The sequence below is a fragment of the Comamonas trifloxystrobinivorans genome (assembly GCF_043359985.1).
Classification (GTDB): domain Bacteria; phylum Pseudomonadota; class Gammaproteobacteria; order Burkholderiales; family Burkholderiaceae_C; genus Comamonas; species Comamonas trifloxystrobinivorans.
The window spans coordinates 226228-331741 of the sequence record NZ_JBHZGV010000005.1; the positions used below are offsets into that span (position 1 = coordinate 226228).

General features: G+C 60.2%; 92 protein-coding genes and 3 tRNA genes (1 of these 95 cut by a window edge). 43 read left to right on the top strand and 52 right to left on the bottom strand.

Annotation, left to right across the window (positions count from 1 at the left end; genetic code table 11):
- Window positions 1-907, top strand: the 3' portion of a protein-coding gene (locus ACFIQF_RS07435) for a M20/M25/M40 family metallo-hydrolase (protein ID WP_393941578.1). The gene continues 368 nt to the left of window position 1, outside the view; only the last 907 of its 1275 coding nucleotides appear in the window; the start codon falls outside the window, past its left edge; the stop codon is at window positions 905-907.
- Window positions 908-1049: 142 nt separating this feature from the next.
- Here ACFIQF_RS07435 and ACFIQF_RS07440 read toward each other — a convergent pair whose 3' ends face one another.
- The 3 genes from ACFIQF_RS07440 to ACFIQF_RS07450 form a co-directional block, all read right to left on the bottom strand.
- Complete coding sequence (locus tag ACFIQF_RS07440) at window positions 1050-1436, bottom strand: GNAT family N-acetyltransferase (protein ID WP_393941580.1); 387 nt, start codon at window positions 1434-1436, stop codon at window positions 1050-1052.
- Between the two features lie 185 nt (window positions 1437-1621).
- Window positions 1622-3253: a gamma-glutamyltransferase gene (ggt, locus tag ACFIQF_RS07445; protein ID WP_393941582.1), complete on the bottom strand. Its 1632-nt coding sequence runs from the start codon at window positions 3251-3253 to the stop codon at window positions 1622-1624.
- 64 nt (window positions 3254-3317) lie between these two features.
- Window positions 3318-4283 (bottom strand): Bug family tripartite tricarboxylate transporter substrate binding protein, encoded by a 966-nt coding sequence (locus ACFIQF_RS07450; protein WP_393941724.1) that lies wholly within the window; start codon window positions 4281-4283, stop codon window positions 3318-3320.
- A gap of 156 nt (window positions 4284-4439) precedes the next feature.
- Between ACFIQF_RS07450 and ACFIQF_RS07455 the strand changes: the two genes are divergently transcribed.
- The 10 genes from ACFIQF_RS07455 (at window position 4440) to otnI (ending at window position 17022) form a co-directional block, all read left to right on the top strand.
- Window positions 4440-5381: a LysR family transcriptional regulator gene (locus ACFIQF_RS07455; protein WP_393941584.1), complete on the top strand. Its 942-nt coding sequence runs from the start codon at window positions 4440-4442 to the stop codon at window positions 5379-5381.
- A 294-nt stretch (window positions 5382-5675) separates the two neighbouring features.
- Window positions 5676-7163 carry a nucleobase:cation symporter-2 family protein gene (locus ACFIQF_RS07460; protein WP_393941585.1) on the top strand — a complete coding sequence of 496 codons (1488 nt, stop codon included), beginning with the start codon at window positions 5676-5678 and terminating at the stop codon, window positions 7161-7163.
- Window positions 7164-7321: 158 nt separating this feature from the next.
- A complete protein-coding gene (locus tag ACFIQF_RS07465) occupies window positions 7322-9646 on the top strand; it encodes an NADP-dependent malic enzyme (protein ID WP_393941587.1) in 2325 nt (774 codons plus the stop codon).
- A 231-nt stretch (window positions 9647-9877) separates the two neighbouring features.
- Window positions 9878-10720 (top strand): MurR/RpiR family transcriptional regulator, encoded by an 843-nt coding sequence (locus tag ACFIQF_RS07470; protein WP_393941589.1) that lies wholly within the window; start codon window positions 9878-9880, stop codon window positions 10718-10720.
- Window positions 10721-11027: 307 nt separating this feature from the next.
- Window positions 11028-12488 (top strand): MFS transporter, encoded by a 1461-nt coding sequence (locus ACFIQF_RS07475; RefSeq protein ID WP_393941590.1) that lies wholly within the window; start codon window positions 11028-11030, stop codon window positions 12486-12488.
- Between the two features lie 14 nt (window positions 12489-12502).
- Window positions 12503-13183 (top strand): aspartate/glutamate racemase family protein, encoded by a 681-nt coding sequence (locus ACFIQF_RS07480; RefSeq protein WP_393941592.1) that lies wholly within the window; start codon window positions 12503-12505, stop codon window positions 13181-13183.
- A 98-nt stretch (window positions 13184-13281) separates the two neighbouring features.
- Window positions 13282-14208, top strand: coding sequence for an L-threonate dehydrogenase (gene ltnD, locus ACFIQF_RS07485; RefSeq protein ID WP_393941726.1), 927 nt, complete (start codon window positions 13282-13284; stop codon window positions 14206-14208).
- Window positions 14205-15479 carry a 3-oxo-tetronate kinase gene (gene otnK, locus ACFIQF_RS07490; protein ID WP_393941594.1) on the top strand — a complete coding sequence of 425 codons (1275 nt, stop codon included), beginning with the start codon at window positions 14205-14207 and terminating at the stop codon, window positions 15477-15479. Before ltnD ends, otnK begins: the two co-directional genes overlap by 4 nt.
- Before the next feature lie 18 nt (window positions 15480-15497).
- The gene (locus tag ACFIQF_RS07495; RefSeq protein ID WP_393941728.1) at window positions 15498-16181 is read left to right on the top strand and encodes a class II aldolase/adducin family protein; all 684 of its coding nucleotides are present in this window, start codon (window positions 15498-15500) and stop codon (window positions 16179-16181) included.
- A gap of 37 nt (window positions 16182-16218) precedes the next feature.
- Window positions 16219-17022 carry a 2-oxo-tetronate isomerase gene (otnI, locus tag ACFIQF_RS07500; RefSeq protein WP_393941596.1) on the top strand — a complete coding sequence of 268 codons (804 nt, stop codon included), beginning with the start codon at window positions 16219-16221 and terminating at the stop codon, window positions 17020-17022.
- Window position 17023: 1 nt separating this feature from the next.
- Here the strand turns inward: otnI and ACFIQF_RS07505 are convergent, their stop codons facing one another.
- The 3 genes from ACFIQF_RS07505 to ACFIQF_RS07515 form a co-directional block, all read right to left on the bottom strand.
- Window positions 17024-18304: an NAD(P)/FAD-dependent oxidoreductase gene (locus ACFIQF_RS07505; protein ID WP_393941597.1), complete on the bottom strand. Its 1281-nt coding sequence runs from the start codon at window positions 18302-18304 to the stop codon at window positions 17024-17026.
- A gap of 16 nt (window positions 18305-18320) precedes the next feature.
- Entirely contained in the window at window positions 18321-19172 is an 852-nt protein-coding gene (locus tag ACFIQF_RS07510) for an NUDIX hydrolase (RefSeq protein ID WP_393941599.1), read from the bottom strand.
- 104 nt (window positions 19173-19276) lie between these two features.
- Window positions 19277-20257, bottom strand: a complete 981-nt coding sequence (locus ACFIQF_RS07515) for a quinone oxidoreductase family protein (RefSeq protein ID WP_393941600.1) — start codon at window positions 20255-20257, stop codon at window positions 19277-19279.
- A 95-nt stretch (window positions 20258-20352) separates the two neighbouring features.
- Here ACFIQF_RS07515 and ACFIQF_RS07520 point away from each other — a divergent pair, with 95 nt between their 5' ends.
- Both ACFIQF_RS07520 and ACFIQF_RS07525 read left to right on the top strand, forming a co-directional pair.
- Entirely contained in the window at window positions 20353-21255 is a 903-nt protein-coding gene (locus tag ACFIQF_RS07520; protein ID WP_393941602.1) for a DMT family transporter, read from the top strand.
- A 124-nt stretch (window positions 21256-21379) separates the two neighbouring features.
- Window positions 21380-22180, top strand: coding sequence for a DUF2076 family protein (locus tag ACFIQF_RS07525; protein WP_393941604.1), 801 nt, complete (start codon window positions 21380-21382; stop codon window positions 22178-22180).
- A 113-nt stretch (window positions 22181-22293) separates the two neighbouring features.
- Here the strand turns inward: ACFIQF_RS07525 and ACFIQF_RS07530 are convergent, their stop codons facing one another.
- The 8 genes from ACFIQF_RS07530 to ACFIQF_RS07565 form a co-directional block, all read right to left on the bottom strand.
- Window positions 22294-23121: an SDR family oxidoreductase gene (locus ACFIQF_RS07530; protein ID WP_393941606.1), complete on the bottom strand. Its 828-nt coding sequence runs from the start codon at window positions 23119-23121 to the stop codon at window positions 22294-22296.
- Window positions 23122-23195: 74 nt separating this feature from the next.
- Window positions 23196-24128: a DMT family transporter gene (locus ACFIQF_RS07535; protein ID WP_393941608.1), complete on the bottom strand. Its 933-nt coding sequence runs from the start codon at window positions 24126-24128 to the stop codon at window positions 23196-23198.
- A 78-nt stretch (window positions 24129-24206) separates the two neighbouring features.
- A complete protein-coding gene (locus tag ACFIQF_RS07540; protein ID WP_393941610.1) occupies window positions 24207-25514 on the bottom strand; it encodes a DUF3422 family protein in 1308 nt (435 codons plus the stop codon).
- Window positions 25515-25658: 144 nt separating this feature from the next.
- The gene (locus tag ACFIQF_RS07545) at window positions 25659-27173 is read right to left on the bottom strand and encodes a tripartite tricarboxylate transporter permease (protein WP_393941611.1); all 1515 of its coding nucleotides are present in this window, start codon (window positions 27171-27173) and stop codon (window positions 25659-25661) included.
- A 12-nt stretch (window positions 27174-27185) separates the two neighbouring features.
- A complete protein-coding gene (locus tag ACFIQF_RS07550; protein WP_393941613.1) occupies window positions 27186-27674 on the bottom strand; it encodes a tripartite tricarboxylate transporter TctB family protein in 489 nt (162 codons plus the stop codon).
- A gap of 293 nt (window positions 27675-27967) precedes the next feature.
- Window positions 27968-29998: a type IV pilus assembly ATPase TfpB gene (gene tfpB / locus ACFIQF_RS07555; RefSeq protein ID WP_393941615.1), complete on the bottom strand. Its 2031-nt coding sequence runs from the start codon at window positions 29996-29998 to the stop codon at window positions 27968-27970.
- Window positions 29999-30070: 72 nt separating this feature from the next.
- Entirely contained in the window at window positions 30071-30847 is a 777-nt protein-coding gene (locus ACFIQF_RS07560; protein WP_393941617.1) for a spermine/spermidine synthase domain-containing protein, read from the bottom strand.
- A complete protein-coding gene (locus ACFIQF_RS07565) occupies window positions 30844-31770 on the bottom strand; it encodes a LysR family transcriptional regulator (protein WP_393941619.1) in 927 nt (308 codons plus the stop codon). Before ACFIQF_RS07565 ends, ACFIQF_RS07560 begins: the two co-directional genes overlap by 4 nt.
- Window positions 31771-31912: 142 nt before the next feature.
- On the opposite strand from ACFIQF_RS07565, the gene ACFIQF_RS07570 reads away from it, so the two are divergent.
- A complete protein-coding gene (locus tag ACFIQF_RS07570) occupies window positions 31913-32197 on the top strand; it encodes a DUF2798 domain-containing protein (protein WP_393941621.1) in 285 nt (94 codons plus the stop codon).
- Here ACFIQF_RS07570 and ACFIQF_RS07575 read toward each other — a convergent pair.
- From ACFIQF_RS07575 to ACFIQF_RS07590, 4 genes are all read right to left on the bottom strand, one after another.
- Window positions 32173-32691, bottom strand: coding sequence for a DNA-deoxyinosine glycosylase (locus ACFIQF_RS07575; protein WP_393941622.1), 519 nt, complete (start codon window positions 32689-32691; stop codon window positions 32173-32175). The genes ACFIQF_RS07570 and ACFIQF_RS07575 overlap by 25 nt on opposite strands.
- Window positions 32684-33550 (bottom strand): TatD family hydrolase, encoded by an 867-nt coding sequence (locus ACFIQF_RS07580; RefSeq protein ID WP_393941624.1) that lies wholly within the window; start codon window positions 33548-33550, stop codon window positions 32684-32686. The genes ACFIQF_RS07575 and ACFIQF_RS07580 overlap by 8 nt, the downstream gene beginning before the upstream one ends.
- 38 nt (window positions 33551-33588) lie before the next feature.
- Entirely contained in the window at window positions 33589-34269 is a 681-nt protein-coding gene (lolD, locus tag ACFIQF_RS07585) for a lipoprotein-releasing ABC transporter ATP-binding protein LolD (protein ID WP_393941626.1), read from the bottom strand.
- A gap of 226 nt (window positions 34270-34495) precedes the next feature.
- Complete coding sequence (locus ACFIQF_RS07590; protein WP_393941730.1) at window positions 34496-34975, bottom strand: MarR family winged helix-turn-helix transcriptional regulator; 480 nt, start codon at window positions 34973-34975, stop codon at window positions 34496-34498.
- Window positions 34976-35147: 172 nt separating this feature from the next.
- Between ACFIQF_RS07590 and ACFIQF_RS07595 the strand changes: the two genes are divergently transcribed.
- Entirely contained in the window at window positions 35148-36155 is a 1008-nt protein-coding gene (locus ACFIQF_RS07595; RefSeq protein WP_393941627.1) for a Bug family tripartite tricarboxylate transporter substrate binding protein, read from the top strand.
- 76 nt (window positions 36156-36231) lie between these two features.
- Here the strand turns inward: ACFIQF_RS07595 and ACFIQF_RS07600 are convergent, their stop codons facing one another.
- Window positions 36232-37488 carry a lipoprotein-releasing ABC transporter permease subunit gene (locus ACFIQF_RS07600; RefSeq protein WP_393941628.1) on the bottom strand — a complete coding sequence of 419 codons (1257 nt, stop codon included), beginning with the start codon at window positions 37486-37488 and terminating at the stop codon, window positions 36232-36234.
- A gap of 75 nt (window positions 37489-37563) precedes the next feature.
- Here ACFIQF_RS07600 and ACFIQF_RS07605 point away from each other — a divergent pair, with 75 nt between their 5' ends.
- Together ACFIQF_RS07605 and recJ are read left to right on the top strand one after the other, a co-directional pair.
- A complete protein-coding gene (locus ACFIQF_RS07605) occupies window positions 37564-38484 on the top strand; it encodes a phosphoglycerate mutase (protein ID WP_393941629.1) in 921 nt (306 codons plus the stop codon).
- Window positions 38481-40196, top strand: coding sequence for a single-stranded-DNA-specific exonuclease RecJ (recJ, locus tag ACFIQF_RS07610; RefSeq protein ID WP_393941630.1), 1716 nt, complete (start codon window positions 38481-38483; stop codon window positions 40194-40196). Before ACFIQF_RS07605 ends, recJ begins: the two co-directional genes overlap by 4 nt.
- A gap of 632 nt (window positions 40197-40828) precedes the next feature.
- Here recJ and ACFIQF_RS07615 read toward each other — a convergent pair.
- Window positions 40829-41332 carry a macro domain-containing protein gene (locus ACFIQF_RS07615; RefSeq protein WP_393941632.1) on the bottom strand — a complete coding sequence of 168 codons (504 nt, stop codon included), beginning with the start codon at window positions 41330-41332 and terminating at the stop codon, window positions 40829-40831.
- Window positions 41333-41662: 330 nt separating this feature from the next.
- Here ACFIQF_RS07615 and ACFIQF_RS07620 point away from each other — a divergent pair, with 330 nt between their 5' ends.
- Complete coding sequence (locus ACFIQF_RS07620) at window positions 41663-42919, top strand: NAD(P)/FAD-dependent oxidoreductase (protein ID WP_393941633.1); 1257 nt, start codon at window positions 41663-41665, stop codon at window positions 42917-42919.
- 107 nt (window positions 42920-43026) lie between these two features.
- Entirely contained in the window at window positions 43027-43446 is a 420-nt protein-coding gene (locus ACFIQF_RS07625; RefSeq protein WP_393941635.1) for a hypothetical protein, read from the top strand.
- Between the two features lie 6 nt (window positions 43447-43452).
- On the opposite strand, the gene ACFIQF_RS07630 is transcribed toward ACFIQF_RS07625, so the two are convergent.
- The 5 genes from ACFIQF_RS07630 to ACFIQF_RS07650 form a co-directional block, all read right to left on the bottom strand.
- Window positions 43453-44136, bottom strand: a complete 684-nt coding sequence (locus ACFIQF_RS07630) for an aspartate/glutamate racemase family protein (RefSeq protein WP_393941636.1) — start codon at window positions 44134-44136, stop codon at window positions 43453-43455.
- A gap of 21 nt (window positions 44137-44157) precedes the next feature.
- Window positions 44158-44628 (bottom strand): Lrp/AsnC family transcriptional regulator, encoded by a 471-nt coding sequence (locus ACFIQF_RS07635; protein WP_393941638.1) that lies wholly within the window; start codon window positions 44626-44628, stop codon window positions 44158-44160.
- Window positions 44629-44642: 14 nt separating this feature from the next.
- Window positions 44643-45413 (bottom strand): amino acid ABC transporter ATP-binding protein, encoded by a 771-nt coding sequence (locus tag ACFIQF_RS07640; protein WP_393941639.1) that lies wholly within the window; start codon window positions 45411-45413, stop codon window positions 44643-44645.
- A gap of 1 nt (window position 45414) precedes the next feature.
- The gene (locus ACFIQF_RS07645; RefSeq protein ID WP_393941641.1) at window positions 45415-46083 is read right to left on the bottom strand and encodes an amino acid ABC transporter permease; all 669 of its coding nucleotides are present in this window, start codon (window positions 46081-46083) and stop codon (window positions 45415-45417) included.
- Between the two features lie 92 nt (window positions 46084-46175).
- Window positions 46176-47009: a transporter substrate-binding domain-containing protein gene (locus ACFIQF_RS07650; protein ID WP_393941643.1), complete on the bottom strand. Its 834-nt coding sequence runs from the start codon at window positions 47007-47009 to the stop codon at window positions 46176-46178.
- 248 nt (window positions 47010-47257) lie between these two features.
- Here ACFIQF_RS07650 and ACFIQF_RS07655 point away from each other — a divergent pair, with 248 nt between their 5' ends.
- From ACFIQF_RS07655 to ACFIQF_RS07685, 7 genes are all read left to right on the top strand, one after another.
- The gene (locus ACFIQF_RS07655; RefSeq protein ID WP_393941644.1) at window positions 47258-48130 is read left to right on the top strand and encodes a 3',5'-nucleoside bisphosphate phosphatase; all 873 of its coding nucleotides are present in this window, start codon (window positions 47258-47260) and stop codon (window positions 48128-48130) included.
- A gap of 44 nt (window positions 48131-48174) precedes the next feature.
- Window positions 48175-48810, top strand: a complete 636-nt coding sequence (locus ACFIQF_RS07660) for an L-threonylcarbamoyladenylate synthase (protein ID WP_393941646.1) — start codon at window positions 48175-48177, stop codon at window positions 48808-48810.
- A gap of 104 nt (window positions 48811-48914) precedes the next feature.
- Window positions 48915-49571, top strand: a complete 657-nt coding sequence (locus ACFIQF_RS07665; protein WP_393941648.1) for a site-2 protease family protein — start codon at window positions 48915-48917, stop codon at window positions 49569-49571.
- 46 nt (window positions 49572-49617) lie between these two features.
- Window positions 49618-50910, top strand: coding sequence for a tryptophan--tRNA ligase (locus ACFIQF_RS07670; protein ID WP_393941650.1), 1293 nt, complete (start codon window positions 49618-49620; stop codon window positions 50908-50910).
- A 155-nt stretch (window positions 50911-51065) separates the two neighbouring features.
- Complete coding sequence (locus ACFIQF_RS07675; protein ID WP_393941651.1) at window positions 51066-51770, top strand: response regulator transcription factor; 705 nt, start codon at window positions 51066-51068, stop codon at window positions 51768-51770.
- Window positions 51771-51882: 112 nt separating this feature from the next.
- Window positions 51883-53589 (top strand): FecR domain-containing protein, encoded by a 1707-nt coding sequence (locus ACFIQF_RS07680; protein ID WP_393941652.1) that lies wholly within the window; start codon window positions 51883-51885, stop codon window positions 53587-53589.
- Between the two features lie 56 nt (window positions 53590-53645).
- Window positions 53646-56003: a CHASE2 domain-containing protein gene (locus ACFIQF_RS07685; protein ID WP_393941653.1), complete on the top strand. Its 2358-nt coding sequence runs from the start codon at window positions 53646-53648 to the stop codon at window positions 56001-56003.
- Here the strand turns inward: ACFIQF_RS07685 and ACFIQF_RS07690 are convergent.
- From ACFIQF_RS07690 to ACFIQF_RS07710, 5 genes are all read right to left on the bottom strand, one after another.
- Window positions 56000-57241: an MFS transporter gene (locus tag ACFIQF_RS07690; RefSeq protein ID WP_393941655.1), complete on the bottom strand. Its 1242-nt coding sequence runs from the start codon at window positions 57239-57241 to the stop codon at window positions 56000-56002. The genes ACFIQF_RS07685 and ACFIQF_RS07690 overlap by 4 nt on opposite strands.
- 158 nt (window positions 57242-57399) lie before the next feature.
- Window positions 57400-58647 carry a radical SAM family heme chaperone HemW gene (hemW, locus tag ACFIQF_RS07695; RefSeq protein ID WP_393941657.1) on the bottom strand — a complete coding sequence of 416 codons (1248 nt, stop codon included), beginning with the start codon at window positions 58645-58647 and terminating at the stop codon, window positions 57400-57402.
- A 119-nt stretch (window positions 58648-58766) separates the two neighbouring features.
- Entirely contained in the window at window positions 58767-59402 is a 636-nt protein-coding gene (locus tag ACFIQF_RS07700; RefSeq protein WP_393941659.1) for a non-canonical purine NTP pyrophosphatase, read from the bottom strand.
- Window positions 59403-59552: 150 nt separating this feature from the next.
- Window positions 59553-60392 (bottom strand): PP2C family protein-serine/threonine phosphatase, encoded by an 840-nt coding sequence (locus ACFIQF_RS07705; protein WP_393941661.1) that lies wholly within the window; start codon window positions 60390-60392, stop codon window positions 59553-59555.
- Window positions 60389-61381, bottom strand: coding sequence for a serine/threonine protein kinase (locus tag ACFIQF_RS07710; protein ID WP_393941663.1), 993 nt, complete (start codon window positions 61379-61381; stop codon window positions 60389-60391). Before ACFIQF_RS07710 ends, ACFIQF_RS07705 begins: the two co-directional genes overlap by 4 nt.
- 72 nt (window positions 61382-61453) lie before the next feature.
- On the opposite strand from ACFIQF_RS07710, the gene ACFIQF_RS07715 reads away from it, so the two are divergent.
- From ACFIQF_RS07715 to ACFIQF_RS07730, 4 genes are all read left to right on the top strand, one after another.
- Window positions 61454-62365, top strand: coding sequence for a YicC/YloC family endoribonuclease (locus tag ACFIQF_RS07715; RefSeq protein WP_393941665.1), 912 nt, complete (start codon window positions 61454-61456; stop codon window positions 62363-62365).
- A 28-nt stretch (window positions 62366-62393) separates the two neighbouring features.
- The gene (gmk, locus tag ACFIQF_RS07720) at window positions 62394-63032 is read left to right on the top strand and encodes a guanylate kinase (protein ID WP_393941667.1); all 639 of its coding nucleotides are present in this window, start codon (window positions 62394-62396) and stop codon (window positions 63030-63032) included.
- Entirely contained in the window at window positions 63032-63235 is a 204-nt protein-coding gene (rpoZ, locus tag ACFIQF_RS07725) for a DNA-directed RNA polymerase subunit omega (RefSeq protein ID WP_393941669.1), read from the top strand. The genes gmk and rpoZ overlap by 1 nt, the downstream gene beginning before the upstream one ends.
- Before the next feature lie 114 nt (window positions 63236-63349).
- Window positions 63350-65587: a RelA/SpoT family protein gene (locus ACFIQF_RS07730; RefSeq protein ID WP_393941731.1), complete on the top strand. Its 2238-nt coding sequence runs from the start codon at window positions 63350-63352 to the stop codon at window positions 65585-65587.
- A gap of 88 nt (window positions 65588-65675) precedes the next feature.
- On the opposite strand, the gene greB is transcribed toward ACFIQF_RS07730, so the two are convergent.
- The 13 genes from greB to ACFIQF_RS07795 form a co-directional block, all read right to left on the bottom strand.
- Window positions 65676-66230, bottom strand: a complete 555-nt coding sequence (greB, locus tag ACFIQF_RS07735; RefSeq protein WP_393941670.1) for a transcription elongation factor GreB — start codon at window positions 66228-66230, stop codon at window positions 65676-65678.
- A 258-nt stretch (window positions 66231-66488) separates the two neighbouring features.
- Window positions 66489-67937, bottom strand: coding sequence for an N-acyl-D-amino-acid deacylase family protein (locus ACFIQF_RS07740; RefSeq protein ID WP_393941672.1), 1449 nt, complete (start codon window positions 67935-67937; stop codon window positions 66489-66491).
- A 24-nt stretch (window positions 67938-67961) separates the two neighbouring features.
- A complete protein-coding gene (locus ACFIQF_RS07745) occupies window positions 67962-69644 on the bottom strand; it encodes a dipeptide ABC transporter ATP-binding protein (protein WP_393941674.1) in 1683 nt (560 codons plus the stop codon).
- Complete coding sequence (locus ACFIQF_RS07750) at window positions 69613-70512, bottom strand: ABC transporter permease (RefSeq protein ID WP_393941676.1); 900 nt, start codon at window positions 70510-70512, stop codon at window positions 69613-69615. The genes ACFIQF_RS07745 and ACFIQF_RS07750 overlap by 32 nt, the downstream gene beginning before the upstream one ends.
- A gap of 29 nt (window positions 70513-70541) precedes the next feature.
- A complete protein-coding gene (locus ACFIQF_RS07755; RefSeq protein WP_393941678.1) occupies window positions 70542-71483 on the bottom strand; it encodes an ABC transporter permease in 942 nt (313 codons plus the stop codon).
- 7 nt (window positions 71484-71490) lie between these two features.
- Complete coding sequence (locus ACFIQF_RS07760) at window positions 71491-73083, bottom strand: ABC transporter substrate-binding protein (protein ID WP_393941679.1); 1593 nt, start codon at window positions 73081-73083, stop codon at window positions 71491-71493.
- 70 nt (window positions 73084-73153) lie between these two features.
- The gene (locus ACFIQF_RS07765) at window positions 73154-74398 is read right to left on the bottom strand and encodes a D-amino acid dehydrogenase (RefSeq protein ID WP_393941680.1); all 1245 of its coding nucleotides are present in this window, start codon (window positions 74396-74398) and stop codon (window positions 73154-73156) included.
- 3 nt (window positions 74399-74401) lie between these two features.
- On the bottom strand, window positions 74402-76063 hold the full coding sequence (locus ACFIQF_RS07770) for a thiamine pyrophosphate-dependent enzyme (RefSeq protein WP_393941682.1): 1662 nt from the start codon (window positions 76061-76063) through the stop codon (window positions 74402-74404).
- On the bottom strand, window positions 76060-76710 hold the full coding sequence (locus ACFIQF_RS07775; protein ID WP_393941683.1) for a TetR/AcrR family transcriptional regulator: 651 nt from the start codon (window positions 76708-76710) through the stop codon (window positions 76060-76062). Before ACFIQF_RS07775 ends, ACFIQF_RS07770 begins: the two co-directional genes overlap by 4 nt.
- Window positions 76703-77638, bottom strand: a complete 936-nt coding sequence (locus tag ACFIQF_RS07780) for a DUF6963 family protein (protein WP_393941684.1) — start codon at window positions 77636-77638, stop codon at window positions 76703-76705. The genes ACFIQF_RS07775 and ACFIQF_RS07780 overlap by 8 nt, the downstream gene beginning before the upstream one ends.
- Before the next feature lie 809 nt (window positions 77639-78447).
- Window positions 78448-79791 (bottom strand): metal-dependent hydrolase family protein, encoded by a 1344-nt coding sequence (locus ACFIQF_RS07785; RefSeq protein ID WP_393941686.1) that lies wholly within the window; start codon window positions 79789-79791, stop codon window positions 78448-78450.
- Between the two features lie 71 nt (window positions 79792-79862).
- The gene (locus ACFIQF_RS07790; RefSeq protein WP_393941688.1) at window positions 79863-80654 is read right to left on the bottom strand and encodes an alpha/beta fold hydrolase; all 792 of its coding nucleotides are present in this window, start codon (window positions 80652-80654) and stop codon (window positions 79863-79865) included.
- A gap of 8 nt (window positions 80655-80662) precedes the next feature.
- Window positions 80663-81532, bottom strand: a complete 870-nt coding sequence (locus ACFIQF_RS07795; RefSeq protein WP_393941732.1) for a fumarylacetoacetate hydrolase family protein — start codon at window positions 81530-81532, stop codon at window positions 80663-80665.
- A 207-nt stretch (window positions 81533-81739) separates the two neighbouring features.
- On the opposite strand from ACFIQF_RS07795, the gene ACFIQF_RS07800 reads away from it, so the two are divergent.
- Window positions 81740-82624 (top strand): AraC family transcriptional regulator, encoded by an 885-nt coding sequence (locus ACFIQF_RS07800; protein WP_393941690.1) that lies wholly within the window; start codon window positions 81740-81742, stop codon window positions 82622-82624.
- A gap of 159 nt (window positions 82625-82783) precedes the next feature.
- On the opposite strand, the gene ACFIQF_RS07805 is transcribed toward ACFIQF_RS07800, so the two are convergent.
- A complete protein-coding gene (locus ACFIQF_RS07805; RefSeq protein ID WP_393941691.1) occupies window positions 82784-83698 on the bottom strand; it encodes a LysR family transcriptional regulator in 915 nt (304 codons plus the stop codon).
- A gap of 96 nt (window positions 83699-83794) precedes the next feature.
- On the opposite strand from ACFIQF_RS07805, the gene ACFIQF_RS07810 reads away from it, so the two are divergent.
- Window positions 83795-84574 carry a class II aldolase/adducin family protein gene (locus ACFIQF_RS07810; protein ID WP_393941693.1) on the top strand — a complete coding sequence of 260 codons (780 nt, stop codon included), beginning with the start codon at window positions 83795-83797 and terminating at the stop codon, window positions 84572-84574.
- A gap of 31 nt (window positions 84575-84605) precedes the next feature.
- On the top strand, window positions 84606-85580 hold the full coding sequence (locus tag ACFIQF_RS07815; protein WP_393941694.1) for a tripartite tricarboxylate transporter substrate binding protein: 975 nt from the start codon (window positions 84606-84608) through the stop codon (window positions 85578-85580).
- A gap of 154 nt (window positions 85581-85734) precedes the next feature.
- On the opposite strand, the gene ACFIQF_RS07820 is transcribed toward ACFIQF_RS07815, so the two are convergent.
- A tRNA-Arg gene (locus tag ACFIQF_RS07820) sits at window positions 85735-85811 on the bottom strand.
- Between the two features lie 12 nt (window positions 85812-85823).
- Window positions 85824-85913 (bottom strand) — tRNA-Ser (locus tag ACFIQF_RS07825).
- A 345-nt stretch (window positions 85914-86258) separates the two neighbouring features.
- On the opposite strand from ACFIQF_RS07825, the gene ACFIQF_RS07830 reads away from it, so the two are divergent.
- Complete coding sequence (locus ACFIQF_RS07830) at window positions 86259-86708, top strand: DUF2846 domain-containing protein (protein ID WP_393941696.1); 450 nt, start codon at window positions 86259-86261, stop codon at window positions 86706-86708.
- Between the two features lie 225 nt (window positions 86709-86933).
- Here ACFIQF_RS07830 and ACFIQF_RS07835 read toward each other — a convergent pair whose 3' ends face one another.
- A complete protein-coding gene (locus ACFIQF_RS07835) occupies window positions 86934-89465 on the bottom strand; it encodes an IPTL-CTERM sorting domain-containing protein (RefSeq protein ID WP_393941698.1) in 2532 nt (843 codons plus the stop codon).
- Between the two features lie 447 nt (window positions 89466-89912).
- A complete protein-coding gene (locus ACFIQF_RS07840) occupies window positions 89913-92081 on the bottom strand; it encodes an IPTL-CTERM sorting domain-containing protein (RefSeq protein WP_393941700.1) in 2169 nt (722 codons plus the stop codon).
- A gap of 351 nt (window positions 92082-92432) precedes the next feature.
- On the opposite strand from ACFIQF_RS07840, the gene ACFIQF_RS07845 reads away from it, so the two are divergent.
- The 4 genes from ACFIQF_RS07845 to ACFIQF_RS07860 all read left to right on the top strand — a co-directional run bounded on the left by ACFIQF_RS07845 (window position 92433) and on the right by ACFIQF_RS07860 (window position 95898).
- Window positions 92433-93206, top strand: a complete 774-nt coding sequence (locus ACFIQF_RS07845; protein WP_393941702.1) for a hypothetical protein — start codon at window positions 92433-92435, stop codon at window positions 93204-93206.
- A gap of 316 nt (window positions 93207-93522) precedes the next feature.
- Complete coding sequence (locus ACFIQF_RS07850; RefSeq protein ID WP_393941704.1) at window positions 93523-93888, top strand: hypothetical protein; 366 nt, start codon at window positions 93523-93525, stop codon at window positions 93886-93888.
- Window positions 93889-94022: 134 nt separating this feature from the next.
- Window positions 94023-95342 (top strand): AAA family ATPase, encoded by a 1320-nt coding sequence (locus ACFIQF_RS07855; RefSeq protein WP_393941706.1) that lies wholly within the window; start codon window positions 94023-94025, stop codon window positions 95340-95342.
- Window positions 95343-95448: 106 nt separating this feature from the next.
- Window positions 95449-95898 carry a hypothetical protein gene (locus tag ACFIQF_RS07860; protein ID WP_393941708.1) on the top strand — a complete coding sequence of 150 codons (450 nt, stop codon included), beginning with the start codon at window positions 95449-95451 and terminating at the stop codon, window positions 95896-95898.
- A 235-nt stretch (window positions 95899-96133) separates the two neighbouring features.
- Here the strand turns inward: ACFIQF_RS07860 and ACFIQF_RS07865 are convergent, their stop codons facing one another.
- Both ACFIQF_RS07865 and ACFIQF_RS07870 read right to left on the bottom strand, forming a co-directional pair.
- Window positions 96134-97057 (bottom strand): NAD(P)H-binding protein, encoded by a 924-nt coding sequence (locus ACFIQF_RS07865; RefSeq protein ID WP_224149105.1) that lies wholly within the window; start codon window positions 97055-97057, stop codon window positions 96134-96136.
- Window positions 97058-98321: 1264 nt separating this feature from the next.
- Window positions 98322-98558 carry a helix-turn-helix domain-containing protein gene (locus ACFIQF_RS07870; RefSeq protein ID WP_393941710.1) on the bottom strand — a complete coding sequence of 79 codons (237 nt, stop codon included), beginning with the start codon at window positions 98556-98558 and terminating at the stop codon, window positions 98322-98324.
- Between the two features lie 109 nt (window positions 98559-98667).
- Here ACFIQF_RS07870 and ACFIQF_RS07875 point away from each other — a divergent pair, with 109 nt between their 5' ends.
- The 5 genes from ACFIQF_RS07875 (at window position 98668) to ACFIQF_RS07895 (ending at window position 102588) form a co-directional block, all read left to right on the top strand.
- Entirely contained in the window at window positions 98668-99165 is a 498-nt protein-coding gene (locus tag ACFIQF_RS07875) for a DUF1643 domain-containing protein (RefSeq protein ID WP_393941711.1), read from the top strand.
- A 158-nt stretch (window positions 99166-99323) separates the two neighbouring features.
- On the top strand, window positions 99324-99740 hold the full coding sequence (locus ACFIQF_RS07880; RefSeq protein WP_393941713.1) for a hypothetical protein: 417 nt from the start codon (window positions 99324-99326) through the stop codon (window positions 99738-99740).
- Window positions 99737-101044, top strand: coding sequence for a tyrosine-type recombinase/integrase (locus tag ACFIQF_RS07885; protein ID WP_393941714.1), 1308 nt, complete (start codon window positions 99737-99739; stop codon window positions 101042-101044). The genes ACFIQF_RS07880 and ACFIQF_RS07885 overlap by 4 nt, the downstream gene beginning before the upstream one ends.
- 18 nt (window positions 101045-101062) lie before the next feature.
- On the top strand, window positions 101063-101581 hold the full coding sequence (locus tag ACFIQF_RS07890; RefSeq protein ID WP_182343161.1) for a hypothetical protein: 519 nt from the start codon (window positions 101063-101065) through the stop codon (window positions 101579-101581).
- A 374-nt stretch (window positions 101582-101955) separates the two neighbouring features.
- Window positions 101956-102588, top strand: coding sequence for a hypothetical protein (locus ACFIQF_RS07895; protein ID WP_393941715.1), 633 nt, complete (start codon window positions 101956-101958; stop codon window positions 102586-102588).
- 331 nt (window positions 102589-102919) lie between these two features.
- Here the strand turns inward: ACFIQF_RS07895 and ACFIQF_RS07900 are convergent.
- Window positions 102920-103004 (bottom strand) — tRNA-Ser (locus ACFIQF_RS07900).
- Window positions 103005-103166: 162 nt separating this feature from the next.
- Entirely contained in the window at window positions 103167-105365 is a 2199-nt protein-coding gene (locus ACFIQF_RS07905) for an IPTL-CTERM sorting domain-containing protein (RefSeq protein ID WP_393941716.1), read from the bottom strand.
- Between the last annotated feature and the right edge of the window lie 149 nt (window positions 105366-105514).

Sequence of the window (105514 nt, forward strand, 5' to 3'; positions counted from 1 at the left end):
CAAAATCTACGGCCGCGCTACCGCCGTCAGCAAAAGCGACTTCTCCACCTTCACCTACGCTCTGCGCGCACTCGAAGCTGTGGCCAAACCCGGCAAGGGCGCGGTCGAGCTGCACTTTACCTACGACGAAGAATTTGGCGGCCTGCTCGGCCCCGGCTGGCTGCTGGAAAAAGGCCTGACCAAGCCTGATCTGATGGTGGCCGCCGGCTTCAGCTACGAAGTGGTGGTGGCGCACAACGGCTGCCTGCAAATGGAAATCACCGTGCATGGCAAGATGGCACATGCCGCCGTGCCACACACCGGTGTGGACGCTTTGCAAGCGGCAGTGGCGATCATGAACGACCTGTACGCGGAGAACACCGAGTACCTGAAGGTCACATCCAAAGTGCCTGGCATCAAGCACCCTTACCTCAACATCGGCCAGATCAGCGGTGGCACCAACACCAATGTGATCCCTGGCAAAGTGGTGCTGAAGATCGACCGCCGCATGATCCCCGAAGAGAACCCGGTCGAGGTTGAAAAACACATCCGCGCCGTGATCGCAAAGGCCACCGAGCGCTTCAACCAGCAGCGCGGCTACAGCGGCGAAGACGCCGTGCGCGTAGACATCAAACGCCTGCTGCTCGCCAACGCCATGACGCCGCTGGCCGGCAACCAGCCTTTGGTCGACGCCATCCAAACCCACGGCGAAGCCGTATTTGGCGAGAAGCCTCCCGCCGTAGGCACACCGCTCTACACCGATGTGCGCCTGTATGTGGAGCGCGGCATTCCCGGCGTGATCTACGGCGCCGGCCCCCGCACCGTGCTGGAAAGCCACGCCAAACGCGCCGACGAGCGCCTGGACCTGCAAGACCTGCGCCGCGCCACCAAGGTGGTGGCACGCATGCTGCATGATTTGCTGGCCTGAGCACCTCGCGCACCATTCCAAGAGAAAACCTCCGCAAGGAGGTTTTTTTGTGCCAACGCGAATACATTCCACTCAATGGCGAAGCCGCTTCGCAAGGCTCAAGCGATCCAGACCCGCTCAGCGCCCCACCATGCTCAGCAGCTCAAGCTTGGTTCTCGGAATAAATGTTGGGAGAATAGCGCTCCATCAGTGTCTGGGGAAACGCCGGGGCCTTGAAACCGAACTGGGCATACAAGCCATGCGCATTGGAGGTGGCCAAGCTGAAACGGCGCAGCCCTTGCAGCTGCGGGTGGTTGAACACGGCCTGCATGAGCAATTTGCTCAAACCTTTGCCGCGCTGTTCGGGCAGAACAAACACATCGACCAGGTTGGCAAAAGTGGCGTAGTCGGAGATGACTCTGGCGAATGCCACCTGCGAATGGCCGATAAAGCCGCCAAAACACAGGGAGTTTTCCATGGCTCGTTGCAGCACGGAAAGCGGTATGCCTTTCGCCCAAGTGGTTTGCTCGGACAGAAATTGGTGGATCATGGCCAGGTCCAAATCTGCCCGGTTGGTGCTTATCCGAAAGTCTTGCATCGCCGCCTCGCTTCTGCGTTCACACTCGATGAGCAGAAAGCATAACAAGCACCTGCTTCAGCCCCAAGTGCTGTATCGGCAGGCCAACACCAGTCAGCGGGCATCTGACCGGCGTTGAGCCGCTAACAGCTACCCACTCAACCCGCCGCGTCAGCCATCCACTTGTAAGCCACGCCATCGCGCCCCGGGTCGGCGCCGCCGTGCAGGCCGTCGGCTTGAACCTGGATACCGTGCACCCAGGCGATGGTGTAGTTGTAGGGGTTGCGGCCAATGGCGTAGCCCTGCTCTTCCAGCGCGCGCGTGGTGTAGCGCGGGATGCGGTTGCACACGTCGATGGAATTACTGGTAGAGGAGAAGCGCGGCGCTGAGACGGCGGCCTGCATTTCCATCTGGTGGTCGATCACGTTGAGCAGCACATGCAGCACGCCCATGACGATTTGCGTGCCACCGGGTGCGCCCAGCACCACGTCGAGCTCGCCGTTTTTGAAAGTCATGGTCGGGCACGAAGCGGTGAAGCGGCTCTTGCCCGGTTTGATGCTGCCGGCGCGGCCGGGACGCGGGTCGAACACGCCCATGCAGCCGTTGTACTGGAAGCCCATGCCCGGCGTGATGATGCCCGATGGCATGGCCAGCGAGTGCGTCATCGATACGGCATTGCCATCGGCGTCGATCACGCTCAGATGCGTGGTGTCGCGTGGCACCGGCGCGCCCGGGTTCACGCGCTCCACCGCAAAGCGCTGGCCGGCGCGGATCTGTGCGGCCACCTCGGCCGCCATGTCCTTGGACAGCAGGCGCTCCAGTGGCACGTCGAAAAACTTGGGGTCGCCAATGTAGCGGTCTTTGTCCGAGGTGGCTTTTTTCATCACCTCGCAGACCAGCTGGATGTATTCCGGGCTGTTGTGCTCCAGGCCGCGCAGATCGAACTGCTCCAAGATGTTGAGCATTTCCAGCAACATGGCGCCGCCGCCGGGCGGCTGGTTGGTGGTGATGGTGCGGTCGCGGTAGCTGCCCACCAGCGGCTGGTTGCGCGTGACCTGGTATTGCGCCAGATCGTCCAGCGTGATCAGCGCGCCGAGCGACTGCAGGTGCGCCACCATCTTCTGCGCCAGATCACCGTGGTAGAACGGCTGCGTGCCCTCTTCGGCTACCTGGCGCAGCACGCTGGCCATGCCGGGGTTGCGCAGCGGCGTGCCAATGGCTTTGGGGCGGCCGTCGGGGCGGCAGTACAACTGGCGGCTTTCTTCGCAATACTGCAAGCGCTCCAGGTTGCCCACGCGGCCCATGGTGGGCTCATCGATCCAGAAAGCGTGCATGCCGGGGCGCACAAAAAAGCCGTCTTCGGCCCAGCGGATAGCGGGCTCCACCACCTCTTTCCAAGGCAGGCGGCCGTGGGCCTGGTGCATGGCTTCCAGGCCTTTGAGCGTGGCCGGCGTGCCGATGGATTGCGGGCCGATGTCGTTGACGCGGCCGGTCAGGATGAAGCCGAAGCCGTCCTTGGTTTCGCCCTCAAGCAGGTGTTCCCACATGTCTTCGCGGGCGGCCAGCGGCGCAGGCGAGTGGAAGTCGAAATACTCGTGCACGCTTTTGCCCGGCATGTAGACCGCGCCCGTGCCAAAGCCGGCAATGCCGCACATGATGGGGTCGACCACGGTCTGCGCCAGCGCGGTGGCCACGGCAGCATCGACCGCATTGCCACCGGCACGCAAAATTTCGATGCCCGATTCGGCAGCCTCAGGCTGCGGGCAGACGACCATTGCTTGTTTTTTCATCGTTGATTCAGCAGAAAGCCCCTGCAGCGAGGGGCGGGTTGCAAAACAGGTTCAGTCAACCGAATTACTTGGCGCTGAGATTGAGCTTGTTAAGCGTAGGGCCCCAGGCCTTGGCATCGCGCACGGTGGTTTCCATCACCAGCGAAGCGGGGCCGGCAACCGGAATCACGCCCAGGGTGCCGAGCTTGGCCAGCACATCCGGGTTCTTGTGGAAAGCCTCGGTGGCCTTGTTCAGCTTTTCCACCACCTCGGGCGGCGTGCCAGCGCGCGCCACCACGGCGCTCCAGCCCATGGTGTCAAAACCCTTTACGCCCAGTTCGCTGAGCGTGGGCACATCGGGCAGCTCCGGCATGCGCTGGGGCGAGAGCACGGCCAGCGCATTGAGTTTTTTGGCCTTGATGTGCGGCAGCGCCGTGCCATATACGGGCGCCATCACCTCGGTCTGGCCGCCCATGGTGGCGATGATGCCGTCGGCCTCGCCCTTGTAGGGGATGTGCGTCATCGAGATGCCGAGCGCATCGGCCATCAGCTCGACCGCCAGGTGGGTGGAATTGCCCAGGCCGGCCGAGGCAAAGTTGAGCTTGCCAGGCGCCGCCTTGGCTTTGTCGGTGAGCTGCTTGAGCGTCTCGATGCCGGTGGCTGGGTTGGTGACCAGTGCAAAGGAGTTGGTGCTCAGCATGGCCACGCCGGTGAAATCTTTCTCCGGGTTGTAAGGCAGCGGCTTGTAGGTGAACTGGTTCAGCACCATCAGCGACACGCTTCCGTAAAGCAAGGTGTAGCCATCGGCAGGCGCGTTGAGCGCATTTTGCGCCGCAATGATGCCGCCGCCACCGGGCTTGTTTTCCACCACGATGGTCGCGCCCAACGCCTTGCCCGCGTGCTCTGCCCACAAGCGGGCGATGGTATCCGAGCTGCCGCCCGGCGCTTGCGAAACCACCAGCTTGATCGGCCGGTTGGGGTAGTTGCTTTGCGCGTTTTGCGCTTGCGCTGGCAAGGCCGCAACAGCAGCGACGGTGGCAACAGCGGCCATGGCAAGCCCGGAGAGGAGCTTGGAGACAGGGTTCAAAGGTAGAGACACAAGCAGTTCCTGAAAAACGGGGGACAACAACAAAATCCAAGTCCATTGTCATGAGGAATGCCACATGTTCCTAGTGAAAAGGCACAATGGATACATGAAGGAATACTCATGATTGAACCTGCAGGCGGCCTGGCCTGGGCGCGACGGCTCAAGGTACGGCATCTGGAATCTTTTCTGGTACTGGACGAAGCCGGCACGCTGACCCAGGCTGCCGAGCGACTGCATATGACGCAGTCGGCCATGTCGCACTGGCTGGCCGAGATGGAGAGCGCGGTCGGCACGCCGCTGGTGGTGCGCGGGCGGCGCATCCAGCTCACACCTGCGGGCGAGCTGCTCAAGCGCTTGGCCGTCAGCGTGCTGGGCGACATTGCCCGCGCCGGCCACGAGATGCACGCCGTTGCGGCCGGCCGCGTGCCGCGCCTCAATATCGGCAGCGTGTGGGCGGGCATAGCCGGCGGTTTGCCCGAGGCGGTCAGCCGCTTCCAGCAGCAGTACCCCGACGTGGCCGTGGCTATTCACGACGGGCCTTTCGACAATCTGCTCAAAGGCCTGGAAACCCGCGCCATGGATGCGGTGGTCGGCGTGCTCGACGCCCGCGCCCACCAGCCTGGGCTGGAGCACCGCGTGCTGTTCGAAGACCGCGTGGCCATCGTCATCGGCCAGGGCAGCAAGTTCTGGCCCGCCTCCGGTGCGCTGGACTTTGCTGATTTGTTGCATGAGCAATGGGTCATGCCGCCCAGCGGCACGCTCACCCGCATCCAGATGGATGCTTTTCTGATTGAGCGAGGCGCCTCCTGGCTGCGGCCACGCGCCGAGACCGCTTCGCTGGCCATGATGCAGGCCTTGCTGCACAAGGGCGACTACGTGGGCGTGTGCTCGGAGTCCATGGCCGCCTACCAGGCCCAGCTGGGGCTGCTGCGGCAGATTGCCGTGGATTCGAGCATCCGCTTTGGCCCGATCACCGTGATGTGGAAGCGCGAACACGCCACGCCCACCTTGATGGATTTCGTGGCTTGCCTGGAGCAAAGCGCCCGCGCCACCGAGCACTGAAACCGGACTGGCAAGCCCCGCAGCAGTTACCAGCCGATTACCACCGCCGCCATGCTTGCTGGCGGGGGTTGCGCTTGCAAAAACCTCAGCCTTTTCTAAAGAAAATCTCTACACAGCATCGGTCTTAAGCTCTTGATTTAATAGCAAACCCAGGCAGTGCGCGCTTACACAGTTTCTGCGTTTTTCAGGGTAATCCGGGAGAAGCTTGGCGCACAAATGTGTATACACTTTTTGTATGGACTCAGTACAACCGGGGTCCTGCTGTGCAAGGTTTTTCGCGATAGGAGTGAAGGAATGCAGTCAAGCAAACACCCCGTGGACGAGGTTCTGCCGCTCGGGCGGCTCACGGCGCTCGGGTTGCAACATGTGCTGGTGATGTACGCAGGCGCGGTGGCCGTGCCCTTGATCGTGGGCCGGGCGCTGAACCTGGACCACCACCAGATCGCCAAACTGATCTCGGCCGACCTGTTCGTCTGCGGCCTGGTCACCCTGATCCAGGCCTGGGGCGCCACGCGCTGGTTCGGCATCAAGCTGCCGGTGATGATGGGTGTCACCTTTGCCAGCGTGGCGCCGATGGTGTCAATGGCGCAAACCACGGGCGGCACCTATGGTGCCGGATTGATCTTTGGCTCGGTCATAGGCGCCGGGGTGGTATCCATCCTGATAGCGCCGTACATCAGCCGCATGCTGCGCTTTTTCCCGCCGGTGGTCACCGGCACCATCATCACGGTGATCGGCATCAGCCTGATGCGCGTGGGCATCAACTGGATTTTTGGCAACCCGGTCGGCCCCACCGCCCCGGCCGTGGTGAACCCGGAATACGCCAAGTGGATGCAAGAAGCGCAAGCCATGGCCGGCGCGCCCGGCTCCTCGCTGCCGCCCATCCCCAAAGGCATGGCGATTCTGCCTTCCATCCCCAACCCCAAATACGCCGATCTTGGCGGCGTGGCCATCTCGGGCCTGGTGCTGGTGTCGATCCTGCTGATCACCAAGTTTGCCAAGGGCTTTTTGGCCAATGTGGCCGTGCTGGCCGGCATTGTGATCGGCGCCATCGTCGCCACCGCCATGGGTTTCATGACCTACGAAAAAGTGGCCCAGGCCGACTGGTTCGATTTTGTGATGCCGTTCGAGATTGCCAAGCCGGTGTTCGACCCGATCCTGATCCTGACCATGAGCCTGGTGATGGTGGTGGTGATGATCGAATCGGTGGGCATGTTTTTGGCGTTGGGTGACATGACGAACAAAGACGTCTCGCGCGACGACCTGACGCGCGGCCTGCGTACCGACGGCCTGGGCACCTTGCTCGGCGGCATCTTCAACACCTTCCCCTACACCAGCTTTTCGCAAAACGTGGGCCTGGTGGCGGTCACCGGCATCCAAAGCCGCTTTGTCTGCGTGGCCGGCGGCTTCATCCTGATCATTCTGGGCGTGCTGCCCAAGCTCGGCGCACTGGTCGAATCGCTGCCCACCATGGTGCTGGGCGGCGCCGGGCTGGTGATGTTCGGCATGGTGGCGGCCACCGGCATTCGCATCCTCGGCAATGTGGATTTCCGCAACAACCGCTACAACGCCATGATCGTGGCGGTGTCGATTGGCGTCGGCATGGTGCCGCTGATTGCGCCCAACTTCCGCCAGTGGATGCCGCACGCCATCCACCCGCTGATCGAATCGGGCATCTTGCTGGCATCGATCTGCGCCGTGGCCCTGAACGTGTTCTTCAACGGCGCCAAGCACGACGAAGCCGCCATTGTGGCCGCCGCCCGACAGGCCGACGCGCACTGACAACCCGACACCCGCCGCCAGCGTAGCACTTGCTCACAGGCGGTTTTTCTGCCACAGCCCGCGCCAATGCTGCATTGCAACATTGAAATGGTGGCCCACTACCGCGCAGGGGTGGGCCGGCGCATTTATGATGCTGCAGACCCCTTCAGGATTGACATATGGCACAACAACAACTCTCCGCCGCCGAACAGGCACTGCGCGAAGCCGCGCTCGAATACCACCGCAGCCCCAGCAAGGGCAAGATTGCGGTCACACCCACCAAGCCCCTGTCGAACCAGCGTGATCTGTCGCTGGCCTACTCGCCCGGTGTGGCCTACCCCTGCCTCGACATCCAGGCCGACCCCAGCAAGGCTGCCGAGTACACCTCGCGCGGCAACCTGGTGGGCGTGATCACCAACGGCACCGCCGTGCTGGGCCTGGGCGACATCGGCCCGCTGGCCGGCAAGCCGGTGATGGAAGGCAAGGGCTGTCTGTTCAAAAAATTCGCCGGCGTTGATGTGTTCGACATCGAGCTGGACGCCCGCGACCCGGACAAGATCATCGAGATCGTGGCCGCGCTCGAGCCCACGCTCGGCGGTATCAACCTCGAAGACATCAAGGCACCCGAGTGCTTCTATATTGAGCAAGAGCTGTCCAAGCGCATGAACATTCCGGTGTTCCATGACGACCAGCACGGCACCGCCATCATCTCCAGCGCCGCCCTGCTCAACGGCCTGGAGCTGGTGGGCAAGGACATCGGCAAGGTCAAGGTCGCCGTCTCCGGCGCCGGCGCGGCCGCCATTGCCTGCGTCGACGTGATGGTGGGCCTGGGCGTCAAGCGCGAGAACATCTACATGGTCGACTCCAAGGGCGTCATCTACGAAGGCCGCCCCGGTGGTCTGGACGCCTCCAAGGCCCGCTACGCCCAAAAAACCGAAGCGCGTACCCTGGCCGACGTGGTCAACGGCGCCGACGTCTTCCTGGGCTGCTCGGCCCCTGGCGTGCTGACGGCCGAGATGGTCAAGACCATGGCCGACAAGCCGATCATCCTGGCGCTGGCCAACCCCGAGCCCGAGATCCGCCCCGAGCTGGCCAAGGCCATCCGCCCCGATTGCATCATCGCCACCGGCCGTTCGGACTACCCGAACCAGGTGAACAACGTGCTGTGCTTCCCCTACATCTTCCGTGGCGCGCTCGACTGCGGCGCCACCAAGATCACCGAAGCCATGAAGCTGGCCTGCGTGCGCCAGATCGCTGATCTGGCCAAGGCCGACATCAGCGAAGAAGTGGCCGCCGCCTACGCCGGCAAAGAGCTCACCTTTGGCCCGGATTACCTGATCCCCACGCCTTTCGACTCGCGCCTGATCATGAAGATCGCGCCCGCCGTGGCTCAGGCCGCTGTGGAATCGGGTGTGGCCACGCGCCCCATCGAAGACATGGAAGCGTACAAGGAAAACCTGACCCGCTTCGTCTACCAGACCGGCATTCTGATGCGCCCGGTCATCAACGCCGCCAAGCAGCTGCCCGAAGCCGAAAAGCGCGTGGCCTATGCCGACGGTGAAGACGAGCGCGCGCTGCGTGCCGCGCAGATCGTGATCGACGACCGCATTGCGCGCCCTATCCTGATCGGCCGCCCCGCCGTGATCGCCTCGCGTATCGCCAAAGCCGGCCTGCGCATGCAACTGGGCAAGGACGTAGAAGTCTGCAACCCCGAGGACGATCCCCGCTTCCGCCAGTACTGGGAGAGCTACCACCAGCTGATGAAGCGCGACGGCGTGACGCCCGAAGTGGCCAAGGCAGCGGTGCGCCGCTCCAACACCATCATCGCAGCGCTGATGGTCAAGCTCGGCGATGCCGACGCCATGATCTGCGGCCTGGTGGGCACCTACGAAACGCATCTGGAGCGCATCCACAACGTCATCGGCCGTGCCGAAGGCGTGCAGCAATACGCCGCGCTGAACGCGTTGATGACCGAGCAAAACGGCTCGCTCTTCATTGCCGACACCTACGTCAACGAAAACCCCAGCGCCGAGCAACTGGCCGACATCGCCTGGGCATCGGTGCAAGAAGTGCAGCGCTTTGGCCTGCCGCCCAAGGTCGCCTTCCTCTCGCACTCCACCTACGGCGCCTCCAAGCGCGCCTCGGCCCGCAAAATGCGTGAAGCACGCGACATCTTCGTGGCCCGCCACCCCGAGATCGAATGCGACGGCGAACTGCACGGCGACGCCGCGCTGGAGCCCAGCATCCGCAACCGCTACATGGAAGCGGCCGACACCACCTTGAGCGGCTCGGCCAACGTGCTTGTCTGCCCCAACCTGGACGCCGCCAACATTCTGTACAACGTGCTCAAAACCACCACCAGCGGCGGCGTCACCGTCGGCCCCATCCTGATGGGCACCGCTGCCACCGCGTACATCCTGACGCCCGCATCCACCGTGCGCCGCGTGATCAACATGACCGCCCTGGCCGTGGCCAGCGCCGCTGCCCGCCGCGCGCAAGCCTGATAAAGCCCGGTGCTCGCTGTAGCACCGGCTTTCCAGCACATTCACAAAACCTCTGCTGCCTTTGGGCGGTGGAGGTTTTTTTTAGTTTGGCTGATGGGGATTGTTGGTTTTTTTACGAACGCGGAATGGCGAGCATCCACGCCCTTGGCAACGCCATCTGCGCTTCGCCCAGATGTTGGCAGACCTGCGCAATGCGGCAGCTCCCCTGCCCGCAGCGCATAGAATCTGCCGATGCGCATCGGCTCCGAATCCTTTTTGCAACGGGTACGCAAGCACCTGGACTCGCTTCCCGTCACCGAGCGGCAACTGGCCGACTTTGTGCTGGAGTTCCCTGGCGAGCTGGCCAGCTATGCCGGCAACGAGCTGGCCCAGTTGGCGGGCGTGTCGCCGTCGACGGTCAGCCGCTTTATCCGGCGCATCGGCTACGCCAACTACGAAGATGCGCGCAAACAGGTGCGCGAAGACAAGCAGAGCGGCTCGCCGCTGTTCCAGTCTGCCAGCCAGGCATTGCGTGCCTCCAACCTGGTGGCCACGCACCTGGAGCGTTCCATCTCCAACCTGAACAGCACCTTCGAGCGCCTGAACGACAAACAGATGCTGGAGATCGTCAAAGCCATCATCGCTGCGCGCCAGGTGCTGGTCTTCGGCAGCCGCAGCAGCCAGGCATTTGCGCGCTATCTGCGCTGGCAGCTGATCCAGGTGGTGCCCAACGTACTCTGCATTCCCGGCCCGGGCGAAACCCTGGCCGAGTACCTGGCCAGCATGAGCGAGCGCGATTGCCTCGTCATCTTCGGCACACGCCGCCAGACGCGCCAGATGGACGCCCTGCTCCAGCACGCAGCCCCCAAGGGCGTGAAAATTCTGTACATCAGCGACCAGACTTCGGCCGATTTTCCGCAGGCCACCTGGTCGCTGCAATGCGACTGCTACGGCCCGGGCTTGCTCGACAACCACGTCGCGGTCATGGCGCTTTGCGACCTGCTCTCCACCATGGTGATCGAGGCCGCAGGCACAGCAGGCCGCAAGCGCCTGGCCGCCATTGAGCAGGCCCACGAAGACACCGGCGAGCTTTAGGAACCTGTTCGCGTTCTCCACGACACGCAGCCTGCGCTTTCGTGGTGCGCCTGCGCCCTGTACGGGTGCAGCACTGCACTACAACAGCCAACGCCCTCCCGACAAGACACCGCACCAGCCCTGCGCCAGCCTCTGAAAAACGGCAGGCACACATCTTGCATTGGCATGCTCGCATGTGAAATTTCACTTTCACTAATTTTTATAAGTGAAATCCATATGTCAAAACAAGGCGTAACGCTTAGTATCACCGTGCTGATGCTGTTCTGCTCGCGTCGCGCAAGCACTTCTCAATTCAAGGAGTTATCCCATGGCTGGTGGACCTGCACTTTCCTCTGGAGTCGATAGCCCGCGTGTCGCCGAACTCGACAGCGCGCTCGACAAGATCGGCGTCACCCGATCGCACCACACCATCATTTTTCTGATTCTCATCGGCTGTCTGTTCGACAGCTTCGAGCAGAACGCGGTGGGCATTGTCGGCCCCATGCTCAAAGAGCAATGGGGTTTGACCGCCTCTGACATCGGCATGCTCAATACGGTCACCTTTGCCTGCGCGGCCATTGGCCGCATCATCTCGGGCCTGATCGCCGACCGCTATGGCCGCCGGGTCATGCTGACCATCGACCTGCTGCTGTTCACCATAGGCGCCGGCATCTGCGCCCTGGCGCCCAACCTCACGGTCATGGCTATTGGCCGTGCCGTCGTCGGCTTTGGCCTGGGCGGTGAAATCGCCATTGCCGTGACCATGATGGCCGAGTTCTGCTCGAGCAAGTTCCGCGGCACGGCGGTCGGCCTGGTCAACGTGGGCGCAGGCGGCTTGGGCAACTTTCTGGCGCCGGCGTTTGGCTTGCTGGTGTTCTGGATGTTCCCGGGCGACAACGGCTGGCGCTGGCTCTTTGCCTGCCTGATGGTGCCCGCGCTGCTGGCCGCTTTCTACCGCCGCTACATCCCGGAGACGCCGCGTTTTCTGCTCTCGCAAGGCCGTATCGAAGAGACCAATGTGGTGCTCTCGCGCCTGGCCAGCGGCAAGCTCACAGCCAAGAATATTCCTACGCAGCAGTTCCTGAGCCCCGGCCCGCAAGAATCGGTGGTGGCCAAGGCCAAGGTGCGCATCACCGAGATTTTCCGTGGCAAGCTGGCCCGCCGCACCGTGCCACTGTGCATCACGATCTGGATGACTTACGGCGCGCAAATCTCCGTACTCACGCTGATGCCCACCATTCTGGTGAGCCTGGGCTACAGCATGTCCAAGAGCCTGATGTTCACCATGGTGATGCAAAGCGGCAGCCTGCTGGGCGCGATTGCGGCTTCGGCGCTGGGCTTTCATTTCCCGCGCAAACGGGTGCTGACGGCTGGCGCCATCTGTGCCTGCGCAGCGGCCTTGACGATTGGTTTTGTGGCCAACAGCATTCTCACCATCTTGATTGCCGGCGCCGTGTTCCAGTTCTTTGTGCTGCTGCTCAACACCACGATCTGGATCTTTGCGCCTGAGCTCTACCCCACCCGCGTGCGCGCCTTTGGCACGGCTTTCATCCTGGCCACGGGCACGGCTGCTGGCGCACTGATGCCACTGGTGGCGGGCCGCTTGTTCGATGCATTTGGCCTGCCCGGCGTGTTTGGCCTGGCTGCCACCATGTACGTGATCTTTGTGATCAGCGTGCAAAGCGTGCCCGAAACCTATGGACAATCGCCCGATGCGGTTTCGCTGCCCGGCGAAACCCCTGCGCCCGAGCAACCCGATATCGCTGTAAACCAGGTCCGCCCCACCTGAGAATGTGCCCCGCCATGACGCCAATTTTGCTGATCAACCCCAACTCGTCCAGCGCCACCACCCGCATGATGGTGGACATCGCCAGCCAATGCAGCCCGGCGCTGCTCCAGGTGCACGGCGAGACGGCGCAGAACGGCCCGAGCATGATCGTCAACGAGGACGAACTGCAAGCCGCTGCCGCCGAGGTGGAGCAATGCTGGCGCAGCGCGGGGCCCGCTTGGGCGGGCGTCATCGTCAGCGCCTTCGGCGACCCCGGCCTGGAGCGCCTGCGCGCCCTCTGCCCCTTGCCGGTGGTGGGCATTGCCGAAGCCTCCATGCTCGAAGCCGGCGCCAACGGCCGGCGCTTTGGTGTGGCCACCGTCACCCCCGAGCTGGCGGCCGCCATTGCCCGCCGCGCCGAAGCGGTGGGCATGGCGCAGCAATACACCGGCATCCGCCTGACCGAAGGCGACCCGCGCGCGCTGTCAGCCAACCCTCAGTTGCTGGAGCAGGCCCTGGCCGAAGCCGTGCAGCGCTGCATCAGCGAAGACGGGGCCGAAGCTGTCATCATTGGCGGCGGCCCCTTGGGCCAGGCGGCCATTGCCTTGAAGCACCGCTTCAGCGTGCCGATCATTGCGCCCATCCCGGCTGCGGTGAACCGCCTGCTCGCGCTGCTCGGCCAAGCCAGCACTGAGCCGCAGCCTCTGAGGGCTTGAGAGTTTCCCTACAAACCCGTGGCACTGCAGCGTCTGCGACAAGTGCGGCGGGCCGAACGCGCTAATGTCTCGCCTTGCGCAATCGGGCGCGTGTTTCGATCCAGGGAAATCAGATGACTCGCAAGACCGTCGGTGTTGTCGGCCTCGGTGCCATGGGGCTGGGTATTGCCCAGAGCCTGCGCCGCAGTGGCTATCTCGTGCATGTGTGTGACCTGCGCCCTGGCGTGGCGGCAGCTTTTGCCAGAGAAGGCGGCGTCGCCTGTGCCTCGCCCGCCGAAGTGGCCGCCCAAGTGGAGGTGCTGGTGTCCGTTGTCGTCAATGCCGAGCAGACCGAATCCCTGCTGTTTGGCGAGCAAGGCACAGCCGCAGCGCTGCGTGCAGGCAGCACTTTTGTGATGTGCTCGACGGTCGATCCCAACTGGTCGATGGCGCTGGAAAAGCGCTTGGCTACCAGCGGCATCTTGTATGTCGATGCGCCCATTTCTGGCGGCGCAGCCAAGGCCGCAGCCGGCCAGATGACCATGATGACTGCCGCCACACCTGCCGCCTACGCCGCCGCTGGCGAGGTGCTCGAAGCCATGGCCGGCAAGGTTTACCGCCTGGGCGACCAGGCTGGCGCGGGCAGCAAGGTGAAAATCATCAACCAGTTGCTCGCTGGCGTACACATTGCCGCAGCGGCCGAAGCCATGGCGCTGGGCTTGCGCGAAGGTGTGGATGCCGCCGCTTTGTACGAGGTAATCACGCACAGCGCCGGCAACAGCTGGATGTTTGAAAACCGCATGGCGCACGTGCTGGCTGGCGATTACACGCCGCTGTCGGCCGTCGATATCTTCGTCAAAGATCTGGGCCTGGTGCTCGACACCGCCCGCGCCACCAAGTTTCCGCTGCCGCTGGCATCCACGGCGCACCAGATGTTCATGCAGGCTTCCAGCGCCGGCTTTGCGAAAGAAGACGACAGCGCGGTGATCAAGATTTTCCCCGGCATCCAGCTGCCGCGAGCGGCCAACGACGAGGGCCAGCCATGAGCGCCAAGCCCGCCCTGAAGCTCGGCTGCATTGCTGACGATTTCACCGGTGCCACCGATCTGGCCAACAACCTGGTGCGGGCCGGCATGCGCGTGGTGCAAACCATTGGCGTGCCCAGCGAGCCGCTGCAAGAGCCGGTCGATGCGGTGGTGGTGGCACTGAAGTCGCGCACCATCGCTGCGGCCGATGCGGTAGAACAATCGCTGGCCGCTTTGCGCTGGTTGAAAGACCAGGGCGCCCAGCAGTTCTACTTCAAATACTGCTCCACCTTCGACAGCACGCCAGCGGGCAATATCGGCCCGGTCACCGAAGCGCTGATGGACGCGCTGGCTTGCGACTTCACGATTGCCACGCCGGCTTTTCCCGACAACAAGCGCACCGTTTTCAAGGGCTATCTGTTTGCTGGCGAAGGGCTACTCAACGAGAGCGGCATGCAAAACCACCCGCTCACGCCCATGCGCGACCCGAACCTGGTGCGCGTGCTGCAAGCGCAGTGTCAGCGCCGGGTGGGCCTGATCGACTACAGCGTGGTTGCGCAAGGCGCAGACGCTGTGCGCCAACGCGTTGCCAGCTTGCGCGCCGAAGGCGTGGGCATCGCCATTGTCGATGCCATCAGCAACCAAGACCTGCTGCGTCTGGGCCCGGCGCTGGCCGACATGCCGTTGCTCACCGCCGGATCGGGCGTGGCCATTGCCCTGCCCGCCAATTTTGGCCTGCAACCCAGCAGCCAGGCAGCCGCGCTGCCTGCGGCCAGCGGCCAGCAAGCGGTTGTCTCAGGCAGCTGCTCGGCGGCCACCCAGCAGCAGGTGGCGCACTTTGTGGCCAGCGGCCGCCCAGCACTGGCCATAGACCCGCTGCGCGTAGCCGCGGGTGACGATGTGGTGAGCGAGGCGCTGGCCTGGGCAAAAACGCAGTTGTCCGCAGGCCCGTTGTTGATTTATTCCACTGCCGATCCGCAAGCCGTGCGCGGCATCCAAGCGCAACTGGGCGTGGAGCAAGCAGGCGCTTTGGTTGAGCAAGCGCTGGCTGCCATCGCCCGTGGTCTGGTAGCGCTGGGTGTGCGCCAGCTGGTAGTGGCTGGCGGCGAAACATCGGGCGCTTGCGTGCAGGCGCTGGAGATTGCGCAGCTGCGCATTGGCGCACAAATCGACCCCGGCGTTCCCTGGTGCCACGCTGCCAGTCCACTCGCCAGCGCTGGGCTGCATTTGGCGCTCAAATCCGGCAACTTTGGCACGGAGGATTTTTTCTCCAAAGCCTTGGCCCAGTTGTGAGGTAGCTGCATGGTTTGGCTGGAAGAATCCCGGGCGCGTGACGAGATTTGTCGCGTAGGCCAATCCCTTTTTTCGCGTGGCTACGTACATGCCACAGCCGGCAATATCAGCGTGCGCCTGGCCGATGGCTACTTGATCACGCCCACCGATGCCTGCCTGGGCCACTTGCAGCCCGAGCAGTTGGCCAAGCTCGATCTGCAAGGCCACCAGCTAAGCGGCGAGCGCGCCAGCAAAACCATCGAGCTGCACCGCCACATCTATGCCGCCAGCGCTGGCACGCCCACAGCGGCTGGCTGCATCATCCACACGCACAGCCGCTATCTGGTGGCTTGCTCGCTGCTCGCCAGCCAATCCGATGCAGAGGAGTTGCTGCCGCCGCTCACGCCATATTTCGTGATGAAAGTGGGCCGCGTGCCGCATATTCCCTACCACCGCCCCGGCGCGCCCGAGGCGGCGCAGGCGGTGGCCGCTACTATTGCCCGCTACGCAGAAGCAGGCCGGCCGATCCGCGCTGTCATGCTGGCCCGCCTGGGCCCGAATGTCTGGCACGATCAGCCCGCAGCGGCCATGGCCGCTTTGGAAGAGCTGGAAGAAACCGCCCAGCTCTGGCACTGGTGCCAGCAAGCCGGCGCCAACCAAGTACAGCCGCTGGATGCGCAGCAGATCGATGAGCTGCGCCAGCATTTCGGCGCCCATTGGTAGCCCGCAGCACACAGACTATTTTTTTCGGAAGCCACCCATGCCTCGCTTTGCCGCCAATCTCTCGATGCTCTACAACGACCTGGATTTTCTCCAGCGCTTTGCCGCTGCCAGGCGCGATGGTTTCCAGGCCGTGGAGTTTCTGTTTCCCTATGCTTACCCGGCCGAGCAATTGGCCGAACAGCTGCAGCAGCATGGCTTGCAGCAAGTGTTGTTCAACGCGCCGCCCGGCGACTGGGACAATGGTGAGCGCGGCATGGCCTGCCAGCCAGGGCGCGAGGCGGAGTTTCGCGCAGGTATCGCCAAGGCGATTGGCTACGCCCAGGTGCTGCGCTGCCCGCGCATCCATGTGATGGCCGGCAAAATGCCTGCTGGTGTGGATGCGGCCAGCATGCGCGCCAGCTATGTGAGCAATATCCGCTACGCAGCACAGCAGGCGGCCGCGCATGGCATCGAGGTGCTGCTGGAACCTATCAACGCACGCGACATGCCGGGCTATTTCCTCAGCCGCCAAGACCAGGCGCATGCGCTGCTGGCCGACATTGGCGAGCCCAACGCCAAAGTGCAGATGGATCTGTACCACTGCCAGATCAGCGAAGGCGATCTGGCGATGAAGCTGCGCCAATACCTGCCCAGCGGCCGCGTGGCCCACCTGCAGATTGCCGGCGTGCCCGAGCGCCATGAGCCCGATGTGGGCGAAGTCCACTACCCGTACTTGTTCCAGCTGCTCGACGAGCTGGGCTATGACGGCTGGATTGGCTGCGAATACAAGCCCGCTCGCGGCGCCGCCGCCCACGCTACCAGCGACGGCCTGGGCTGGCTGCAGCGCTGGCTGAAGCGCTGAATCAGCCCGCCGTGCGCAGCGCCCAAAAAGGCATGGCCTGCGGGCCGCACATGCCGGTGGCAATGCGCTGCGCAGTAGGCAAAGAGCCAGTCAGGCCCAAATGACCGTGGCCGACGGCCAGCCACAGGCCGGGAATGGCGTCGATATGTCCCACCACCGGCACCGAGCCGGGCAAACAAGGGCGGTGGCCCATCCAGTGCTGGGCCTGGTGCTGCGCCAAGGCAGGGAAGGCATCGCGCGCAATGCGCTCAATACCGGCCACACGGCGCGGATTGGGCGGCGCTTTCAAACCGGCAATTTCCACCGTGCCGCCCACGCGCAAACCGCCTTCCATGGGCGCAATAAAAACCTTTTTGTCGGCCAGCACCACGGTGCGCTGAACCAGGTGCTGCGCACCGGCAAACTGCGCGTGGTAGCCGCGCTGCGACTCGATCGGCAGCAACATGCCCAGCGGCTGCAACAGCTGCGGCGCCCAAGCGCCAGCGGCCACCACCACTTGGGTCCAGCGCTGCGCGTCCAGGGCTTTGTCGCCGGTTTTGACCGACCAGCCTTCAGGCGTGATGTACAGCGCCCGCACCTCGGCCCGGGCCAGCTTGCCGCCCCGCTGGATGAAGGCGTGCAGCATGCTCTGCACATAACGCAGCGGGTTCAGAATGGTGCCGTGGTCGGCCAAAAAGCGGCCGTGGCTGTAGCCGCTGGGCGCGTTGGGTTCCAGCGCTTCGATGCCAGCGCGGTCGAGCTTTTCTACCTGGTAACCGTATTGCTCGCGCAGCTTCCAGCCGGTGGCGTCTTTTTCTGCGTAGGTTGCATCGGGGTACAGGTGCAGATGGCCGTGGCGCACAAACAGCTCGGGCACGCCCAGGCGCTGCGCCAGCGTCTCGTGCGCATCTACCGCGCCGTGGTAGAGGTCGTTCAAGCGCTCGGCGGCAGCGGCCACGCGCTTGGGCTCGGCCGATTGGGCAAACGCTACCAGCCACGATGCCGCTTTTGGCAAGTGCTTCCAGCCAATGGCCAGCGGGCCGTCTTGGTCTAGCAGCATGCCGGGCACGGTTTTCAGCACGCCGGGCAAGGCCAACGGCGCCACCGAGCCAGGGCTGATGGCGCCGGAGTTGCCGTAGCTGCATTCCATGCCGGGCTCGCCGCGGTCAATCAAGGTCACCGCCACGCCATAGCTTTGCAAAGCCAGCGCAGTGGCCACGCCCACCACACCGGCACCTACCACCACCACCGCTTTCGGCGGCACTGCTTTTGCGCCACCGGGGGCGCCTGCGTTCTCAGCCATCTCTGTCCTGTCGTCTTTATCGCATCCAGCCAGCAAAACCGGCCCATACCAAGGCGGCTTCGGGCGTGAAGCGCCCTTGTGCCAGTTGTTGTTGCACCTCGCCCACCGACCAGCGCGCAAACTGCGCCACCTCGCCATCCTGGTTGTTGGGCAGCAGGTTTGAAGGCACGCTGGCCGCGTACCAATGAATGTCTTCGTGCATGTAGCCGATATCGTCGCCGCCATCGGCATCGGGATGGCGAAACTGCAAGACGCCGCCCCAGCGCAGCTCGGCCAGCTCGGCAGTGCGCAAACCGGCCTCTTCCCAGGTCTCGCGCTCCAGCGCTTGCTCCAGCGTGTCTTGCGCCGACACCATGCCACCCATCAGCGTGTCCCAGTGCAAGGGGTAGTTGGCCTTGTCTGCCGCCCGCTGCTGTACCCACAAGCGGCCATCGTCCGCCGCACCCACCAAGTGCACAGCCTGGGTAGCAATGCCCAACACCCGCACTGCGCCGCGTTCCACCGTGCCGATGCGGCTGCCATCGACCGCATGCACCGCCAATTGCTCATTGCGCCAAGGGCCGCTGCGGCCTGCGGTGCGCAAAGCGTCGGCCAAGAGATTCATCAGTCGGGTGGCGTCTTGCGTGGGCGAATCAAGCAGCCACACCGCACGGCCCGAGCGCTCTTGCTTGCTCAGCAGGCTGTCACCGCCCAAGCGGCCAGAGATGCCGGTTTCCAGCAAAAAATGCTCAACGAGCGAGCCCACCGCCTGGCCGTTCACCCACAGCGGCAAGCGCGCTTTGCGCGGTGGCTGCTGCATGGCCGCACGCGCAGCGGCCAGCCAGGCGGGAGGCTGCGAAGCCCAGGAAGCAGAGGTAGTTGCAGACATGGCGCACTATCAAAATAAAAGCAGATGGATGGTAGTCCATCTGCTTTGTTCTGCGGCGGCAGATCCGGCAAAACCCGTAACTGGTCTTGGTTACGGCAGCTTCATCACGGCAAGAGAATGCTGGAGCCGGTGGTCTTGCGCTCTTCCAGCGCGCGGTGCGCGGCTTGCACATCGCGCAGCGCAAAGCGTTGCTCGATGTGGATCTTGACCTGGCCCGAGGCCACTACCTCGAACAGCGCATCGGCCATTTGCTGGCAGCGCTCGCGCGATGTCATGTGCGCAAACAACGTTTGGCGCGTGACATACAGGCTCTTGGCGGCCAGCGCGGCTGGCGCAAACGGCGCCACCGGGCCCGAGGCATTGCCAAACGACACCATCAGGCCAAAGCGACGCAGGCATTGCAGCGAGCCTTCCCAGGTGTCTTTACCCACCGAGTCGTACACCACCTTGACGCCTTCGCCACCGGTGATTTGTTGCACGCGCTCGGCAAAGTTTTCGCTGCGGTAGTTGATGGCGAACTCTGCGCCGTTGTCCAGCGCCAGCTGGCATTTCTCGGCCGAGCCGGCCGTGGCTATCAAACGCAAACCCATGGCCTTGGCCCACTGGCAGGCGATCAGGCCCACGCCACCGGCAGCGGCGTGGAAAAGCACGAAATCGCCCTTTTCCAAACCCTCGACCGGGCGGCAGCGGTGCAGCAGGTAGTAGGCGGTCATGCCCTTGAGCATCATGGCAGCGCCGGTTTCGAACGAAATCGCATCGGGCAGCTGGCACACGTATTGCGCAGGCATCACACGCAGCTCGCTGTAGCTGCCGGGCGGCTGGGTGGCGTAGGCCACGCGGTCGCCCACTTTCAGGTGGCTCACGCCTGCGCCCACGGCCTCCACCACGCCGGCGGCTTCCATACCCAATTGCAAAGGCAGCGGCAGTTGGTAAAGGCCGGTGCGCTGGTAGACGTCGATAAAGTTCAGGCCGATGGCATGGTGGCGTACGCGCACCTCGCCCTGACCCGGCTCGCCCACTTGCACCTCGACCAGCTGCATCTCTTCGGGGCCACCATTACGCGCTATCTGTACGGCCAATGCCATGGGTTTCTCCTTTTGCTATTGCGGTGTTGCTCAATCTGCAGCCATGCTGCCACGGTTTTTGCAAACCTGCAGTCGCAGGGATGTACAGTCTCGCGATGCAACAAAAACTGACTCCCGGCACGGCACTCCTGCTCACCGCCGCCCCCCTGATGTGGGCTGGCAACGCGGTGGTGGGCCGCATCGTGCACGACCTGATCTCGCCCATGCTGCTGAACTTTGTGCGCTGGGCGGTGGCTTTTGTGATTCTGCTGCCGCTGGCCTGGCGCCTGTTGCGCAAGGACAGCCCGCTGTGGCCGCACTGGAAACGCTGGTCCGTGATCGGTCTGCTGGGCATCGGCTGCTACAACGCCTTTCAATACCTGGCGCTGAAAACTTCGGGGCCGATCAACGTGACCTTGGTGGCTTCGAGCATGCCGCTGTGGATGATGGCTTTTGGCGCGCTGTTCTTTAACAGCCGCGCCACGCGCCAGCAACTGCTGGGCGCCGTGTTCTCGATTGTGGGCGTGCTGATCGTGCTGAGCCATGGCGACTGGCACCAGCTCTCCAGCCTGCGCCTGGTGCCGGGCGATCTGTACATGCTGCTGTCCACGGCCTGCTGGTCGCTCTACAGCTGGCTGCTGGTGCGCACCAGCGAGCCGGCGGGCATCAAAAGCCAATGGGCCGATCTGCTGATGGCCCAGCTGGCCTTTGGCCTGGTGTGGTCGGGCCTGTTTGCCGGTGGCGAATTTGCGGTAGGCGCCGGCCACCTGGAGCTGAACGGCACCCTGCTTGCCTCCATCGCTTACATCGTGATCGGCCCGGCCATTCTGGCCTACCGTTTCTGGGGCATCGGCGTGCAGCGCGTGGGGCCTACCGTGGCAGGCTTTTTCACCAACCTCACGCCGCTGTTCGCAGCCGTGCTATCGGCGGCATTTTTGGGCGAGCCGCCACGCATTTACCACGCCATTGCGTTTGCACTGATTGTGGCCGGCATCATCATTTCGTCGCGCCGAGCCTGACAGCGCAGGCTGCTGCAGCGCCCGGTTACACCCTGCAACCAGTCTGAGGCCCGGCTTCACACAGCCGGGCTTGCAGGCGAGCACACTGCCACCATCTGCAAAGCCTCAGGAAAGGATGGCCCGTATGACCGAGCAAGAGCAGCAGCTGATCGCCCAATTGTTCCAAGGCTTGCGCCAGCAAGCCAGCGCCCCCAAGGATGCGCAGGCGGACGCCGCCATCCGCCAGCACGCCGCGCAACTGCCTGACGCCACCTACCTGCTTACCCAGCGCAGTCTGCTGCTGGAGCAAGCCTTGCAGCAAGCGCAGCAACAGGTGGAACAACTGCAAAGCCAGTTGCAGCAAAGCAGCCCTGCCCCGGCGCAAGGCAGTTTTCTCTCGCCAGGCCTCGACACCCGCTTTGGCCGTGGCAGCGACAGCAGCTACGCCGCACCGCCAAACACCAGCCAGGGCTATAGCTATTACGGTGGCGTACCCGCTGGCACGCCTGCAGGCAGCGCTGCGCCCGGCAGCTGGCGCGATCGCTGGTTTGGCAGCCCGCGTACTGCAGCGCCAGCCATGCCCGCTGCACCTGCACCTGCACCTGCGCCTGCAGCAGGCAGCAGCTTTCTGGGCCAGGCCGCTGCCTCAGCCGCCGGCATTGCAGGCGGCATGTTGCTGTTCAATGGCTTGAACCATTTGTGGGGCAACCAGGCCGGCAACCACCAGGCCGCCATGGACACAAACAGCAGCAACAGCAATGGCGAACACGGCAACGCCGCCAGCCACGGCGACAACAGCGGCCTCGACCAGCTGGCCCAGGATGCCGGCCGCGACCACGTCGGCCAATCGCCCAGCCAACTGCTGGATGACGGCAACGCCGACGACGGCTTTGGCAGCGATTTCAGCGACGGCGGCGGTTTTTTCGACAACGACGATTACGCCTGAGCAGCGCCGAGCACGCACAAAAAAGCGACGGGAGTTCCGTCGCTTTTTGCGTTTTTGCATGGCAGCTGGTGCTTGAGATATCCTTTAACGCAGCTGCTGCTGGCTCATCCCTCTCAGAACGTGCCTTGGTAAGAACCACCATCCGGCAAAATATTCTGGCCGGTGATGTAGGCCGCCTGCTGGCTGCACAGGAAAGCGCAGATGGCGCCAAATTCATCTGCCGTGCCGTAACGGCCAGCAGGAATCTGCTTTTGCTGGGCGGCACGAATGTCAGCCTCGCTCTTGCCGGTTTTGCTGGCCGCGGCGGTGATCGTGGCCGCGATGCGGTCGGTATCAAACTTGCCCGGCAGCATGTTGTTGATGGTCACGCCCTTGGCGGCAATCGGGCTGCGTGCCACGCCGGCCACAAAGCCGGTCAGGCCGCTGCGCGCGCCGTTGGACAGGCCCAGAATATCGATAGGCGCCTTGACCGAGCTGGAGGTGATGTTGACTATGCGGCCAAAGCCGCGCTCGGCCATGCCGTCGATCAGGGTCTGGATCAACGCAATCGGGGTCAGCATGTTGGCGTCGAGCGCCTTGATCCAGGCCTCGCGGTCCCAGTCGCGGAAATCACCGGGAGGCGGGCCGCCGGCGTTGTTCACCAGAATGTCGAACCGCGTGCCGGGGCCGCCTTCAGCGTTCAGCACGGCAGCGCGGCCGGCTTCGGTGGTGATGTCGGCCGCCACCGCAATCACCTGTGGCGCTACGCGGCCGGGTGCTGCCGCAGCCCACATGGCCGCCATCACCTTGAGCTGGCGGGCGGTGTCCTTGAGCGCATCCTCGCCACGGGCGTTGATGACCACGTTCACGCCTTCGTTCACCAGCGCCTGTGCGCAGCCGCGCCCCAAGCCCTTGCTGGCAGCGCACACCAGCGCCCATTTGTTGGCAATACCCAAATCCATAAATCCGTCTCCTTTGGAAGGTTGCAATACTAAGGCAAGTCCGACTTTGGCGCAGGCGGCCAATAAACCATCCGCTATCTTTTTTGCACCTGGTGTGTGAACACGTAAATACCCACCAGCACCAGCGCAGTGCCCAGCACCATCACCGGCGTCAGCGGCTCACCCAGCAGCCACACACCCATCAAGATGGTGGAGAGCGGGCCGATCATGCCGGTTTGCGCCACCGTGGCTGCGCCCAAGCGCTCGATGGCCAGCATCACCAGCAGCACCGGCACGGCAGTGCACAGGCTGGCGTTGATGACGGAGAGCCAGATCACCGGCTCGGCCACCTGCGCGGCCGACATCGGGCGCAGCAACACAAACTGGGCAATGCAGAACAAGCAGGCAAAGGTGGTGGCCCAACCCACCAGGCGCAGCGCGCCAATGCGCTGTACAAATTGGCCGCTGTAAACAAGGTAGATCGCATAACTCACCGCACTGGCAAACACCAGGCCGGCGCCCCACCAGACCTTGCCACCACCAGCGCCGTGCGTCAGCACTTCCATGCCGAACACCAGCATGACGCCCAGGTAGCTGATGGCCAGACCCGCCAGTTGGCGGCGGCTAGCCGTCTTGCGGTACAGGAGCCAGCCTAGCGCCAGCACCAGCGTGGGGTTGAGATAGAGAATGAGGCGCTCGAGCCCGGCGCTGATGTAGCTCAGCCCGGCAAAATCCAGAAAGCTCGAGAGGTAGTAGCCGCTAAAACCGAGCGCCACCACGCCCAGCCAGTCGCGCACAGACAGCGGCGGCTTGCCGCGCCCGCTCCACCAGGCCATAGCCAGAAACAGCGGCAGCGCAAACAGCATGCGGTACATGATGAGCGTGACTGCATCCACGCCGTGGCGGTAGGCGAGTTTGACGATGATGGCCTTGCCGCTGAAAGCGATGGCGCCCACCACAGCACAGAGCAAACCGGTGCGGCGCGCCGAAGGCGACAACACCGCGACGGGTGCAGGAGAAACTGACACTTTGGAATCCAATGAGAGAGGCCCGGCAGCCGCTGCTGGCCGGGCGGTTTGGCGCGGGCCTGCGCCGCTCAGGCGGGCTCAGGCGTGGTCTTGGGCACCGTGGAACAAACGGTGGTGCATGCGCCGTATCGACCACCAGACGCCCAAGCCTACCACGGGGATAGCGAGCGCTGCCGTCGTTTCTGGCGACAGCGGCCAGCCCCATTTTTGCAGGCCCTTGGCCAGGTAGCTGATCAGGCCGACAAAGTAGTAGGTGATGGCGGCGACTGACAGGCCTTCCACCGTGGACTGCATTTTCAGCTGCAGACCCTGGCGCTCGTTCATGGCCTTGAGCACAGCCTGGCGGCCCTGCTTTTGGCTGATGTCCACGCGCGTCTGCAGCAGGTTGCTGATGCGCGAGACGCGCTGCGACAGCGCTTCCAGCCGCTGGTGGGCAGACACACAGGTGCTGCGCGCCGGAGTGAGGCGCCGGTCCATAAAATCGCGGATCGTCTGGTAGCTGCCCAGGCGCGTTTCCTGAATGTCGGCCACGCGCTGCTGCACCAAGGCAAAGTAGGCCGAGCTGGCAGAAAAGCGCGAATGGTTGCCTGCATACTGGCTCTCCACTTGGGCGGCCAGACGCGTGAGCTGGTCGAGCAACTGCGGCTCGCTGCTGACACCCGCGCTGCGAATGGCTTCGGACAGCTGGGCCAGCTCGGACTCGGTGGCCGCAAGCTTGTCCATGGTTTGGCGGGCAGCGGGCAAGCCGAGCAAGGCGGCCATGCGGTAGGTCTCAATCTCCAGCAAACGCTGCACCAGACGGCCGGTGCGCGCCGGCTCCAGCGCCTGGTTGAAAACGAAGAGGCGCGAAGCCCCGTCGGAATGGATAGCGAAATCGGTGTAGATGCGCGCCTGCTGCTCGGCGGCCTCCGAGGCGACCAGCTTGTCCTCATACAACCAGCGCTGCTCGGCGCGTTTTTCCAGCACCGGCGTGGGCTGCAGCACCCACACATTCATGGCCATCAGGCATTGGCCGGGCAGACCGGCCAGCCACTGGGAGGGCACAGCAGCACTGGCGGAAGGCAAATCGGTGTCGTCCAGCATGTCGGCGCTGAGCGGTAGCATCCAGGTCCAGGAGACGAACTCGGTGTGCAGCTCCCAGCGCAGGCGGCAGTTGCCCAAATCGAGGCGCAGGTGGTTGGCCTCGGCATCGGGCACGGGCAGTTGCATGTCGCGCAAGAGCTGGTGCAGCCACTGGCGGCTGGCCGTGCGCTCGGCATCGTTGGCGAGCATCACCACACAGAACACGGCCGTGTTGTCGGCAATGGCCTCGGGCGGGCGGGAATGGACTTCGTTGTGCAAGGCACGGCGCAAGTCGTGCTGCTGCAATGCAGGCAGATTTTTCATGAAAGCAGAACCGGTCAAAAACAGCGGCGGCGCACAATGCGCCGCCCTGCGGTTGCCGATTGTCATGCCAAGCCGATATCCACGTAAGGCACAACGAAAAAACGGCGCCCGAAGGCGCCGCTCAAAGTGGTAGTTGCGTTGCTATCAGTCTTCTTCGACGAAAGCCTCTTCGCGCTTCTTGCTCACGGCGGGCAGGCAGACCACCACCAGCAGAGCCAGCGCAGCCAGCAGCAGACCGGCCGAGATGGGGCGGGTGACGAACACCGACCAGTCACCACGCGAGAGCAGCAGTGCACGGCGCAGGTTTTCTTCCATCATCGGGCCCAGGATGAAGCCCAGCAGCAGCGGTGCAGGCTCGGTACCCAGCTTGTGGAACACGTAGCCGACAAAACCGAAGATACCGACCATCCACACGTCCCAGGTGTTGTTGTTGGTACCGTACACACCGATCGCGCAGAACAGCACGATCGAGGGGAACAGCCAACGGTAAGGCACGGTCAGCAGCTTGATCCACATGCCGATCAGCGGCAGGTTCAAGATGATCAGCATCAGGTTGCCGATCCACATCGAGGCGATCAGGCCCCAGAACAGCTCGGGGTTGCTCGTCATCACCTGGGGACCAGGCTGGATGTTGTGGATGGTCATGGCACCCACCATCAGCGCCATCACGGCGTTGGGCGGAATACCCAGGGTCAGCAGCGGGATGAACGAGGTTTGCGAGCCAGCGTTGTTGGCCGATTCAGGGGCCGTCACACCGCGGATATTGCCTTGGCCGAAGGGCACTTCGCCGGGCTTGAGCTTGGTCTTCTTCTCGATGGTGTAGGCCGCAAAAGCCGACAGCATGGCGCCGCCACCAGGCAAGATACCCAGGGCCGAACCCAGAGCCGTACCACGCAGCATGGCAGGGAACATGCGCTTGAAGTCTTCAGCGGTAGGCATCAGACCGGTCACCTTGGCGGCGAACACTTCGCGCTCGTCGTCGGGCTTGGACAGGTTGGCAATGATTTCGCCGTAGCCGAACACACCCATGGCGATCACGACGAAGTCGATACCGTCGGTCAGCTCAGGGATGTCGAAGGAGTAACGGGCCACGCCGGAGTTCACGTCGGTACCCACCAGGCCCAGCAGCAGACCCAGCACGATCATGCCCACAGCCTTGAGCAGCGAGCCCGAAGCCAGCACCACGGCGCCGATCAGGCCCAGGCACATCAGCGAGAAGTATTCGGCAGGGCCGAACATGAAGGCCACTTCGGTCAGCGGAGGCGCAAAGGCCGCCAGAATCACGGTACCCACGCAACCGGCGAAGAACGAGCCAATACCCGCTGCCGCCAGTGCCGGCCCCGCTCGGCCTTTTCGGGCCATCTGGTAGCCGTCGATCACGGTCACCACTGAGGACGATTCTCCTGGCAGGTTCACCAAGATGGCGGTGGTCGAGCCACCGTACTGGGCGCCGTAGTAAATACCGGCCAGCATGATCAGCGCCGCCACGGGAGGCAGAGCGTAGGTGGCAGGCAGCAGCATGGCGATGGTTGCCACCGGGCCAATGCCGGGCAGCACACCGATCAGCGTGCCGAGCAAGCAGCCGACAAAGCAGTAAATCAGGTTTTGGAAGGTGAAGGCAACACCGAAACCGGTGGCCAAGTTATTGATCAGATCCATGGTCCTGGCTCCTTAACCGGTGATGAAGCTAGGCCACACGGGGAACTGCAGATTCAGTGCCCACACGAAAGCGATGTAGCTGCCGATGGCCAGAATCGTGGCCAACACGAACACCGACTTGGCGCGGAACTCGTGTCCGGCCAGGCTGGCGATGAAGACCAGCGCGTAGATGGCGACGATCAAACCGAACTGCGGGATGTGCAGCGAAGGCACGCCCACCAGCAAGATGCCAAAAGCAAAGTTGGCCGCCAGGATGAAGAACACCTGCTTCCAGGCCCATTTGCCAATCGGGTCACCGTTGGCAGGGCCTGCGGTGAGGCCCTTGAAGGCCACGCCAGCGCCAATCAGCGCGAGCAAGATGCCCAGGATTAGCGGGAAGTATCCCGGCCCCATGCGAGCGCCCGTACCGATGGTGTAGTTCTTGGCGCCCACTGCGAACGCTATACCCACTGCCATGTACATGATGCCCGCCCAAAAGTCTTTTTGGCTCTTGAGTTTCACTATGTCTCCAAACGAAAATATGGATGGTCTGGATTGTCATGCCTGACAGCAGCCTGACAGATGTGGATTCCACTTACCATTCGACACAGGAAAACCCTAGGAGGTCCGAACACTGCACCCGCTTCGCACAAGCAGGCTTGCAGCGAAAGCGCCACCCCGCGCACAGCGAAGACAGGCAAGAAAAAACCACTGCCGCCTGGAGATTGGCGAGCAGTGGTCAGGTCAGACAACCAGCGCCAGGCCTGCCATTCACCGCCAGCTTTTGCAGCGATGTTTGCGCTAGCGCAAGAAAACTATCGATCACCCATCTCAATCGGCGGCGTGTTCGACATCACCTCTTCCACCGTTGTCAGACCTTCGGAGACGCGCAGCGCACCCGCCAGACGCAGTGGGTGCATGCCATCTTTGACGGCCTGGCGGCGCAAAGCCGACATAGAAGGCGAGGCATGCACCTGGTCCTTGAGCGCCTCGCTCACCGTCAGCAATTCATAAACGCCCATACGGCCGCGGTAGCCGGTGTTGCGGCATTCTTCGCAGCCCACCGGTTTGTAAGGCTTGTATTCGCGCTTGATCTTCCAAGGCTGGATGGAGTTGTTCAGCGCCTCCACCGTGCTGTCCTCGTCAGGCTGCTTGCAGGTGCTGCACAGCGTGCGCACCAGGCGCTGCGCGAGCACGCCCAGCAAGGTGGCGTTGATCAGGTACGGCGGCACGCCCAGCTCCATCAAGCGGCTGATGGCACTGGGCGCATCGTTGGTGTGCAAGGTAGAGAAAACCAGGTGGCCGGTCAGCGCGGACTGCACCGCCATTTCGGCGGTTTCCAGATCGCGAATTTCGCCGACCATGATGATGTCCGGGTCCTGCCGCATCAGTGCGCGCAGGCCTTCGGCAAAGCTGAAACCCAACACCGGCTGCACCTGGGTCTGATTGAAGGCCGGCTCGATCATTTCGATCGGGTCTTCGACGGTGGAGACGTTCACCTCTTCAGTAGCCAGGCGCTTGAGCGTGGAGTACAGCGTGGTCGTCTTGCCTGAGCCAGTGGGGCCGGTCACCAGAATAATGCCGTGCGGCCGCTCTACCAGGCGCTCCCAGCGCTGCGCGTCGTGCGGCGTAAAGCCAAGGGCAGCCAGGTCTTTGACCGTGTTTTCCGGGTCGAAAATACGCATCACCATCTTCTCGCCGAAAGCGGTCGGCAAGGTCGACAGACGCATTTCCACTTCGTCGCCCTGGGTGTTGCGGGTTTTGATACGGCCGTCCTGCGGGCGGCGCTTTTCGACCACGTCGATACGGCCAAGCAACTTGACGCGCGAGATGATGGCGTTGTGCACGCCCAGCGGCGTCTGGTAGACCTTGTGCAGCACACCGTCAATGCGGAAGCGGATCACCGCCTGTTCGCGGCGCGGCTCCAGGTGGATATCGCTGGCGCGCTGCGAGAAGGCGAACTGCCACAACCAGTCGACCAGGCGGATGATGCCCTGGTCGTTGGCATCGAACTGCTGGTTGGCATTGCTCAGGTCGACCAGCTGCTCGAAGTTGCTCAGGCTGGACATCGTAGCGCTGAGCTTGTTGGCCGCTTTGACCGATTTGGCCAGCGCAAAGAATTCGCTGCGATAGCGGTCAATATCTTTGGGGTTGGCCAGCACGCGGCGCACCTTGCGACGGGCCTGGCGCTCTACCTCACCCACCCAGCCGTCAATCCAGGGCTCTTTGACGGCGATCACCAGCTCTGTCGGCGTCACCTGCACCGGCAAGATGCCGTGGCGCTGCGCATAGGGTGCGCCCATGGTGTCGGCCACCTTGGCGGCATCGGTCTTGAGCGGGTCAACCTTGTAATAAGGCAGGCCGCAGTGCTTGGCGACAAACTCGGTCAGGGTTTCGGCATCGAGCGGCTTGCCGTCTTGCGCACGCGGCACCACCACGCTGGCCAGGCGCACGATCGGGTGCTGGCTGCTGGAGGCGTGGCCGCAGCGCTCGATGGTGCTTTTGGCGACCGCCGCCGTCACCCAGCCGTCAGCCTGCAACCAGCTGACGATCTGCTCCAGCTCCAGCGGGCGCTGCACCAAGGCCGCGAGGGCACTGCGCGCCGGTGCCGCACCCGGCACCGAAGCCGGGCCGGCGGGCGGCAGGCTGGCCGCGGCTGAAGACGCAGGAACAGACAGAGGCGCAGTGCTGTCCACGCTGTCTTCCACCACACCTGGCACAAACACCGCCGAAGGCTTGCCCGGCGGCGTTGGCGCTGTGGGCTCGGCGGCCTGCAGCGTCGGGTCCATCAAGGTGGTGTGTTGAAAATCGGCGTTCTGATCCTGGTCCCGTTCAGATGTACCCATGCTGAACTCCCTCATGTTTATGGCTCTATGCCAAGGGTTATACCTGAAAAGCCCGCCAATTCCCGGTAAAGCTCAGCCCAGCAAAGGCTGTACAGGTTTAAAAACCTTTAACCACTTGAGCGCGGGCAAGCCCGTGGCCTGCTGCACCACATCGGCGCGCTGCGCGAGCAGCTCACGCTCGGGCCGGCTCGGCGTGCGCTGGGCCAGCAAAATGGTGTTGCCCTCTTTGGTGGCAGTAAAACGCCAAACGGCCGCTTCGCCAAACGCTTCCTGGATGTACGCCAGACTGCGCGCATAGCTGTTGGTGCGGCCGAACAGGTTGACCGTCATGCAGCCGTCTTCGGTCAACAGATTGCGGCAGTGCTGGTAGAAATCAGGGCTGTCGAGCACGGGTGCGGCGGCTTCGTGGTCGTACAGATCCACCTGCAAAGCGTCCACCGTCTGCAGGTACTGCGGCTTCTGGATTTCCTCGCCCGCATCGCCCAGCACCACCTGCAGCTTGTCGCTGTCGGGCGGCAGCTTGAACCACTGGCGGCAGACGTTGACCACCTGCGGGTTCAGCTCGATGGCTGTGGTGGCCATGCCCAGCTTTTGCAGGCAGAACTTGGTGGCCGCAGCAGCGCCCAGGCCCAGTTGCATGGCGCGGCGCTCGGGCACGCTGGGCCAATCAACCAGCAGCAGCCAGGCCATCATGCGTTGCACATATTCCAGATCGATATCGAAAGGCTTCTTGATGCGCATCGAGCCTTGCACCCAGGGCGTGCCCAGGTGCAGGTAGCGCGTGCCATCCCAGTCGGAGATGGTGACTTCGGGCAGTGCCTCGGACACTGCGGTGTTTCTTTTACTCATGGTGCAGGGATTATCTGCATTTGCCCTTGCAGGCGCGGCTCGGCGGCAGAAAACTCCAGCAACTGGTCAATCAAGGCGCGCACCCGTGCCGGCAAATGGCGCTGCTGTGGCCAGACCAGCGCAATATCGTGCGCATCCGCCTCCCACTGCGGCAGCAGCAGCTGCAGCTGGCCTTTTTGCAGTTGCTCCATGCAGGCCCACAGCGGCGCATAGAGCAAGCCCAGCCCCTGGCTGGCCATATGGGCGGCCAAAGCCACATCGTTGACCATGCCGCGCAGCGCCGGGCCGTACAGCGATTGCGTGTAGCGCTCGCCCGTCTGGCTGTGCGTGAGCCGCAACTGGCGCAACGGATCGGCCACCACCCAGCGCTGGTTGGCCAGGTCTTGTGGCGATTCGATAGGCCCGGACTGCGCCAAATAGCTGGGCGCCGCCATCAGCCCCATGGCCGCCAAGCCCAGGCGCCGGCCCACCAGGCTGGAATCGCTCAGCGGCCCGACGCGGATCGCCAAATCAGCGCCATGCTCCAGCAAATCCTCGCGCAAGTTGGACAGGCGCAAATCCAGCTGCACACCCGGATAGCGCGCCAAAAATGCCGGCCACACCGGTTGCAACACGCCTTGCGCTAGGTTCATGGGCGCCAGCACGCGCACCATGCCTTGAACCTCGGTGAGGCTTTGCGCCAGGTTTTGCGTGGCCTGCTCCAGCGCATGCAGCAAGGGACTGCAGCGCTCAAAGTAAGCCTGGCCTTCGGGCGTGGCCTGCAGGCGGCGTGCGCTGCGGTGCAAAAGTTTGCAGCCCAGGCGCGCCTCCAACTGCTGCAAGCGGCGGGTGATGGTGGCCGGCGGCAAATGCGTGCGGCGGGCCGCAGCGCTCAGGCTGCCGCTTTCCACAATGGCAGCGAACAGGGCCAGATCGTCAAGCATGATTCCATTTTTGGAATTTAAAAATGAAATTTTGCCAGTAATTTTCAATTCCAATAGGTATTAGACTCGTAGCCCTGCGCCAGAGATGTCCAAATTCAACAGAAATCAGACTGGCGCCCCTTGCCAGAATGGATCACGCACCATGCCTTTCACCCTCAAACTCCGCATGCTTTCGTCCGCCATCATGTCGCTGCTGCTGGCCGCGCTGATGACCGCCTGGGTCACCTGGCTGAACGTGGGCTTTGCACCCGATTTTCTGGCTCGCTGGGGCCATGCCTATGTTTGCGCCTGGCCGGCGGCTTTTGTCATCGTCATGCTGATTGGCCCCACGGTGCAGCGCCTGGCCCTGCACTTGCTGCAAAACCAGCCAGGCCACCCGCGCCACCAGGCCGCAGCGGCTGCTCAGCCCGCCAGCAAACCGCAGTGATGCAGCACCTCGCGCCAGCCTGCCAGTTTGCGCTCGGCGCTCCATGAGGCATTGGCCGGGCTGGTCGATGGCAGACGGTACACCGGCAGGCCCAGCGCAGCCTGCACTTTTTTGGCATGGCGAAAGCTTTCGCCACCGTTGTGCGCTGCCGCCTGCAACAGCGGGCAGCGTTGCTGTAGCGCCGCAAAATCGTTGAGGCTGGCGTTGCGGATGGCGCTGTCCAGGCTGCCAGCGCGCTCGCAGCTCGCATACACATCCCATACACCCAAGCCATGCGCCAGCAGCCAGTCGCAGCGGCCTGCGTAGTCTTGCGGCTGCGTGTCCTGCGGCCACAGCTGCGCGAGAATGGGCCAGAACTGGTTGCGCGGATGCGCGTAATACTGGCCCGCCTTGAGCGAGGCAGCACCTGGGAAACTGCCCAATATCAGCAGCCGCGTGCCTGGGCCTGCAATCGGCGGCAAGCCGTACAGCAATGCTGCGCCCACATCAGCCATGGGCCGCTGGTGCCAACAAGGCCGCCAACTTGGGCAGCACGCGGCAAGCGTTGGCGCTGGTGATGCGCTGCCAATCGGCCAGACCCAATTGCTCTGCCGCGCCCACCGCGCCTTCCGCCCGCACTTGCTGCATCACGCTGGCAATGCGCGGTATCTCGGCGGGCTGGTTGCGGCCTTGGGCTGTGCCCTGCTCTCGCGCCTGCGCCGTGGTGTAGAGCCAATGCGGCGGAATGTCGGGCGCATCGGTTTCAACCACCAGGCTCTCCAGCGGCAGCTCCTGCAGCAAACGGCGCAAGTGCAAAGCCCGGTCGTAGGTGACCGCACCGCCAAAACCCAGCGCGAAACCGCGCTCGATAAAGTGCCGGGCCTGCTGCTCGCTGCCGTTGAAGGCATGGGCAATACCGCCCTGCACCGGCCACTGGCGCAAGCCTTTGAGCAATTGGTCGCTGGATTTGCGCACATGCAAGATCACCGGCAAGCCAAAGCGGCGCGCCAATTTGAGCTGCTCCTGGTAGAACCAGGTCTGGCGCTCGGCGTCGAGCCCGGGCACAAAAAAATCGAGCCCGATCTCGCCAATCGCCACCAGGCGCGGGTCATCACGATTGGCCTCCAGCAGCTGCGCCAGCGCATCGATATCGCTTTCTGCCGCGCTGCCGGTGTAGAGCGGGTGAATGCCCAAGGCATAGCTGTCACCCCAGCGGTGCGCCAGCTCGCGCACGCTCTGCCAGTCGACTCGGCCAATGGCGGGGATGACGCAATGCGCCACGCCCACTGCACGGGCGGCGGCGCGCAGCTCGTCGCGATCTGCGTCGAACTCGGGCGCGTCCCAGTGGCAATGGGTATCTATCCAAAAGGGCATCGTCAAAGCTTTTCTGCCGAGCGCCTGCGGCTCTGCGCTCAGCTGAGCAAACCGTGGTCCATGCGCACTGCGCGGTCGCAGCGCTGGGCCAGATCGCCATCGTGCGTGACCATGACAAAAGCCGTGCCCTGCTCGCGGGCCAGCTGCATCATCAATGCGAACACCGTGTCGGCGGTGCTGCGGTCGAGGTTGCCGGTGGGCTCGTCGGCCAGCACGCAAGCGGGTTTGGTGACCAGCGCACGCGCAATCGCCACACGCTGGCGCTCGCCGCCCGAGAGCTCAGCCGGCCGGTGCAACACGCGGTCTTTCAAACCCACGGCTGCCAGCATGGCTTGCGCCTGTTTAACGCATTCTTCGTAAGGCATGCGGCGAATGCGCAGCGGCATGGCCACGTTGTCGAGCGCGCTGAACTCGGGCAGCAAATGGTGGAACTGGTAAATAAAACCCAGATACTGGTTGCGCAACTGGCCTTGGCGCGCCGGGCTCAGGCTGCCCAGCACCTCGCCCTTCAAGCGCACCGTGCCGCTGGTGGGTTCGTCCAAGCCGCCCAACAAATGCAGCAAGGTGGATTTGCCCGAACCGGACGAGCCCACAATGGCCAGCGTCTCGCCCGCGTGCACCTGCAGGTCGATGCCCTTGAGCACCTCGACATCAAGCAGGCCTTCAGAAAAGCGCTTGGTCAGGCCGCTGGCCTGCAAGACGATGGAAGAATCATTCATAAGCCAAGGCAGAGACAAACCGGTTGCAGGCAGCGCCCGCAACCGCTTTGCCATCAAAGAAAGAGGTTCAATAAAGCTGCTGTGACTGGCTACAAGGGCGCCGATTTGAGCTTGTGCCCGTTGCCCCCGGCATTGCCAGCCCCGCATGTTGCCATCGATTGTGGCACCACTTGCAAGGCCCTGCGAGCCGCCCAGGCCATGCAATGACCTCAGCCTGAGCTTTGCATTACCAGGAACGCCGACCGCCACTGCTGCGCCCGATGCGCGGCAAATCGGCATAAGGGCCTTGTTCGCACAGCGCCAGCGCCTGCGCTTGCAGCTTGGCCAGACTGGCATCGAACTGCGCCAGCTCCGCATCGCTCAACACCGAGACCAGATCGAGGTGAATCCGCGCCATCTCCGGCAAGATCAGGCCAACCATGCGCCGCCCTTCCTCTGTGAGGTAGATGGCAATGCGGCGCCGGTCGCCCGGCAAGGGCTTGCGCTGTACCCAGCCTTTGGCCTCCAAGCCGGTCAGCGCGCGCGAGGTCCGTACCCGGTCGAGCATGGCTTTGTCTGCCAGCTCCGACGAGAGCAAGCCCTCTTCGTGGGCCACCGTCGCCAGCACACCCCACTCGCGCCGGGTCAACCCAAAGCGCGCTTCGCAGGTGCGGATGACCAGCCCACCGGCCACACCAAAAAAGCGGGCAACGCGGAACAAGAGCATTTGCTGAACCTGGGTGGGAGCGAATCGGGTATTCACTGGCATGGGTTGATTTCATCAATCGATAGCTGCACTTCTATATTGCAGACAACAGCGGAGAGTGACCGGGTGCCACTCCTTGCTGCTCCGGCTTTGACCGACCACCGACGCGCTCGACCCTTTGAAAGCTGTAGCCATGATTTCTGCATCGTCTCTCTCCCGCCGCCATTTTTTGCACACTGCACAAGCCCTGCTCATGGGCACCACCGGCCTCATGAGCTCTGGCTGGGCCGCTGATAACGCTGCCTTCGCCAACTGGCCCAACAAACCGGTACGCATCGTGGTGGCTTTTCCGCCTGCGGGCGGCTCGGACATCCTGGCGCGCAGCCTGGGCGAGGTGTTGCAGCGCGAGTTGCAGCAAGCCTTTGTGGTGGACAACCGCCCCGGCGCCGGCGGCAACATCGGCGCTGACAATGTGGCCAAATCTCCGGCCGATGGCTATGCCGCGCTGCTGAGCATCGACACCATCTTCACCATCAATCCCTTTATCTACACCAGCATGCCGTTTCGCAGCAGCGATCTGCGCCCGGTCATGTTGTTAGCATCGCAAGGTTTGGCGGTGGTGGTCAACCCCAAAACCGGCTTGACAAGCTTCCAGCAACTCATTGAGCGCGGCCAACAACAAGCCATCAACCTGAGCTCGGGCGGCAACGGCACGCCCGGCCATTTGGCCGCCGCCAACATGACGCGCCACACCGGCGCCAAGATCAACCACGTACCCTACAAAGGCAGTTCGCCGGCCAGTGTGGCCATCATCGCTGGCGAGGTGGATGGCGGCATCATCAGCGCTTCGCCGCTGTGGGAGCAAGCGGCGGCGGGCAAGGTGCGCCCTTTGGCAGTCACTTCCAGCAAGCGCAACCCTTTGGCGCCAGACGTGCCTACCGTTGCCGAACTGGGCTACCCCGCGCTGGAGCAAGAGGTTTTGTACGCGCTGTGGCTGCCGGCCGCCACGCCGGAGCCTCTGTTCCAAAAAATCCAGCATGCGCTGGAAAAGGCCATGACCGACACCACGTTGCGCGAGCGCATGCGCAACAACGACCTGGCCTACGAAGCGCTGACGGGCGATGCCGCTGTACAGCGCCTGCAAGCTGCCACCGAGCACTACCGCGAAGTGATCAAGGCAACCGGCATGAAGCTGGGCTGAGGCGGATTTGGCCTGCGCTGCGTAGCGCCGGCCAGCCCTGGCTTATACAGACCGGCCGCAGCCGGGCCTGTGGCGATCACTCATAGCGCAGGGCTTCTGCCGGGTTGACGCGGCTGGCGCGCCAGCTCGGGTACAACGTGGCCACAAAAGCCAAAATCAGCGAGATCACCGTGATGGGCACGATGTCGGCGCTTTGCGGCTCGCTCGGCATGCGGCTGATGAGGTAAATATCCTTGGGCAGGAAGTTGGTCTGCAAGGCTCGCTCAATGGCGGGCACGATCACATCGATATTGCAAGCCACCAGCAGACCCAGCGCCAGGCCGGCCAGGGTGCCGATCACACCTACCAGCGCGCCTTGCACCACAAACACGCCCATGATGCTTTTGGGGCTGGCGCCCAGGGTGCGCAAAATAGCGATGTCGGCGCGCTTGTCGGTCACCGTCATCACCAGCGTCGTCACCAGGTTGAAGGCCGCCACGGCGACGATCAGGGTGAGGATGATGAACATCATGCGTTTCTCAACCTGCACGGCCGCGAACCAGGTCTTGTTCTGCTGCGTCCAGTCGCGGATCAGCAAATTGCCCGAAAGCGTGCGCGCCAGCTGCTGCACCACGGCAGGTGCGTCATGCAGGTTCTTGAGCTTGAGGCGTACGCCGGTCGGGCCTTCCAGGCGGAACAGGCGGGCAGCGTCTTCGTAGTGCATCAGCACCAGGGCGGAGTCGTATTCGTAATGGCCGGAGTTGAAGGTGCCCACCACGTTCATCTGGCGCATGCGCGGCACCACACCGGCCGGCGTGACCTGGCCGCTGGGGGCGATCAGGGTGACCTGGTCGCCAGGCAAAACACCCAGAATGCGCGCCAGCTCCGAGCCCAGCACCACGTTGAAGCTGCCCGGCGTGAGCGCCTGCAGCGCTTGCTGCTGAATGCCGGTGGCCATATCGGTCACCTCGGGCTCCAGCGCCGGGTCTATGCCGCGCAGCAAGGCGCCGCGCATGTCTTCGCCGCGCGCCACCAGCGCCTGGGCCGAGACAAACGGCGCAGCGCCCACCACGTTGGGGTTGGTTTTGGACTCGGCAATGGTGCGCGCCACATCGGGCATCGCATCGCCGTTGGGCGTGAAGATTTCGATGTGCGAGACCACGCTGAGCATGCGGTCGCGCACTTCTTTCTGGAAGCCATTCATCACCGACAACACAATGATCAGCGCCGCCACCCCCAGTGCAATACCCAGCATGGACACGCCCGAGATGAAAGAGATGAACCCGTTGCGGCGCGTGCTGCGCCCCGCCCGGGTGTAGCGCCAGCCCAATGCCAGCTCATAGGGAATCTGCATAAATATTTGTCTTGTAGGGCAGCGCCAGATGCCACCGAATCCAACCTGACATTGTGCATCGCCGACAATAGGCCCATGTCGGATAACCCCCATTTGATCATCGCTTACGCAGCCACGGACGACGCCAGCTGCCATCAGGCTCTGCCCCAGCTAGCCCTGCCGCAATTGCAAAAGCTGCTCAAGCAAGGGACAGCCGCCCCTGCCGACCAGGGCGAGCTAGAGGATTTTGCCCCGCCGCACGAGCGCGTGCTGGCCCGCGCTTTGGGCCTGCCCACGCAAGCCACGCCTTGGGCAGCCCTGCAGCGCCTGCAACAAGGCCAGGCACCGGGCGAGCAAGCCTGGGCCTTCATCACGCCCTGCCACTGGCAGATCTCGCCCGACCAGGTACGCATGAGCGAGCTGGCCGCAGCGCAAATGACCGATGCCGAATCGCGCCAGCTGCTCGAGATCATGGCGCCCTGGTTTGCCGAAGATGGCATCACCCTGGTGTATGAGCGGCCCGACCGCTGGCTGGCACAGGGCGACGTGTTTCGCGGCCTGCAAACCGCTGCGCTCGACCGCATAGCGCTGCGCGATGTGCGCCCCTGGCTGCCCAACAAAGAGCAAGCCGCCGTGCTGCAGCGCCTGCAGACCGAGATGCAGATGCTGCTCTACACCCACAGCTGGAGCGATGCCCGCGAGGCCCAAGGCCAGGCGCCCATCAACTCGTTCTGGGTGCACGGCGCAGGCGCCTTGCCCCAAGGCTACCAATTGCCGGCGCAGCAGCCGGTGCTGAACACCGATTTGCGCGATGCCGCGCTGCAAGGCAACTGGCCCGCCTGGCAGCAGCAGTGGCAAAAGCTCGATGCCAGCCTGGCAGGCGCAGCGCCCGCAACCCTCACGCTCTGCGGCGAGAAAAACGCCGTCAGCCTGCAACAGCTGCCGCAAGGCCTGTTGCAGAAAATCAAACAACTGTTGGCCAGCCCGCAGGTCGCCGACCTCTTGAAATCCCTATGAAAATACTGGCCCGAGATATTCCGCCCCGCAGCGCCTGGGCGCTGGAACAAGCGGGCGTGCACCCGCTGCTGGCACGCTTGTTTGCCGCCCGTGGCGTGCAAGCCGCCGAAGAGCTGGACGACGGCCTGGCGCAACTGCTGCCGCCCAGCGGCCTGCTGGGCGCACAAACTGCCGCCAACCTGCTGGCCGATGCCATTGCCCGCCAGGCGCGCATCTGCGTGGTGGCCGATTACGACTGCGACGGCGCCACCGCCTGCGCTGTGGCCTTGCGCGGCCTGCGCATGCTGGGCGCCAATAACGTGAGCTACCTGGTGCCCGACCGCGTGGTCGACGGCTACGGCCTGACCGCGGCCATCGCCGAGCGCGTGCACCAGCAAGGCGCCGATGTACTGGTTACCGTAGACAACGGCATTGCCAGCATGGAAGGCGTGGCCCGCGCCAAAGCCTTGGGCTTGACCGTGATCGTGACCGACCACCATTTGCCCGCTGCTACGCTGCCGGCGGCAGACGCCATCGTCAACCCCAACCAGCCGGGTTGCCAATTTGCCAGCAAATCCATCGCCGGCGTAGGCGTGATGTTCTATGTGCTGATGGCGCTGCGTGCCGAGCTGCGTACGCGCGGCGCCTTTGAAGGCATTGCGCAGCCGCGCCTGGATACTTTGCTGCCACTGGTGGCGCTGGGCACCGTGGCCGACGTGGTCAAACTCGACGCCAACAACCGCCGCCTGGTAGCCCAAGGCCTGCGCCGCATCCGCAGCGGCCACATGCCGCCCGGCCTGGGCGCGCTGTTCTCGGCCGCCAGCCGCCGCGCCAACGCAGCCAGCACCTTTGACTTTGGCTTTGCCCTGGGCCCGCGCATCAATGCTGCCGGCCGGCTGGCCGACATGACCATCGGCATCGAATGCCTGCTGACCGAAGACGGCCTGCGCGCGGATGAGCTGGCGCGCCAGCTCGACGCCATCAACCGCGAGCGCCGCGACATCGAAAGCGGCATGCGCGAGCACGCCATGCTGCTGGCCGAAGAGCTGTTTGAAGAAGGCACCGAGCCGCCGCCTGCGGTGAGCGTGTTCGACCCCGATTTCCACGAAGGCGTGGTCGGCATCGTGGCCTCGCGCATCAAGGACAAACTGCACCGCCCGAGCTTTGTGTTTGCCGCCAGCAGTGCGCCTGGGCACGAGCACGAGCTCAAAGGCTCGGGCCGCTCCATCCCCGGCTTTCACCTGCGCGACGCGCTCGACCTGGTGGCCAAGCGCCATCCCAACGTGCTCATCAAGTTTGGTGGCCACGCCATGGCCGCGGGCTGCACTATTGCCGAAGAGCATTTCGAGCTGTTTGAACAAGCCCTGGCCCAGGTCGCACAAGAGTGGCTGGACGAGCGCACGCTGACGCGCCAGCTCGAAACTGACGGCCCGCTGCCGGCCCAGTTCCGCCGCGCTGAAACCGTAGACACCATCAACAGCCAGGTCTGGGGCCAGGGCTTTGCGCCACCCACCTTCAGCGAAGAGCTCGAAGTGGTGAGCCAGCGCCTGGTGGGCGAGAAGCACTTGTCGCTCAAACTGCGCCACCAGGGCGAAATGGTCGACGGCATCTGGTTCGGCCACACCGAGCCACTGCCAGCCAAGGTGCTGCTGGCCTATCGCCTCGATATCAACGAATGGCAGGGCCAGCGCAAGCTGCAGTTTCTGGTGGAAGGCGCGCAGTTGCCGGGTTGATGGTGGCGTCAACCTATGCGCCATGCAAGGCGCACGCTGGCGGAGGTTGTTTTTCCAACTGGTGTTAGCGGCAATGCATGCTGCAGCTGGCCGGGTCTCGCCCCGGCGGGCGACTGACTTTCTTGCTGCACGGCAAGAAAGTCAGCAAAGAAGCGTGCCCACTTCCATCGACCCCGAAAGCTTCGCAAAGCGAATCTTTCGAGGCAACCTGCGCTCCCAGCAAACGACGGCGTGCGGCAAAACTCTCTCCGCGCCAAGGCGCTCCGTTCAAACAGCTGCCGCAAGTCAGTTCACGAAGTTTGGCTGCTCTGCGGCAGCCAAACCGCCGCCGTTTGCTGCGATCACAGGCGCTGGAAGAAGGGAGATGGGACAGCCAACAGCCCGCGAGAACTGCGCCACTTGCTTACTTTCCATCGGGTTCAGCTTGCCTCGTGAACAATGGGGCCGCTCGTTCCAAGCCTGCTATTGCGCGATGAGCCACAAAAAAAGACAGATAGCACTCTGCGCCCGAGTACTATCTGCCCGATAAACCTGATGTAGAAAGCAGTGCCAACTATCGTTCAGCCACCATGCTTAACGCCATAGGACACCGCTTGAAAGCCGCTCCCGATATAGCAAGAGCGGCGTCATGCTTACAAGCCTTCTTCGGCCGCTACGCCCTTTTGGAAGGTGCTGTAGACGATGACTGGGATATCCAGCGCGCCCAGATATTGCTCGATCAGCGGTTTGACATCAGTCCACTCCAAGCCGCCCACACCCGTGGCCAGGCGCGGCAGTGCCACGCTGCTGATATTGTTGGCGCGCACATGCTTGACCAGGTTTTGCAGTGCCTTGCGCACGTTCTCCACCGTGGCCTTGGAAGGCTTGGCGCCCGGGCCTTGGCCCAGTGTGTCTTGCGTGACCAGGTTCAAAATCTTGCGCGTGCCGCCTTGCTCTTGCACGCCCGTCCAACCCCAGACTTCGCCAGTGGAAATGGCTTTGGAGCGCGTGTCGTGGCGGTAGTCTTTGACCAGCGAGGGCCAGCGCTCGCGCAGGGCCAAGGCCAGGCCGCTGTCAAACGGGTCTTGTGCGGAGATGCCGTGCGCAATCAGATCCGCTTTGCTCAACAAAATATCGCCGGTTACTTCTTTGATCAAAACCCAACTCCTGTTTCAGTGCCTATGCCCGCCGCAGCAATCATCGCCGCAGCATCGATAGCCCTCTAATCTATAAATAATCGGCCCTGGTTGACTTAAGCTATATCAAGCTTTCTTACATTGACTGCGCAGTGTCAGCCCGCACAAACACGGGTAATTCGCTCTGACACCGCTGGCGCGCTGGCATGGGCGGGCACAGTTTTCTACAATGCCGGGTCGGCGCTTTTTCTCCCTGCTTTGGTGCCAGCTTTGCCAAGCAGCGGGCCAGCTGAGCGCCAGTTGCTATTCATTTGGTACCAGCTGCAGCGCTGGTAAGCACATTCTTATTCCATGAGCAAAATATCCGTAGCCGTGCTCGGCGCAGGCATGGTGGGCGTTGCGATCGCCTTGGCTTTGCAGCAAAAGGGTTTCCAGGTCAGCTTGCTGGACCGCCGTGCGCCTGGCGAGGAAACCTCGTACGGCAACGCCGGCGTGATCGCCCGCAGCTCGCTGATGCCTTTCAACAACCCCGGTTTGTTTGGCCAGTTGCCAACACTGCTCAAAAACCAGGGCGCAAGCTTTCGCTACCGCCCGCAGTTTTTGCTGCACAACCTGGGCTGGGCTACGCAGTTTCTGGCCAATGCGCGTGCGCAGGTTTTTCAGGAAACGACAACCGCGCTCGACAGCCTGATCCGCCTGTCGATGACCGAGCACGCACAGCTGCTGCGCGCCAGTGGCGCGGCGCACCGCATGCGCGACAACGGCTGGCTCTTCCTCTACCGCCAGGCCGCGGCCTTTGCCGGCGGTGCTTTGGCCCGTGAGCGCATGGCGCATTTCGGCGTTGCCACCGAGGTGCTGGAGCGCGACCATATCCGCCAGCTGGAGCCGGCGCTGAACCCTATTTTTGAACGCGCGCTGTGGATCAAGGACACCTGGTCGGTCGACAGCCCGGGCGCAGTCGTCAAAGCCTACGCCGAGCTGTTCCGCAAACAGGGCGGGCAGTTTTTGCAAGCCCGCCTGAAAACCCTGCAGCCGCTGGCCGGCAGCCGCTGGCGTGTGGTGGGCGATGCCGGTGGCGCGGTCGAGGTGGATCGCGTTGTGGTGGCCTTGGGCCCCTGGAGCCGCGACTTCATGCACACGCTGGGCGTGAAGGTGCCAATGGCCTACGAGCGCGGCTACCACATGCACTTTGCCGCGCCTGCTGCCTGCAATATCAGCCGCCCGGTGTACGACACCGCTGGCGCCTATGTGATGAGCCCCATGGAGCAAGGCCTGCGCATTACCAGCGGCGTGGAGCTGACCGATCTGGATGCCGCGCCCAACCCACTGCAACTGGATCTGGCCGAAGCCGCTGCGCGCCAGGCCATCGACATGGGCGAGCGCCTGGAGCCCACGCCCTGGCTGGGCCGCCGCCCCACGCTGCCCGACAGCCGCCCGATCATCGGCGCCATGCCCGGCCAGCGCAATCTGTGGCTGGCCTTTGGCCACCAGCACATCGGCTTCAGCACCGGGCCCGGCACTGGCGCCATACTGGCAGCTCTGATGGCTGGCGAAGCTTCACCGATTGATGCCGCACCTTTCCGGGCGGAGCGGTTTTTAAAGGGTTGATCACCCATCTGGCCGCGTGGCAAGCAAGCCACGGCGCTGCCAAGAAGCTACACATGCCATTGCGGCGATGACCAATAATTCCTTGGTCACCACCGCAGAGAAACGCTGTGAAAAAGATCCTGTTGGCCATGTTAATTGGCAGCATTGGCGTTATCGCCGCCCTGCTCGGCCGCCAGGCCAGCCGCGCTGCGTTGGCACCCGACAAAGATGCGGAGCTGGTGGAGCTCTCGCGCAAGCTCAATACCAGCTTGCCCAGCATGGTCGATGCCGAAACCCGCCTCGACCAGACCTCGGCCGCGCTAGGCCAGCAGTTTTCCTACTACTACACCTTCGCCAACCACCCATCGACCAACATAGACCTCGGCAAATTGCTGGCGACCTTGGGGCCGCTTATGCACGAGCGTGTGTGCAAAACACCAGAAACACGCGCCCTGCTCAAAGATGGTGTCACGCTGAACTACATCTACCGTGGGAATGACAACGTAGAACTCACAAGACTCGCTTATACGCTGAAGGACTGCGGTTGAGCCTGCTTAGTCAGCTACGGCCAACGCGGCCCAGCGCCCTGCCAGCAAGCTCACCACATCGTGTGTGGGCAAGCCTGTCGCCTGCGCCACGGCTTCGCGGTAAACCGGCATATTGGTGCATTCCAACACGATGGATTCGATATGCGGATGGGCGCGCTGCAAAGCCACGGCTGCAGCGACCACGTCGCGCTCGGCTTTCGCGATGTCCATCTGGGTTTCGTTGCGCAGAATGCGCGTGGCGAATTCGCTGTCGGGCGCAACGCCTTGCACGGGCGTGCCAGCCACTACGCCGGCAGCTTGCAGAATGCGCGGATTCAGTGAGGCGGCAGCGATGGTGACGATGCCGGGTGCCGGCAGGTCTGCGCATTGCAAGAGGCTGGAGCTGACCACCGGCACGCCCACGCTCGCGGCCAGCAGGCTTTGGTAAGCGGCCAGAAAACCGCAGCTGGTGGAGATGAGCGCCGCGCCTTCGGCTTGCAAAAATTGCGCGGCCTCCACAAAAGGCTGCACAAAACGCGGATCGGCCTCTTGGACAATTTTTGCCGGCGATGCGCCCTGCACTTTGAGCATGCGCACGGGGATGCCCAATTGCGCCCAGGTTTGCGCATTGCCAATGTCACCGGGCGGGCGCGGAAACTGGGTGTCCAGCATCAGAATGCCGAGAAAAGGCGCGGCTGCGGCTGGCAACATGCGGGCGGCCAATGCCGGTGATCAGTCGAGCTGCGGCAGCGCTGGCAGAGCGCCACGGCGGTCGATCTTGCGGCTCAGCACCACCGAGGTATAGGTTTGGCGAATGCCGTCGATCAGGCCGATGCGGTCGAGCAGTGCGTCGAGCTTTTCGTTGCTGTCGCAGCGCAGAAAGATCATGTAATCGTGCTGACCGGAGACGGCCGAGACCTCTTCCACCTCAGGGATGCCTTCAAGCACCTGCATCACTGATTGCGCCGTCTTGGGCATGACGCTGATGCCGCAGTAGGCGCGCACGGCCGATTGCTCCAGCTTGCTGCCCAGACGCACGCCATAACCGGCGATGACACCTTCTTTTTCGAGCCGCGCAATGCGGGCCACCACGGTGGTGCGCGCCAGGTTCAGCTTGCGCGCCAGTTTGGCGGTGGATTCGCGGGCGTCGGCTTGCAGCAGCGCCAGCAGTTTGCGGTCGATGTCGTCGAGTCGAAAGTCCATTCTGTCTTCCTCGTTTATGCGGCGCGGCCGATGATACGGCCCAGAAAGCTGCGCGTGGCCTCTTGTTGCGGGTTGTCGATGACTTGCGCGGGCGGGCCCTCTTCGACCACCACGCCGTCGCGCATGAAGACCACCTTGTCGGCCACTTCACGGGCAAAGGCGATTTCGTGCGTCACCAGAATCATGGTCATGCCGTCCCTGGCCAGCGACTGGATCACTTGCAGCACTTCGCCCACTAGCTCAGGGTCGAGCGCCGAGGTGGCTTCGTCAAACAGCATCACGCTGGGTTGCATGGCCAGTGCGCGGGCAATGGCCACGCGCTGCTTTTGGCCGCCCGAGAGCTGGTCGGGCATCATGTGCGCGCGCTCGGCCAGGCCCACCTTGCTGAGCAGCGCCATGGCTCGCGCCTCGGCTTCGGCCTTGGGCACGTGCAGCACGGTGAGCGGGCCTTCCATCACGTTTTTCAGCACGCTCATGTGCGGAAAAAGGTTGAAGTGCTGGAACACCATGCCGGTGCGAGCGCGGAAGCCGGCCAGCACCTTGTCTTTGGGCAGCTGGGTGGCGCTACCGCTGAAAGTGAGCGATTGCGCATCCACCCGGATCTCGCCGCCATCAGGCACGGTCAGCAGGTTGATGCAACGCAGCAGGGTGGATTTGCCTGAGCCCGAAGGGCCGATCAGCGCCACCACCTGGCCGCGGTTGACGTCGAGGCAGATATCTTTCAGAACGTCGAGCTTGCCGAAGGATTTTTTCAGGCCTCGAATACAAATCAGGGGTTGGCTCATCTCAGGCCTCCTTGGCTGCCGACGAACCGTGCTCCAGGCGCTTGGCCCACAGGGTGATCGGGAACAGAATCACAAAATATGCAATGGCCACAAAGGTGTAGACCTCCAGCGGGCGGTAGGTGTCGTGCGCGATCACCTGGCCCTGGTAGAGCAGATCGGGCACGGCCAGCACCATCAACAGCGAGGTGTTCTTGAGCTGCATGATGGATTGGCTGACCAGCGGCGGGATCATTTTGCGAAAAGCCTGCGGCAAAATGATGCGGCGCATGACCTGGCTGCGCGTCATGCCAATGGCCTGTCCGGCCTCGGTCTGACCGGGATCGGTGGAGATGATACCGCCACGAATAATTTCCGAATAGAACGCGCCACCGTAGAGCGAAAGACACAGCGCAGCCGCCACCGGTGCGCTCATCTCAATGCCGGTAAGCACCGGCAAAGCGTAGTAAAACCACACCAGCTGCACCAGCACGGGCGTGCAGCGAAACACTTCCACAAAAGCCCGCAATGGCACGCTGATGAGCTTGTGGCTGGACAAGCGCCCCATACCGGCCACCAGGCCCACGGCCAAGCCGCCAATCACGCAGATCACGGTGAACAGCAAGGTGTAGCCAATGCCGCCGATCAACAGCGTGCGGTACTTCCAGAGGAAGCTAAAGTCCCATTCGTACATATCTCAACCCAGTAGTAATGCATACACCCCGGAACAGCGCAGCACGCCATGCCGGGGTGTGGCGCATGGGCGGGTGCCCATGCCAGACAGCTTTAGAACTTGACTTCCTTGGGGAAGGAATCGGCCTTCACGCCTGCCAGCTTTTCCATGTTCTTGAGCACCACGGACTGGATTTCACCCTTGGCGCGGGCATCGGCCAGCCAGGCGTTGACGGCCTTCTGGAAATCCTTGTTCGGCTCTTTGCGCAGGCCGATGTTGGTGTTGGTGGTTTCGATCGGCTGCGGGAAGTAGACCGTGCCCACGTCGGGGCGCTTGGCCACCAGCGGCTGCGACAGCAGCACCACCAGCACCTGGCAATCGGAGCGACCGGTCTGAACCGACATGGTGGCGGCACCCGAGCTTTCCAGACGCGAGATGGTGGCCTTGGGCAGCGCACGGGTAGCAAACTGGTCTTGGTTGGAGCCGATGTCCACCACCACCTTGGCCTCAGGCTTGTTCAGCTCTTCCCAGGTCTTGACGGGCGCGTGGCCCTTTTTGCACACGGCTGTGAAGGTGTTGTTGAGCAGCGGCTCGGAAAAATCCACCACTTCCATGCGCTGGGGCGTGGGGCCCATGGCGAACATCACGTCGATCTTGTTCGACTGCAGGTCCAGCACCGAGTTGCCCCAGGTGGTTTCGACAAACACCGGCTTGGCGCCCAGCGCCTTGCCCAGGCTTTCGGCAAAGTCGGGGCCAAAGCCTTCCCACTTTTGCGTCACCAGGTCTTTGTTGAAGTAAGGAATCGCTCCGGCTACTGTGCCGATACGCACTTCCTTGGTGCGCTTGACGCGCTCCATGGTCGATTCGTCGGCCAGCGCAGCGCCAGCCACTGCAACACCGGCCACCGCGAGGGCGGCGGCACGCATCCACTTACTTGTAGCAAACATTTGGTTCCCCTGGTCGCAGTTGCTGCACTGCGCAAAATTGAAAACCGACAGTGTATTCCTCTAAAAACCCTAGTAAAAAATACAAAACGTCGAGATGCATCATTATTTTCGTCACACCGACGAAAAATTGACAATTTAAGGGTTAATACTGATGTTTGTGCTGCCGCCGCAGCCGCTATCGCTCGCTAGCAACACCATAGCGAAACCACGTGGATGCATGGGCCGCAAGCGCCGCCTACAATCGGCTCGTGCCCCATACCACCAACGCCGATCTGCATTGCCACTCCACGTTTTCGGACGGAACCCTGTCGCCGCTCGCGCTGGCAGAGCGCGCCCGAGAACGCGGTGTGCAATTGTGGGCACTGACTGACCACGACGAGATCAGCGGCCTGCCCGCAGCCCGCGCCGCCGCCGCACAACAGCAGTTGGCCTTTTTGACCGGGGTGGAAATCTCGGTCACCTTTATCGACACCACGGTACATATCGTCGGACTGGGTTTCGATGCCGATAACGCCGCGCTGCATGCCGGCCTGGCCCAGACACGCGGCGGCCGCGAGCAGCGCGCACGCGCCATGGCCGCCGGCCTGGAGCAAGCCGGTATTGGCGGCAGTTACGAGGGCGCTTTGCGCTATGTGGGCAACCCGAACCTGATTTCGCGCACGCATTTTGCGCGCTATCTGGTAGATGCCAAAGTCTGCCGCGACACCAACGAGGTTTTTCGCAACTACCTGGTCGAGGGCAAGCCCGGCTTTGTTCCACACCGCTGGGCCAAGCTGCAAGATGCCGTGCGCTGGATTGTGGATGCCGGCGGCATGGCAGTGATCGCTCACCCTGCGCGCTACCGTCTGAGCGCCAACGAGGAATACGCACTTTTTTCCGAGTTTCAGCAGCATGGCGGCCAAGGCGTGGAAGTGGTGACCGGCAGCCATCTGCCGCACGAATACACCAGCTACGCGGCCAAAGCCCAGGAATTTGGCTTGCTCGCCTCGCGCGGTTCGGACTTTCACAGCCCGGGCGAATCGAGCACCGATTTCGGCGCGCTGCCACACTTGCCCGCCAGCGTGACGCCGGTGTGGGAAGGCCTGCGCGAGCGCATCGTGCAACCGCCTGCCAGCGCCTGAAGGCATTCCAGCAGCAGACAAGAGCAACAAGAACGGAGTTAGCCATGGCCCAGTTTTTTGAAGTCCACCCCGAGAACCCGCAACCGCGCTTGCTCAAGCAAGCCGCAGCCATGCTCAAGGACGGCGGCATTCTGGCCGTGCCTACCGATTCGAGCTACGCCTTTGTTTGCCAGCTGGACAACAAGCAGGTGGTAGACCGCTTGCGCCGCATTCGCCAGATTGACGAAAAGCGCATGCTCACTTTGCTGTGCAGCGACCTCTCGCAACTGGCCAGCTATGCCATGGTGAACAACCACCAGTTCCGCCTGCTCAAGCTCGGCACGCCCGGCCCCTACACCTTCATTCTCGACGCGACCAAAGAAGTGCCGCGCCGCATCAGCCACCCTTCGCGCAAAACCATCGGCCTGCGCGTGCCCGACCGCAAAGGCCTGCGCATGCTGCTCGATCTGCATGGCGAGCCGCTACTGTCGACTACGCTGATCCCGCCCGGCGAAACCGAGCCGCTGAACGACCCGCAAGAAATCCGCGAGCGCTTTGAATCGCAGATCGAACTGGTGGTGGATGCCGGCCCCTGCCCGCTGGAGCCCACGACAATTGTCGATTTGACACCCATGGGCACCGGCGGCGCGCCCGAGGTGGTGCGCGAGGGCCGCGGCTCGCTGGCGCAATTGGGCTTGTAGTGCGCGGGTGCAACCCCATCTTCCCAGCCTGAATCTGTTAGGCTAGGCGGCTTGCTGCGCGCCGCTTGGCGGCAGCGTTTTCCCCGCTTTGCGACCATTGCCCCGTGAACCCAGACCTGATCCAAAACATTCTGATCTTTGCCCTGCCCGTGCTGTTTGCCATCACGGTGCACGAGGCTGCCCACGGTTATGTCGCGCGTTATTTTGGCGACAACACGGCTTATATGCTGGGGCGCATAACGCTCAACCCGTTCAAACACATCGATCCGATTGGCACCGTCGTCATGCCTTTGGTGCTGTACTTCGCCACCAGCGGCGCTTTTGTGTTCGGCTACGCCAAGCCGGTGCCGGTGAACTTCAGCCATCTGCGCAACCCCAAGCGCGACATGATCTGGGTGGCCCTGGCCGGCCCGCTCACCAATTTTGGCCAGGCCATCATCTGGGCGCTGCTGCTGGGCATTCTGGCCATCAGCGGCGTGAGCGAGCCGTTTTTCATCAAGATGTGCTACGCCGGCATCTCCGTCAACCTGGTGATGTGGGCGCTGAACCTGTTTCCGCTACCGCCACTCGACGGCGGCCGCGTGCTGGTCGGTTTGCTGCCCTACAAGCAAGCGCTGGCCGTTTCCAAAATGGAGCCCTACGGCTTCTTCATTGTCATGGGCCTCATCCTCACCGGCGTGCTCAGCACCATCTGGATGACACCGCTGATCAACATCGGCCGCAGCCTGATCCAGCTGATCTTGCTGCCGTTCGCCGGCTGAGCCACTGCTCTACACAATTGCGCCCGTATTTTTTGCGATGAATGCTATGAAAAAAACCCGTTTTCTCACTGGTATTACCCCTTCGGGCACGCCCCACCTGGGCAACTACGCGGGCATGATGCGCCCGGCCATTGCCGCGAGCCGCGCCCAAGATGTCGAGAACTTCTACTTTCTGGCCGACTACCACGCGCTCATCAAGTGCCAGGACCCGGAGCGCGTGAACCGCTCGACGCTAGAGATCGCCGCCAGCTGGCTGGCTGCCGGGCTCGATCCGAGCCACGTCACTTTCTACCGCCAATCCGACATTCCGCAGATCCCCGAGCTGACCTGGTTTCTCACCTGCGTCACCGGCAAGGGCATGCTCAACCGCGCCCACGCCTACAAGGCCGCGCAGGACAAGAATGCCGAAGCCGGCAAGGACAGCGATGACGGCGTGACCGCTGGCCTGTTCATGTACCCGGTGCTGATGGGCGCCGACATTCTGGCCTTCAACCCCACCCATGTGCCGGTGGGCCGCGACCAGATCCAGCACATCGAGATGGCGCGCGACATGGCCTCCAGCTTCAACCACCTGTATGGCGAGCATTTTGTGCTGCCCGAAGCAGCGGTGGACGAGCAAGTGGCCCTGCTCGCCGGCCTCGATGGCCGCAAAATGAGCAAGAGCTACGACAACACGATTCCACTGTTCTCCACGCCCGCGCAGCTGAAAAAGCTGATCGGCTCCATCGTCACCGACTCGCGCGCACCGGGCGAACCCAAGGAAGTGGAAGGCTCGGCCCTGTTTCAGATTTACCAGGCTTTCGCCAGCCAAGACGAAACCGCTGCGCTGCGCCAGGCCTACGCTGACGGCATTGCCTGGGGCGACGCCAAGACCATGCTGTACGAGCGCATCGACCGCGAGATTGCCCCGTTGCGCGAGCGCTACAACCACCTGATGACGCACCCGCAGGAAGTGGAAGCCGTGCTGCAGCAAGGCGCTGAGAAAGCGCGCACCCAGGTGGCCCCGCTGATGCAAAAGCTGCGCCATGCCGTGGGTGTGCGCCCACTGACTCCGGCCAGCACCGCCGCCACCGCCAAGGCCCAGGCCAAGCACGCCGGTGCCAGCTTCAAGCAATACCGCGAGAAAGACGGCAAGTTCTACTTCAAACTGGTGCGTGCCGATGGCGCCGTGCTGCTGCAAAGCCAGGGCTTTGATGCGCCGCGCGATGCCGGCGTGATGATCGGCCAGCTGCAAGCACAGCCCGAAAACCTGGCCCAATTGTTGGACAACCTGCAACTAGGCGACAGTTTTTCGCTCTCGGACGTGTCCTTGGCACTGAAAGAGATAGCCGAAAGCTGAGAGACTGCCTATACTCCAAATGCAACCAATTGTTGTAGCTATTGCAAATGGCACAACATTCTGTACAAGCGAGTGTCAGGCTGTGATGGGTTTTGCCTTTATTATTGTCGATGTTAAATAAAGGCAAGCTATAGAGCTTCTGGGAGTGAGCCGTTATGCGAATTGTGGCGCTGGATGATGATTTGGTGCAGTTGGACATGCTCTCTAAAACCATGGAGGCAGAGGGTCACGCCTGTACCACGCATTCCACCGGCGCATCCTTGATGAAGGATCTGCGCCGCGAGACCTACGACCTGCTGCTGCTGGACTGGCAGTTGCCCGATACCTCCGGCCCCCAGGTGGTGCGCTGGATCCGGGACAACGTCAGCCAGGAAATGCCGGTGCTCTTTATCACCAGCCGCCAGGGCGAGGCCGATATTGTCGAAGGCCTGGAGTCGGGCGCAGATGATTTCATGGTCAAGCCGCTGCGCGTGGCCGAGCTGGTAGCTCGCGTGCGCGCCCTGCTGCGCCGCGCCTACCCGGCTGCGGCCAAGGGCTCGATGGAATTTGGCCGCTACCGCTTTCTGGCAGATTCGCGCACGCTCGAAGTTGATGGCCGCGCCGTGGAGCTGAAGAACCGCGAATACGATCTGGCCTTGTTTCTGTTCCAGAACATGGGGCGCCTGCTCTCGCGCGACCACCTGCGCGAAATCATCTGGGGCCAGAACTCGGACGTGATCTCGCGCTCGCTCGACACCCATGTCTCGCGCCTGCGCACCCTGCTCGATCTGCGGCCCGAGAACGGCTATGTGATCAATGCGGTCTACGGCGTCGGCTACCGTTTTGAAGCCGTCAAACCCCAGGCCACGGCCACGACCTGAGCGCTGCTTGCGTCCCCGGCCCACGGCCAACACACTTCTGGTGTGTTGGCCGTCTTGTTAGACAAGGCTTGAAGAAAAGCGCACCGCCACGGGCAGGTGCAGGAGGATATGGATGTTGTTGACCCCGCGCTCTTTGCTCTCAGTTTCGCTCCTGGCCGCTGTGGGCCTGCTGCCTGCTGCCGCCTCGGCGGCCTCGGCCGAACAACTGCCCGACATCCGCCACCAGGTACAAAGCGGCGACACACTCGAAGGCGTGGCCAAGCGCTACCTCAAAGACCCGCAGCAGTGGCGCGAGCTGGGCAGCATCAACCAGATTCAGCACCCGACGCGCCTGACCATCGGCTCGACCATTCTCATCCCCGCACGCCTGGTCGGCTACCAGAACGTCACGGCCGAGCACGTCCAAGGCCAGGCGCAGATGCGCTCGCCACTGGTGGGCACGGATTGGCAGCCGCTCACTGCCGGCAGCGTGCTGACCGAGGGTGACGAGCTGCAAGTGGCCGCTGGCAGCCATGTGACGCTGAAGTTTGCCGATGGCAGCTCGGTGCGCATCAACGAAAAGTCCGAGCTCAAGCTGAGCGAAGTGCGCAAGAACCAGCGCACCAGCGAGCAACAATCGGTGTTCGACCTGAACAAGGGCGGCATTGAATCGCAGGTCACCCCGGCCATTGAACAGCGCCGCAAGCGCAAGTTCGAGATCAAAACACCGATGGCCACCACCAGCGTGCGCGGCACGGTGTTCTCGGTCAGCATCACCGACGACGGCCAAGCTGTGACAGCGGTGGACCGCGGCGAGGTTGCCGTTGCAGGCAGCGCCAGCGCCAAGGCAACCGCTGTGCAAGCCGGCCGCGGTGTGGCCGTGCAAGGCAATGGCCAGGTAGGCGGCGTAGTAGCGCAGCTTGATGCGCCCAACCTGCAGGCCAACCCCGCCGTGTTCGAAGATGCCGATTTTCTGACCGTGCAGCTTGGCGCTGTGGCCCAGGCGCAGCAATACCAGGTAACGCTGGCGCAAGACGCCGCCATGGACCAGGTGCTGCGCAGCCAGCGCTTTGCCAGCACCACCGCCAAGTTCGAGGCGGTGGAAGACGGCAACTACTACTTGAGCGCCCGCGCGCTCGATGCGCAGCAAATCCCCGGCAAGCCGGCGGTGCAAGCCATCAAGGTCAAAGCCACGCCCGTGCCCCCGCTGTACTCGGCACCCAACCCGGGCGGCCTGATCGGCATCAGTGACGGCGAGCTGGTCTGCACCGAAGGCGGCCAGAACGTGGCGGGTTACCGCATCCAAGTGGCCAGCAGCGCAGACTTTGCCAGTATTGCCAGCGACTCCGGCGTGGTGCCGCAATGCCGCAGCAGCGTCGACAAGCTGCAGGCCGGCAACTATTTCTGGCGGGCCGCGACAGTGCGCAAGCTGGCCGACGGCAGCCTGGACCAAGGCCCATTTGCCAAACCGCAGGCTTTCAAAACCGGCAGCAACCCCGCCTCGCTCGGTGCCGACGCTTTGAGCGCCGGCGATGCGAACGAGCCCAACCAGCTGCAACTGTCCTGGCCGGCCGAGGCCGGGCAAAAGTTCAACCTGCAGCTGGCGCGCAACGAGCAGTTCGATACACCACTGTCCACCAGTTTGCTCGAGCAACCCCGCTGGACTTCGGAGGCCCTCTCGCCAGGCGACTACTTTGTACGCATCCAGGTGCTCGATCCGTCGGGCCTCAAAAGCCGCTACTCGGCAGCCCGCAAGCTGACGGTGGAGCCCGCCATCATCACCGGCTCCGGCTCGGTGCTCAAATCGGGTGATGGCAAGCTGGTGCAAAGCCCGCGCTGAACGCGCTGCGCCAGCGGGCCGTGCGGGCAGCGCTGGCTTTTTGGTTTGAATAGTTTGTGAGCCGTCTCTCGTCGCTGACCCGAACCCAATTGCGCTGGCTCGAATGGCTGGTGCTCACCAGTATTTTGCTGGCCTGCGTGGCCTGGGCCAGCGTGCAGCAGCAGCCGCGCGCGCTCAACGCCATCATGCAAGACTTGGCGGGCTGGGTGAGCGCACCCAAGGCGCGCAGCGATATCGTCATCGTCGCCATCGACGACGCCAGCTTGCAAAGCGTAGGCCGCTGGCCCTGGCGGCGCGCCGTGCATGCGCAGCTGCTGAACAGCATTTCTGCCGGCCAGCCTGCAGCCATCGGCATCGACGTGCTTTTCAGCGAACCCGACCAGGTTTTTCCGCAAGACGATCCATTGCTGGCCCGCGCTATCCACAACGCCGGCAACGTGGTGCTGCCCATAGACTGGCGCATGGCCGGCGTGGACCTGGGCGCCGAGCTGCCGATTGCCGGGCTGCGCGAAGCAGCGCAAGAGCTCGGCCACGTGAACGTGAGTGTGGACGACGACGGCGTAATCCGCCGCTATTACGCCGCCCAGGGCGAGAACACCGGCCCCTGGCCGCACTTCAGCATTGCCATGCTATGCGCCAGCGGCCTTTCGCACCCCTTGTGCCGAGGCGTGGCCGTGCCCGAACCGGGCGAGAGCTGGGTGCAGCAGCAGCCCGAGATCTTCAGCTTTGCCCAGGGTGCCACGCCCTACCCCATGTACTCGGCCGAAGCCGTGCTGACCGGCAAGCTGCCGCCCAGCACCTTTCGCGGCAAATATGTGCTGCTCGGCGCCACCGCATCCGGCCTGGGCGATTACTTTGCCAGCCCGGCGCGGCCCTCGTCGCGCCATATTGCCGGGGTGGAGCTGATTGCCCATGCGCTCGATGCGCAGCTCTCGGGCCTGCATGTGGTGCCAGCGTCCAACTGGACGAATGCACTCGTCAACGTGGGCACCATCTTGCTGGCCTTGGTGGCGATTGCCTTGCTGGGCCCGATGGCGGGCCTGGTGGCACAAGTGGTACTGGCGGTGGGCGCCGTGCTGCTGTGTTTTGCGTTGCGCGCCTGGGGCGGCGTGCAACTGGCACCGGCGGCGGCGCTGATCGGGCTGCTGGTGATCTACCCGATCTGGAGCTGGCGCCGCCTCAGCGCCGCTGCCGCCTTTTTGCAGCAAGAGATGTACAGCCTGCGCTCGGCGCTCGACTCCACCGGCGCGCCGCTGCGCAACACGGTGCTGGTAGACGATTTTCTGGACCGCCGCATCAAGGCCGTGGAGAGCGCCACCAGCACCTTGCGCCAGATGCACGGTTTTGTGCGCGATACGTTGCGCCAGATTCCGTCGCCCACCTTTGTGGTTGACCCGCATGGCCTGATCAGCCTGCACAACGAAGCGGCCGACCGCTACATGGAAAGCCTGCCTGTTGCCACACAAGGTTTGATCGCCATCCAGACCGTGTTGCAAGGCCTGCGCGCCACGGCCACCGGCCAGATGCTGCAATTTGCCACGCCCGAGCAACTGCAGGCGCTGCCCGCTGAATGCGAGGTGAGCGACCGCCTGGGCCGCCCCTGGCTGCTGCTGGCCGAGGCCTTTCGCGCGCCCGCGCCGGACGGCTGGCTGCTGATGCTGGTGGACATGACCGAGCTGCACAAAGCCATGGAGCAGCGCGACCAAGCGCTGCGCTTTATCTCGCACGATTTCCGCTCACCGCAGGCCTCGATCATCACCTTGCTGGAGATGTACCAGGAGTTTCCTGGCCAGATGACCGAGCGCGAGCTGCACCACAAAATTGGCCGCCTGGCGCACCAGTCGCTGGAAATGGCCGAGAGCTTTGTGCAGCTGGCATCGGCACAATCGCAAAGCATGCAGCTGAGGCCGGTCTTTTTGGACACTTTGCTGCAAGAAGCCGTGGACGATTGCTGGGCCAAGGCCACCGAAAAGCGCGTTCAGGTGCGCTATGTGCCCGGTTCGCTGGAAGAAGCGGAAACCGAAATCACCACCTTGGGCGACCGCTCCTTGCTGCACCGCTGCCTGGTCAACCTGATCACCAACGCCATCAAGTACAGCCCGGCCGAAACCAGTGTGGAAGCCCGCGTGAGCGATGAAGAAACACACTGGGTGCTGCAGATCCAAGACCATGGTTTTGGCATGAATGCCGAGCAGCTGGAGCGGCTGTTCCAGCCCTTCCAACGCTTTCACCAAAGCAGCCAGCCGCAGATTGCCGGCATTGGCCTGGGCCTGACCTTTGTGCACACGGTGGTGCAACGCCACCAGGGCTTTGTCACCGTGACCAGCGAAGTGGGCCAGGGCAGCTGCTTCAGCATCCACCTGCTCAAAGAGCATGCCGAGGCGGTCAGCAAGGCCCCGGCCGTGATTGCTTAATCGAGCTTTTTGCCCTTGAGCTCGGGCACCAGAAAGACGGTAGCCAGCGCATCGAGTACATAGATGGCGGCCAGCAAGGCGATGGCCATCTGGAAGGAGTATTGCGCCGCAATCGCGCCGATCACCACCGGGCCAAAACCGCCGACGGCCCGGCCCAGGTTGAAGAGCACGTTCTGCGCAGTGGCACGCGCCTCGGTGGGGTAGCACTCGCTCATCAGCGCGCCAAAACCACCCATCATGCCGTTGACGAACATGCCCATCAGCGCGCCAGCCCAGAGCATGGTGATCGGGTCGTTGAGCTGCGAATACACCAAAACCATGATCGCCGCACCGGCCTGGAACAGCAGAAAGCTCGGCTTGCGGCCAATGCGGTCGGCCAACTGGCCGAAGATCCAGATGCCGGCCATCATGCCGAGGATGGTGACGGCCGTCCACAGCGCCGACTTGGTCAGGTTGAAGCCCAGCTTGTTGGCCAGAAAGCCCGGCATCCAGATCATGATGCCGTAGTAGCCAAAGTTCTGCACCGAGGTGAGCACCACAATGCCGGCGCTGATCTTGGTGGTGGCGCGGTCTTTGACGAGCAGCTTGAAGCACTGCAGCGCCGACGGCTTTTTCTGCTGGCTGCGCACAAACACCTCGGGCTCGTGGAGGCGGTTGCGGATGAACCAGGCCACAAAAGCCGGGATCACGCCGACCAGGAACATGCCGCGCCAGCCAATGTGCGGCAGCAGCAACGGCGTCAGCAAGGCCGCGCCCAGCACGCCAACCTGCCAACCCAGTGCCACATACGACGACACCCGGGCGCGGTAACGCGCCGGCCAGGCCTCGGCCGCCAAGGCCATGCCAATGCCAAATTCACCGCCCAGGCCGATGCCGGCGATGGTGCGGTAAATCAGCAAATCCCAGTAACCCTGCGCAAATGCGCACAGGCCGGTGAACACGGCAAACAGCACGATCGTCCAGGTGAGCACGCGGATGCGGCCATAGCGGTCGCTGAGCGCGCCAAACACAATGCCGCCAACGACGGCGCCGATCAGCGTCCAGGTCACCAGCGCACCGGCCTGTGCCGTGGTCAGCCCCAGGTCTTCGCGAATCGCGCCAAGCATGAAGCCCAGAATCAGCAGATCAAAACCATCCATGGCGTAGCCGACGGCCGAGCCCGCCAGGGCTTTCCAGCCATAGCCGTTGACCCGGTCTGGCGGATGGGAAGAGGAGGGAGCGGACGCTGAGGACGACATGGACAATCTTTGTAGTAGCTATTTCTGAATCTGGCACGCGCAAAAAATGCCGCACAAGGCGGCATGTTCGGGCTGCACCGGCGGCATTGTGCGCCAAGCCTATACGCTCTGCGTAGGCGGCTCGGATTCCACACACTTACTACTCGGTAAAAATATCCTCAGTCCGCCAGAAACAACTCCTGCAGATCGCTCAAAAAATCAAAGCCGCGCTCAGTCGGTTGCACGCGGGCGAAATCGCGGGTGATCAAGCCTTTGGCCTCGGCCGTGCGCAAGGCTTTGTCAATGCTGCTGAGCGGCAGACCGGTGCGGTCGAGATAGTCTTGTATGGCAAAGCCTTCGCGCAAACGCAGTGCGTTGAGCATGAACTCGAAAGGCAAGTCGGCACGTTTCACATCGGTATCTTGCGCCAGTGCGTGGCCTTGCAAAGCGCCTTCCATGTAGCGCGCCGGGTCGCGCAAACGCACCTGGCGCACCACGCGGTGCGCAAAGCTCAGCTTGCTGTGCGCACCAGCGCCAATGCCCAGGTAATCGCCAAACGACCAATAGTTGCCGTTGTGCACGCAGGCGTGGCCGGGCTTGGCATAGGCCGACACCTCGTAGCGCTGCATGCCGGCAGCGGCCGTCTGCTCGGTGATCTGGTCGAGCATGGCGTAGGCCACATCGTCCTCGGGCACGGCCGGCGGGTATTTGGCGAAATAGGTGTTGGGCTCGATCGTCAGGTGGTAGATCGAGATGTGCGGCGGCGCAAACGACAAGGCCTTGGCCAGGTCTTGCTGCAGATCGGCAGCGCTTTGGCCGGGCAGCGCGTACATGATGTCGAGGTTGAAGGTATCGAAGCTGCTCGCCGCCTCGGCCACCGCTGCCAGCGCCTGCTCGCCGTTGTGCACGCGGCCCAGCGCTTGCAGATAGCGGTCGTCAAAGCTCTGCACGCCAATCGACAAGCGGGTAATGCCGGCGCCGCGAAAAGCCTTGAAACGGTCTTTCTCAAAAGTACCGGGGTTGGCTTCCATCGTGATCTCGCAGCCCGCCTCGACCCGCATGCGGGCGCGGATGGCCGAGATCAGCCGGTCGATGGATTCAGGCGCAAACAGGCTGGGCGTGCCGCCACCCAGAAAGATGCTGTGCACGCTGCGGCCCCACACCAAGGGCAACGCTTGCTCCAGATCGGCAATCAGCGCGTCGATATAGCGCTCTTCGGGCACGCCGGAGCGGCCATCGCGGGCCTCGTGCGAGTTGAAATCGCAATACGGGCATTTTTTCAAACACCAGGGCAGGTGTACGTACAGCGACAAAGGCGGCAGGCTCTGCAACTGCAAGGTGCCGGGGCGCATGTAGTGCTGCACATCTTTTGGCGCGCTGGCGTCCGCCCCGTGCTCACTGATAGCTATTGTTTTTGAATCTGTCATATCACCTGCCTCTGCATCAAACTCAGGCATGCCGCAGCCCAGGGACAGCGAGCAAGGGCCGCCCCGCAGCGGCGCTGTCGTCCCCCTTCCAGGGGGAAGCGGCGCAGCCGCTCAGGGGCTTACTCCTTTGGTGCGGCGTGCACCGGGCCGCTGCCTGCCAACCAATTCTCACGCACCAGCTCCATCATCTTGCGCGAGGAAATGCCGCGGTGGCTGTGCGCGTGCTTCACCTCGGGCGTCATTTGCGCAAAGGTCATGCCCAGCTCGGGGATGAACATCACCGGGTCAAAGCCAAAACCGCCCTCGCCCACCGGCTGCGGCGCAATCACGGCGGCCACACGGCCTACAGCCACCAGAGGCTCCGGGTCTTTGGGGTGGCGCACGGCCACCAGCGTGCTCAGCATGGCGGCGCGGCGGTCGGTGACATCGCGCATCTGCTCCAGCAAAGCCTTCACATTGTTGGCGTCGCTTTTTTCGTAGCCGAACTGCTCGCAGTAGTAAGCCGTGTCCACCCCTGGCAAACCGCCAAAGGCCGCCACGCACAGGCCGGCATCATCGGCGATAGCCGGCAGGCCGGTGCGCTCGGAAGCAAAGCGGGCCTTGGACAAGGCGTTTTCCAGGAAAGTGCCAAAAGGCTCGGGCGCTTCGCCATCCATCAGTGCGCCTTGCGGCACCAGCTCTACGCCGAGCGGGTGAAACATGGCCTGCAGCTCGGCGAGCTTGCCCTGGTTGTTGGAGGCGAGTACGATTTTCATGGTCAAAAACCAGCGCCAGCGCTTTGTGGGAAAGCGCTGGCCGCTATCAATTGTGGGTAGAAAAAGAACAAGGCGGTGGTGCCGCCTTGCTGGAGCCGTATTATCAGGCGCTGCCGAAAACGCAGCGCGCTGCGGGTCTTAGCTTGCTGCTCAGCCCGCTGGCTGGGCTTTCTCGCCTGCGGCCTCTTCCGGCAAGGGCACGGGTGGCGGCAAGGTTTCGCTACCGGGATCTTCGCCTTCGTTGGCAAAACGCTCGGCGCCCGGCATTTCCCATTCCATGGCCACGGCGGTCACGTTGTCGCTGCTGGAGCCGGCTTTACGCAAGGCGGCGTCGATCAGGTCGGGAATCGCGCGCGAGACCGATTTGTTGCCCAGCTCGCGGGCAATCACCGTCTCCGAGACGCTGCTCCACAGGCCGTCTGAGCACAGCATGATGCGGTCGCTGCGATGCAGCTCGGTCGGGCCTGCCACATCGAAAAACGGCCGCGATGGGCTGCCCAGGCAGGTGAACAACACGTTGCGGTTGAAGCGATCGGGGTTGACGCTGGTCACGCCCGCGCCGCGCAGCTCCATATACGAGTGGTCGCGCGTACGCGCCAGCACCTTGGCATTGCGCACCATGTACAGGCGCGAATCACCGCAATGCACCCACCAGACGCTGCCGTCTTGCACCACCGAGGCCACCAGGGTGGTGCGCGGCGGATCTTCCATGGAATTGGCGATGGCGTACTTCAGGATATTGTGGTGCGCCGAGAGCAAGGCGTTTTCCAGGAACTCGGCCGGATCGTCGAGCTTGGGCCGCGCCAGGCGCTGGAAATCGAGCGATACCGTCTGCAGCGCCAACTGGGCGGCGACTTCGCCTTCGGGGTGGCCGCCCATGCCGTCGGCCACGACGAAGAGACAGGATTCCTTGGTATAGCTATACCCCATCCTGTCTTCGTTCCTTTCGCGGCCGCCTTTGCGGCTGAGCTGGAAGACCGAAAACTTCATTTGGTTGGGCCCCCACCGACGCGCTTTTTGGTGTCGCTCACCAGCGAATCAATCGACATACGAACTTTCTCGGAAACACTGAGCTTGGTGTAGCGGCGCTCGTCTTCTCGCGCCAGCTCTTTTTGTAACAAAAACACCGATTGTGGCCGAGCTTGGGGGTCGAGCGCCATGCACCACTCGACCAGTTCAATCAAATTGTCGGAATAGACGCCGCGCACTTTCGACATGGCCAGACCCAGCCGGTCTTTCTCTTGGCGCTTGGGCGCATCGTTGGGCGGAATGCCTTGCATGCAGGCGTAAATACAGGCGCCGATGGCGTAGACATCGGTCCAGGGGCCCAGCGGCATATCGCGCCGGTACATCTCGGGCGCGGCAAAGCCGGGCGTATACATGGGGCGTACAAAGTTGCCCTCTTTGCTGAGCACTTCGCGGGCGGCGCCGAAATCGATCATCACCGCTTTGTTGTCGTCGGTGATGAAGATATTGGCCGGCTTGATATCCAAGTGCAGCATCTTGTGCTGGTGCACGATGCGCAGGCCGCGCAGCACCTCGTCAAACAGCGAGCGGATGGTGGATTCGCGGAAAACCTTGGCCTCTTTCAAATCGCGGGCGGTGACGATGAAATCCTGCAAGGTGGCACCTTCCAGGTAATTCATCACCATGTAGACGGTATCGTTCTCGCGGAAGAAGTTGTAGACGCTGACCACCGAGGGGTGGGAGATTTGCGCCAACGCGCGGCCTTCTTCGAAAAAGCTCTTGAGGCCCAGACGGTAGAGCGAGAGCTTGTCGGGCTCGATCGTGGGCGAGAGCTGGCCGGGCTCACGCGTGGCCAGGCTGGAAGGCAGGTATTCCTTGATGGCGACCTGCTGCCCATCGGGCGCCAAAGCCAGATAGACAACCCCGAACCCCCCCGAAGAAATGCGCCGCACGATGCGATAGCCACCAATCACGGTATTGGTGGGTAGCGGCGCTGGCTTTGCTTTTGACATAGTTAGTTGAACAACGCAGGTATATGAGAAGCCTGATAATGAGCGCGATTGCAAGCAACCCCATACAGTCCTATGCCAGTTTACAGCATGACAGGCTACGCCTCTGTCCAGCAAAGCATCCCACCGGCCGGTGACAACCATGCTCCCTCTTCCTGGCGCGTCGGACTGGAAATTCGCTCTGTTAACAGCCGTTTTCTCGATTTGTCTTTCAAGCTGCCGGAAGATCTCCGCAGCTGCGAGCCGCAGTTGCGCACGCTTGTCGATAATAGTCTGAAGCGCGGCAAGGTGGAAGTGCGGGTGTTGGTCAACAGTGAACAAGCTTCAAGCGTTCCGACGGCTTCTCCCCGCCTGCTGCAGCAGCTGGGCAGCTTTCAGGACGCAGTGCAAGCCTGGATGCCCTCTGCAGCGCCATTTTCAGTGGCCGAAGTGTTGCGTTTAAGCGGCACTGGCAGCAGCGAACTGCCCGAAAACTGGGCCGAAGCCGTGGCCGAGCTGTGCCAACAAGCGCTCAAAGGCCTGCTCGACGCGCGCCAGCGCGAAGGCAAGCGCCTCACCACCATGCTGCAAGACCGCGTGGACCAACTGCGCACCCTGGCCGAAAAAGCCGAGCCGCTGGTGCCCGAGTTGGTGAAGCAGCAAAAAGAGCGTTTTCTGGAGCGTTGGAAAGACGCCATGGCCCTGGCCGATGGCAGCGCCTCGCCCGAAGCCGCGCAAGACCGCGCACTGACCGAAGCCACCGCCTTTGCCATCCGCATCGACGTGGCCGAAGAAATCACCCGCCTGCGCTCGCACCTGGACGAAATCACCCGCCTGCTGGGCAAGGGTGGCGACATCGGCAAGCGCCTGGATTTTCTGATCCAGGAGCTGCACCGCGAAGCCAACACGCTCGGCTCCAAATCGGCCGCGCTAGAGCTGACCCGCATCAGCGTCGACATGAAGGTGCTGATCGAACAGATGCGCGAGCAAGTACAAAACATCGAATAACAAAAAGCAAAAACACGCTAGTCACAACATGGATTACCCAGGAAACCTCTTTGTCGTCTCAGCCCCCAGCGGGGCAGGCAAATCATCGCTGGTCAAGGCCTTGCTGGAACTCGATTCACAGGTCTACCGCTCCATCTCGCACACCACGCGCCCGCCGCGTGGCCAAGAAAAGCACGGCCGCGAGTATTTCTTCGCCTCGCGTGAAGACTTCGAGAAAATGATTGCCGGCAACGCCTTTGTCGAATGGGCCAATGTGCACGGCAACCTGTACGGCACCTCGAAAAAGGCCATCGAAGAGCGTCTGGCCAAGGGCGCCGACATCGTGCTGGAGATCGATTACCAGGGCGCGTTGCAAATCAAAGACAGTTTTCCGCACGCGGTGCTGATCTTCATCCTGCCGCCAAGCTGGGACGAGCTGCGCTCGCGCCTGGAAAACCGGGGCGAGGACGCCTCGGACGTGATCGAAAAGCGCCTGAAGAACGCCGGCCAAGAAATGGCCCAGGTGAGCAAATTCGACTTCGTTATAATCAACGAACTCTTCGAACGCGCCCTGTTTGATTTGAAGGCTGTTGTGCATTCACAACGGCTGCGCTACTCTTGCCAGCGCCGCACACGCGCTGAAATATTTTTGTCACTCGACATCACCGACAGCCTGGAGAACTCCTGATGGCCCGCATCACCGTTGAAGATTGCCTCGAAAAGATCCCTAACCGCTTCCAGCTGGTGCTGGCGGCCACCTACCGCGCTCGCATGCTGAGCCAAGGCCACACGCCCAAGATCGAAAGCCGCAACAAGCCCGCCGTGACCGCGCTGCGCGAAGTGGCAGCCGGCAAGGTCGGTCTGGAAATGCTCAAGAAGGTTCCGGGTTAAACACCTGGCGATGCTTCTGCCAATGGCACCGAATATCGGTGCCATTTTTCTTGGTATTCACACAAATTTAACTTCGCACGCTACAGTAAAGGCGTGAAGTCCGTGTCCATCTCCATGCCTACCGCCCCCGCCTCCGGCACTCCCGCTACCGCCGCAGCCAAGCCTGCCATGTCCTACCCGGTAGTAGTGAGTGCCTATGCGGCGTTTCTGGAAAAGCTCGATTACCTCAGCGACGCCGATTTGGCCAAGGTGGAAGAAGCCTTTGACTTTGCCGCCAGCGCCCACGCCGGCCAGTTCCGCAGCAGCGGCGATCCGTACATCACCCACCCCATCGCGGTGGCAGAAATCTGCGCCAGCTGGAGGCTCGACGCCCAGGCCCTGATGGCCGCGCTGATGCACGACGCCATGGAAGACTGCGGCGTCACCCGCGAAGACATTGCCCGCCAGTTTGGTGAGGTGGTGGCCGAGTTGGTGGACGGCCTGACCAAGTTGGACAAACTGCAGTTCAACTCGCGCGAAGAAAACCAGGCCGAATCGTTTCGCAAAATGCTGCTGGCCATGGCGCGCGATGTACGCGTCATCCTCGTCAAGCTTGCAGACCGCACCCACAACATGCGCACCATGTCCGACATGCCGCGCAGCAAATGGGGCCGCATCTCGACCGAGACCATGGAAATCCATGTGCCCATCGCCAACCGCCTGGGCATCAACAAGGTCTACCGCGAGCTGCAGGACCTGGCGTTCAAACACCTGCACCCCTGGCGCCACGACACGCTGGTCAAAGCGCTGGGCCGCTCACGCAACCGCCGCCGAGAAGTGGTGCAAAAAATCCACGCTGAGGTGGATGCGGCCTTCGCCAAATCCGGCATCAAGATCCGCATTGGCAACCAGGAGAAAACGCTCTACTCCATCTACCGCAAGATGGACGCCAAGCACCTCTCCTTCGCCCAGGTCACTGATTCGTATGCGGTGCGCATCATCGTGCCCAGCTTAATCGACTGCTACACCGCCCTCGGCGTGCTGCACCAGATCTTCCGCCCGGTGCCCTCCAAGTTCCGCGACTACGTGGCCAACCCCAAATCCAACGGCTACCAATCGCTGCACACCACCTTGGTCGGCCCTTCGGGCGTGAGCATGGATTTCCAGATTCGCACCGAAGACATGAATCTGGTCGACGAAAACGGTGTGCTCACCCACTGGATGATCCAGGCGCGCCCCACAGCAGCCAGCGAACAGCTGGGCGTGGGCAACAAATGGGTGCAGTCGCTGCTCGACATTCAGGACGAAACCCGCGACGCGCACGAGTTCTGGGACAACGTGCGCGTAGATCTGTTCCCCGATTCGGTCTACGTGTTCACGCCCAAAAACCAGATGCTCACCTTGCCGCGTGGCGCCACGGTGCTGGATTTTGCCTACGCCATCCACAGCAACGTAGGCGAACATACGGCCAGCGCCCGCATCAACCACGACCTGGTGCCACTGAGCACGGTGCTCAAAAGCGGCGACATCATCGAAATCACCACCTCGCCCGATGCGGTACCGCACCCGTCCTGGCTCACCATTGCACGCACCGGCCGGGCCAAATCCAAGATCCGCAACTACCTCAAATCGCAAAGCCAGAACGAAACCGGCTTGCTCGGCGAGCGCCTGCTGCTGCAGGCCCTGCGCGCCGAAGGCATCTCGCAGCTGCCCGAGGACAAGGCGCTGTGGGAAGAGCTGCAAACCCGCCTGGGCGTGCGCAACAAAACCGAGCTGCTCAACGACATTGGTCAAGGCAAACGCATTGCGGTATTTGTAGCCAAACAAGCCGCTGATTTGCTGGCCGAGCACGGCACCCGCCCCGACGCTGTGCTGCTGACCCAAGAGCGCTACAAAAGCCAAGGCAGCGCCGCATCCACCGCCGTGGTGCTGGATGGCAGCGCCAATGCTGCCGTCAAATACGCCAAATGCTGCCGCCCCGTACCGGGCGACAAAATTGCCGGCTACCTGGACCGCAATGCCGGCCTGATCGTGCACAACAGCGATTGCGCAGTCTTCAAAAAGCTGCTGAACAAAGATGCCGAGCGCCTGGTGGCCGTGGAATGGGCAGACGAGCCCAAGGCCGAGTTTGAAACCGGTGTGGTCGTCACCATCAGCAACGGCAAAGGCGTGCTGGGCAAAATCGCCGCCGAAATTGCCGCACTCGGCTCCGACATCACCCACATCACCATGGACGACGAAGTGGCCATGGACACCACCGAGCTCAAGTTTGTGCTGGCCGTCAAAGACCGCCACCAGATCGAGCATGTGCTGCGCCAGCTCGTCAAGCTGCCCTACGTGTCTCGCGCCTACCGTATCTTGCCCGCCGCATGAGCGCGAGCCAATAACACCTTCCCATTCGCAAAGAGCCGTTGCAATGCAACGGCTCTTTGGTTTTGGGGAGAGCACAGTACTCAGCGCATCACGCCGCTGGCGCCGGGTACTCCACCTCCAACACTTCCAAAATGCGCACACCGCCTGGCGTGGGCAGCTGCACTTCGTCGCCCACCCGCGCTTTGAGCAAAGCCCGCGCAATCGGCGCAATCCAGCTCACCTGGCCACGGCTGGCATCTGCCTCGTCAATCCCCATGATCACGATGCGCTCCTCCTCGCCATGCTGGTCGCAGCAGGTCACCGTCGCGCCAAAAAACACCTGGTCGCTGCCGTGGTGCACCGCAGGGTCTACCACCTCAGCGGCCTCCATGCGCTTGGTCAGAAAACGGATACGCCGATCAATCTCGCGCAGCCGCTTCTTGCCATACAGATAGTCGCCATTCTCCGAGCGGTCCCCGTTACTGGCCGCCCAGTGCACCACCTCCACCACCTTGGGCCGCTCATCGTCGATCAGCTGCAGCAACTCCGTCTCCAGCGCCTTGTAACCCGCCGGCGTGATGTAGTTCTTGCCACCAGCAATCTTGGGCAACTCCGGCAACTCGTCATCGTCCGCGTCTGTCTCTTTGGTAAATGCCTTGTTCATGGATGCTATTTAAACAAAACCGCACGGTTCTGGGGGCTGGGGGTGAAAAAACCTGGGGTTCGGAGCGAGCCTGCCGTTCTCAGCAGAAGGTCGCTGCCGGAATCTGATTGAAAACCGCATTACTTGAAAAAAAGTAATGCGGATATTACTCTGCCTCTCATGAACCGGTCAGACACGTCTTCGAGCTGGCCCTGCACCGGCGTGTAAGACAGAACCCGCGCAGTGCCCATCGGATCCGCAGCTCTCGCATGGATAGACTCAAGGAGTACGACGCAGCAACTGGCCTGGCCGCTGGCCTGTTATCCGTCCGCAGCTCCAGACTGGCGTCCCGTTGGTCCATACCGTATGGATGCCCACCGCCGGTCGTGTTGGGTTTTCAAAGGTAGCCCGGTCGCCCACAGTGAGTGGATCGAATAACACCATGTCCGCTGCATAGCCCTCACGAAGCAGTCCTCGTCCAGCCAGGCCGAAACGCATGGCCGTCAGGCCTGTCATCTTGTGTACCGCTTTCTCCAGTGGGAAAAGGCCCAAGTCCCGACTGTAGGGCCCGAGTACCCGCGGAAAGGTTCCCCAAAGGCGCGGGTGAGGTACTTCATCGTGCGGCAGACCGTCGGATCCAACCATGGTTTCCTCGAACTGGAGAATACGGCTCACATCACGTTCCTCCATTCGGAAATAGACGGCCCCGGCAGGTTGGAGCCTGGAGATGGCATCCTCCATGCTGCAACCCAGTTTACGCATTACCTCGTCAAGATCGGTGCCCGCAAACTCGGGGAGCGATTGAGACCAAGTCACCACCGTGCGCTTGGAGCTGTTGGCCAGTTTCAGCGTAAGAATGGTGGACGAGGCGTCATAGGGATAGCAATCCAGGCAAACCGATTGCTTTTGCATTTGCTGAGCAATGAGTTCCAACGTTTCGACGGAGCGCCCATAGTTCGCCTGGCCAACGAGCTTGTGGTGCGAAATCAGCACGGGTACCTGAAGCTCTCGCCCAATGAGGAAAGTCTCTTCCAGCGACTCCATGACTGCATCGCCCTCATCCCGCATGTGCGTGCAATACAGGCCTTGGTGCGAGGTCAGCGGTCGACATACCTCAATCACCTCCGCCGTGGTAGCAGAGGCAGCAGGGGCGTAGGCCAGCCCGGTTGAAACCCCAATGGCCCCCGCCTCCATGGCTTCGGCTACATGGCTTTGCATTCGCGCCATCTCCGCTGCCGAAGCGGGTCTGAGTACGTTGTCCATCTCGATCACACGCAATGTCGTATGTCCAACCAACATCGCACAATTCGTAGCGGCAGGCTGAGCACTGAGTGCCTTCAAATAGTCTGAGAACCGCTTGTATCGATACCAGCTTCCTTGTGCGTCGAGCAAATCCAGCGGAGGTACAGGAGGACTTTGAGGGGATGGCATTGGAGCTAGCGATATGCCGCAGTTACCACCGATGATGGTTGTGACACCCTGGCTGACCTTGGGCTGCATATCTCCGCTTGACAGCAACACTCGATCGTCATGTGTGTGCGAGTCAATGAACCCAGGTGCCAAACATAGACCAGTGGCAAGGACTTCTTCATGGCCCGCCGCCTCCGCAAGGTCACCGATTCGTGCAATACGCTGTCCATCGACTGCGACATCTGCACGAAATCTCGGTGCACCACTTCCATCCACAACATCGACGTTGCGAATGACCAGGTCGAAAGTGACTGACATAAGCCTCTCCTGCGATTTACCCAATCAATGCAGTGCACGGAAATTCTGAAAGTCCCAATCACGTCCTGGCGCAGCATCCAGCAGCGCACGGGTGTAGTCATCACTGGGCTCTGTCAGCACTTGCCGGGCAGGACCGTTTTCCACCACTCGCCCCTGCTTCATTACGATGATGTTGTCGCAAATCTGCGCTGCTACACGAAGATCATGTGTTACGAACAACACGGCAATACCGGTGTTGGCCCGGACTTCATCCAACAGCCTCAGCACTTGCGCTTGCACGGACACATCGAGCGCGGAAACTGCCTCGTCAGCGATCAGCAGGTCGGGCTCCAGCATCAGCGCACGCGCTATGCAGATACGCTGGCGCTGGCCTCCCGAGAACTGATGCGGATAGCGTGTCAGTGCGCCCCCATCGAGCCCCACCAGCTCCAGCAACTTCTTCGCCTTACTTAGAGCTTCGGCAGAGGAGACGCCAAAGTTGGTTACGCCTTCAATAAGAGACTCACCGATGCGTACCCGAGGGTTCAGCGAGCGATAGGGATCCTGAAACACCATCTGAATATGACGTCGTGCCCGCCGCAAAGACTCGCCTTTCTGCGCAGCTATGTCTGAGTCAAGAACGCGGATAGTCCCTGAGCTCGGCTCTTGTAAACGGGCAATGCAACGCGCCAGCGTGGACTTGCCTGAGCCCGATTCCCCCACAACGCCCAGAATCTCTCCACGACGAAGTTGAAGATTCACCTCGTCCGCGGCCAAGACGGTTCGACGCTTGAAGATCGATTTTGAGTCATAGCGCTTGCTAAGCCCATCCACCTTCAATACCACTTTGTCCTCGTTTCGGGTGCGCACTGGCGGCACCAGGCTCGGTACCGATGACACCAACATACGCGTGTATTGCTTCTGCGGATGGGCCAGCACCTGCGCGCGCGTGCCAGATTCCACAACTTGCCCCGAATTCATAACAACCACACGGTCAGCAATCTCAGCTACTACTCCAAAATCGTGCGTAATGAACAAGACAGCAGTGTCGTTTTTCATTTGCAGCTCACGGATAAGTGCGAGTATTTGCTTTTGCGTAGTCACATCCAGAGCGGTCGTCGGCTCATCGGCGATCAACAGACGTGGCTTTAGGATCAGCGCCAGACAAATCACCACGCGCTGCCGCTGCCCACCGGACAGCTGATGGGGGTACGAATCGTAGATACGCTCAGGATCGGGCAGATGAACGTCCGCCATCATCGCCAGCACACGTTTGCGGCGGCCTGCGCCGTCAAGGGCGGTGTGCAGACGCAGCACCTCATCTATCTGCCGCCCCACTTTCTCCACTGGGTTAAGCGCTGTCATCGGCTCTTGAAACACCATGGACATGCGCGTTGCTCGGAGCTCTCGCAAGCGCGCGGGTGTTGCACGCAGAATGTCTTCGCCCTCCAGCAGAATGCTGCCTCCGCTACAGCGCAGGCTCTCAGGGGGCAGCAAGCCCATGATGGCAAACGAAGTCAGTGACTTCCCCGAGCCCGATTCACCCACGATGCACAGTGTCTCGCCAGGGTGAATACTGAAACTCACAGAATGCACAAGTTGCCGGGGCTCCACTCCTACCGTTTGGATTAGCAGCTCTTTTACCTCCAGCACGGGGCCAGCGGTTGATGCAGTGGATTCAATCACGTCGACCTCCTTACTTTGCAGCCAGACGGGGATCCAGAACATCGCGGAACACGTCACCCAGCACGTTCACGGACAACAGCGTCATCGCCAGCATCAGGCCGGGAAGCATCACCAGCTCCGGCTTGAGCTGAAAGTACATGCGTCCGTCTGCCATCATGTTGCCCCAGGATGGAATCTCATTGGGAAGACCCGCCCCCAGAAAACTCAAAGTGGCTTCCGTCAGGATGGCCGAAGCGAAGATGAAAGTGCCCTGCACCACCAACGGCGCCAGCGTGCTGGGCACCATGTGCCGCCATAACAGGCGCGGCGTGCGGGTTCCCATGGAGATGGCCGCTTCCACATAGGCTTCATCACGCACACTGAGGATGACACCCCGCACCAACCGCACCACCCGAGGTATCTCCGGGATGATGATGGCAATCAACACCGTCCACAGCGTCCCTCCGGTGAGGGAAACCAGCGCGATGGCCAGCAAAATACTGGGAATCGCCATGATGCCGTCCATGACCCGCATGATGATGGCATCTGCACTGCGAAAGTAGCCGGCGAATACGCCGATCAACATACCCACAAGCGCACTGACCAGTGTTGCGGATGCACCAATAATCAGGGATACACGTGCACCGTAAAACAGCCGGGTAAACGTGTCGCGTCCAAAACTGTCCGTTCCAAGCCAGTGCTCTGCAGATGGGCTCGCTAGCCGGGCTGACGGATCAATCTCTATCGGATCTATGTGGATAAGCATGGGTGCCAATACCCCAATGCCAACCACCAGAATAAATATCGCCGCAGCTATCGCGACCGGCGGGCTGCGCAGCTCACGCTTCCAGCGCCCCCACCACAAACCTTGCGGGTTGCGAGGCGGCTCGCTAAGAACCGGTTCCTGCAGGTAAGTTGTCTCTGCCGTCATGTTGTGACCTCAATTTATCGTGTGCACAGTCAGTAGCGAATGCGCGGATCGAATACGGTGTAGAGCACGTCTACTGCAAGGTTGATCAGGATGTAAACGAACGAGAAAAACAGCGTTACTCCCTGAATGACCGGGTAGTCCCGAGCCAATACAGCCTCCACCACCAAACGACCAAGGCCTGGCAAATTGAAGACAGACTCGGTGACCACCACACCCGTGATCAGCGACGCAATACCAATGCCCACGACGGTGACGATGGGCACAGCGGCATTGCGCAAGCCTTGCTTGAGAAGAATGGAAATCTCTGTCGCCCCCTTGGCACGTTCGGTGCGAATGAAGTCCTCGCCCATCACCTCAACCAGGCTGCTCCTGGTGATGCGTGCCACAAGCGCGATGTAGAGGCCGCTGAGCGCTATGGCAGGCAACAACAGGTGCTGCAGAGTCTTGCCAAGGCCCGATCCCTCTGGCGCAAAACCTTGCACAGGAAACCAGCCCAACTTCAGCGACAAGAAGTAAATCAGCAGGTAGCCAATCACGAAAGATGGCAGTGAGAAACCGAGCACCGAAAAAGTCATCACCGTCCTGTCCACCCACTTGCCTCGCTTGGCGGCGGCAAGCGTTCCCAGAGGAATCGCTACCGCCAGAGTCAATACGATGGTGAAGAGAGCCAACGCAGCAGTAGGCCCCACTCGATCGGCGATCATGGAGCTCACCGATGTACCCGACAACAAAGACTCTCCAAAGTTGCCCTTCAACAATTGCATGAGCCACACGGCAAACTGAACATGAATGGGCTTGTCCAACCCCATGTTGGCCCGGATCTTGGAGAGTTGCTCTTCGCTGGCGTCGTCCCCCGCCAGAATGGCCGCAGGGTCGCCAGGTGTGAGACGCAGCAACGAGAACACAACCACCGCCACCATCAAAATCACAGGAATGGTGGCAGCGACTCGGCGTAGCAGATAGGCCAACATGATTGCCTTACTTCTGTGCTTTCTTCAGCCCCCAATACAGGGTGACTGGCGCTTCCACAATATCGGTCAGCTTGCTGCTGTAGGCGGCCGGGATCTGGAATTGCCCCAAGGGTGCAACAATTCCCTCGTCAATCGCCAGCTTCTGGATCTGCGCTGCCAACTGCTTGCGTTCAGCCGTGTCGGTCACCTGCGCATATTTCATACGTAGTGCTTCAATTTCTGGCACGTTGGGCCAACCAGCCCAAGCCTTCTCGCCGTTGGAGGCGATGGTGGTATTGTTGAAAGGGTCGCCGCTGGTTGCAAGAATGCTATAGGTGGAGAAAATATTCCAACCTCCATCAACCGGGGACTTGCGATTACCTTGTTGGGTGACAACCGTCTGCCAGTCCATCGTCTTCATCTTGACGTTGAAACCTGCCTTGCGCAAAGCCGCCCCCACAACTACGGGCTGTGCAGAGAGCATGGCGATATCCGTAGGCTGCAGAATGACTACCGGCGTTCCATCGTACTTGGCCTCTTTCAGCAGCTCCTTGGCTTTGTCGAGTCTCCCGGGTATGACCCAATCGGCCCCATAGTTGTCACCATTGGGGTTGCCGCAGCCCATCACTGCAGCACAGGTCTTGTAGTACTTGGAATTGCCCACCAATGCCTTGAGCACATCTTCTTGCGCCACCGCAGCTATCGCTGCCTGGCGCACCAGTTTGTTGTCAAACGGAGGGTGGAGATGATTCATCCGGAAATAGGTCCAACTGCCCAGTTTGTCGATCACCTTGACTTGCAGCCCGGTCTTGTTCTCCACCATCGGCAACAAGTCAAATGGCACTTGCTGAATAAAGTCCACTTCGCCGTTTTGCAGCGCGTTCACTGCCGTCATCTGATCGGGCATGGTGACCCATTCAACACGGTCCACGTTGACGACCTTGCCTCCCGCTGTCCAGCTCGGAGGTTCTGACCGTGGCACGTAGTCCGTATTCTTCAGATAGACCGCTTTCAGGCCGGGCTTGAATTCTGCCGTCGCAAACTTGAACGGCCCCGATCCGATGTACTCGGTGATCGCCACCGTGGCAGGCGTGTCCGCAATGCGCTTAGGCATCATGAAAGCAGGACGGGAGCTGATTTTTGCCAGACCGTCCAACAGCAAGGTAGTCGGCTGCTTGAGCTCCACCTTGAAGGACTTGTCATCCACCGCCTGGATGCTTTGCACCATCGTCATCAGCACCTGACCGGTCACGTCCACCGAGGCCCAGCGGTTAATGGATGCGATGCAGTCTTCTACCGTCACAGGCGTCCCGTCATGCCACTTCAGCCCGCTGCGCAAGGTGAACGTATAGCTTTTCTGATCACTGCTTACCGTCCAACTGGCCATCTGAGGCTGTACTTTGAACTGGCTGTCTACACCCAACAAGGTGTCGTAGATCATGTATGCGTGATCACGGGTCAGAAAGGCGGTAGTCAACTCAGGGTCCAACACCCGAAGGCCGGACTGCATCACCGCTGTGAGCTTGACCTCTGAATGCGCCTGCATCGGCAAAATTACCGAAAGTGCCACCCCGGCCGCAAGAATGGATTTCCTGGCCAAGTTACTGGTATTGCTATGCATGTCCGTTCCCCTTTTCACCAACTGAGACGACCGACTGCCTTGCCGGAAACTTCGGGTCATTTGACCCAGGCTACAACTGAAACATCTCTGCGGGCACTGCAGATGGCCTGCCCGCCATTCGATCGGCCAACACGGCTGCACTGCCAGAGGCCAAGGTAAAGCCGAGTGCACCTTGCCCTGCGTTGACCCATAAATTGCGCATTCGCGTCTTGCCGATCACAGGCTTGCCATCAGGTCGCGCGGGTCGGAGCCCCGTCCATTCCACAGGGGGGGCCAAAGCGTTCAAGCGCGGCAAATAGTCCTGTACTTGAGACTTCAGCAAAGAGAGTCGTCGTGGCACCAACGTGGTAGATCGGTCGCCGATGTCCACCATGCCAGCCACTCTCAAGCGGTTGCCCAGCCGGGCATAGACGACCTTGTTATGCACGTCGCTTACGCTCAATGCCGGTGCACTACTTTGGGAGGTCAGCGTATAGGTGAGGCTGTAGCCCTTGAGCGGATAGATCAGCGGGTTCATGTCCAAGTCAGAAAGCAATTTCTGTGCCCCTATGCCGTTGGCCACCACATAGGCATCTGCCTGCATGTCCCCTTGGGAGGTCAGAGCTGTCGCAATCGCATCGGCCTGTGCTATGAAACCCTCAACCGCCGTATTGAAATGAAAGACCACGCCATAGCGTGCGGCAAGTGCCTTGTGAAGTTCAATGCACAGAGAGTGACAGTCGCCCGAGTCTTCGCTGGGTGTGAAAATTCCGCCCACTACACGCGCGGAGATATCTTCAAGTGCAGGCTCCAGTTCGACGCACTGCACAGTTGAAAGCTCCCGTTGTTCACCACCAATATGGGCTTGCACTTGCATTTGCGTGCGTGCACTGCCCAGTGCCTGCTCGCTCTGATAGACCAGCAACTTACCTTTCGACTCAAAGTCAAAATCAAAGGCTTCACGCTCTTGCATCTGGTGCATGAGCAAACGACTGTGCAATCCCAGCTGCAATAGTTCTTGCGTGGTGCGCAACGCCAGACTGCGCCGGCAAGCCTTCAGGAAATGCAGCGACCAGCGCAACAACGCAGGATCAAGCCCGATCTTCAAGCGAAGTGGCGAATCCGCAGACATCAACCACTGGGGCAATTTACCCAAGACATCAGGGTCTGCCAGTGGGGCTACGAAGTTGTAACTCAGCTGCGCGCCGTTGGCGAAACTGGTCAAGGCGCCCGGGCCTGCCGCAGCATCTACCACGCTCACATCATGACCTTCGCGAGCCAACGCATAAGCTGAACTCAGCCCCACGATACCTGCGCCTATGACCAGCACCTTCATGGCTCAGGCTCCTTCGCGCAACTGGTTTATGGATGCGCCCACGGATATTTGCATGAGACTGGTGCAGACGCTGATCAGCACGGGGCCATCAGCAGCCAACGCTTGTTCAAGCGCAGCTTTGATCTCAGAGCTGTGCCGCACCGTAATACCTAGCGCACCAAACTCACGCGCTAGCCCTGCAAAGTTGGGATTGACCAGCGCTGTTGCACTTTCTCGATGCGGGAAGTGCTTCTCCTGGTGCATGCGAATGGTGCCGTACGCCGAGTTGTCCGACACAATGATGATAGGCCGCGCTCCTTTTTGTATAGCTGTGGCCAGCTCGTTGCCAGTCATGAGAAAGCCGCCATCGCCCACAAAACAAACCACGTTGCGACCGGGATAGCGCAGGCTCATGGCCACAGCCGCGGGCACACCGTAGCCCATCGCACCGGAAGACGGCGCAATCATCTTGCGACCACCGCCAAACCGCATGATTCTCTGCACCCAACCGCCAAAGTTCCCGGCATCGATGGTAATGACCGCATCAGAGGGCAACAACTGATCTGCCTGTTGAACCATAGCGCCGAAGATCACACCGTCATCAGCATCCAGTGGCCCCTTCCAGCACTGCAAATCGCTCTGCAAGCCATGCAGTTGCTCTGCCCAGGCTTGCTTTTCCTTTGACTGCTGATGGCCTGCCAGCTTCGTCATGTCGCGCAAAAATGCAACTGGATCTGCAGTCAGCCCCATGGCCAAGCCGCGCACATTCCCGACAACTGCAGCATCGGGCCATACCTGTACTACGGGCTGCTGTGTGACTGGGGCAGCTGGAAAGCGATACCCTTGCGTTGTCACATCGCCAAGGCGCGTGCCAACGGCAAGCACAAAATCCGCCTGCTCCAATGCTTGCGTGAGCACCTTGGGCGCTCCATAGGCCAAGTGCCCCGCATACAAAGGGTGATCATTCGGCAGGAGGTCTGCATGTCGTACAGACGCTGCTACAGGTACTCCATAAGCCTCAGCAAATGTGATCAGAGCAGCCTGTCCCTCATCGCCTTTCAGCAAACCGCCGGCAATCACCAGTGGACGCTGGGCTGTCATCAGTTGCTGGTGCACTTGCGTCAGTTGCTCATTGGATGCGCCCCCTTGAGCGAGCGCCAGTGGCCTGGCAGGGCCGCTTGCTGTCAGGTCCTCCAACATGTCTTCAGGCAATGAGACCACGACTGGCCCTGGCGTACCGCTCAGTGCGGCATGAAAAGCACGCGCCACTGATTCGGCTAGGCGATCCGCATCTCGCACCTCCACCACCCACTTGGCGATACTGCCAAACACGCTGGTGTAGTCCACCTCCTGAAATGCACTCATACCCAGATGAGAGCGCTCTACCTGCCCCACGAACAACACAAACGGAACCGCGTCTTGCTGCGCGGAGTGAAGCGCAATACTCGCATTCATCGCCCCAGGCCCTCGGCTGACCAAAGCAACACCCGCCCTGCCCGTTGCACGCGCGTCTGCAATCGCCATGAATCCCGCGCCTCCCTCATGGCGGCAGGTCACCACATCAACGTAGGACTTCCCAACCAGCGCATCCAACACAGCAAGGTAACTCTCTCCGGGCACACAGAACACACGGTCCACCCCGTGGTGAATCAAGGTGTCAACCAGCACATCGGATGCTCGGTTCATACGCCTGGCTCCTTTGAATCGCGGGCCGCTTCCAAGTCCGCCAATGAGTGGTTCTTCAAATCAGCCGGCAGTTGCCCCACCATCCCCTCAAGCGCCGAGAACAAGCGGGCCCACCCTTCATTCGTGCGCAACTCCACCCCCAGAAAATGGCTCTCGGTTTTGGATCGAAGCATCAGGTAGAGAACTCCGGCCAGCATGATGCTGACGTGCGCTGGTACATCCACATCACTGGCCAAACCATCTACCCGCGAAATAAAACCACGTGCTGCACGCTCTCGCCGATCGGCCAATTGAGCAGTGACCTCGTTACGCTCCATCAGTTCCCAACGCCTGATTTCGCGCAGCGTCTCATTGGCTCCCAGTGCCTCGATCTGCTCTCGCAACATTGACAAGATCAAATCCGCCGGGGTGCGAGTGGCAAACTCTGCCGCAGACAAGTGTTTGGAATGGTTGGTCCAGTAATCCTGCTCGCTCATCCAAGCCATCAGCAGTCCTGGCATGCCATCGAAATATCGGTAGATGAGTTCCTTGCTGACACCGGCCCGCTTGGCGATCGCATTCACGCCCACTCCGGCCATGCCGGTCTCGCGGATCTGCTCCTCCAGCGCCTGCATGATGGCCTTTTGGGTTTCCAGGCGCTTAGTCATGTTTTCCTCCAGCGCGCATCAAAAAAGTGTTTTGAGCGTGTAGGGCAGACGGAACCACAGTCCCTGCCTCCACATGCAAATACAGTTCAGACATAGAGTTTCCGACCGCCAACCCATCTCGCTTGATCAGGGCTCCCAGGTAGACCACCGTGGTTCGCCGATTCATCTCCAGAAGCCTCGGATTAGCGGTTTCCAGTAGCTGAATTTCATTGTGCTCATTCACATGAACAACATCTTGCGCACCCAGCTTCAATTCCACGGTTTGCCTCAGCGTCACAAACACATCCTGACTCCGTGTTCCCAACAGGCGGCTCCAAGCAATCCCTGCAATACCGGTAACACTGGGGGTTACGCCCTCAAGGCCATAAATCGAGTTGAGCATGAAGGCCAAACTACGCCCCTTTTCCACGCGCTGAAAGATTCCCAGGTCAGCCCGACGGGACACCCGAGCACTGTTTCCTAAGCCGATTTGCCCTTGGAGATTCATGGCGATCAGCCCTGCATCCAACTCCGGCGCATTGCGCAACACCCGATCTACAGCACTTTGCGGATCCTGCCCCGCACCCATCTCTTCCAAAGCAGCACGATTCAAAGGCATACCATCGGTGCCAAGTGAGTTAGGCAAACGATGCCCGGTCACGAAGCCAACGCCACGCGATACTGGAAGAAACTGCGTCAAAGGTTCAGGCCTGTCAGGGCCACTGGAAATCACGGCTGCCGCATCTGCAGTCAGGCAAGCATCAAAGAGCCCCAACGAACTCACACCGCCCTGCTGCGTTGTCAGATACTGCATCTCCCCCGCAGCATCCACATACGCAAATACGGCGAAGCCACCGATCGCTCCACGCCCGAGCAACTCCGTTGCCAGCAGCGCATCAACCACAGCGGCGCCCGCATTAGCTCCATTCGCAACTATCCCAATCGTCATTCCGGCTCCAATGTGACCACGTGGTCACATTGCGGATGTTAGTACTGAAGTGATGCCGAAATCTAGTAGCTTCCTAGCCTAATTTGCCAGTACAAACCCGCAGAATGCAGTGAAGAATCCGCATTTTTTCGCTCGCTCACCACCGGGTTTGCCTTTGTGAGCGTGGTACTGGCAGGCAAACGTAACTGGCACATCCGGTAGTCATCGTGCTTGGTTACACGGCCGAAAGCCACCTGCATACAACTGCAGCCAAAAAGCCGCTCTAGAACACGAAGAAAACTTGGAGATGCGTTGGCATTTCAGGTGCCACCAGTGTTGCCGGTGCATTTGAATGCAGAGGAGTACATATGGTTTCTGTATGACTCGTTGAGTTTGGCGAGTCCACAATCCGCAAGCTTGATTTCGCAGCAAGCGCGTGTTGTTGACATAAGACCAAGAGTGTTGCAGGCTTGGCTCCAAGAGCTTTCTCGCATACCCTTTTAGGGACTTTGCAATCAACATTGCATGTCCAAGTGTTTCCCATCTCGTCGAAGGGTCGGAGCAGCTAACTGCCCAACGCCCCACTTTCCGAGAATTGAGTCACAACTTTTTTAGCACCTAAAGGGATGGAAAATCACGCCGGCAGGCTGGCAGGCAGACACGCACGCCCTTCCTCCACCCCATTAAGCGGCGGCATAACGCCCACTGGGCTCCACGCCAAACTCTCCATTTCACATAAGAACCACGTCATCACCAGCATCTAATGCCGGACAAGAAATTGGGCAAAGCCATGGCGTAAACCACGGCCTGCCCAGACCTCAGTACGTCCTTTATGCGTCGGCAGACGCCATGGCCTCTTTGATGCCTTCTTCCTGAAGCGGATAGTGCTCTTGCTCCCGCTGCAATGCGGCCTGCGAGACAAGTTGAGCGGATTGGTCTTTGTAGACCTCGCCATCCTTCATGACCAGGTTGATTTTGGCGGGGTCCAGCAATAGCGCCAGATTTTCCAGCGGATTGCCATCCACAAGCACCACATCAGCCAGGTAGCCTTCTTTCAGCAAACCCAGCTCGTCAGAGCGCATCATGATGTGTCCTCCCAAGCCGGTGGCAGCAGTCAGCGCCTCCATGGGCGTCATGCCAATGTAGTCAACAAAATACTGGAGGTCATTGGCATTCGTACCATGAGGCATCCAGGCAAAGCCATAGTCACCCCCTGGAAGAATTCGAATGCCGCGCTTATGCATCTTGCGCAAAGTTTCAGACGCCACCTCCAACTCACGCTTGTAGCCCATGGTGGTTGCAATTTCTTCGGTAATGCCAAATTCTGCTGCGTTATAGAGGGTACGAATCAGCCATCCGATTCCTGGAGCGACAAAGTGCTTGTCCTTCGCGGCTTCAAGCATGTCCAGCGCCTCTTCATCCGCAAAGCTCGCGTGGTACACCATCTCGATGCCATGTCGCACGCATTGTTTGACCGACTCGCTGGAGCGCGCATGGGCAGCAATGCGCTTGCCATAGCGCTTAGCCTCCTGTGCAAGCATCGCGATCTCGTCCTCCGAGAAGGGCGACATCTCAGCAGGCAGTCCGGCGATGTATTCACCCGACAGATTGATCTTGAGGTGGTCGACACCGTACTTGATGAAGGTTCGCGCTGAGCGCCGTATTTCCTCCGGGCCACTGCACACGCTTCCAAAGCTCAGCTCGTCGAACTGCATGTGTGGCAGCGTGTTGTCGCCAAGCGCTCCAATGGTGGTGATCTCCTGACTGCCTGCCAAATAGCGCGGCCCAGGGAACTCCCCGGCGTTGATGGCATTGCGCAAAACCACATCCAAGCGCGGCTTGGCTGCAGCCGCACCGACGGCAGAGGTCCACCCCATGTCGAGATATCGCCTCGCCACTCGAACACACCAAAGCATGTGCTCTTCCGGTGGCATGAACTGGATGGCCGCCAGTGACGGCTGGTCGTTCCAGCTGAAATGCGTGTGGGCTTCCGTCATACCTGGCATCAGAAAGCGGCCGTGCCCTTCCACAACGCGCGCGCCCTCTCGGCTGACTTTTCCTGGTGCATGTGCCACCTGAAGAATTCGCTTACCTTCTACCAGTACCTCGCCCCGAAACGGAGCACTTCCTGTTCCATCAAAAATGCTGACATCGCTGAAAACTGTACGCTTCATGATTTGTCTCCTGCAGCCTTATCAGGCCATGATTGGGTACTTGTGATTCAAGCTCCTGCATGCACCCGGTGCTACGCCAGGACGCGGAACTCCTGAAAGAAGCGCTGCAGCTCAGCCACGCAGCGATCGGGATGCTCGTAAGTCGTCCAATGACCGCAGCCCTCAACGACGACATGGCGGGAATGGGCCAGACGGCCTGACATGGCCTCCACCGATGCTGGTGGCGCCACTCCATCTTGATCGCCCGTTACCAACAGCACGGGGGCCTGGATGCTCTCCAGCTGGGCTGCCTGTGCCCGCGCCAGCGCTTCGCAGCTTTGCGCATAGCCTTCCGGGGTTTGGCGCATGACGCTTTCTCGCACCAGCGCCAGCGTCACCGGCTGGGACGCTTTTGTCTGCTTGCTCGTAGCGCCATTGACGATGGCATTGGCAATTTCTTGTAGTTGAGAGATGCCTCCGCGCGCTGCACTGGCTCGCGCCTCGATATTGGGGCGAGCTGCATCAGGTGGAGCCACCAAGGGGCCGAACAGAGCCAGCGACAGCACGCGCTCAGGGTGTTGCTCAGCCAAATGCTGTGCCACGATGGTTCCCATCGAGTGCGCAAGAACATGAACCTTGCCCACCTTCAGCTCATCCAGAACGCCCACCATGGCGGCCACGTACAGCGCAATCGAAAGTGGCTCAGCCGGCAAAGCAGAGCGTGCGCTGCCAGGCAGATCAGGCCGAATGACTTTGCATCCTTGCAGTGCAGGCAGCAACGGCTCCCACACGTTGGAGGAGCCACCAAGTCCATGAATGCAGAGTACGGCATCGCCTTCGCCATCCACTTCTACCGCCAAGTTGTTAATTACATGCGTTGTCATGTGGCACCTCACACAAAGCGGTTTTCAATGCTGCCAAGTCCTTCGACTTCAACCTTCACAACATCGCCAGGCTTCAGGTACACGGGCGGGCTCAGCCCCATACCAACACCCGCTGGCGTTCCTGTCGCAATCACATCACCCGGATAAAGCGTGATGCCACGGGACACCGTTTCGATGAGCGTCGGAATATCAAAGATCATGTTTTCTGTGGGCGCATCTTGGCGCAATGCGCCATTCACCCAGCACCTCACCCGGGTTCTGGTGCCATCCAATTCGTCAGCCGTAACAATCCATGGGCCCATAGGACAGAAGGTGTCGAAAGACTTGCCCATATCCCATTGCCCATGGCGCATCTGCACGTCTCTTGCCGTCACATCGTTGACCACGGTATAGCCAAAGACGTGCGTCATCGCATCGTCTCGCGCGATGTTCTTGCCGCCCTTGCCAATCACAACTGCCAGCTCTGCCTCGTAATCGATCTGCTCGGAAACGGCGCTTGGAATATGCACGTCATCCGTGGGCCCCACCACGCATTCCGGCACCTTGGTGAAGACGATGGGCCACTCATCCGTTTTGCTGGCATTACCCTTGAAGACCGAAGCAGCCAGCTCTTTGGCGTGTGCACTGTAGTTGCGCCCGACGCACCACAGGTTTCGCCGCGGAAGCGGGAGCGGTGCATCCAACGCAACACTGTCGATGGCCACTGAACTGCTCGCAAGCGCAGGGAGCGAGCCCCCCTCGGCCAGCTTCTCGATGATGGGGAGCGCGCCCCGCGACGCTTGCTCTGGCGATAAGTCAAACGGCGTGACGGACTGCCCGTCTGCTGAAACCAAGCCTACGTACCGGCGGTTTCCGGCTAAGAATGTCGCTATTCGCATGTTGAAATCCAGTTTGTTGCAGGTGTCCGCACCTTCTTGAATGCGGTCTGCCAACTTTAAAAACTGTTCAACAGCGCTGCTTATCTGCGAATCTGCACATTTATCGCTCAGTCTGGTGATGTGCTAAGGAGTTACCCTGAACCGCTGTCTCGTTGGAGTTTTGACGCGAAACAATATCGCTGCATCTCATAAAAACAGGAGACAAACATGGCCGCGGGCTACGCGCTTCATGAAAGCAATTTCGGCACCGCTATCGTTTTAGAAGCCGGTGCCAACCTGGTTCCCCATGCACATTCAGAAAGCCAGCTCGCACTGTGGCTGGGCGGATCGCGTGCCCGTGCACGCGTTGGCCAACAAACTGTGGACTACAGCGAGAACCTGGGCCTGGGCGTGAACGCCTACGAGGCCCATGACATGGTGCTGCTGGAGAACACCGGTCCCGCCCTGTTTTTGGTTTTTGTCATTTCGCAGGACTGGCTAGAGCACCGCTCGGCCACCGAGGGCAAGAGTTTCAGCTTCAAATCTCCGCAAGTCTTTGTGGATGCCAAATTGCGACGCTCTTGCTGGAAGGTACTCAATTTGATGCTCTCGCCGGCACCTGCACGCCACGAAGTGGATACCTTGGTGCTGGAGCTCTTGGAAGATGCAGTAATTGGCTCGGAGCCAGTCTCCAAACGGCCAGTCCCCTTGCCAGTCACTTTGGACCACCGCTTGCGTTCCGCCATCAACTACATGCGCGAGAACGTTGTAGAGGGTGGCTCCATGGAAGAAATTGCGGCGCGTGTCGGCTTGTCTCGAGCGCATTTTTTTGCCCTGTTTCGAGACCAGCTGCGCACGACACCACAGGTCTTCTGGAGCGGAGTGAAGGTTGAAGAGGCGATGAAGCGCGTGAGCGAAGGCGCAGTACTGACGGATGTGGCGCTGGATCTGGGATTCAGTGCGCCAGGAAATTTCTCGCGCTTTTTCAAAGAGCATACTGGCGTATCTCCGTCTATTTTCAAGCGCGCAACGCGTAGTGCAGATTCGCCCGTTACCGTCACTGGCGTGCCCCGGATGCCCGCTGAGAAGTCGGTCTATGGCAACGGTGAATGAATACGTATCGCCCATAAGCCGGCCTACTCGTGATTGGAGACTTGGCATTTTCTGCGACCAGAGACGAGCAAACATGCATCTATGTAGACAACGGAGAACGAAATCCAGCGCCCACAACGCCACTTGCTCAGTCTGGTCTAGCCCTGAATCAGCAATCCATCACGCCTGCGTGTCTGCATCCAACGCAGTGTATTTTTCAGCGGCAATCTCTCTAAGCCGCAATACTGCAATGGGCGTTTTTTCAGAGGAGTAGGCAAGGGCTACACCCATGGCATGTCCTTCAGGCAGGTTTTCCACTTCTCTGAAAACTACATGCTTGGGCGCTTGCTTTCTGACAATGGACGGAACCAGCGCCACCCCCATGCGACTCTGGACGAGGCTGATAACGGTTTGCACCTGTGTGGCCTTTTGCACTACAGCAGGCCGTAAACCCGCCCGTTGAAATGCCAGTGAAACCAAAGCATGTAGGCCGGGAACCTGGTTGGCAGAGTAATCGATAAAAGGGTATTGCACCAACAACTCCAGAGGGATACGCCGTCGCTTTGCAAGTGGGTGTCCGGCCTGAATGGCAGCTATAAAGCGGTCCTCCTCCAAAATCTCGTACGACAACGCGCTGATGTGCGTCGTAGGGTACCTTACCAACGCAGCATCAATCTCTCCGGCCTCCAACTGCTTGAGCGCTTGCAGATTGGTGGCCTCGCTCAAGGTCAGCTGTATTCCAGGAAAGCGCTGACGAAATGCAGGCAATAGTGCAGGCAAAACCGAATAGGTCGCGGAACCCACAAATGCGAGCCTTATATGACCATATTCACCGGTGCCCACCGTATTGACCGCGGCAAAGACCTCCTGAGCACTGAACAGACAATTCTTCGCTGCCGCGTATGCGGCGCGTCCAGCCTCAGTCAGCGCTATCCCTCTGCCTTCTCGCACGAAAAGCGGAGCACCCAGCTCCGCCTCCAAATTCCGAATCGCAACGGATAGCGGGGGCTGCGCCATATGCAATGCCTCGGCAGCACGCCTGAAGTTCAGGTGCTCTGCCACCATCACAAACTGCCGTAGTTGTCTCAGTTCCATTGATACATATTAAGTATCAATTTCAATATCGATGGTATTGGACGCGACAGCCTGGGGTTTCTACGATCGCAGCCATCCCATTCAATATCCATCACCATGTCACGCCCTGCACCATCACCCGTCCAACAACGTGTTTCCGAGGCCGAATGGCAGGTTCGAGTTGACCTCGCAGCCTGCTATAGGTTGGTCGCCAAGCTAGGCATGAGCGACCTGATCTACAACCACATCACTGCGAAGGTCCCAGGGCAGGATGGCCATTTTTTGATCAATCCGTTTGGCATGTTGTATTCGGAGATCACCGCATCGTGTTTCTACACACTGGACTACGACGGGAATGTGGTGGACAAACCAGACACCCCTTTCGCGGTGAATCAAGCCGGGTTCGTTATCCATAGCGCAGTGCATAAAGCGCGGCCAGATCTGCACTGTGTCATGCACACACACACACGTGCTGGCATGGCCGTCTCCACTATGAAAGAAGGTCTGCTTCCTCTCACTCAGACAGCTATGCGCTTTTACGGCGCCATCGGCTACCACGACTATGAAGTACCGACGGCAGATATCAGCGAGCGCGAACGCCTTGCCAAGGATCTCGGAACCCACAACGCCATCATCCTGCGCAACCACGGCTTGGTCGCATGCGGTTCATCGGTTCCGGCCGCCTTCAACCTGATGTACTGGTTAGAAACAGCGTGCAAGGTGCAGGTTGATGCGCTCGGAATGGGGCGTGAGCTCAACATGCCCAGCGACGATTTAGCCAAACGGATGGCCAGCCGATACAGCCCCGGCGGCCCCAACATCCACAAATTCACCGCACTTGAATGGCAAGCGATGAGACGCATGCTCGACAAGGAAGACCCCAGTTACCAAGACTGAAAACCAAGAATCCCTATTCAGGAGACAGACAATGAACGCACGTCGAAACTTCATCCAGGCAGCGGTAGCAAGCGCATGCCTGCTGGCATCGGCCATTGCCGCTGCCAGCAGCTACCCGTCACAACCTATCCGACTGATCGTGCCCTACGCGCCAGGCGGGCCCACCGACATCGTCGCCCGCGTGGTCGGAGAGAGGCTGGGGCAGCTTGAAAAAGTGGCGGTCATTGTGGAGAACCGCCCAGGCGGAGGCGCAAACATTGGTGCCGAGGCTGCAGCCAGAGCGTCAGCAGACGGCTACACGCTACTGCTTGCCACCGCAACCCACACCATCAACGCAACACTTTTCCCCAAGTTGGGGTACGACCTAAAAAAAGATTTCACGCCAATCACGACGCTGACCAGCGGCCCCATGCTGCTGGTGACCCAGGCGGAATCGCCCATCAAAAACCTGCAGGACTTGGTGAACAAAGCCAAAGAAAAACCAGGCGCACTGTCGTTCGCATCGTCTGGCAATGGCGCATCCACCCACCTTGCCGGGGAAATGCTCAACCAGCGGGCGGGCATTCAATCGGTGCACATTCCCTACCGTGGTAGCGGCCCCGGCCTGACCGACACGATGAGCGGCCAAACCTCATACATGTTTGACACCATGCTGTCGGCCATGCCTTTTGTCACCGGCGGGAAGCTCAAAGCCCTGGCAATCACCAGCCCACAACGCTCAGCCCTGCTGCCGCAAATACCGACAGTTGCCGAACAAGGCTACCCTGGGTTTGAGGCCATCGCCTGGAACAGCATTGTGGTGCCAGCCAAAACACCCAAGGCCGTGGTGGAGCACCTCAGTCAGTCATTCCAAAAAATACTGGCCATGCAAGAGGTCAGGGACAAATTTGCCGCTCAGGGCTTCACGGCAGACTGGCGGACGCCAGATGATTCCAAAGACTACATGCAAGCTGAGACCACAAAATGGGGGCAGATTGTGAAAGCGGCGAATGTGCGCATTGACTGAGCGCGTCTGAGCCGGAGATTCAACCGAAGCAGTGGCTGGTGGCAATGCATAGCCGCTCCAGCCATCAGATGGGCTGAACGCAGCAGTAGCAGCCCCAAAGCAAAACATGAAAACGAAAAATCCCCAGAGTGTTTCCACTCTGGGGATCAACGTTTGGTGCGGCTGGCAGGAATCGAACCCACGACCCCTTGGTTCGTAGCCAAGTACTCTATCCAGCTGAGCTACAGCCGCTAATCAACACTATGGCGGAGAGGGAGGGATTCGAACCCTCGGTACGTTTGCACGTACGCCTGATTTCGAGTCAGGTACATTCGACCACTCTGCCACCTCTCCGCAGCGCCGAAGCTGAAATTATAGCAGGCAATTTGAGGGTCTCGGGAAGAAACGTGGGTTTCTGAAAAATTGATGTGCTGGAGGGTGGTGGGCGCAGGCATGCAGAGCAAAGGCGGCAGTAGATTCAAGTGAAGACCATACCCCATACCTCCCCCTCCATGGGAATCAATGCCATCGAGTGGTGCGCAAGTTGATAGCTGCAAATCCTGCCAAGGCAATGGAGAGCGGACATCTAGGCAACCCTGCGGTCTTTACAACGCAGAAACATGCAACGATGCAATCAAAGCCTGCGTATACTTAAATATTTACAATCGATACATAACCATGTGGAAAACAACATCGGCCATGTGCCTGCTCGCGGCCTTTTTGACGGGTTGCGCTTCGGTCAATATGGCAAGCAAAGAAGAGTCAGCCAAAGCCAAGACCTTCCAACCACCCAGCGCAGGCAACGCTGGCCTCTACGTCTACCGCAACAGCGTGTTCGGTGCAGCGCTCAAGAAGGACATCACGATCGATGGCAAGTGCCTCGGCGAGAGCGCATCCAAAGTGTTTTTCTACACCGAGGTCGAAGGCGGCAAGAGCCACAGAATCGAGACCGAGTCAGAGTTCTCCCCGAACGGCATTGATTTAACGACCGAGCCGGACAAGACCTATTTTGTCCGCCAATACATCAAGATGGGCGCCTTTGTGGGCGGTGCCAATTTGGAAATTGTGCCTGCCGAACAAGGCAAGTCAGACCTAGCAGAGCTGGAAATGGCAGTGCCGGGGAAGTGCGGCGAAAGGCGCGTTCAATAAGCACTGGCCAAGCGCAATGACTTAGCGATTCCATCGAGAGAACTCCGGGAGGAGCATAAGTTGAGAATGGCCCTTGCTCTCTATAAAGAACAAGGGCCATTTTTGATTGGGGGCTGGCGGCCAGCTGACTTGCGGTCGATGCGAAAACGACGGCTGCAGGGAGGCAAGGGTCGGCAGTGGATCAGGAGAGAAGGCGATGCGTCTCCTCCCCTCTCTCCGCCTGAATCAACGCACTTGCTGGCGGCGCAATCTGACCACGGCGAATCCGGCCAGAACAATAGAGAGCAACATCAGCGCCCATTGACCCAATGATGGAACGGGTGCAGCACCTCCATTGCCTGGTTGCCCCGCAGGACTGGTAGCGCTACACGAAGCTTGTTGCAAGCCACCTTTGCTACAAGCTGCGCCTCCTGCCACCTCAGCAGTGACTGTATTAGCAGTGCTGGTCACCACGGCATTGCCAGCCACAGCTGAAATTTGATAAGTCACAGTCGCACCTGGCTGCAAATCAAAGGTCTGATCCAATATAGGGTTGGGTGCAGTCGCAGTTCCCGAAGACATAACGCAGGTTTGGGCAGGCGTACCACCGCTGGCAGCGCATATCCAACTAGCCGACTGCAGCCCTGAGGGGAATAGATCAGTGAGATGCAGTTGTGGCGCAACCATAGTGCCCACATTGGTAACGGTTACGACATAGTCCACGGCACCACCGGCAGCTATAGGCCCTGGCGTGCTCGATGTCTTCGTCACCGTAATCTCCTGGGGGGCAGAAGGGTCCCAACAAGATTGAGCGATATTGCTAAAAGTATGCGAGCCTGTGACTGCTGTGCCAGCAATAAGTCCAGAAACGGTATTGGTTAATGCCGAAACAGGAGCAGCGCCGCAAGATAGCTTAGCGTCATAACAGATTTGCTGAGCATCGCCATTCCACTGTACCGATATGTATGGCTTTGGATCTGCATTGAATGGAGTAGCATTGGTTATTCCCAATAGCTCTACTTCAACTGAGAGACTCGCCGTTGCACCTGAGGTTGGATAGGCACTCAGATCTATAGGGAACGTGGCTGTAGCAGCATTCCAGCCAGGAAGAATATTGTTCGAGGCATCGCGAATAGTAACTTTCGCTGAAGCATAGTCGCTTGCCTGAAGGCCCACCAGGTCAATGCGCGACCAAGTCACCGAGTGAGGTTTTCCATCACAATAGTTGCCAGCAGGGCTGGCTTGCACTTGAGCCTTAACTTCAACTGTGCAAGGACCTCCATTGATTGCGTCTGTAGCCGTTAGCCTGCCAGCATCTCCAAGGGCCCAGACGCAAGTGGGATTGGCAGGATCATAAGTGGTTTCGTACCACCAAGGAGAAAATCCAGTGCTGGGGTCATACCCTGCACAAGCAGTGTTGGAAGACCAGTCCCAGCATAATTGCGCTGACGAATCTTGCCAGTAGGTACGCCCATTCAGCAGGAGTCCATAAGAGTATTGATACATGGCTGCAGCATGTGAATTCAGACTTGCCGTAAATGCAGATTTACTCGAAGTAATATCGTTACCATTCAGGTCAAAGCACTGTGCCTGTAATACAGTAAAACTGCTGTCGTAGCCCTCGAAGCACATACCATCAGCCACGCCCGCGCTATTGGCTGTCGGCAAGAAGCCCATTTGACCCACATAATTGTTAGTCGCGCTTCCCGAAAAGCCCGCACAGTCGCCATTGATTGCCATGTCAAAACATGCAAGTACCGGCCAAGTAGAGGTATCGGTCTGTGGCCAATACAACCTAGAACCTACTTGACCAACTTTCTGATTCGTTGCCAAGGCTGTTCGTGTCCCAGAAACAGGAAAGGCTCCATCTGCACCAGTACCAGCGCAAGGTGCGAAAGTCGCAGTGTCAAAACACAACATGCGCCCGTCGTCGGAACTGGTGTAATAGCGACTACCTTGTCGGCCACCACTGCTGAAGTTACCTGAATAGCCTAAATCAGCGGCATTGCTAAATTCATAGGAGCCGCAACTCGTTTGGGAAGCCAATTCTGCACAGACAACAACCGGCTTGGAAGTTGTATTGTTGACAGCATAAAAGTACAATCGTCCTGTATTTCGGTCGAGATAATCATGTACGACATTGAAGGTCGTATACCAGTTTCCACCGACTTGCACGAACGGACTACCCGAGGCTGCTGGCACTGAAGTTGGAAATCCTGGACATGCCGTGCCTGTGGCCTGATCACCACAATACAGTGCATCACCTCCGTTATGGTGATAGATCGAATAGACCTTCCCGTTATAGGGAATGGCACGGTAACCATCTCCTCCAGCGCCACCACTGGCACTGGCCACCGGCGGCGTGGGCAACGTTCCCATTGCCGAAGTAGCAGCCATGTAACTACTACCGGTGACGCGAAGGTTAGTCACTGCCGATGTAGGCGACGGCTCAACCCCGACGTAACTCGTACCATTGTTAATAGACCAAGCCCCCACTGCATTGGATGGCAATTTGAGCGAACCCGCCACATATTCCATTCCTGATGGAATTGCGTCAGAAACATCCACTGCTGCAGTCTGCCCTGCGGGTAACCCGAGCGAGACTGCATAGCGCACAGTGCGCCCTACTTGGGTATCGGTGGTGCTCTGGGTCGTTAAGTCTCTGCCAGTCTTGGTAACAGATTGGGCAATGACTTGACTAGCGCTGAAGGCTAACAAAGCAGTCAGAACGGCGACCGATCTTCTCTTTAGCCCCTCGTAGGATCGAAATGTATTCATATGGATTATTTATCGTGGGTGTAGAAATCGATATAAGTATACATTTATAAACATGTTTTTGCGCTTTAGTTGACTATTTTTGACAAATGAGAGGCGGGCGAGGGTGAGGCGGTAACCAAGTCGTCTTCAATCCGCTGGCTTACATTGCCTTGATATCTCGCATGTTTATCGCATTGCTATCTGTAGACCGCGTCTCCCAGAACGATAGAGGCACGCGCCCCAGCCTCAAACAGCAACCTTGCCGCTTGAATTCAGACTCGCACCCAAAGTCTTGGGCAATCTTCGCTCGCTCTCCTCTCACTGAAAAAAGCACTCTGACGCTCCTCTGCTGGATCAGGTCTATATGGAATTGAACAGGCGGAGCGGATTGCCCAAAAGGGGTAATTAGGAGGAGAGGAAACTGGCCTTGACCGAAAGAGGCAATTGCCAGTGACAATCCTCAATAGATCAACGCGTCCTCGAACTACGGACACCCATTGCAACCAATCCGCCGAACATTAACGACAGCAGGGCGAGCGCCCATTGGCTGAGCGAAGGCACTGGTGTGGGGATCGCAGTCGGGGTGTTCTGCTTGACCAGCGTGTTTGTGATGGCCAGAGTCAAGTTGCCTCCCAATGGCACAGGCCCAGTCGCGGTGGGCAGCGTGGCAGCGCCCCACCCATAACCACTGGGCGCTGCAGGCAACGCGCCCTCTGCTACCGAGCAGGAGCTGCCAGCAGTAACCGTGATCGGTTCGACTGTGCCTGCATTGTTCACGACCGCGATGCTGCCTTGCTGGCTGAGGTCGGGCGAGACACAGGTGAGTGTGAACGGAATGCTGCCACTAAATGCTGGAGCACCCTCAGGGCCCACGACCGTCTTGGACACCTGTACCGTGCCCGTATTAGCCTGGGATTGCAGGTACCAGTTGTTGCCAATCTTCTGGAGAGAATAGAGAAACTGACCTGCTATCAGTGACCCACCGGGCAAGGCAAACGTACCCGAAGAGCTTCCGTCAACCTGCACAACCAGGATGCCATTGCCGGTAGTAAGCGCACCCGCTCCACCCAGGTTGTTAACCTGCAAAACGGTGGAACCTGCTGTACCACCTGTGATATGAAGAACATCCGAGGCAGAGTTGCTGTCTCCCAGCACGGTATCGATCTTCGCCACACCGACGCTATCAAAGTCGCCATGGATGGTGGTTGTCGCGGTCGTCCCTTCTTGCAGATCCAGGGTTGATGCCGCATTGGAGAGCTTCAAGATACCCGTATTGGCAGTATCGAACAAATCACCGGTCAAACGCAGTGCCCCGCCATTTTGGACATCAACCGTCTCCCAAAGTGTCAGGTTAGCTCCAAGAGAGGGGTTGTTCGCACTGGCAGTGAAAGCACGCAAGCTGATGCCATCAATATTGAACTGGTCCGCGCCTGCCCCTCCATCGAACAGGGGAACCTGGGTCACATCAATGTCCCCAGAGAGAGTGATGACATCATCACCATCCCCCATGGATATGCTGCCAATTATTGCGCCCCCGCTCGCCTGTAAATTATCGGCTCCAGCTCCGAGACTCACACTCCCGACAAGTTGACCCGCAGTTTGAATCAAGGTGTCATTGCCTGCTCTCGTCAGAATCGGACCTTCAATACGTCCATTATTTGTGATTTGTACGGGGTTTGTGATGGCATCGGCGCCGTCGAGCACGATGGCGTAGCTGAATGCATCCGCACGGATAATGCCACCCGCAAGATTCTCAACCTGCTGCACGATGGTGCTTCCCGCCAGGGAGCTCAGCTCAACCACACGTCTTGTTGCCGAGTTGGTAGTACCGCCTTTGAGTTCTAACAAGCCACTGTTTGTAATCTTCAACTCAGTGGTAGCTGCATACATTCCAGTGGAGACAGCCGCAGCGCTGGCCCCGGCACCGTTGATGGTCACATCACCAGAATTGTTCACAACCGCGGCACCAGCGGTTGCCCTTGCTGTTAGTCCATAGGCTCCCGCTCCACCCGGGATATTAATTCCTACCGTACCTTCGTTCACAACCGTAGCACTTCGTCCTAACGCGTCAATTCCATCGCTTCCACTAGATGATGTAGTGCTGTTGTTAGTGATAGATATGGTTCCACGGTTGATCAAGCTCGCGGGACCGTTAATGGTATAGAGGCTGGCTCCAGAGATGTATCGATTCGCCGCTAAATTGGATGTGATGGATGCACTAATTGAAGCACCCGTCTCATTCAAGAACGATGCAGAGGTGAAATTATTCCCAGTTGTGTATCCCACATTTGCAACCGACCGCGTTCCCGTACCGCCACCACCATACAGTGCATTAGTCCAATCAATACTGCCTTGATTAATGACAGATACGCCATTAGCGAGGTTCTGAGTTGCATAAATTACGCCTAGGAGCGCACCTGTGGCTGTCCAGCTTCCAGAATTGGTGAAAGAGACATTCTGAGCATTAATGAGGTACTGACCGGAAGTCGTACCAGTGCAGGAAACTGTGCTCCCCGCAACGGTGACCGGACTGGGAGGGGTGCATGCACCCCAGCTTGTTAACGGAAATGCGAAGACGCCGTACAGCGCCAAGCTTACAGATGCAATCTTCATACAAGCCCCATCAGAAACCGTCAAGTATGAAGCGAGTGATTACATTTATAACATGTCGAAAGTGTCAACAATCTTCACGAGACAAGTAGCACTGACCACCAGCTATGGTGCTTCATGCCCCCCGCTTGAGCACATATGTTCGGCCAACAGCCTGGAGATAAGTACGCGTGGTATCAACAGAACTCACTACTAGCCAATCTAAATAAGCCACCATCACCGCCAAGATCCCATTCGCAATGCGGCTTCTAGGTAGCTCGGGGTGCGCTACCCATCATTCTACCCGCCGTAGTCTGGGCAATACACCAGTTTACTGCGACGATGTTCCGTCGAAATATGATCTATCAGATAACCAACGAGGCAGATTTGGAGACATCGATGGACAAAAAAGAGGCGCAAGAATACCTTCAACTAACGCAGATAGCAGAAGACACTGGGATGTTGTATTGGGGCGCTCACGGCTTGGCACCAGACCAATCAGAACTAGATAAGCTCAAAGGAATAACACGCGGGCTTCCCAGAACCGCCCAATGCGCCGAAGCCGAAGCTGACGCGGAGGTCAACAGTCCGATTGACGTGGAAATTGACAGCGATCTATGGGATTTGCACAAAGCTCTCCAAATACTTAGAGAAAACTCGAAAATTAAAAACCCGCTTGTTGGGCCCGGGGCGCTGCGCGCTACCCTTAAGGAGAAAGATCAATTTCAGTCTTTTGCAAACGCGTGTCACAAGCTATCCAAGATGCTCAACGAATCATGCACTGACAGTGACGACCCATACATCAAAATCGGACAGGCAATCGCTCCGCACCTATCACGCCCCGCTCACGAATCAGCCGACGAGGCTTGGAAAAATTATTGCGTCGACCTACGGGGGCAGCTAGACAGGTTGGCGCAATCCGCATCACATCAGGGGAGCAGCACTCAGGCCGTTAGCCGTAAAAAACGGGAAAACTTCCTAGTCGAGCTCATTTATATCCGGGTCAAGCGCTTTCGCAAGCGCATGCCACGCAACAACGGCAGGCAAGACGAAAGGGAATTCAAGGCTAAAGAGCTGGCTGAAATCACTTATCAAATCTGGAATATCTACTTCTCAGATACCCCAATGACTCTGACCAAGGTGCGTCGAGCCATCAAAGAGCTCAATAGCTAACCGACAGCTAACTTGGTTAGGTCAGACAGCGGATCTCATAAAAAGACAGGCTAAAGCGGAAATGTGGGTATGAGCCTGTCCATTTTTCACATTCGGTGATTGTTGAGAGATCATTAGTCACACAGCACCGTGAAAGCGAAAAATGCATCAGTCACCACATTGCCCCACTGCGATCGTCTCGCAACGCATATCTAAGCATGCAGAAGCGCCGCCTTAGCGCCACCGGCCAAGCTTAGATTTACCTCCACTCCTATATTTCATCCGCGCAGATGCAGCGGGAGGGGTTGCTTTGCGCAATTTTTATGAAAGTATCGCCGTGATTAAAGTCATCAATGACCACACCGTCGTTTTTACATCAGACGATGAGGAATACAACGAAGACACCTACGCCTCTGAACCCGAACAAGAAAACACAGGCTGGAGCATGAATCCAGACCAAATTGCGCTCGCAATGCTGACATTCAACCTGCTAATGCAGGACGAAGCAATGACGCGCATTGAAGCAAAGCTCGACGGTCTGCTTGACCGCGTAGCGGTGGTTGCAAACCATGCATTGCGGTCAAGGCACGTCCTCCTCCAAGCCATTGCAGCATCTCAACCCAAGGCAAGCAAGCAGGCAAGGAAGTCACGCTCCGCTCGCAAGAATGCTCCCAGCAACCAGCGAGTAGGCAAGCGAGCATAACCTGAAGTGACGGAGGGCAGACCTCCATCCACTTGCACGAAATAGAACTTCAGCGCCAAGTCGTTTGTGGACACGAATAGGCCCGCCTAGGTCTGGTGTTCTGCATTTATCAGCATAAATTTCAATATCACATTATGACAAATACTCAAACTAGCTTCCAAGAAGTTCCGGAGATGAATCGCCTTCAGACCGCAGCAATGAAAATTGTCGCCTTGCACAATGAAGAAGAGGCCACCGAACTGGCGGAAACGCACAAACCTGCCTCCAGCCAAAGCAACCTCGCCACGGAACCGGTAGAAGCAGAAATGTCCGACCAGTCAGCAGACGAGGACACCAGCGAGCCCACGCAAACATTGCCGGAGGATCACGCAGAACCCACAGTAAACGAAGCAGCTGGTGGTCGCGGCAATGCTCGGCTACCTGCACAAGCCCGTGAATATGGTCTGCTCACCCGCAACGATATCGAAGCTGAACCTTCGGCCATCCCATTGATTCACGGCCTAATCGGCAAGGGCCAGCTTGTCATGATTGCAGGCCCCTCGGGTTGCGGTAAGTCTGTGCTCCAGATGCATTTGGGTGCTGCATTGGTTAATGCCGATGAAGTATTTGGTCACCGCATCCCAAAACGGTCGCGATTTGTATACGTCAACTTGGAGGGCGAGCTCAAGCAGCGCCTGGAAGCCATCGAGCAGCACCATACCGGCTGGTCATTTCCTGCACCGCAAGCAATGTTCATGACGCGCGCATGGCGGTTGAACGACGAGTCCGAAGTGATCGAACTGGCTCGCCATGTGAATCAGGCTGGTGGCGCAGATGTGATTTTTATCGACACCTTAAATCGTGCCATCCCCGGCAGTGATGAAAATCTCTCGACTGACATGGGCATGGTGATCGCACACGCCAACCAGTTGATCAAGTTGACTGGCGCAGCGGTGGTACTCACCCACCACACGGGCAAGGCCAAAGACAGGGGGCCACGCGGGCACTCTAGCCTGTATGCCGCGCTCGATACCTGCTTGATGGTGGAGCAGACCGACTCAGGCGTGCGGGCTGTTGAGCTGGTTAAGACGCGCCAAGGAGCCGGAGGCAAGAAGTACTACTTCAATATAGAGAACATCGAGCTGGGCGAAGACGATTATGGCCTGCCGGTGGTGGGGCCTGCACTCACCGAAGTGGAAGGGACGCCCGATGTCGAAAAGGCTGCGGCAGCACCTGCGCTAACGCCTCAGCAAAAAGAAGCACTGGTTGCTATCGGGTTGCATTTGCAGGCTGGATTGAACGGCGAGCCCCTTGCGGGAATCAACCGTGAGGAAGCACTAGAGGTTGTCAAAGCGGCCTTCAGTGCGGTGTCATCCAAGCACCGGTCTACCCGCGCACGCGAGGCACTGGATGCGTTGATTGAAGCTGGTCAATTGCAGCAAAGTGATAGCGGCCTGCTGAAAACCGCCTCCTGAGCAGTTTATTCCACAGCTCCGGCAATTGACTGCCGGGGCTGGAGTCACTCAGTTATCCCTTGTGTATGGCGGTGCCGAAAGTGCATGGCCATTGCACTCTCCAGACATGGACAAAATCATGCAATCGAAAAATCATGTGCGGCTAATTCAGCGCGTAAAAACCGCATTAGATATCCTCAGCAGAACAATCACGCAGCCCATCTGCTACAGCGAAGCAGCCTTCCACTTAGGGTTGCCCGCTTGCAGGAAAAACCGCTACTGCAGCGGAATCATTATTCGTGCGCTCAACCTGATGTGCAAGGAGGACAGGTTACAAAACCGCCCGCTCCGCGCATCGCTGTTCGTATCTAAAAACCATGGCATTCCAGGCAAGGGCTTTTGGGAATCGGAAGACGTTGGGCTGGACTGGGTTGCTGAGGTGGACAAGCGCAATGAGCACGAAGCGCTGTTGACGGAGTTGTTGAAGTGGAGGGATGAGCTCCCTGTCCAAGGTGCGGGGCAAACGGAATGTCCCAAACAAGATGGCATGGGTGTGAAACGGCGTGATTTTGGATAAATCTAATTGACTTATGGCTGTCCACCCCGCCCTACAACACCTTCGGTGCTGGGAGCGGTGGGCAGTTCAACATACCCTGGGCGGCCAATCTCCCGCGACTGACGCATAACGCCCCATAGCGGCTGTGCGCAGTGCTCCGAAGCGGTCACTCAGAAAACACGATGAGTCGACCGACTGTGATCCAGAAAGCCTGTGCAAGAAAAGGCCCCCTTTCTTTCAGGAAGGCCTTCTTGCTCTATCCCCTGAGGATCACCGCCTGATGTGCCTGCAGAAACTCTCGCATGCCCATTGGGGTCAATCCAGGCAACGCTCTTAACAACTCGCGCAGGTCGCTGACTGGGATCTCCATTTCGCCCTTTGCAGTGCTGCGGTCCATGCCGGCGAAAACGCTGGCCATGCCTGGTAAAGCACCGCATTTGCGCCACGCCGCCTCAAGCTGATCCGGCGGTGTTTCAAGTGCCTCGATCCGGGTGCTAAGGACTTCCGATGCCAATGACGCAAGGGCGCGGGCATCCAACGCTTCTTCCCCAGCTACAGAAAGCACACGACGTCCGTCAAAGCCATCCACCAGCGCAGCCGCAGCGGCCGCGGCGCAATCAGCGCGCGCAACCAATGTCATGCGCCCGCGGCCTTGCGCGCAAGGTAACTGACCGCTCCTGCAAGCCAGTGGCAGGGTCGCGAGCAGCAGTTCGGCATAGATCGCATTGCGCAGAATGCTAAAGCCCGTCTGCCCTTGACGCAGTTTTCGTTCGGTTGCCGCATGGTCGACTGCTATCGGGCTCGGCTGTGCAGCACCGGCAGTAGCAAACGACGTGTAGACCAAATGCTGCACACCGCAGCGCCAAGCTGCCTCGATAGCGTTGCCGTGCTGTGTGGAGCGGCGTGGTGGCACACCCTGCGTGTTGGTGCTCACCAGCAGCATGCGCGACGCTCCCTTGATGGCGACATCAAGCGAGTCGGGTTGGTCAAAGTCCGCAAAGCGCACCGATACACCGCGAGCCGCCAAGTCTTCCAGCTTGTGAGGTTGACGGGTGGTTGCAATGATGGGCTGGTGTGGCCGATACCGCAACAGCAGCTCAATCACTTGGCGCGCGAGCGCGCCAGAAGCTCCGCTTACCAGCAACGAGCCGCTGGTGGAACTGGAACAAATGGAGTTCATGAGAAAAGGTCTTTCGTGTCTGGAGCGCTCTGATTGGCACTCCGTCAGATTCGGTGGTTCCTCCAGGCGGTCAGGCGCGCACATGCCGCGTGCACAAGGCAAGCGAGCAGACCCTAAACAGTGGAGGCGATAAAATGGAAGCGACCCGCGCGCATTAAAGCGCGGGCGGCTTCCAGAATCAGCGAAAGACAATTTGCATGAACGAATAATCGCACACTTTCTCGAGTACAGCTACTCTATTCAGCGCGACCAGCTTGTCAGGGCGAAGGGTAAAGGACGACGAGCATTCAAACGACCAGGCAACCGCTTGCGGGAAAATTCCGCATCAGCGGCGGATGACTGTTGTTGGCCGTCTCCGGACAGCCCACCCCGCCCGGCCCCGCAGGGGGTGCGGGCGGGGTGGGCAACCCGATCCCGGATGCGCATCCCGGGTGTAGCGAGTCTAGGTCGTGTACCCCGTACGCTGCGAATATGTCAGATGGGTATCTCCTCGGCCCACGGCATAGCCACAGAGACCTAGCCATGACCCCCATAGTGGCGGACTGTACGAGACACAAGCAAATACATCTCTGCAAGCCCAAATCTTCGGCAAACAATCCGCAAATCCATTCTCAGTAGAACCCCAGAAAAAATATCCACAGCACACTCCAAACACCATCGGCCAACTCCCCCCCGCCCACCTCCCCCTAAAAGGGGGGGCGGGGGGAGTCGGGCCGGGGTGGGGCTATCGGGGTAGCGTGCAAGCAATCGACCGGGCAAGTGGTGATAAGCGGATATCGAGGCACAGGGCTGGAGCCCTAGCAGGCAAGCCACCACCTCGCGATAGTGCAGAAGTGCCTCCGAGAGGTACCGAAGTGCTGCACGGGAAGCCTAGCCGCTACCCCCATAGTCCAAATATCCACGAAACACGCCTAGGTATCACCTCGCGTGCCGACTGCAAAGCAGCAAAGCATCAAGCAGACCAACATAGGCAGGTCGATACAACACCCCGGAACCAAGGACTCCAATGCTATACCCCAACACCCGCACCCCGCCCGACAACCCCCTTCGGGGGTGTCGTGGCGGGCGGGGTGCCGGGGTATTGAGTGCGGAATAGCAAGACATGCCGTGTACACGCATCGAAACCAGAAGACGCGAAGCAAAGAAACTACTCCCACCCGAAACTCGGGACTACCGGGTGGGCTGCAGGGTATTCAACAAAGTGACCGGGTCGAGAGCTGCAAGGTACGGCAGCAAGTGTGATGCCTGTGTGCCACCAGCCGCCTCAAGATTTGAGAAGCTGATCCAATGCAAGCCCGGGCCGAACTGCGCAAACTTGGCACCATCGGGCAAACAGAATGACGTCTACGAAATTCTCACCACGCTCCAGCTTGGAGATGTAGGACTGCCCTACACCTAACTGCTCGGCCATATCTGTCTGTGTCAAGCTCGCACCCACGCGCATATCCCGAAGTGCTGCACGCAGCGCTTCGTAATCGGCATGGTAGAGAGACGTGGACATCCATGCATCGTCTAGTCGAATATGGAATAGTCGTAATCAGACTAAATGCGGTACGATTTATTTGCTCCGATATTCAAACGGCCAACCAAACTACTGCAAACAGGGACATATGTACGACCTCTACCATTCCGACCAAGACGACCAATGGCGCTACGTCCTAGGCCGCTCGGGTGCCAATCCACTATTCATCATCGGCCTCAACCCCAGTACCGCAACCCAAGAAAAACTGGATCAGACGGTCACCCGTGTGGAGAAGGTCGCCCAGCAATCGGGATTTGATGGGTTCGTGATGCTCAATCTTTACCCCGTGCGCGCTACCAATCCGCAAGACCTGACGGAAAAAGCCGACCCCGTTGCATATGAGCGCAACCTGGAAGAAATCGAAAAAATCGTGGCCCAGTATCCCAAGCCCACTATTTGGGCGGCCTGGGGGGAGATCGTGGTCAAGCGACCGTATCTCACGCGGGCACGGGATGCGCTGTATCAGCGTCTAGAAAAATATGCCCCTCAATGGCGTAGATTCGGCGAGTTGACGGTCAACGGCCATCCACGCCACCCGCTGTATCTGGACTACAGCTGGACACTGGAGCCGTTCGAGCCAAGCTAACCATGCAATGGGTAGCGCACACGGTTGCGCTACCTGCCATGTAACCCATCGCCGTAGGCCACAGCGGCCATCACTCGCAAGAAAACCGAGCCACTGGCTCGCCCTTCAAAGCAGCGGGTCTACCGCGAGTAGCCCCCTTCCGTCGTCAACAAAGGCTATTGAAAATCAATGATTTAGGAATCATTGATATGAAATTGATAGCATCAATCACAATAACGAAGGGGAGAGAGAAGCATCGCCTTATTCCATGCGGGTTTCAGCCCTCCAAAATCGAAATTTCCTACGCCCTCTTGTATTTCTCCACACTGGGCGTTATGGAAGAGCTGCAACGATCTGACGCACTGCGTGCACCCCGGCAATTTATCTATCTTCATCAGACCGGGGTAGTACCCAGCCTGCGTACCTGGCTTGAGTGGCTGTCAGAAGGCCGCAGCCGAGATGTCGAAGGCGACCTGATCGGCATGACCGATGCACGGGCACAGGAGCGACTGACCGATGCCTTGCAGGGTGACTGGGATGTACTACCTCCCGGCTATTCCCAGCAATGCGCTACGCATCAGGAGGCTCAGCCATGATGCCCAAAGCAGCTAGCAAAGAACTCGGAGCGGCACAGGTAGCTGCGATATGGCGACGTGGATCGACACATGTCGGCGGCGTGCGTGGCCTCGTGCTCAACGTCACCATGTACGGCTCGCGCAGCTGGCTATTGCGCTACCAAGTCGCAGGCCGACGTCGTGACCTGGGGCTCGGATCGTACCCAACGGTCACCCTCGCACAGGCCCGGGAGCTGGCACGAGAAGCCCGCCTCAAACTAGCGCGTGGCATCGACCCTATAGCGGATGCACAGCGCCTGCGTGCCCAGTTGGTGCAAGATATGCAGCGGGCCATCAGCTTCGCAGAGGCTGCTACCAAGTACATCGACGCCCATGAAAAAGGCTGGAAGAACGTCAAGCATGTGGCGCAGTGGCGGTCGTCGCTGGCGACCTATGCGAATCCGGTACTCGGCAAGGTGCCAGTGGCAGCGGTCGATGTAGAGATGGTGCTGCGGGTGATCGAGCCGATGTGGGCCACCAAGACGGAAACGGCCAATCGCGTGCGGGGCCGGATCGAATCGGTATTGGACTGGGCAGTGGCCCGCGGCTATCGCAAGGATGCCAACCCGGCACGCTGGAAGGGACTCCTGGACAAGCTACTACCGGCACCAGCAAAGGTCACCAAGACCGTGCACCACCGTGCCATGCCCTATGCCGATCTACCGGCGTTCATGGTGCAGTTGCGAAGTCAAGAAGGCAATGGCGCGCTGGCCCTGCAGTTCCTGATCCTGACGGCAACCCGGTCAGGCGAAGTGCGGGGAGCAAGGTGGGATGAGATCGATATTGCCAACCGGGTATGGACGATCCCAGCCGAGCGGATGAAGGCCCATAAGGAGCACCGCGTACCTCTGTCGGATGCAGCAATTGAGATCCTCAAGAACCAACGCGACGTCGTACCTGCATCGTGCCTCTATGTGTTCCCGGGCTACCGAGCAAGTGCCGATCCCGAGACGGGAGCGCCGCTATCGAACATGACGCTAACTGCCGTATTGCGTCGCCTGAATGTGAACGCCGTGCCTCATGGGTTCCGGTCTACGTTCCGCGACTGGTGTGCCGAGAAAACGCAGTACGCCAATGAGGTCGCGGAGATGGCCCTCGCACACACCGTCGCGAGCAAGGTGGAAGCCGCGTATCGACGCGGAGACATGCTGGAAAAGCGCCACGCACTCATGCAGGACTGGGGCAGCTACGCCATGACCGACGGTCATACCCGCGGGCAACCTGCGGCAATAAAAACTGCCGCCGCGAATGACAACTCAAACCCAAAAATCAACCAATCCAATTAACCAATTAGGAGTTACATCATGGACCAACAACCACTCAGCAAGCTCGCAAGGTTCAAGGCATGGCATACACGAACCTGGAGCGCAGGATGGATCGGAAAAGCTAAGATCATCGTACTGTGGTACATGGTCATCATGCTCTGCGCAGCCATCTTGCTAGGCGAGAAAAGAATGCCTACGGATGGAACGCTCGTATCCTCAGATACGGAGGTGGTGACGCGCCAGGTATTGACCACGTCCAATGGAGCCAGAGCTATTGCACAGCGGACACTGCACGACGTGTATGACCTCGCTCAGCAAAAGCCACAGCTGCAATCGGTGCGCATGGAGTTCGTCATGTCTAGCGCAGGGGTAAAAGACCAGTACGGCAATCCCATCAAAGAGGATAAGCCTATGGGTAAGTTCGAATGGAGCGCGGGTGAACTGGCTGAAGCGCGCAAATACAGGGCCTTCCACCTGTGGGCTGATGACCGGACTATTACGCTATACGGCGCAATGCTCAAACAGATGCCAAGCGGACACCTGCTGCGGGACTATTGACACGGGTATGGGCATGACTATCCAAAATATAGCGAGAAGTACCCTCGTGGCCCTCCCGTGTGCCGCCGCGATATTGGCTATGGGGGAGGTCATGGCCGCACCCTCAGATTGCTACGCGATTAAAGATGGGGACAAGCGTGCCTACTGTCTCGCAGCTGTGAAACAGGACTACCAATACTGCTATCGGGTCAAGGATAGTGACCAGCGCAATCAGTGTCTCGCAGAGATCAAAGGCAGTCGGGATCGGTGCTACGCCATCAAGGAAAACGATGCGCGCAGGCTGTGTTTAGCGAAATGAAATCTCCACACTGAACTCTGTTATAAGTTGATGCGGTCAACAATCCCGTCCGCACCGCATAGACGACCACGCCCCAATGAAATATCGCCACCCAGTCACCCCCATCGATCCAATGAGCTCGTTTGCTCAAGAAATCAAGAAGAAGTTAAAAATTAAAGAAGACCCGGTCTATATCGACGTCGAACTGTCTAAACATGCGATCGTCAATGAATGCTTCGCCAATACCTCATCCCAAGTTGATCTAAATGGAGGTCAACAAGTACTCGGATGGGCGCTCTGGGAACTGCCAGGAGTTTATTTCGAGGCCGAGTTCCATGCTGTGTGGGAAAGACCAGATGGCGTACTAATCGATATAACTCCTAAGAAAGAACTGACAAGTCGAATTCTATTCCTCCGTGACCCGGGAACAAGCTACACAGGAGAGCAAGTTGACAATCTGCGGCTCCCTATCTCAAATGATCCTGCGGTAATGGACTTTATTCAAGCGAGCGAAGAAGAAGTCAAATTCATGAACGAAGGAAGCAGGCAGGGTCAGTATGGCGAAATTACTCTCACAGAGAATGAAGCTGCACACTACGACCAGATACAGCAACGAAAAACAATGGCTACGCTAGGTTGCATTCGTCTACTCCAAGAAATTGGGCCATATACGCCTTGCAGTTGTGGTTGCGGTCGAAAGACAAAGTGGTGCGATAAAAGAAAGCTGTAATGCCTCTATCAGATCGCAGTGACAGAAAGTCGACAGGAACTGATATACACGTGCGCGGCTACGATAGCTATGTCAGCGGACACTAGAAGCGCACCTGGACGTGGTCGAGGCCCTTAGGCTCAAGTCTCCGCGGAGGTCTAAGGTAGACCAGAAGATAGATAGAGCCTGGAAGATGCGGCCACAGAACCAAAGCGGCGTATCAAGCGGACAACTCACCGGTATGGTGCGCGCGCCGCACTGCAATGGCATATATCCGGCTAAATAGTAGGTAAAACGGAAGGTAGAAATGCAAAACGGGCCACATGGGCCCGTATTTCATGAATTCTTAACTAGGAGGGAGGGATTCGAACCCTCGGTACGTTTGCACGTACGCCTGATTTCGAGTCAGGTACATTCGACCACTCTGCCACCTCTCCGCAGCGCCGAAGCCGCAATTGTAGCAGGGAGTTTTCGGCCCTCCGACAAAAAACGAAGATTTCGATGAAATTGTTGTCAGCCGGAGGCCGAGTCTGGAGAGATGGGTAGCGGCGAAGGTAGAGGCGGAGCGAGCTCCATACCTCAACCTCCCTCCTCGCCAATCACCGCAATGGAGAACGTCGTAAGCCGACTGCGGCAAGCCCTCCAAGAATCAAGGACAGCACTGCTAACGCCCACTGACCAAGGGACGGGATAGGTGCAGCGACTGCGAACTGGTCATCGTCGTTGACGCTCACGGTGTCCTTAACCTTGGCTCCGAGCCCATATCCCGTGCCAGGCTGCAGCTGCAGCAATGCGGTCACGCTGCCGTCTCCGGCAACGATATTCGGGGTTGCGGTGATGGTGCAACTAGCAGTGCTCGCTCCCGCCGCAACGGCGAGCGGCGATGCGCAAGTGGTGCTATAGCGACTGTTGTCGGCAGGTGCCGTGATAGCAACGTTCAAGCCGCCAGCGGGTGCGGGAGCGCTCAACGTTATGATACAGATGGACACTTGGTCAGTAGAATCCACTAGGCTAGAGGGCGTACATGCCACATTGGCCAAGGGAGGTGACAGGGCCACGTCATCATCTCTGATCAGTATACTGGCCTGGTTTGGCGTGCCCAGTTGGTAGCCAGCGCCGGTAGCAGGCGTTGCCAAGGCGAGTGACACGGTCACATCCCCATCACCCACCACGGTGTTGGGTGTAGCTGTAATGGTACAGGTGGTGCTGCTAGCACCTGCCTCGATGACTGCCGAGTTGCCACACGTGGTACTGAAACGAGGGCCGCTAATGGGCGACGTTAAACGAATGGTCATACCGCCAACTGGGGCCGGTACGTCTGAGGTGATTGTGCAAACAGCCACTTGAGATTCTGCATCCACGAGACTATTAGGCGTACAGCTAACTCCTACGGAAGGGAGGTCATCGTTGCGTACTGTCACTGTGGCAGCGATAGGAGTGCCCAACACGTAGTCGGCCATAGCGTCAGGGGTTGCTAGTTGCAAAGTCGCACTAACGTCCCCATCGGCAGGAACAGTGTTTGCAGTCGCGGTGATACTGCAGCTCGCAGAGGTTTCACCTGCAGCCACACTTATCGCGGAGCCGCAGGTGGTGGTGTAGCGTGAGTTAGCTGGCGGAGGTGCCAACGCTATCGACAAACCGCCCAGGGGCGCGGGCTGGTTGATCGTTACGGTGCAGTTCGCTACCTGACCAGCTGAGTCTACGAGATCGGTAGGAGTGCATTGGAGCGTTGCGACAAACTTAGGCAGACAAGATGCAGCATCACCACCATTGGCCGTTGCAGTGGCTTGGCTGCTGCCGAGGGTCCCAGCTGGGATGGTCATAATTCGTGTGCTTGTACCGAAAAAGGCTAGCTTGGTGGCATCATTAGGCAACCGAGCGGCCCCACCGAATGAGGTACTAAAATAAGAACTGCCTATAGATTCCACGACACCACTAGACAGGTTAAATCGATAATTTTGAGCAAATATTGATGAGGTAATGGCAACACCATATGCCCACTGACCTGCCGCATCTATGGCGAAGTCGCCTGACTGACCACCCGGAATATTGGCAGTCAATGTCAAAGTGCTTACGACCTTAGGTGGCGTCTGAGTTACATCAACGCGGAACACGCGATTGAGCGAGCCCCCAGTCTGAAAACTAGCAACGTACAAGATACCCGTTACTGGGTCGACGTCGGCAGCATTGAAGTTGGGCCCGAGTCTTGCGTCTAGCGCTCCGGGCACGGAGGTACCGCTAGGATCGGTGGATGTGAGATAGGGCCCCAGGCCATCAACGATACCTAAGTTGTCCACGCCATCACGACCGTAACGAAATAACTCATAGTTACGCGTATGGGTACGCCAACCGCCTCCTTGCCCACTTCCCCAGCCTGCTGCAGGGCTGGTGTCCCACTTGTTGTCTCCATCAACCGCGCGAATGGCATAAATGTAGCCATCGTTGCCCATGCCTCCCGCTACAGAGGCTCCTGCAGGTAGCGGCGCAGTTGCAGGAGCCAACGGTATCTCTCGAGGAGATACAGTCGGGGCCGCAGCTGCGTTCCAAATCTGCGATAGCGCCACAGCACCAGTGGCAGGTACGGTAGCAAGCGACAAATTGGTCGTGGGCGGCGTGCCCACCGCGGCGGGACTGCTGTAGCGCATAAGGTAGAAAGATGCGGTACTAGCATCGCATCGCGGAAGTGGGGTTCCAGCGGCTGCCAATACGCCTGTGGATACACACAAAGCAGTTACAGCAGTTGCTGTGGCTTTGTAGGAGTGCCGAAAAATCGACAGAATGTTCGTTAATTGTTCCATTTGACAATCCTTGTAGAAATTTAACTCTAGCTATACAAAAACCAGCAGATTGCAAAACAGTTTAATGCATACGGTAATCCCCCCACAAACCACCGCTCTGAGAAGTAGAGCTATGCGGCCATGGCCAGCCGCTGTTTGGGGGTGATGCC

What these genes read in the sequence shown, in the direction of transcription:
- ACFIQF_RS07475 (WP_393941590.1), top strand. Translation starts at nt 11,028, where the DNA reads ATGGCTGGTGGACCTGCACTTTCCTCTGGAGTCGATAGCCCGCGTGTC.
- ACFIQF_RS07450 (WP_393941724.1), bottom strand. Translation starts at nt 4,283, where the DNA reads ATGGCCGCTGTTGCCACCGTCGCTGCTGTTGCGGCCTTGCCAGCGCAA.
- ACFIQF_RS07525 (WP_393941604.1), top strand. Translation starts at nt 21,380, where the DNA reads ATGACCGAGCAAGAGCAGCAGCTGATCGCCCAATTGTTCCAAGGCTTG.
- otnI (WP_393941596.1), top strand. Translation starts at nt 16,219, where the DNA reads ATGCCTCGCTTTGCCGCCAATCTCTCGATGCTCTACAACGACCTGGAT.
- ACFIQF_RS07810 (WP_393941693.1), top strand. Translation starts at nt 83,795, where the DNA reads ATGTCACGCCCTGCACCATCACCCGTCCAACAACGTGTTTCCGAGGCC.
- ACFIQF_RS07890 (WP_182343161.1), top strand. Translation starts at nt 101,063, where the DNA reads ATGGACCAACAACCACTCAGCAAGCTCGCAAGGTTCAAGGCATGGCAT.
- greB (WP_393941670.1), bottom strand. Translation starts at nt 66,230, where the DNA reads ATGAACAAGGCATTTACCAAAGAGACAGACGCGGACGATGACGAGTTG.
- ACFIQF_RS07790 (WP_393941688.1), bottom strand. Translation starts at nt 80,654, where the DNA reads ATGACAACGCATGTAATTAACAACTTGGCGGTAGAAGTGGATGGCGAA.
- ACFIQF_RS07635 (WP_393941638.1), bottom strand. Translation starts at nt 44,628, where the DNA reads ATGGACTTTCGACTCGACGACATCGACCGCAAACTGCTGGCGCTGCTG.
- otnK (WP_393941594.1), top strand. Translation starts at nt 14,205, where the DNA reads ATGAGCGCCAAGCCCGCCCTGAAGCTCGGCTGCATTGCTGACGATTTC.
- ACFIQF_RS07670 (WP_393941650.1), top strand. Translation starts at nt 49,618, where the DNA reads ATGAAAAAAACCCGTTTTCTCACTGGTATTACCCCTTCGGGCACGCCC.
- ACFIQF_RS07460 (WP_393941585.1), top strand. Translation starts at nt 5,676, where the DNA reads ATGCAGTCAAGCAAACACCCCGTGGACGAGGTTCTGCCGCTCGGGCGG.
- ACFIQF_RS07845 (WP_393941702.1), top strand. Translation starts at nt 92,433, where the DNA reads ATGGACAAAAAAGAGGCGCAAGAATACCTTCAACTAACGCAGATAGCA.
- recJ (WP_393941630.1), top strand. Translation starts at nt 38,481, where the DNA reads ATGAAAATACTGGCCCGAGATATTCCGCCCCGCAGCGCCTGGGCGCTG.
- ACFIQF_RS07800 (WP_393941690.1), top strand. Translation starts at nt 81,740, where the DNA reads ATGGCCGCGGGCTACGCGCTTCATGAAAGCAATTTCGGCACCGCTATC.
- ACFIQF_RS07700 (WP_393941659.1), bottom strand. Translation starts at nt 59,402, where the DNA reads ATGAAAATCGTACTCGCCTCCAACAACCAGGGCAAGCTCGCCGAGCTG.
- ACFIQF_RS07680 (WP_393941652.1), top strand. Translation starts at nt 51,883, where the DNA reads ATGTTGTTGACCCCGCGCTCTTTGCTCTCAGTTTCGCTCCTGGCCGCT.
- ACFIQF_RS07645 (WP_393941641.1), bottom strand. Translation starts at nt 46,083, where the DNA reads ATGTACGAATGGGACTTTAGCTTCCTCTGGAAGTACCGCACGCTGTTG.
- ACFIQF_RS07710 (WP_393941663.1), bottom strand. Translation starts at nt 61,381, where the DNA reads ATGTCAAAAGCAAAGCCAGCGCCGCTACCCACCAATACCGTGATTGGT.
- ACFIQF_RS07765 (WP_393941680.1), bottom strand. Translation starts at nt 74,398, where the DNA reads ATGAAGGTGCTGGTCATAGGCGCAGGTATCGTGGGGCTGAGTTCAGCT.
- ACFIQF_RS07560 (WP_393941617.1), bottom strand. Translation starts at nt 30,847, where the DNA reads ATGAGTAAAAGAAACACCGCAGTGTCCGAGGCACTGCCCGAAGTCACC.
- ACFIQF_RS07520 (WP_393941602.1), top strand. Translation starts at nt 20,353, where the DNA reads ATGCAACAAAAACTGACTCCCGGCACGGCACTCCTGCTCACCGCCGCC.
- ACFIQF_RS07705 (WP_393941661.1), bottom strand. Translation starts at nt 60,392, where the DNA reads ATGAAGTTTTCGGTCTTCCAGCTCAGCCGCAAAGGCGGCCGCGAAAGG.
- hemW (WP_393941657.1), bottom strand. Translation starts at nt 58,647, where the DNA reads ATGACAGATTCAAAAACAATAGCTATCAGTGAGCACGGGGCGGACGCC.
- ACFIQF_RS07905 (WP_393941716.1), bottom strand. Translation starts at nt 105,365, where the DNA reads ATGGAACAATTAACGAACATTCTGTCGATTTTTCGGCACTCCTACAAA.
- ACFIQF_RS07780 (WP_393941684.1), bottom strand. Translation starts at nt 77,638, where the DNA reads ATGACGATTGGGATAGTTGCGAATGGAGCTAATGCGGGCGCCGCTGTG.
- ACFIQF_RS07675 (WP_393941651.1), top strand. Translation starts at nt 51,066, where the DNA reads ATGCGAATTGTGGCGCTGGATGATGATTTGGTGCAGTTGGACATGCTC.
- ACFIQF_RS07595 (WP_393941627.1), top strand. Translation starts at nt 35,148, where the DNA reads ATGATTTCTGCATCGTCTCTCTCCCGCCGCCATTTTTTGCACACTGCA.
- ACFIQF_RS07860 (WP_393941708.1), top strand. Translation starts at nt 95,449, where the DNA reads ATGGACAAAATCATGCAATCGAAAAATCATGTGCGGCTAATTCAGCGC.
- ACFIQF_RS07590 (WP_393941730.1), bottom strand. Translation starts at nt 34,975, where the DNA reads ATGCTCTTGTTCCGCGTTGCCCGCTTTTTTGGTGTGGCCGGTGGGCTG.
- ACFIQF_RS07805 (WP_393941691.1), bottom strand. Translation starts at nt 83,698, where the DNA reads ATGGAACTGAGACAACTACGGCAGTTTGTGATGGTGGCAGAGCACCTG.
- ACFIQF_RS07745 (WP_393941674.1), bottom strand. Translation starts at nt 69,644, where the DNA reads ATGTTCTGGATCCCCGTCTGGCTGCAAAGTAAGGAGGTCGACGTGATT.
- ACFIQF_RS07620 (WP_393941633.1), top strand. Translation starts at nt 41,663, where the DNA reads ATGAGCAAAATATCCGTAGCCGTGCTCGGCGCAGGCATGGTGGGCGTT.
- ACFIQF_RS07660 (WP_393941646.1), top strand. Translation starts at nt 48,175, where the DNA reads ATGGCCCAGTTTTTTGAAGTCCACCCCGAGAACCCGCAACCGCGCTTG.
- ACFIQF_RS07455 (WP_393941584.1), top strand. Translation starts at nt 4,440, where the DNA reads ATGATTGAACCTGCAGGCGGCCTGGCCTGGGCGCGACGGCTCAAGGTA.
- ACFIQF_RS07875 (WP_393941711.1), top strand. Translation starts at nt 98,668, where the DNA reads ATGTACGACCTCTACCATTCCGACCAAGACGACCAATGGCGCTACGTC.
- ACFIQF_RS07690 (WP_393941655.1), bottom strand. Translation starts at nt 57,241, where the DNA reads ATGTCGTCCTCAGCGTCCGCTCCCTCCTCTTCCCATCCGCCAGACCGG.
- rpoZ (WP_393941669.1), top strand. Translation starts at nt 63,032, where the DNA reads ATGGCCCGCATCACCGTTGAAGATTGCCTCGAAAAGATCCCTAACCGC.
- ACFIQF_RS07855 (WP_393941706.1), top strand. Translation starts at nt 94,023, where the DNA reads ATGACAAATACTCAAACTAGCTTCCAAGAAGTTCCGGAGATGAATCGC.
- ACFIQF_RS07750 (WP_393941676.1), bottom strand. Translation starts at nt 70,512, where the DNA reads ATGACGGCAGAGACAACTTACCTGCAGGAACCGGTTCTTAGCGAGCCG.
- ACFIQF_RS07465 (WP_393941587.1), top strand. Translation starts at nt 7,322, where the DNA reads ATGGCACAACAACAACTCTCCGCCGCCGAACAGGCACTGCGCGAAGCC.
- ACFIQF_RS07470 (WP_393941589.1), top strand. Translation starts at nt 9,878, where the DNA reads ATGCGCATCGGCTCCGAATCCTTTTTGCAACGGGTACGCAAGCACCTG.
- ACFIQF_RS07545 (WP_393941611.1), bottom strand. Translation starts at nt 27,173, where the DNA reads ATGGATCTGATCAATAACTTGGCCACCGGTTTCGGTGTTGCCTTCACC.
- ACFIQF_RS07510 (WP_393941599.1), bottom strand. Translation starts at nt 19,172, where the DNA reads ATGTCTGCAACTACCTCTGCTTCCTGGGCTTCGCAGCCTCCCGCCTGG.
- ACFIQF_RS07785 (WP_393941686.1), bottom strand. Translation starts at nt 79,791, where the DNA reads ATGAAGCGTACAGTTTTCAGCGATGTCAGCATTTTTGATGGAACAGGA.
- ACFIQF_RS07440 (WP_393941580.1), bottom strand. Translation starts at nt 1,436, where the DNA reads ATGATCCACCAATTTCTGTCCGAGCAAACCACTTGGGCGAAAGGCATA.
- ACFIQF_RS07755 (WP_393941678.1), bottom strand. Translation starts at nt 71,483, where the DNA reads ATGTTGGCCTATCTGCTACGCCGAGTCGCTGCCACCATTCCTGTGATT.
- ACFIQF_RS07650 (WP_393941643.1), bottom strand. Translation starts at nt 47,009, where the DNA reads ATGTTTGCTACAAGTAAGTGGATGCGTGCCGCCGCCCTCGCGGTGGCC.
- ACFIQF_RS07480 (WP_393941592.1), top strand. Translation starts at nt 12,503, where the DNA reads ATGACGCCAATTTTGCTGATCAACCCCAACTCGTCCAGCGCCACCACC.
- tfpB (WP_393941615.1), bottom strand. Translation starts at nt 29,998, where the DNA reads ATGGGTACATCTGAACGGGACCAGGATCAGAACGCCGATTTTCAACAC.
- ACFIQF_RS07570 (WP_393941621.1), top strand. Translation starts at nt 31,913, where the DNA reads ATGCCTTTCACCCTCAAACTCCGCATGCTTTCGTCCGCCATCATGTCG.
- ACFIQF_RS07870 (WP_393941710.1), bottom strand. Translation starts at nt 98,558, where the DNA reads ATGTCCACGTCTCTCTACCATGCCGATTACGAAGCGCTGCGTGCAGCA.
- ACFIQF_RS07830 (WP_393941696.1), top strand. Translation starts at nt 86,259, where the DNA reads ATGTGCCTGCTCGCGGCCTTTTTGACGGGTTGCGCTTCGGTCAATATG.
- ACFIQF_RS07580 (WP_393941624.1), bottom strand. Translation starts at nt 33,550, where the DNA reads ATGCCCTTTTGGATAGATACCCATTGCCACTGGGACGCGCCCGAGTTC.
- ACFIQF_RS07770 (WP_393941682.1), bottom strand. Translation starts at nt 76,063, where the DNA reads ATGAACCGAGCATCCGATGTGCTGGTTGACACCTTGATTCACCACGGG.
- ACFIQF_RS07640 (WP_393941639.1), bottom strand. Translation starts at nt 45,413, where the DNA reads ATGAGCCAACCCCTGATTTGTATTCGAGGCCTGAAAAAATCCTTCGGC.
- ACFIQF_RS07795 (WP_393941732.1), bottom strand. Translation starts at nt 81,532, where the DNA reads ATGCGAATAGCGACATTCTTAGCCGGAAACCGCCGGTACGTAGGCTTG.
- ACFIQF_RS07575 (WP_393941622.1), bottom strand. Translation starts at nt 32,691, where the DNA reads ATGGCTGATGTGGGCGCAGCATTGCTGTACGGCTTGCCGCCGATTGCA.
- ACFIQF_RS07515 (WP_393941600.1), bottom strand. Translation starts at nt 20,257, where the DNA reads ATGGCATTGGCCGTACAGATAGCGCGTAATGGTGGCCCCGAAGAGATG.
- ACFIQF_RS07740 (WP_393941672.1), bottom strand. Translation starts at nt 67,937, where the DNA reads ATGTCAGTCACTTTCGACCTGGTCATTCGCAACGTCGATGTTGTGGAT.
- ACFIQF_RS07605 (WP_393941629.1), top strand. Translation starts at nt 37,564, where the DNA reads ATGTCGGATAACCCCCATTTGATCATCGCTTACGCAGCCACGGACGAC.
- ggt (WP_393941582.1), bottom strand. Translation starts at nt 3,253, where the DNA reads ATGAAAAAACAAGCAATGGTCGTCTGCCCGCAGCCTGAGGCTGCCGAA.
- ACFIQF_RS07630 (WP_393941636.1), bottom strand. Translation starts at nt 44,136, where the DNA reads ATGTTGCCAGCCGCAGCCGCGCCTTTTCTCGGCATTCTGATGCTGGAC.
- ACFIQF_RS07895 (WP_393941715.1), top strand. Translation starts at nt 101,956, where the DNA reads ATGAAATATCGCCACCCAGTCACCCCCATCGATCCAATGAGCTCGTTT.
- ACFIQF_RS07540 (WP_393941610.1), bottom strand. Translation starts at nt 25,514, where the DNA reads ATGAAAAATCTGCCTGCATTGCAGCAGCACGACTTGCGCCGTGCCTTG.
- ACFIQF_RS07760 (WP_393941679.1), bottom strand. Translation starts at nt 73,083, where the DNA reads ATGCATAGCAATACCAGTAACTTGGCCAGGAAATCCATTCTTGCGGCC.
- lolD (WP_393941626.1), bottom strand. Translation starts at nt 34,269, where the DNA reads ATGAATGATTCTTCCATCGTCTTGCAGGCCAGCGGCCTGACCAAGCGC.
- ACFIQF_RS07600 (WP_393941628.1), bottom strand. Translation starts at nt 37,488, where the DNA reads ATGCAGATTCCCTATGAGCTGGCATTGGGCTGGCGCTACACCCGGGCG.
- ACFIQF_RS07775 (WP_393941683.1), bottom strand. Translation starts at nt 76,710, where the DNA reads ATGACTAAGCGCCTGGAAACCCAAAAGGCCATCATGCAGGCGCTGGAG.
- ACFIQF_RS07835 (WP_393941698.1), bottom strand. Translation starts at nt 89,465, where the DNA reads ATGAATACATTTCGATCCTACGAGGGGCTAAAGAGAAGATCGGTCGCC.
- ACFIQF_RS07865 (WP_224149105.1), bottom strand. Translation starts at nt 97,057, where the DNA reads ATGAACTCCATTTGTTCCAGTTCCACCAGCGGCTCGTTGCTGGTAAGC.
- ACFIQF_RS07730 (WP_393941731.1), top strand. Translation starts at nt 63,350, where the DNA reads ATGCCTACCGCCCCCGCCTCCGGCACTCCCGCTACCGCCGCAGCCAAG.
- ACFIQF_RS07715 (WP_393941665.1), top strand. Translation starts at nt 61,454, where the DNA reads ATGCCAGTTTACAGCATGACAGGCTACGCCTCTGTCCAGCAAAGCATC.
- gmk (WP_393941667.1), top strand. Translation starts at nt 62,394, where the DNA reads ATGGATTACCCAGGAAACCTCTTTGTCGTCTCAGCCCCCAGCGGGGCA.
- ACFIQF_RS07885 (WP_393941714.1), top strand. Translation starts at nt 99,737, where the DNA reads ATGATGCCCAAAGCAGCTAGCAAAGAACTCGGAGCGGCACAGGTAGCT.
- ACFIQF_RS07565 (WP_393941619.1), bottom strand. Translation starts at nt 31,770, where the DNA reads ATGCTTGACGATCTGGCCCTGTTCGCTGCCATTGTGGAAAGCGGCAGC.
- ACFIQF_RS07530 (WP_393941606.1), bottom strand. Translation starts at nt 23,121, where the DNA reads ATGGATTTGGGTATTGCCAACAAATGGGCGCTGGTGTGCGCTGCCAGC.
- ACFIQF_RS07815 (WP_393941694.1), top strand. Translation starts at nt 84,606, where the DNA reads ATGAACGCACGTCGAAACTTCATCCAGGCAGCGGTAGCAAGCGCATGC.
- ACFIQF_RS07505 (WP_393941597.1), bottom strand. Translation starts at nt 18,304, where the DNA reads ATGGCTGAGAACGCAGGCGCCCCCGGTGGCGCAAAAGCAGTGCCGCCG.